Source organism: Kocuria sp. GQ42 (assembly GCF_059758435.1).
Map to the genome: position 1 here is coordinate 1 of NZ_JCAXEN010000002.1, position 114,777 is coordinate 114,777.

Consider the following 114,777-nt stretch of genomic DNA (forward strand, 5'->3'; position numbering starts at 1 on the left):
CCAGGGTCGAGCCCCCGCACCACACGGTGCGGGGGCTCCCCGCATTTAACACCCCCCGCACGGCACCCCAGCGCGGCACCCCCCGCACGGCACCCCAGCGCGGCACCCCAGCGCGGCACCCCAGCGCGGCACCCCAGCGCGGCACCACAGCGGACCGCGCCGGGACGACCCCCGAACAGCAGAGCAGGCCCCCACCGGCTACGGTGGGGGCCTGCTCTGCTCCGTACGGGGCAGGGTGGGTCAGCCGACGATCTTGCCGGGGTTGAAGTTGCCGCCCGGGTCCGCCGCCGCGAACAGGTTGCGCAGGAGCTGCACGCCCTCGGGGGAGACGTCCTGCTCCATCCAGGGGCTGTGCTCGAGCCCCACCCCGTGGTGGTGGGACAGCGTGGCGCCGGCGTCGATGAACGCCTGCTGGATCGCGCTCTTGATCACGGCGTACTCGGCGTGGGGGTCCTCGCCGATCTCGTAGCCGAAGGTGAAGTAGAGGCAGGCGCCGGCGTGGTACGAGTGGGACATGTGGGACATGATCCAGCCGGTCTTGCCCTGCGACTCGAAGGCCCGGTGCGCGGCGTCGTAGACCGCCTGGTGCACCGTGGTGAGCTTGGACCACGGTGCGGCGGTCTCGGAGACGTCGCCGATGGTGTTCTGCTCGAGCAGGAAGTCGCGTAGGTACGGGGTGTCGAACTTCTTCTGGTCGTAGAGCGCGCCGGGGCCCGCACCGAGCACCAGGGCGCCCTGCTTCTTGACGATGCCGGCCACGGCCTTCTTCCGGCGTTCCGCCTCGGGCTTGCCGCCCTCGAAGCAGACGTAGGCGATGCACATGGCGTCGGTGTCCCAGCCGCGGCGCCGCATGAACTCCCACAGCACGTCCTGGCCCTTGGCCGTGACCTTCTTCTTCAGCGTGGCGGGGGCCTTCTGGGTGGAGAGGGAGAACGCGGTCTCGTGCGCGTCGGAGACGCGGGCGAACGTGGTGCTGATGCCGGACCGGGCGATCTCGCGCATCGCGACGAGCGCCTGCTGCCACGTGGGGAACATGTACGCGATGACCTCGCGGTGCTCGGCGATGCGGTGCACGTGCACGTCCAGCTGCGTGATCACGCCCAGCCGGCCCTCGGAGCCGATGATCATCTCCCGCAGGCTCGGTCCCGTGGAGGTCGAGGGGAGGGGGCGCAGCACCACGGTGCCGCCCGGGCGCACCACGCGCAGGCCGCGCACGATGTCGGCGATGTCCCCGTACTTGTCCGACTGCATCCCCGAGGAGCGCGTGGCGGCCCAGCCGCCGAGCGTCGAGTGCGTGAAGGAGTCCGGGAAGTGGCCCAGCGTCCACCCGCGGGCGTTGAGCTGCTCCTCCATGTCCGGGCCCAGAACGCCGGCCTGGATGGTGGCCAGTCCCGAGGTCTCGTCGAGCGAGAGCACCTGGTTCATCCGGCCCAGGTCCAGGGAAACGATCGTTCGTTCCTCATGGGGATCCGGCTGGAGGCTCCGCGAGATGCTCGTGCCGCCGCCGAAGGGGATGACCACGAGGTCACGCTCCACCGCGAGCCGCAGCACCTGGGCGACCTCCTCCTCCGTGCCGGGGTACACGATCACGTCGGGCACCCGCGCGAAGTCCCCGGCCCGGGTGAGCAGCAGCTCGGTGACGGACTTGCCGGCCCAGTGCACGATCCTCAGCTCGTCGTCGAGGGTCAGGTGCTCTGCGCCGGTGATGGCGGCCAGCGCCTCCAGGAGGGGCTCCCCGGCACGGGAGGCGGGGACGCTGACCGTGGAGAAGTCGATGGTGTCGCGCTGCCGGGGCCGCAGGTCCACGTCCAGGGCGTTCTTGACGAACGGGGCGAAGGCGGGCTTGTTCGCGTACTCGAAGTGCACGCCTTCCTCGCCCCACCCCCACCACTTCATGTGCTTCACGTGTGCCATCTGCGCAGTACTCTCCTGGTTCTCGGGGGGTGACGGTGGTTCAGGCGTCGATGCGCGGACGGTGCTCGGCGTAGAGCGCCCGCACCGAGGCCTCGATGCGGTCGTTGAAGGACGAGGTGGGCTCCTTCTCCCGGGCGACCAGCGGCTCGCCGACGGCCACCACCACGCGGGGGCGGCCGCGGCGCGGCCAGCGGGCGCCGCGGGGCATCGCCTCGTAGGCACCGATCAGGGCCACGGGGACCACCGGCACTCCCACGGCCTTGGCCAGGCCCGCGGCACCGATCTTGAAGGACCCCATCTTCCCCGTGCGGGACCGGGTGCCCTCCGGGAAGATCAGCAGCGGGACGCCGGCCTTCAGCAGCTGCTTGGACAGCCCCCGGTTCGCTCCGGTGCCCGTCCGGTCCACCGGGAAGGCGTTGAAGATCAGCTCGGTGAACATGCGCTTGTGCGGGGCGGTGAAGAAGTAGTCCGCGGCCACCCCGGTGGCGAGGTCCCGGCGGATGCGCCGGGGCACCGAGCCCAGGACCAGCGGCGCGTCGAGGTGGCTCGAGTGGTTGGCCACCACGATGCACGCCCCGTCCAGGGCGTCGGCCGCGGGGTGCGTCACCACGGTCCGGCGGACCGTGCGGTACGCGAGGCCCTGGAGGAACACCCGCTGGGCGATCCGGCGGGCGAGGCGGCGCCGCGGGTCGCGGAAGCGGTCGGGGCTCAGCTGCGCGGAGGACGCGGGCGGGGCCTCCGGCGCGGCCTCGGGGGAGGAGCCGGCGCTGCCGCCGTCGATGGAGCGCTGGACCGGGACCGGGTCCTGGGGGTCGCGGCGGGTCACGAGCCGGCCGCCCGTTCCTTCTGGCGGGCCGAGGCGACGAGCCCCGAGATCCGGCGCACCGCGGAGCGCGGCAGGTGCCGCAGGGCGAACCCGAGGAGCCGGTAGCGCTTGGTGGGCATCGAGAGCACCTTGCCGCGCGCGACGTCGTCGAGGGCCTCCTCGACCACGCGCTCGGGGCTGAGCCACATGAAGGAGGGGATCGAGGAGCCGCTGATGCCGGCGCGCTCGTGGAACTCGGTGCGCACCCAGCCGGGCAGCAGGGCGGTGACGTGGACGCCCGTCCCGTGGAGCTCCACGGCCAGGGCCTCGGTGAACGCGGTCGTGTACGCCTTGATCGCCGAGTACGAGCCCATCGTGACCAGGCCCGCGGTGGAGGAGACGTTGATGATCCAGCCGGAGCCGCGCGCCGTCATCGCCCGTGCCGCGGCCGAGGAGAGCACCAGCACGGCCCGGCACATGACCTCGAACGCGCGGTCGTGGGCACCGGTGTCCGGATCGGCGAAGCTGGTCTTCACGGAGAACCCGGCGTTGTTCACGAGCACGTCCACGGGTCGCTCGGGGTCCTCGACCCGGGCGGCGACGCGGTCCACGTCGGTGCGGTCGGAGAGGTCCGCGGGCAGGACCTCGACCGGCACGCCGTGCTCCGAGCGCAGCCTGGAGGCCGTCTGCTCGAGGCGGTCCGCGTCGCGGGCCACCAGGACGAGTGCATTTCCCCGGCGGGCCAGGGCTTCGGCGAACGCGGCGCCGATGCCGGACGTCCCCCCGGTCACGAGAGCGGTAAGCATGAGATCTAGGCTACACTACGGTAGCCGTAGCGCAGCCGGGTGCGGTCCGCTCGAGGGGCGTCGTCGTCGCCCGCCGGGCAGGGCCCGCCCGCAGCCCCCCGCCCGCTCCGCACCGGCGGCGGACCAGCACACCACCGGAGGAACACCGTTGACCGAGACCCCCACCACGCGCGTCCTGCTGACGGGAGCCACCGGCTTCCTCGGGCAGGCGGTGCTCGAACGGCTGCTGTCCGCCCACGAGGGTGTGCACGTCACCGCCGTCGTCCGTCCCAAGGGCAGCATCAGCGGTGAGCAGCGGCTGCGGCAGCTGCTGCGCAAGCCCGCCTTCCGCACCTGGCGGGAGAGCGTGGGCGACGACGAGGCGAAGCGGGTCTTCGCGGAGCGCACCGCGGTCCTCGAGGGGGACCTGTCGGCACTCGCGGGCATCACGGAGCCGTTCGACGTGGTGATCCACTCGGCCTCCACCGTGTCCTTCGACCCGCCCATCCACGAGGCCTTCAGCACCAACGTCGGCGGCGCCACCGGTCTCTACGACGCGCTCCTGGCCTCCGGGCAGGACCCGCACGTCATCCACGTCTCCACCTGCTACGTCGGCGGGATCGCGAAGGGCCTGCGCCCCGAGACGGCCGTGGACCACGAGGTCGACTGGGCCGCCGAGTTCGAGGCCGCACAGCGGGCGCGCGAGGAGGCCGAGATGGCCTCCCGCACCCCGGAGCGGCTGCAGGCCATCATCGACGCCGCCACCGCGGACCACGGTAAGGAGGGGCCCAAGTCGGTGGCCCGCGCCGCGGAGGCCGCGCGCGAGGAGTGGGTCCGGACCCGCCTCGTCGAGTACGGGCGCACCCGGGCGCAGTCCCTCGGCTGGACCGACATCTACACCTTCACGAAGGCCCTGGGCGAGCGGGTCGCCGAGCAGAAGTGGGCGGGCGCCGGCCACCGCCTCTCCGTGGTGCGTCCGTCCATCATCGAGTCCGCGCTGCGCCACCCGTACCCCGGCTGGATCGACGGCTACAAGGTGGCCGACCCGCTGATCATGGCCTACGCCAAGGGCGCCCTGCCGGAGTTCCCGGGGCTGCCGGACTCCGTGCTCGACGTCATCCCCGTCGACTTCGTGGTCAACGCGATCGTGGCGCTGGCCACGGGCGGGCACCGCGCCCCGTCGGGCGCGGCCACCCCCGACGGGCAGGCGGACCCCGCCCCCGCGTACTACCAGGTCTGCTCGGGCGCCTCGAACCCGCTCCCGTTCCACCAGATGTACGAGAACGTCCGCTCCTTCTTCCTCGCCCACCCGCTCGAGGACGCCGACGGCAAGCCGATCCGGGTGCCCGAGTGGAAGTTCCCGGCCAACAACGCCGTGGAGCGCTCGCTGGCGGTCAAGGAGCGGCTCTCCGCCGTGGGGGGCCGGATCACCTCGGCGCTGCCCGCGACGTCCCGCACCCGGGAGTGGTCGACCTCCCTGCACCGGATGCAGTCCGGCCTCGGCTCCCTGCGCACCTACGTGGACCTCTACCAGTCCTACACGCGCACCGAGATGATCTTCGACGACGCCAGCACGCGGCAGCTCAACGACTCGCTGCCCGCCGGCACGCCGGAGGACCGGACCTTCGACGTCCGGTCGATCGACTGGGCCGACTACTGGAAGAACGTGCACCTGCCGGCGCTGACCACGATGACCAAGGCCTACGGCCGGCTCCAGGCGGCGTCCAAGCGGCGCGGCACGACCCGGCGGGGCCTCAGCGAGGGCACGGACGTGCTCGCGGTCTTCGACCTCGAGGGCACCGTCCTGGACTCCACGGTCATCCGCCAGTACCTCCAGCTGCGCCGCCGGACGCTGCACCTGGCGAAGTGGCCCGCGGAGGTCGCCGACCTCGTCTCGAGCGCCCCGACCTATCTCAAGGCCGAGAAGCGGGACCGCGGGGAGTTCATCCGGGCGTTCATGCGCCGCTACCAGGGCGTGCCCGCCGGGACCGTGCGGGAGCAGGTGGCCGGGCCGCTCGGCGAGGACATGCGGCGCCTCCTGCGCCCCGGGGCCCTGAGCCGGATCGAGGAGCACCGCGCCGCGGGGCACCGCACGGTGCTGGTCACCGGGTCCATCGACCTGCTCGTGGAGCCGATCGCGCACCTCTTCGACGAGGTCGTGGCGGGCCGGATGGACGAGCGCGACGGCGTGATGACCGGCTACCTCGCCGCTCCGCCCCTGGTCGACGAAGCGCGGGCCCAGTGGCTCAAGAAGTACGCCGAGCAGGGCGGCTACGACCTCTCCCGCTCCTACGGCTACGGGGACTCCCACGCGGACGCCAGCTGGCTGCTGCTCATGGGCCACCCGTACACGGTCAACCCCGACCTGCCGCTGTACCGGCTGGCCCGGAAGAACCACTGGCCCATCGAGGACTGGAAGACCGCCTGAGCGCTCCGGCGGCGGACGGCGAGCAGGAGGGCACCGATGGGCGACGACGACCGGACCGATCCGCGGACCGTCACCACCGACAAGAAGATCACCGCGGCGGCACTGGCCCTCCTGCGCGAGGGCGGACCGCACCGGGTGACCATCGAGGCGGTCTCGGCGGCCTCCGGCGTGGCCAAGACGTCGATCTACCGCCGCTACGCGAACAGCCTGGAGATGCTCGAGGGGGCCCTCGAGGACGCCGTGGCCACGTACTCGCCGCGGCGGCCGAGCGCCCCGGCGAGCTGGGACGAGGGCCTTGCCGAGGCGCTGGACTTCCTGCTCCACGACATGGGCATCGGGGTGGCGGTCTCGCTGCTGAGCGACCCGGGCTCGGAGACGTCCCGGATCCTGCGCGCGCACCTGGTCCGCCCGCGCGTGGAGCGGCTCAAGGAGCTCTTCGCGGCGGAGACGGCGGCGGGACGGCTGAGCCCGGACCTGGACGTCGACGTCGTGCTGGACTTCGTGCTGGGCTCCGCCTACTCGCACGTGGCCCGGTATGGGAGCCTGGGCGACGACTGGCCCCGGCGGGTGCACCGGACCCTGACCGGGGTGCTCGAGGCGCACCGGCCCTGACCCGTGCGGGCCGGCGCCCGGCTCAGAAGACCTCCCGCTCGTCCGGGCGCTGGGCCAGCTCCGAGGCCACGTAGTCCTCGACCGCCGTGTGCGTCGCCACGTCCTTGCCGGCGCGCTCGGAGAGGAACCACCGGTGCTCGAGCACCTCGTGCACGATCTCGGCGGGCTCGAGCTTGCGGCGCATCGGCGGGGTGACCGCCTCCATGATCGGGGAGAACACCTCGCGCATCCACAGCTGGGCCACGAGCTCCTCGGGCAGGCCGGGATAGAGGTCCTGCCCGAGCTGGGCGATGTCGGTCAGCAGCCGGCGCGCCTGGTTCTCGTGGGCGCCGAGGCCGGTGAGCCGCTGCAGGCGCCGGGTGTGGTGGCCGGGCTCCACGACCTGCGGGCGCAGCCGGATCCGCCCGCCGACCGTGTCCATGGACGCCTCCTCGACGTCGAAGCCGAGCTCGTTGAGGCGGCGCACCCGCTCGACCACGCGCCAGCGCTCGTCCATGCTGAAGGTCTCCTCGACCGTCAGCTCGCGCCACAGGAACTCGTAGGTGGCCACGAGCCGGTCGGAGACCTCGAAGGGGTCCACCACGTCCGCGATGTCGTGGCCCTCCTCGACGGCGCCCGCGAGCAGGTCCATGATCTCCCCGGCCACGTTGGTGCGGGCCAGCTCGATGTCGTACCCCCGCTGGCCGCGCGTGAGCTCCGGGTGGATCTCGCCGGTCTCGGCGTCCACCAGGTAGGCGGCGAACGCGCCGGCGTCCCGGCGGAACAGCGTGTTCGAGAGCGAGACGTCGCCCCAGTAGAAGCCCGAGAGGTGCAGCTGCACGATGAGGGAGGCCAGCGCGTCCACGAGCCGCTCGACCGTGGCGGCGCTGGGGCCGGCGGAGAAGATGGCCCGGTAGGGCAGGGAGAAGCTCAGGTGGTCGGTCACGAGGGCGGCCGGCAGGGGCTCGCCCTCGGGCGTGTACCGGTCCGTGACCACGGAGTCCGGCACCACGGACGGGATGCCCATGCGCTGCAGCCGGCGCAGGGTGGCGTACTCGTGCCGGGCGTAGTGGGGGACGGTCTCCTTGACGGCGACGATCTTCTCGCCGGCGTGGGCGAAGCGCACCACGTGCCGGGAGATGCCGCGGGGGAGAGCGGCGAGGACGTCCTCCGGCCACTGCTCGAGGGGGGTGTCCCACGGCAGCTCCAGGAGCACGGGGTCCGGGAAGGCCGTCTGGATGGACACGCTCCCGGACCGTCCGCCGGGGGCGGGACCGTCCTGGGGCGCGAGGGGGAAGTGTGGGGCCAGGGAACCCTTCATACCTGGTCATGCTAGCAACCGGGACGGGCCGGAAGTCGCCGCGGTGCCTCCCGCGCTCGATCCCGGCGGTCGCTAGGGTGGTGAGGGTGTCGATCGAACAGCGCATCCACGCGCACTACGCCGGGCTCTCGCCCCAGGAGCAGCGGGCCGCCGACCTGATCCTGGACCACTTGGACGACCTCGCCCTGTACAGCTCGGCGGAGCTGGCGCAGATGAGCGGCGTCTCCCGCGCCACCCTCTCCCGGCTGTACCGGCACCTGGGCTTCGAGTCCTTCACCGAGCTCCGGGAGACGGCCCGCACCCTGCGCCAGCAGGGCGTGCCGCTCGGCCCCGACGCCGACCCGGAGCTGAGCCAGCACCTGGAGCAGGAGCTCAAGAACCTGCGCAAGGTCCTGGACCCGGCGGGGGAGGACCGCCCCGCCCAGGCCGTGCGCGCGCTCGCGGACGCGGGGACGGTCCTGGTCGTGGGCCTGCGCAACAGCTACCCGGTCGCCCTGCACCTGAAGCAGCAGCTGCAGCAGGCGCGGGACCGCGTCCGGCTCGCCCCGCTGCCCGGCCAGACCCTCGGCGAGGAGCTCGTGGACGTGGGCGAGGGCGACGTCGTCGTCCTGCTGGGCTTCCGGCGGCGCCCCCGCGGGTTCGAACGCCTGGTGGAGGTCTGCGCGGCCACGGGGGCGCGGACCGTGCTCGTCGCGGACAGCACGGCCCGGCGCCACGCCTCGGCCGTGGACCTGTGGATCGAGTGCCCCCTCGACGGCGTGGGCCCGTTCGACTCCTACGCGGCGGCCATGAGCCTCGTGTCGGTGCTCGCCGACGGGGTGCTGGCCGCCGCGGGTCCGGACGGGCGACGGAGGGTGGGCCGCACCGCCGAGCTCTACGAGGAGCTCGAGGAGCTGGACCTGCGCTGAGCGCCCCGCGCCGCCGGGCCCGTCCTCACGGGGTCCCGCCCGCACGGGCGACGACCGCGCTCTCGAGCAGGGAGACGAGCGAGTAGAGCAGGATGGAGGCCACCGTGACGACCACCACGGCGGACCACACCTCGTCGTAGCGCGCCCGGGCCACATCGGAGACGATCGCGTACCCGATCCCCTCGCCCGTGGCCAGCCACTCGGCCAGCAGGGCACCGGTCAGGGCTCCGGGGACGGAGACCCGCAGCGCGGTGAACAGGCTCGGCAGGGCCGAGGGAAGGGCCACCGTGCGGAACGCGTCGAACCTCGAGCCGCCGTAGACCTGCACGACCTCGACGATCACCGGGTTCGCGGAGCGCAGCCCCTGGACGATGGTCACCAGCGCGGGGAACAGGACCACGACCGCGCCCATCGCGGCCACGGAGGCCTCCTGGCGGCCGAAGACCAGGATGATGATCGGTGCCATCGCCACCAGCGGGACCGACCGCAGCAGCATGGCCAGGGGCATCATGGCCTGCTCGACCCCCCGGAACAGGGCGAAGACCGTGGCGACGACGACGGCCGCCACGAGACCGGTGACGAAGCCGAGCGCCGCGTCCACCAGGGTGGTCCCGAGCCGGCCCAGGATCAGCTCCCGGTTCGCCGCGGCGTCGGGGTCCGTCAGGAGGAAGGCACACACGTCCAGAGGGGTCTTGCCGATGAAGGACGTCACGGCGAAGACGCGCAGCAGCAACAGCCAGATCACGGCGACGGCCGCCAGCGAGACGACCAGGTTCAGCAGGGCGCGGCCCAGTTCCCTGCCGGCGCGGGCCGCGGTGGTGGTGCGGGGCATCTCAGCGACCTCCTTCTCGGCCGCCGGAGGACCACGGGGTCACCACGCGGGCGACGAGTCCCACGACCGCGTACGCCAGGAACGCCAGACCGCCGGAGAGCAGGGCGACGGCCCAGACCCGGGCGATCTCGAGCGACTGCTGCGCGTTGACCATGGCCGGTCCCAGCCCGCGGTCCACGCCTCCCACGTACTCGCCGAGGACCGCCCCGAGCAGCGCCGCGGGAGCCGCGATCCTCAGCGCCGAGAACACGCCGGGAAGGGCGGACACCAGCTGGACCTTGGTCAGCCGGTGCCACCGGGAGCCGCCCGCCACGGTGACGACGTCCAGGGCGGAGCGCTCCGCGGTGCGGAACCCGGCGAGCACGGTGACGTAGGTGGTGAAGAACACGGAGATCGCCGCCAGCGCCACGGCGGTGCCCGACGGCTCCCCGGAGCGCGGCGGGCCCAGGACGATGAAGACGATCGGTCCGACCGCCACGATCGGCAGGCAGTAGCTGACCACGGCGATCTGCGTGGCCAGCCGTTCCGTGAACGGCAGCAGCAGGGCCACCACGGCGAGCAGCATCGCGGCGAGGTTGCCGCCCAGGTAGCCCCGGGCGGCCTCCACCAGCGTCACGGAGGCGTTGGTCCAGTAGAAGCCGGCGCCGTCCGCGGCGATCTGCCGGCCGATCGCCAGGGGTGTCGGTATCGCGCCGCTCCCCGCCCCGTCGGCCGCGCCGACCCCGCGCAGGAAGGTCGCTGCGCCGATCCACCACACGCCGAGGGTCAGGACCACGCCGAGGGCGGCGGCGCTCCACGGCGGCAGAGCGCGTCCCCGGGCGGGCACCGCGCGCCCGGGGGCGGGCAGGCGTGCTGCCGTGGCCGAGGGGGGCTCCGGGGCGGGCGGGGGCGTCGTCGTCCGGGCGCTCACGTCACTGCCCGTCACCGGGGGCGCCGAACAGCAGGTCGGACGCGCGGTCGTGCAGCGCGTGGAACTCCGGGGTGCGCAGCATCTCCGGGGTCCGCGGGCGGGGCAGGTCGACGTCGATGACCTGCTTGATCCGGCCCGGGCGCGGGGACATGACGGCGACCACGTCCGAGAGGAAGATCGCCTCGGAGATGCCGTGCGTGACCATGAGCGTCGTGGCGGGCTTCTCCGTCCAGATCCGCAGCAGCTCGAGGTTGAGCCGCTGCCGGGTCATGTCGTCGAGGGCGCCGAAGGGCTCGTCGAGGAGCAGGACGGACGGCTTGACCACCAGGGCCCGGGCGATCGACACGCGCTGGCGCATCCCGCCCGAGAGCTGCGCGGGCCTGGACCGCTCGAAGCCGGTCAGCCCGACCAGGTCGACGAGCTCCTGGACGTGGGCCCGGTCCACCGGCCGGCCGGAGACCTCCAGCGGCAGCCGGATGTTCGACTCGACGGAGCGCCACGGCAGGAGCGCGGCGTCCTGGAAGGCGATGCCCAGCCGGTGCGACCGCCGCAGCTCGGCGGGGGTCTGCCCGTCGACGAGCACCTCTCCCGCGCTGGGCTCCTCCAGACCGGCCAGGACGCGCAGGATCGTGGACTTCCCGCACCCCGACGGACCGAGCAGCGACAGGAAGGACCCCTGCTCGGTCCGCAGGTGGGCGTCGTCGAGCGCGGTGACGGTGCTCCGCCCCGACCGGAAGACCTTGGTCAGGCCGTTGAGGTCGATGCCGCCGGCCGCGGCGCCGACGGCGCCGCGCTCGCGGGAGGCCGTCGGGCTGCTCATTCCCGCAGCTCCGGGTTCTCCTCGTACACCTCGTCGAGCAGCGAGAGGTCGAAGACGTCCTCGGCCGTGAGGCCGGGGTAGCCGGCCACGCCGAGCACCTCGATGTTCTGGGCGACGAGCTCGTCGGAGATCGTGAACAGGCCGTTCGCCTCGGTGTCCTCGGAGACCACGAGCTCCTCGTTCTGGATCTCCGCCTGGCGGGTCTCCTTCTCGAGGTCCAGGCCCAGGTCCGCGCCGTACTCCTCCACGGCCAGCCGGGCCGACTCCCCGGGGTCCGCCACGGCGTCCTGCCAGCCCCGGATGCTGGCCTCCAGGAACGACTTGAGCGCCTCGCGGTCGTTGTCGATCGCGTCCTGGGTGGTCACGAAGGACTCCGCGACGAACGGGAGGCCGTGGTCGGCGAAGGACAGGTTGACGACGTTCTCGCCCGCGAGCTCCAGGGTGATCGCCTCGTTGGTCGTGTAGCCGAAGAAGCCGTCCACCTCGCCGCTGAGGAGCGGCTGCGGGTCGTACTGCACGGGCGCCTTCTCGACCTCGCCCGGATCGATGCCGTTGACCTCCAGCAGGGCGTCGAACAGCGTCTCGTTCACGCCGGACTGCACGCCGATGGTCTTGCCCACCAGGTCCTGGGGGGTCTCCACGGGGTCGTCCCCCAGCGAGATGATCGTGAACGGGTTCTTCTGGTAGGTCGTGCCGATGATCTTCAGGGGCGCGTCGTCCTCGGCGATGGGCGGGGCCACGCCCAGCGGCGAGGACGTGCCCACGAGGGCGCTGCCGGCGAGCACCATGCTCTCCGTGGAGGCCCCGGAAGGGCCACCGGAGATCAGGTTCACCGAGTCGAACCCGGCCTCGGCGTAGTACCCCTGGGAGTCGGCGAAGTACTCCCCGGCGAACTCTGCGTTCTTGATCCACGACAGGTTCACGTCGAGCGCGCCGTGGCCGTCCTCCTGCGCGGTGGCCGCGGAGGTGTCCTCCGCGCCTCCGCATGCGCTCAGGCCCAGGGATCCGGCCAGCAGCACTGCTGCAGCGGTGCGGCGGCGGGGGCGGGGGGTGGTGGCCGAGGTGGAGTTCACGGCGGACCTTCTTCCTGGGATGCACGGGTGCGCGGGCGCACGGGAGACAGGCAGGAGCACAGGACCCCCATCCAGCATGGAATCCGGTGTTCGCTGGCATGACGCTATGCAAGGTGTGTTGCACGGATGTCAGCCGCGGTTACGCAGAGGTAAACCTTGACGGCGCTCGACCGGTGCGCGGACCGGCACCATCCACTAGAATTCGTCAGTTGGCTGATCACTCCGGGTCCTGAGCGACCCGGCCCGTCCCGAGAGGAACCCGCCATGCATGAGCCCCAGGCGCTCGCCCAGGCCGAGACGCACCTTCTCCACGTGCTGGAGCACTCCGATCCGCCGCGCGACGCCAGTCGCTACAACGTGACGGCGGCCGCACGGGACTACCACGACCGCACCGGCACCTGGGACGTCCAGGACGCCGACCCGGACCTCGTCGAGCAGGTGCTCGCCGCTCACCCCGCCGACGGCTGATCCGGCCCCGGACGCGCCACGGCGCCCTCCCCGTCGGGGGAGGGCGCCGTGGCGTCGGTGCGGTCGGTCGGTCAGCCGCTCAGGTCAGCCGCTCAGGTCAGTCGGGGAGGCGGTTGCCGGTGGCGGTGTCGAACAGGTGCACGTGCTCGAGGTTCGGGGCGACCCAGATCGTGGCCCCGGCCCGGGGCGGGGTGCGGCCCTCGACCCGGACGATGATCTCGTGCGCGCCGGCGGCGTCCTCCTCCACGGTGGCGGTCGGGTCCACCGTCACGACCGTGTTCGCCGCGGTGACCGGGGCGAGGTGGCCGTAGACGAAGGCGTCGGCCCCGAGCTCCTCGACCACGTCGGCCTCGATCGGCAGCCCGGTGCCCTCGCCGGCCGGGTGCAGGTCCTCGGGGCGGATCCCCACGGTGACCTTGCCCGAGGTCAGAGCCGCCTGCTGCGCACGGGTGAGCTCGATGCGCATCGTGCCGAAGGTCGCCGCCCCGTCCGCCACAGGCACCCGGAACAGGTTCATCGCCGGCGAGCCGATGAACCCGGCCACGAACTCCGTGGCCGGCCGGTCGTAGAGCTTGCGCGGGGTGTCGACCTGCATCAGCAGCCCGTCCTTGAGCACCGCGACCCGGTCGCCCATGGTCATCGCCTCGACCTGGTCGTGGGTGACGTAGACGGTGGTGACCCCGAGCCGGCGGGTCAGGGAGGCGATCTGGGTGCGGGTCTGCACCCGCAGCTTCGCGTCCAGGTTCGACAGCGGCTCGTCCATCAGGAACACCTGCGGGGAGCGCACGATGGCACGGCCCATGGCCACGCGCTGGCGCTGCCCGCCGGACAGCGCCTTGGGCTTGCGGTCCAGGTAGTCGGTCAGGTCCAGGATCTTCGCCGCCTCCTCGACCCGGCGGCGGCGCTCCTCGGCGGAGATCTTGGCGATCTTCAGGGCGAAGCCCATGTTCTCGGCCACGGTCATGTGCGGGTAGAGGGCGTAGTTCTGGAAGACCATCGCGATGTCGCGGTCCCGGGAGGGGACGTCGGTGACGTCACGGTCGCCGATGTAGATGTTGCCCCCGGTGACCTCTTCCAGCCCGGCGAGCATCCGCAGGGTGGTGGACTTCCCGCACCCGGAGGGGCCCACCAGGACGAGGAACTCCCCGTCGGCGATGTCCAGGTTCAGGTCGGTGACCGAGGGCCGCTCGGCCCCGGGGTACTGGCAGGTCACATTGGCGTAGCGCACAGAAGACATGGTTCAAGGCCTCTTTCCCGGCAGGCACGTGCCGGACGATCCGAAGGAGAAGAGCTGCCCCCTCAGGTGATGGGGGCCACAGTGATCCTAATCACCTTCGGGGCGTCTCCGCCATCGGCGCGCCGTCATCCGAGGTCACGGCAGCGCGCCCCGGCGCAGCTCGGACAGCCGGATCAGGGCCGCGGCCAGGTCCTCCGGGGATGCGACCCGGTGCGCGGCCACGCTCTGCCCCGTGCCCACCTTGATGCCGAGATCGGCGGGGCCGAGCTCGCGCATCGCGTTCTCGTCCGTCACGTCGTCGCCGGCGAACAGGGTGACGTCGGCGCCGGTGGCCTGCATGAACGCCGTGATGCCCTCACCCTTGGTCGCGGAGTGCACGGAGGACTCGACCACGTGCTGGCCCGGTGTGATCTTCAGCCCCTCGAGCTGCTCGAACTGCTCGACCATCTCCTGCTCCGCGCGGGCGCACAGGCTCCGGTCCGCCATCGTGCGGGTGTGGAAGGCGGCCCCCGTCGGTTTGAGCTCCAGCCTGGCCCCGGGATACCGGGCCACCTGTGCCTCCACGAGCGCGGTGGCCCGTGCCAGCAGCTCCAGCTGGGCGGGGGAGAGCTGCAGGGCGGTGTCGGCGGCGGCGTCCCCCAGGGCGTCCAGGAGCAGCTCCGCCCCGTGCGAGCCGGAGAGAAGCATCCGGCCGTCCGGGTCCACCACGGAGCGGAGGAACTGCATCGGCCGTCCGGAGATGACGGCCACGTACGTGCGGTCCAGCGTCAGGAGCTCCTCCAGCGCGGACCGGGCCTCCGGCAGCGCGCGGCTGTCGTCCGGGTCGTCCGTGAAGGGCGCCAGGGTGCCGTCGAAGTCGAGGGCGACCAGCAGGGTCCCGGCCTCCGCCGCGCGGGCGAGGGCGTCCTCGAGCGCCGGGCGGGTGTCGTCGTGCGGGGCCATCACTGCTCCTCCTCGTCGGTCGTCCCGGGGCGGGGGCGGGCGAGGTCCCGCAGGAACGCCTCGGACCAGTCGTTGACGTCGTTGCCCAGGACCTGCCGGCGCATCGAGCGCATCCGCTTCTTCGCCTCGGGCGCGGGCATGTCCTTGGCCCGCAGCATCGCGTCCTTGAGCCCGTCGATGTCGTGGGGGTTGACCAGCAGCGCCTGCTTGAGCTGCTCGGCGGCGCCGGTGAACTCCGAGAGGACCAGGGTCCCGGACCCGTCCGTCTTGGCCGCCACGTACTCCTTCGCCACCAGGTTCATGCCGTCCCGGAGGGAGGTCACGAGCATGACGTCGGTCGCCAGGTACAGCGCCACCATCTCCTCGAACGGATAGCCGTGGTGCAGGTAGCGGATCGCGGTGTGCGAGATGGTGTCGTGCTGGCCGTTGAGGTGGCCCACGAGGCCCTCCACGTCCTCCCGCAGCTGGACGTAGGACTCCACGCGCTCCCGGGAGGGGTTGGCCACCTGGACCAGCACCGAGGGCCCCACCGTCAGCCTGCCGTCCTCCAGCAGCTCGCCGTAGGCCTTGATGCGGTGCAGGATGCCCTTGGTGTAGTCCAGGCGGTCGACGCCCAGGAACACGGTCTCCGGGTCGCCGAGCTCGTGCCGGATCTCCAGGGCCCGCTCCTTCACCTCCGGCCGGGAGGTCAGCTCTTGGATCGACTGCGCGTCGATGGAGATGGGGTAGGACGCCGCGCGCACGGTCCACGCGGTGTCGTCCGTGCCGAACCGGGCCGCTCCGTTCTTGAACGGCACGTCCAGGAACCGCCGCACGCAGCGCTGGAAGTTCTGGGCGTCACCCGGGCGCTGGAAGCCGATGAGGTCCGCGCCCGAGAGCCCGTCGAGGACGGCCCGCCGCCAGGGCAGCTGCGCGAAGATCTCCAGGGGCGGGAACGGGATGTGGTTGAAGAACCCGATCGTGAGGTCCGGCCGCAGCTCCCGCAGCATCTTGGGGACCAGCTGCAGCTGGTAGTCCTGCACCCACACCGTGGCGTTCTCGGCGGCGATCTCGGCGGTCCGCTCGGCGAAGCGGCGGTTGACCTGGCGGTAGCTGTTCCACCACGTGCGGTGGAACTCCGGCGGCGCGATGACGTCGTGGTAGAGCGGCCAGAGGGTCGCGTTGGAGAAGCCCTCGTAGTAGGCCTGCACCTCCTCGGCGGACAGCGGCACCGGGGCGAGGTGGAAGACGTCGTGGTCGAAGCGCTCGAGCGTCTCGTCAGGGGCCCCGTGCCAGCCCACCCAGGCGCCGGCGTTGCGGGCCATGACGGGGGACAGGGCGGCCACGAGCCCGCCGGGGGAGCGGCGCCAGGAGGACTCTCCGTGCTCGACGACGCGCTCCACCGGCAGTCGGTTGGAGACCACGACGAAGTCGTAGCCGGCCTCCTGCGGTACGTCCGTCCGGGGTTCCGGCACCTCCTCCAGGTCGGCCGAGGAGGCGGTGGGGGGATGCTCTGCACTCACGGGATGTCCTTCCGGTAGGTCGTCGTCGTCCTGGCCCCAGTCTATTCATCAGCGTGCTCACGGTTCTGCCTGGGGATCTCCTGAGTCGGCGGCCCGGGAGGGGGTCCGATAATCTGGGCGACGACACCTCCCCGTCCACCCCCCAGGATCTTTCGAAGAGGACCCATGGCAGCCAGCAGCAGCACCACCCCCGATCCCCGGAACCGCGACGCCGCCCGGGAGCGGGCTCGGCAGGTCGCGGACCAGCACGCACGGCAGGACAAGCGCTCCCGTCGGATCCTGCAGCTGGGCATCCTCGCCCTGGTCCTCGTGATCGTCGCGGTGATCGGCGTCGTCGTGGCGCAGAACCGTGCCCAGCAGATCCCCGAGGCCGGTCCCGTTCCCGCCAGCGCCAACCAGTGGGGCGGCACGGTGCTGACGGCCGACGGGATCCGCACGGGTGAGTCCGAGGTCGAGGAGCGCGACCTCGCCGAGGTGCCCGAGGCCCCGGAGACCCCGGACGACTCCGCCGTCCCGCCGGGCGTCGAGGCCTCGGGCGACGGCGAGCCCGTGCAGGTCGTGATCTTCCAGGACTTCGAGTGCGTGCACTGCGCCGACTTCGAGGCCGAGAACGCCGATGCGCTCGAGGAGGCCGTGACCTCCGGCGACATCGTCCTCGAGTACCGCAACCTCAACTTCCTCGACCGCTCGACGCCGACGCAGTACTCCTCGCGGGCCGCGGCCGCCGCCTACGAGGTGGGCAACCAGTCCTCGGCCGAGCAGTACCTGGCCTTCGTCGAGGAGGTGTTCAGCCACCAGGGCACCGGTGGGCTGGACGACGAGCAGCTCGTGGAGATCGCCTCCTCGCACGGCGCCGACATCGCGGCCGCGCTCGAGGAGGACACGTGGCGGCCGATGGTCAACGTCGTCTCGCAGGAGTCCCTCGCCAACGGCGTGTCCGGCACCCCGACCGTCTTCATCGACGGAGAGCGGCTGGGCAACGAGGCGTTCCAGGAGGCCCTCGACGCGGCCGTGGAGGCCAAGGAGTAGGGTCGCCGCTCCGCCGGAGCAGCGCGACGGCGCCGTGTCCCCGCGCGGGGACACGGCGCCGTCGCGCTGTGCGGGCCGTCCGGGCGCCCGGGGATTTCGGGGTCCTGCGACGCGTCCGATATCCTGAGGAACCGGCCGCCCGGGCCGCACCCGTGCGGAGGCCCGAGGGCCGACCCGCCTCCTTAGCTCAGCTGGCCAGAGCACCTGTCTTGTAAACAGGGGGTCACCGGTTCGAATCCGGTAGGGGGCTCCACCGGTCCGCGACGTTGCACTCGCGACCGCTCATGACGTCACATGTTGCGCCGCGGTCTCGGTGCAGGGTGTGCGCATGCTGATGTCCGTGCCCCGGCCGGGACGCGGCGAGCTCGCTCCTGACCCCCTCGGAAGATGTGCGGCGGCAAGGGGGAAGCGGGAGATCCGCGCCGTCACGGGGATTCTGCCGGTCCGGCTTCCGGGGTGGTCGGCGCCCCGCCCGCGCCGGGACCGCACCGGCGAGGGTCCGGACAGGACATGCCGCTCCGGGGATGCGACGAGACGGAACCGTGATCGTGATCGCCCCGGCCGGAGTCTTGAACCGTGACTCAGCTCACTCCTACGGTGTTCCTACCTATTTCATAGGTGAGACCTCTTGCCCAGGTCTCGAAACATCTCGATCGCATGACGATCCCCATGTCATGCCCTCTCCACAGGAGCAGCAATGAGCAGTCTGCGGAAGACCCTCGTCGGCGCGGCCATGGCCGCCGCCCTCGTGGGAGGAACGGTTGCCACCCCGGCGGTCGCGGGGTCAGATCAGGATAACGGCAAGAGCCGTGGAGACCACAGTGAATCGCATGAAAGTCGTCACGACCGCGGCGACCGCGGCGACCGCAGGGACCGCGGTGACGACGAGGAGCGGAAGTACGCATACCATCGCGGCGGCAACGGCGACGACGACCGGGGTCGCGACGAGGAGCGCGACCGGGACGACCGGGACCGCTGGGATCGCGACGACCGCAAGGAGCACCGGGACGACAAGTACGACCGGGACGACAAGGACGGCAAGTACGACCGGGACGACAAGGACGGCAAGTACGACCGGGACGACAAGGACGACAAGTACGACCGCGACGACGAGGACGACCACGACGGCAAGTACGACCCCGACGACGAGTACGACCGGGACGACGGCGATCACCAGGACCACTGGTGGTACTGCGAAGAGCACGAGAAGTGGCACTTCTACGACGACGACGACTGGAGGAGCAGGAAGCACCACGACGACATGAAGGACGAGGGCGAGCACTCGCACCAGAAGGGCGATGACGACGGCGAGCACTGACCGGGCCGGCACCGGTTCGGCGTGTCTAGTCGGAGCGGCTCCCGGCGACCGCGGCGGGTGCGTCCGAGCGCACGGTCCGTGACGCCAGGGCGCAGGGCGTGACCGACCCGGGGGCGGCACCGGCGGATCCCGCCGGCCGAACCTTCCGGCGCGGCCCGCACGGAGCCGGGGGAGCTGCTGGGGGAGCCTCCGGGGACACGGCCCGGACCTCCGCGCATCCGGTGCCGCACCGTGGTGATATCGGTGGACGCACGCGGGGAGAGTCCTCCCGCGTGACGTCCGTCGTCCGCCGCAGGCCCCCCGGCCGCCTCGGCACCCCCGGGCGACGGTCCCCCCTGCGAGCGGACGACGCCGCACGCGGACCGACCCTGGAGGGCACCCTGGTACCCATCGTCCGAGGACGCGTGCGCCCCCCGGCCGCCGCGGCGCTGATCCTGCTCCTGCTCGCGCTCCTCCTCGTGCCGACCGGGGCCGCCCGAGCGGCGGAGGACGACGGACCCGAGGGCCCGTACCTGGGGGCCCTGCTGGACTGGGGCACGGACACGGCGGCCGGCCACGCCGAGCGTCTCGGCGCGCCGGCGGCCGTCTACGGCAGGCCCGTCCCGCTTCCGATGGACGAGCAGGAGCAGGGCCACCTGCGGGACTACCTCTCCCAGGTCTCCGCACAGGGCGCCCACGCCCTGCTCACCGTCCGCCCCGAGATCGCGCTGGACCGGGTGGGCGAGGCGCAGGCCGCGGTCCTGGCAGGACAGCTCGCGGACGCCGCGGAGGGGTTCCCCGGCACGGTCTTCGTCCGCTTCGCCCCGCAGATGAACACCACCTGGGTGCCGTGGGGGCAGCAACCCGAGGCGTACACGGAGGCGTTCCGGACGGTGGCGAGCGCGCTCCACGCCGAGCTCCCGGACCCGGTCATGGTCTGGTCGCCCACGGTCGGCACGGACTACCCCTTCCGGGACCCGTCCAGCGCCCCTGCGCAGCGCGGTGGACCGGCCGCCCCGGACACGAACGGCGACGGCGTCTGGGACCGGGAGGACGACCCCTACGGTCCCTACTACCCGGGCGACGACGTGGTCGACTGGGTAGGACTGGTGGCCTATCTCGACGAGACCGGCACGGGTCCGGCCCGCAACGTCCTGCCGGAGGCGGGCTCGTTCGGCGCCATGCTGGGCTCCGGGGAGCCGGCCGGATCCGCGGAGCAGGACGACTTCTACGCCGCGTACGCCGTCGGCCGCGAGAAGCCGCTCATGGTGGAGACCGGCGCCTTCTACGATCCGGGGACGGACGGCCCGTCCGAGCGCGACATCAAGGAGGCCTGGTGGGAGCAGGTGCTCGCGACGGTCGCCGCCGGCGACCACGACCGCATCCGCGCGATCGTGTGGAACGAGACGGTCGAGCAGCGCGACGACGGTGCGGTGACCGTCGACTGGCGCGTCACGGCCGATCCCGGGCTGGCCGCGGCCGTCGGCGAGCGGCTCCAGGACTCCGCCCTGGTCAGCGGGCCGGTGATGGCGGCGGCACCGCTCCCGGGCGCCGGTCCGGCGGCGGCGGGGGCCGTCCTCGAGGGGCCGGCCGCCTGGGGCGCGGCGGCGGCCGTGCTCGCCGCGGGCGCGCTCCTCTGGCTCCTGGCGCGGCGGGGGCCGGCCCGGGCCTGGGCGTACGCCGAGCCCGCCCCGCGCGACAGCCGGATCGACATGCTGCGGGGCCTCGCGATCGTGTTCGTCGTCGTCAACCACGTGGGCCTCACCTCGTTGTTCCAGCTGCTGACCCAGGAGACCGTGGGCGTGGTCTCGGGGGCCGAGCTGTTCGTCCTGCTCTCCGGGGCCGTGCTGGGGATGGTCTACGGGCCCCGGACGAAGGACGACCTGGGGACCGTCGTCGACCGCACCGCCGCGCGGGCGTGGAAGCTCTACGTCACCGCGCTCGTCGTCGTGCTGCTCGTCTACGGACTCAGCCTGCTGCCCTTCCTGGACGCGGGCGCCGTCACCACGTTCACCGACCAGGGCACCGGCGCCGCCGGCAGAGGGGCCTCCGGCGCCACGTACGACCTCTACGCGGGCATGGACGGGCTCCTCCAGTTCCCCGTCCAGGCACAGCTGATCCCCGCCGTGCTGCTGCTGCAGGTCGGCCCGTGGCAGTTCAACATCATGGGTCTCTACGTGATCCTTCTCCTGGTGAGCCCCCTCGTGCTCGCCGCCCTGGCCCGGGGCTGGGCCTGGCTGGTCCTGCTGGTCAGCGCCGGGCTCTACGCCGCGGGCACGGTCTTCCGGATCCGCCTGCTGCCCTCCCAGTTCGAGGACTCGTTCCCCCTGCTCGTGTGGCAGGTGCTGTTCGTGCTCGGCATGGTCACCGGGTTCTACCGGCGGCAGATCGTCACGTGGTTCGCCGACCGGCGCCGACGGCCGCTGCTCGTCGCCTGCCTGCTGCTCGCCGTCGCCCTCGCCCTGTTCTCCTGGTCGAGTCCCTACGCCAGCAGCGCCTACGACGTCCGGCTGGCCCTGCTGCCGGAGTCGGTGTTCCGCACGGTCTACGACGCCTACTTCGGCCGGACCTACCTGGGGATCGGCCGGCTGCTGAACGTGCTCCTCGTGGTGATCGCCGGCTACGCCGTCCTCAGCGCCTACTGGAGGCCGCTCGAGCGCGCGCTCGGGTGGTTCCTCGTCCCGCTGGGACGGGCCACCCTCTACGTGTTCATCGTGCACGTGTTCCTGATCCTGGCCGTGGCCAACGTGCCCGCTCTCCAGCAGGGGCACGTGTGGCTCAACACCGCCGCCTACGTGGTGGTCCTCGGCCTGCTGTGGGTCATGGTCCGGACCCGGTTCCTCTTCCGGCTCGTCCCCCGGTGAGATGCCGCGGGCGGCCCCGGCCCGGCCCGGGCCGTGGTCCACTGCCGGCCCGCGTCGTTCCGTGACGGAGGGACCCCCCGCCCGGTCAGCGCGTATGACGCGGCCGGCGGGCAGGTGTGGGAGCGGCCGCCCGCGGGTGGTAGTTTGCGCTCGCTAATTCTCGTTGCCCCGTGCGAGACCCCCCAGCGCGCTCGCCGTCGGCGGGGAGCCCGCTCCCGTCGGAAGAACCCCATGCCTGCTCCCGTTCCCCCTCGTGTCCTGTGCACCCTCACCGCGGCCGCCGCCGCCGTGGCCCTGGGGCTCGTCGCCGTGCCCGCGGCGCACGCGGCGCCCTCGGCCCACCTCCCGGCCGGACCGGCGGCGCTCGCCCCGGCGAAGAAACCGGTCAGGACGACCGCCGTCGTGCCGGCCGAGCCCCAGGTCCGCACGTGCCCGCTGCGCTTCGGCGTCGGCACGGCCGGTGGTCCCGCCGCCTCCACCGAGCTCGCCGAGGTGGCGTCCCTGACCGGTGAGAAGCCGTCGATCGTCCTCTCCTACAAGGACTTCGCCCAGCCCGTTCCCTACTGGGAGCTCGAACAGACCCGCGCGGCCGGAGCCACCACCCTGCTGACCTGGGAGCCGTGGGTCTGGGGCGGCGGGATCGACCAGCCGGCCCACTCCCTGGACGCGATCGCCTCCGGCGCCCACGACGCCCACATCACCGACTGGGCCACCCGCCTGGCCGACTGGGGATCCCCGGTGATGCTGCGCTTCGGCCACGAGATGAACGGGAACTGGTACCCGTGGGCCGAGGGGGTCAACGGCAACGGCGCCGGGGACTACGTCGCCGCCTGGCGCCACGTCCACGACATCTTCACCCGCGCGGGGGCCGACAACGTCCAGTGGGTCTGGAACCCGAACGTGCCGTACTACGGGTCCACGCCCCTGGACGGGCTCTACCCCGGCGCCGACTACGTCGACGTCGTGGCCCTGGACGGCTACAACTGGGGCACCTCCCAGAGCTGGTCCAGCTGGCAGCAGCCGTGGGACCTGTTCGCCTACGGCCTGTCCGAGATGCGGCGCCTGGCCCCGGGCAAGGAGATCGTCGTCGCCGAGACCGCCACCGCGGAGGCCGGCGGGTCCAAGGCCGAGTGGAACGCGCACCTGGTGTACTACCTCGCGCAGCAGCCCGACGTCACGGGGCTCGTCTGGTTCCACCTCGACAAGGAGGTGGACTGGCGGATCAACTCCTCCACCGCCTCGGCCCAGTCCCTGGCCGCCGAGCTCGCCAAGCGCCCCTGCCCCTGACCACCGCGGCGCCGCGCGCCACACCGGGTCATGCGAATCACAAAAGCAAACCGCGCGTGTAGCGTGACCCCCAACGACCGGCGCCGCGCCACCGCTCATCCGGAGGCGGCGCGGCGCCGGTCGGTCCCCCCAGGACCGTGTCGAGGAGTCCCCCCATGGCAGTTCCCCTCACCCCGCCCGCCGGCCGCCGGCTCGGACCCGTCTGCGCGGCGCTGCTCGTCGTCGCGCTGGCGGGCTGCGCCGAGGACCGGGGGACCGGCACCACCGCGGCGTCCAGCGCGAGCCCGCCGGCGGCCGGGTCCGCGCCCGCGTCGGGGGCGGACGGAAGCGCGACGCCGGAGACGCCCCGCGACAGCCCGGACCCGCCGGGCAACGACGTGGCCCCCTACGACGACACCGCCACCCGGGACGCCGCCGGATCCTTCGGCGCCGCCCAGCGGCTCGACGACTCCCTCGAGGCCGTCGTGGAGGGCCCCCGCCCCGGCACCACCGGCGAGCGCCCCGTCCGGGCCGCCCCCGGCACCCCGGTGCAGGTGTTCACGCTGACCCTCACCAACACCGGGGCCGCCCCGGTCGACGCCGTGCCCTGGTCCTTCCCGGTCGCCGTCGACGGCGAGGACCCCGCACCCCCCGTCTTCGACGACTCGCTGGGCGTGCCGATGGAGACCTTCCCGACCATCGCCCCCGGCGGGAGCGCCTCCCTCGAGGTCGCCTTCTCCGCGGAGCACGACGCCGACCTGGCCGTCCGCGTCTTCGACAACACCACCCCCGACCACTACGTCGAGTTCACCGACTGAAGCCCAGCAAGGGACCCCCCATGAAGATCTCAGCTCTGCGCATCCCCGCCGCGGTCGCGGCCTGCTTCGCGGTCGTCCTCGCCGGTGCCCCGGGGGCGTCCGCGGCGCCGTCCGCGCCCGCCCCCGGCGTCTCGGCCGGTCCGACGACGACCCCCGGACCCACGGCGGGTGCCGTCGCGGCGACCGTGCGGTTCGAGCCGGTGGACGACGAGTCCACCGTGCCCGAGCGGAAGACCTCGCTCGTCGACGTCCTCGCCAACGACGGCCTCGAGGATCCCGCGACGGTGCGGCTCCTGCTCGTGGACCCCGCGGCCCGCGCGGCCGAGGACGAGCTCGTCGACGAGCTGCGCACGGACCTCGGGTCCCTGCGCGTGGTGTCGCCGGACACGGAGCCCGAAGTCCTGCCCGAGGGCTGGGAGGCCCCGGACCACCCGGTCCTCGCCCTGACGCCCGCTCCGGACCGGCCCGCCGGCGCCGCCCCGGTGGAGGTGGCCTACGCCGTGCTGGGTGCCGCGGGCGAGGCGGCCCGGGCCGTGCTCACGGTCGCCCCGGACCCGGAGGCCCCTGGGGCCTCCGCCGCGCCCACCGCCTCGGGGGAGCCGACGGAACCGGCGGTCCCGGCCGAGCCGACGGACGGCGCCGAGCCGACGACGGAGCCGTCCCCGGGCACGGAGCCCGCCCTGGGCACGGAGCCCGCCCTGGGCACGGAGCCCGCCGAGGAGCGGCCGGCCGCACCGCGGCCGGAGTCGCAGGAGACCGCCGCCGCGGCCGCCGCGGAGAACGCGGACGTGCCCGCCGAGGTCCGGCAGGCCCTGGAGGCCGCCGCGGCCCGGGCGTCCGCCAGGACCGGGGAGCCGACCGGGGAGATGCGCCCCTGGAAGGGAGGCTGGGAGTGGCCGCACCAGAGGGGCGTGGTCCTCTGGTCCGAGGCGCACGGCGCGCACTTCGTGCAGCTGCGGGGCGCGATCGGGCACCGGTGGATCTCCACGGGCGGCGTGGACGTGCTGGGCTGGCCCGTGGACGACGAGTCCTGCCTCTTAGCGGGCGGCGGGTGCCGGCAGTCCTTCTCGAAGACCCGCACGATCTACTGGAGCTCCTCCACCGGGGCGCGGACCGTCAACACCCGGGGGGCGATCGGCCACCAGTGGGTCCTCGGCGGACGCGAGGCCGGGGCCTACGGCTACCCCACGACCGACGAGGTCTGCGGGACGTCCGGCGGGTGCCGCCAGTCCTTCGCGGGGGACCGCACGATCTACTGGACCTCGTCCACCGGGGCGCGGACCGTCAACACCCGGGGCGCGATCGGCCACAAGTGGGTCCTCGGCGGGCGCGAGGCCGGGAGCTACGGCTACCCCACGACCGACGAGGTCTGCGGGCTGGCCGGAGGCGGGTGCCGTCAGTCCTTCACCAAGGCGCACACGATCTACTGGAGCCCTGGGACGGGGGCCCGGGCGGTCAAGACGAAGGGCGCGATCGGGCAGCGGTGGATCGCCACGGGACGCGAGCGGGGGTCGCTCGGCTACCCCGTCACGGACGAGGTCGGCACCGGCACCGTGCACCAGAAGTTCCAGCGGGGACTCGTCACCTGGAGCCGCGCCACCGGGGCCCGGACGCACCTGTTCCGCGGCGAGTGCCACCACCTCAACACGGGGCGCTCCGTGCAGCCGACCCGCAACGCGGCGCGCGTGTCCCTGACCATCGCCGAGGGCTACGGGCGCTCGCAGGCCACGTTCGTCAACTGCGTGCGGATCGGCGGAAGCTACGTCGAGGAGTGGCGGACGTCCGCCTACGTGGGGGCCAGCGGGTTCAAGCGGCCCGGGGTGCCCTCGGGGCACACGCAGTACCTGTTCTCGCCGCAGGGCTCGTACTCGGTCACGGAGTCCTTCGGGGTCTACAACCCGGGCACCGCGCTGCCCTACCGGCAGCTCAACCCCAGCTCCCGGTGGGGCGGCCGCCTGGGCACGCTCTACAACAAGTACTTCGAGTCCACCGGCTACACCTGGCCGGACGAGAACATGTGGTACTTCTCGCTGTCCGGCGACTACCGGCTCGGCGTGGTGATCAACTACAACCGCCCGCCCGACTCGTCCATCGTCCAGGGCAACGGCTTCGCGATCTTCCTGCACGCGAACAAGAAGCCCACGGCGGGGTGCATCGCCCTGCACGAGCACGAGGTCGCCCGGTACATGCGCACCGCGCGCCCCGGTGACCGGATCATCATGGGCGTCCGGGCGGACCTGTTCCGCTGACGGACCGGGGACGTCAGGAGGGGGACCGCGCGGCGCGCGGTCCCCCTCCGTCGTCGGTGCGGGTCACGGGCTACTCGACGGACTGCTCCACCCGGGCCTGCTCCCGGCGGCCCAGGGCCCACAGCACCAGCTCGCTCGGCACGGCGCGCAGCACCCGCACGGTCCCCGTCCTGCCGCGGCCGCCGCGCACCGCGCCGTAGGACGGGGCGATGAGCACCACGGTGTCCTCCTCGTCCTTGAGCACCACCTTGGCCAGCAGGCTCAGGGACCGCCACAGGGCCTGCTCCTCGTCGTGCAGCAGCGGGCGCTCGTGCCAGTCGGGCTGGGCCCGGCGGACGTCCTCGTGGTGGACGAAGTACTCCACGGTGTTGATCCGCTTGTCCACCGGTCCGAGCCGCGCGGGCGAGTACAGCGGCGGGTGCTCCACCTTCCGCACGAGCTCCTCCCAGGGCTGGCCGGCGACGGCCTGCTCGGCGCGGCGGGCGCGCTCGCCCAGCACGGGCACCCGCGGGAGCACCTGGCCTGCGAGGACGTCGGGCCGCCCGGAGCGCACGACGAGGTGCACGGCGAGGTCGCGGGTCCTCCAGCCCTCGCACAGGGTCGGGGCGTCGGGGCCCAGTCGGCGCAGGAGCGCGGCGAGGTGCCGGCGTTCGACGTTGGCGAAATTGGTCACGTGGATCCTCCTCGTGGCACCGCCGTCGGTCGGCGGGGCCGTCCTGACGTCCACGCTATACCGGGTGCGTGCCCGCCAGGAACCGGCGCGGCCGGGCCGGGCTCAGCCGCGGGGGACGGGCGGGCCCAGGTACAGGAGCACCGAGGTGAGGCCCGCCACCACGACCGCGCCCGCCGCCACGGCCAGCCACGGGCTGCGGAGGGACCAGGCCTCCAGCCGCTCCGGCACGGTGGCGGGACGGTCGCCGCCGGGGGCCAGGCGCCAGCCGCCGGCGAGCCGGCCCGTGCGCTCGGCGCGGCGCTCGAAGGGGATCGTGGCCCAGGGGACGACCGCGCTGGCCAGGCCCAGGGCTCCGAAGCCCGCCGACCACCGCTGGTCCACCCAGACGAAGCAGGTCACCACGCAGTAGCCGAGGAACACGACCCCGTGCAGCATGCCGAAGACGGGCACGAAGGACTCCGAGACCCCCGTGTACTTCAGGACCATGCCGAGGATCAGCAGCGTCCAGGTCACCGCCTCGGCGAGGGCGAAGCGGCCGTAGAGCTCACGGGGTGTCATGGGTGGTGCTCTCCTGCACGTCGAGGGGCTGCTGGTCGGTGGGGGCGTCGTCGGGGACCGCCGGAGCCGCGAACTGGCTCGCGTGCAGCGCGGCGTACGCGCCCCGGGCGGCGAGCAGGTCGTCGTGGGCGCCCCGCTCCACGATCCGGCCGTCCTCCATCACCAGGATGATATCCGCGTCGCGGACGGTGGAGAGACGGTGCGCAATGACGAACGAGGTCCGGTCGCTGCGCAGCGCGGCCATGGCCTGCTGCACGAGCACCTCGGTGCGGGTGTCCACCGAGGACGTCGCCTCGTCCAGGATCAGCAGGGAGGGGTCGGACAGGAAGGCCCGGGCGATGGTGATGAGCTGCCGCTCGCCCACGGACACGTTGCTGCCCTCCGGGTCGATCACGGTGTCGTAGCCCTCCGGCAGCGCGCGCACGAAGCGGTCCACGAGGGTCGCCCGGGCGGCCTCGAGCACCTCCTCGTCCGTGGCGTCCAGGCGTCCGTAGCGGATGTTCTCCCGGATGGTCCCGCCGAACAGCCAGGCGTCCTGCAAGACCATCCCGACCCGGGAGCGCAGCTCGGCGCGGGAGAGGTCGGTGATGTCCACGCCGTCCAGCGTGATCCGCCCGGCGTCGAGCTCGTAGAAGCGCAGCACCAGGTTCACGAGCGTCGTCTTGCCGGCGCCGGTGGGCCCCACGACGGCCACGGTCCGGCCGGGGAGCGCCTCGAAGGTCAGGTCCTGGAGGAGCGGGGCCCCCGGGACGTAGGAGAAGGAGACGTGCTCGAAGCGCACCCGGCCGGGGGACCGTTCGGGCAGGCGGGCGCGGGCGGTGTCGGCCTGCTGCTCCGGGGCGTCGAGCAGCTCGAAGGCGCGCTCAGCGGAGGCCACCCCGGACTGCAGGGTGTTGGCCATGCCCGCCATCTGGGACAGGGGCTGGGTGAACTCCCGCGAGTACTGGATGAACGCGGTCGCCGCCCCGAGGCTCAGCTGCCCGGAGGCCACGCGCAGCCCGCCGAGCACGGCGATGCCCACGTAGGAGAGGTAGGAGATGAACTGCATGACGGGCATGATCGTGCCGGAGACGAACTGCGCCCCGAAGGCCGCCCGGTACAGCTCCTCGTTGCGCTCGTCGAAGCGCTCGGCCATCTCCTGCTCGCGGCCGAAGACCCTGATCAGCTCGTGGCCGGAGAACGAGTCCTCGATGTGCCCGTTGAGGGCGCCGGTGGCGCGCCACTGCTCCGTGAACAGGCGCTGGGCGCGCACCCCGATGAATCCGGCGGCCCCCGCGGACAGGGGGAGGGCGACCAGGGCCACGAGCGCCAGCTGCCACGACACCACGAACATCATGATCACGATCCCCACCACCGTGAGCAGGGACTGGACCAGCTGGGCGAAGGAGTGCTGCAGCGCCGTCTGGACGTTGTCGACGTCGTTGGTCACCCGCGAGAGCACGTCCCCGCGCTCACGGGTGTCGAACCACCCCAGCGGCAGCCGGTTCAGCTTGTCCTCGACCGCGCTGCGCAGGTCGTGGACCACCTGCATGACCAGGCGGTTGAGCAGCCAGCCCTGCGCCCACATCAGCAGCGAGGCCACCAGGTACATGACCAGCACCGCCGCGATCAGCCGGGCGAGCGCGGAGAAGTCGATGCCCGCCCCGGGAACGACGTCCGCGGCGGAGACCAGGTCCGCGAGGTTCTGCTCGCCCCGGTCCCGCAGGTCCTGGGCCACCTCCTCCCGCGTCGCGCCCGCGGGCATGTCCCGCCCGAGCACCCCCGTGAAGATCACGTCCATCGCCCGGCCCAGGACGAGCGGGGCCCAGACGTTGAGCGCCACGGACACGGTCCCGGCCAGGAGGACGAGCACCAGCGCCCGCCGCTGCGGGGCGAGCAGGCCCAGCAGCCGTCCGGCGGAGGACCAGAAGCGCTGGGGCCTGCGCGGCGGGGCGGGCGCGGCCATCAGGCCACCTCCTCCGCGCGGGTCTGCGACTCGACGATCTCCCGGTAGGTGCCGGAGGAGGCCAGCAGCTCGTCGTGGGTCCCGCGCGCCGTGATCCGCCCGGCGTCCAGGACGAGGATCTGGTCCGCGTCCCGGACGGTGGACACGCGCTGGGCCACGACCAGGACGGTCGCGTCCCGGGTCGCCGGCACGAGGGCGGCGCGCAGCCGGGCATCGGTGGCCACGTCCAGGGCGGAGAACGAGTCGTCGAAGAGGTACACCACCGGGCGGGCCACCAGCGCCCGTGCGATGCACAGCCGCTGCCGCTGCCCGCCGGAGACGTTGACGCCGCCCTGGGCGATCGGGGCCTCGAGCCCCCCGGGCATCCGGCGGACGAAGTCCTCCGCCTGTGCGGTGCGCAGCGCGGCCCAGAGCTCCTCGTCCGTCGCCCCGGCGTCCCCGAGCCGGAGGTTGGAGGCCACGGTGCCGGAGAACAGGTACGGCCGCTGCGGCACGAGGGCCACCCGGGCGGCGATCTGCTCGTGGGACAGCCGGGGCAGCGGGACCCCGTCGAGCTCCACCGTGCCCCCGGTGGGGTCCAGCAGCCGGGGGACGAGGTGCAGGAGGGTGGACTTGCCCGACCCGGTGGCGCCGACGACGGCGGTCGTCCGGCCCGGCCCGGCCCGGAAGCCCACGCCCTCCAGCACGGGCAGCTCCGCCCCGGGGTACCGGAACGTCACGTCGCGCAGCTCCACCACACCGGTCCGGGAGGCGGGGACCGCGGGCTCGGCGGGCTCCCGCAGGGAGGGCTCCGTGCGCAGCACCTCGGTGATGCGCTCGGCGCACACCATGGCGCGCGGGACCATCATCACCATGAACGTCCCCATCATCACGGCCGTCAGGATCTGCAGGAGGTACTGCAGGAACGCGGTGAGCGAGCCGACCTGGATCTGCCCGGCCCCCACCCGCTGGCCGCCGAACCACAGCACGGCGGCGGTGGCCAGGTGCAGGATCATGGTGATGACCGGGAACATCAGCACGAACAGGGAGCCGATGCGCACCGACACGTCGGTGAGCTCCCGGTTGGCGGCCGCGAAGCGGCGGCGCTCGTGGTCCTCCCGCACGAAGGCCCGCACCACCCGGATGCCGACGATCTGTTCGCGCAGCACCGCGTTGATCCGGTCGATCCGCCCCTGCATGAGCCGGAAGAGGGGCATGAGCAGGCCCACCAGCACGCCCACCGCGATCCCGAGCACGGGCACCGACACCCACACGAGCCAGGAGAGCCCGGCGTCCTCCCGGAGGGCCATCACGATCCCGCCGGCGCACATGATGGGCGCCGCCACCATGAAGTTGAGCCCCATGAGCACGAGCATCTGGATCTGCTGGACGTCGTTGGTGCCCCGCGTGATGAGGGTGGGGGCCCCGAAGCCATCGACCTCGCGGGAGCCGAAGGAGCCGACCTGCCGGTGCACGGCGCGGCGGAGGTCGCGGCCGGTGCCCATCGCCGCCCGGGCCGCGCAGTACACCGCGGCGACGGCGGCCGCGACCTGCAGGAGCGCCACGCCGAGCATCACCTCCCCGACGCGCAGGATCAGGCCGGTGTCACCCCGGACGACGCCCTCGTCGATGATCCGGGCGTTGAGGCTCGGCAGCAGCAGCGCGGCGATCGTGGCGACCAGCTGGAGCGCGACGACGGCCAGGACCCACGGCAGGTAGCGGCCGGTGTGCTGCCGGACGAGGCGGAGAAGCATGGGCGTCCGCTCCTGGTGGCGGGACGGGCGGGGTGGGCCGGACGGTCCGTGATCCAGGCTACGCCGGGACGCGGACACCGTGGCCCGCCCGGTCGGCCGGGGCCTCGCCGCCGATTGTGGCCTTTCGTGAAGTGGATCACCACAACCCCTGGTAAAACCACACGAACTCACATAAACTCAAGGGAACGCAAAGACAGTCCATCGTTCCCGTCCGTGAGGTGCACGCCATGTTCGCAGAAGAACGCCAGGCCGAGATCGCCGAGCTGGTGCTCACGACTCGCCGGGTCAACGGCGCGGACCTGGCACGTCGCTTCGACGTCACCATGGAGACGGTCCGCCGCGACCTCGCGGCCCTCGAGGCCGCGGGCAGGCTCCGCAGGGTGCACGGGGGCGCCGTCTCCGCGGACCAGTCGACGTCCGACGAGAAGGCCATCTCGTCCCGCAAGCACCTGAACACCCCGGAGAAGCGGCGGATCGCGCAGGCGGCGTTCGACCTCCTGCGCACCAGCGGGGCGGGGGCCGTCGTGCTCGACGCCGGCAGCACCGTCGAGGCCCTGGCCGACCTCATCGTCCGCACCGACTCCACCCTGCCGGACGGGCAGGAGCAGCTCATCATCACCCACGCCCTGCACATCGCCGCCAAGCTCGCCGACGCCTCGGGCATCGGGCTCGAGCTCGTCGGCGGGCGCGTCCGCAAGCTCACCTGGGCCGCCGCCGGCGGACGGGCCGCGGAGCACTACACCCGCCTGCGCCCGGACCTCGCGTTCGTGGGCTGCAACGGGATCCACGCCGCGTTCGGGCTGAGCACCCCGGACCCCATCGAGGCGGTCGTCAAGACCGCCATCATCCAGACCTCCCGCCGGGTCGTGGTCCTCTGCGACTCGGCCAAGCACGATCAGGAGACCCTCATGCGCTTCGCGTCGCTCGACGAGATCGACACCCTCATCACCGACCGGGCCCCCGGCCCCGAGCTGGCCGCCGCCCTCGAGGAGGCCGACGTCGAGGTGGTGATCGCGTGATCCTCACCGTCACCCTCAACCCGTCCCTCGACCGCACGGTCGAGCTCCCGGCGCCGCTGCGCCGCGGCGCCGTCCAGCGCGCCGACGGCGCCCGGCAGGACGCCGGCGGCAAGGGCGTGAACATCTCCCGGGCGCTGCGCGCGAGCGGCGTCCCGACCCTGGCCGTGCTGCCGGGCGACCCCGGCGATCCGCTGCTGGCGGAGCTCACCGCCGCCGAGGTCCCCTACGAGGCGGTCCCCGTGGGCGCCCCGATCCGCTCGAACATCACGATCACCGAGCCGGACGGCACCACCACCAAGATCAACGCCCCGGGTGCGCCGCTGGGCACCGAGCACGTCGACGCCGTCGTCGAGCTCCTGGTGCACCGCGGCGCGGACGCCTCCTGGGTGGTCCTGGCCGGCTCGCTGCCGCCCGGCGCCCCGGAGGACGTCTACGCCCGGATCGTCCGCCGGGTCCGCGCGACCCTGGGGGAGCGCTCGCCCCTGTTCGCCGTGGACACCTCCGGGGCGGCGCTGCGGGGCGCCGTGTCCGGCGACGACGCCCTGCCCGACCTCATCAAGCCCAACGGCGAGGAGCTCGCCGAGCTCGTCGGGGCGGTCGACGGTGAACGGCTCGAGGCGGACCCCGACCTCGCGGCCGCCACCGCCGCCGCGCTCGTGGACCGCGGCCTGGGCGCGGTCCTCACGACCCTCGGGGCCGGCGGGGCCGTGCTCACCGTCCCGGAGGGCTCCTGGCACGCCGTCCACGCCCCCGTGGCCGTGCGCTCCACCGTGGGCGCCGGCGACAGCTCGCTCTCGGGCTACCTCATCGCCCAGGAGCGCGGGGACGCGGCGCCGGAGTGCCTGCGGCAGGCCGTGGCCTCCGGGTCCGCGGCGGCCGCCCTGCCGGGCACCCGGGTCCCCGCCCTCTCCGAGACCACCCCGGAGGCGGTCACCGTGCGGGAGCTCCCCGCGCGCGCCGTCTCCGGCTGAACCGAACCACTCCACCCCACCTCATCCGAACCACCCGGGCCACCGGCCCGGCCGCTCAAGGAGGACATCGTGTCCGAGCTCATCACTCCCGACCTGGTCTCGCTCGACCAGGACCTGGGAGCAGACAAGGAAACCGTCATCGGCCGGCTCGCCGCCCTGGTGCAGCGCACCGGCCGCGCCGAGCAGCTCGACGGGCTGCTGGCGGACGCCATCGCCCGCGAGAACAAGACCGCCACCGGCATCCCCGGCGGCATCGCGATCCCGCACTGCCGCTCCGCCGCCGTGACCGAGCCGACCCTGGTCATGGCCCGGCTCGCGCAGGGCGTCCCCTGGGGCGCCAAGGACGGCCCCGCCGACATCGTCTTCTTCATCGCGGCGCCCGAGGGCGCCGACCAGACGCACCTGAAGCTGCTGGCCAAGCTCGCCCGCTCGCTGATGAAGAAGGACTTCGTGGCCGCCCTGCGCGCCGCGCGGTCCGAGCAGGAGGTCGTCCGGATCGTCGACGACGCGCTGGGGCTCGGCGTGACCGCCGAGGGCGCCTCCGCGACCGGCCCGGCGACCGCCGGCGCCACGTCCGCCGCCGCGGTGCCCGCCTCGGTCGACGCCCGGGCCGCGGACGGGGGCGCCGCCCCGGCGTCCGCCGCGCCGGCCACGGACGCCGCCCCGGCCGCGGGCGACGCCGGCCCGCACGCCGGCAAGAAGATCGTGGCCGTCACGGCCTGCCCCACCGGCATCGCCCACACCTACATGGCGGCGGACGGGCTGACCTACGCCGCCGAGGACATGGGGGTCGACCTGCAGGTCGAGACCCAGGGCTCCGCGGGCTTCACCAAGCTGGACCCCGCCACGATCGCCGCGGCGGACGCGGTGATCTTCGCGACCGACGTCGACGTCCGGGACCGCGCCCGGTTCGCCGGCAAGCCCTTCGTCGCCTCGCCGGTCAAGCGCGGCATCGACGAGCCGAAGGTCATGATCGAGGAGGCCCTCGCCAACGCCGGGAACCCGAACGCCCCGCGCGTGCAGGGCGGGGCCGGCGGGGACGCCGACCAGGGCGCCACCGGCGGCGCGAACGAGGGCTGGGGGACCCGCATCCGCAAGGCCGTGATGACCGGTGTCAGCTACATGATCCCGTTCGTGGCCGCGGGCGGGCTGCTCATGGCCTTCGGCTTCATGGTGGCCGGGGCGGACATCGCCAACATCGCCGACGACGTGCTGACCGGCTCCACCATCTGGAACCTCGGCGAGTTCACCCTCGCCCAGTACATCGGCGCGGTCCTGTTCAAGATGGGCAACCTGGCCATGAGCCTGCTGGTGCCCGCACTGGCCGGCTACATCGCCTACGGCCTGAGCGACCGTCCCGGCATCGCCCCGGGCTTCGCGGCCGGCCTGGTCGCGAACTTCATGGGCGCCGGGTTCCTCGGCGGCATCGTCGGCGGTCTGCTGGCCGGTCTCGCCGCCTACTGGCTGGCGCAGCCCCGGCTGCCCCGCTGGCTGGGCTCGCTGATGCCCGTGGTGATCATCCCGCTGCTCGCCACGATCTTCGCCGCGGGTCTGCTGCTGCTGGTCCTGGGCGGGCCGATCGCCACCTTCATGGCGTGGCTGACCGAGGTCCTCAACGGCATGACCGGTGCCAGTGCGCTGGCGCTCGGCGCGATCCTCGGCCTCATGATGGGCTCGGACCTGGGCGGGCCGATCAACAAGGTCGCCTACACGTTCGCCGCCGCCGGCCTCGGGGCCGCGACCGTCGCCAACACCGCCCCGCAGGAGATCATGGCCGCGGTCATCGCCGCCGGCATGGTGCCCCCGCTGGCCATGGCCCTCGCCTCGACGGTGGCCAAGCGCTACTTCACGGTGGCCGAGCGGGAGAACGGCAAGGCCGCGTGGCTGCTGGGTGCCTCCTTCATCTCCGAGGGCGCCATCCCGTTCGCCGCGGCCGACCCGCTGCGCGTGCTCCCCGCCTCCATGGTCGGCGGCGCCGTGACCGGCGCGATCAGCATGGCCACGGGCGTCACCTCCGCCGCGCCGCACGGTGGGGTGTGGATCCTGCCGGTGATCGGCAACCCGCTGATGTTCCTGCTCGCGGTGGTTGTCGGTACCGTGGTCACAGCAGGCATCGTCGTCGCCCTCAAGCACGTGGGCGGTGCGCACGGCCGGGTGGCCGACGCCACCCGCTCGCGCGAGGACGCCGCCGCTGTGCCGACCACCGCCTGAGCGGTGCGCACGGGCCCCGGCCGGGGCCCGTGCGCACCGATCCGAGCCTTCTCGAGGAAGAGGAACACGATGCAGACACTGACAGGCGTGGGGGTGTGCGCGGGCCGCGTCATCGGCGAGCTCGTGAGCATGCCGGAGCCCGTCTCCGAGCCGGCCGCGGGGCTGATGCTGCGGGACGAGGAGCCCGAGGCGGCGGTGGCCCGGCTCCACACGGCCGCCGCCGCGGTCAAGGCAGAGCTCAAGCGCCGCGCCGAGGTGGCGACCGAGAAGGACGCCGCGGACGTGCTCAAGTCCACCGCCCTCATGGCCGGGGACAAGGCACTGCTGAAGAACGCCGCGAAGCTCGTCAACGGCAAGGGGCTCGCCCCCGAGCGCGCCCTGTGGGAGGCCGCGAGCGACTACGCGGACCAGATGCGCGCCCTGGGCGGGTACATGGCCGAGCGCGCCGCGGACATCGAGGACGTCCGGGCGCGGCTCGTGTCCCAGCTCCAGGGGCTGCCCATGCCGGGCGTGCCGCAGCGGGACGTCCCGTTCGTGCTGACCGCCGAGGACCTCGCGCCCGCCGACACGGCGACCCTGGACCCCGAGATGGTCCTGGCCCTCGTCACCTCCGGCGGCGGCCCGCAGTCCCACACGGCCATCCTGGCCCGCAACCTCGGGCTGCCCGCGGTCGTGGCGGCCCGGGGCGTCGAGGCGCTCGCCGACGGCACCCGCGTGTTCGTGGACGGGGCCACCGGTGAGATCCGCACCGAGCCGGGTGCGGACGAGCAGGAGCTCGTGGAGGCCTGGGTGCGCAGCGCCGCGGCGCGCGAGGCCTTCGACGGCCGCGGCGTGCTCTCGGACGGCACCGAGATCCCGCTGCTGGCCAACGTGGGCACCCCCGAGGACGCCCGCACGGCGGCTGCCGCCGGGGCCCAGGGCGTGGGGCTGCTGCGCACCGAGTTCTGCTTCCTGGGCCGGGACAAGGAGCCCTCGGTCGAGGAGCAGGTGGAGCAGTACACCGCGATCCTCGAGTCCTTCGCCGGCAAGAAGGTCGTGGTCCGCACGCTCGACGCCGGGGCGGACAAGCCGCTGCCCTTCCTCACCGACACCGCCGAGCCGAACCCCGCGCTCGGGGTCCGGGGCTACCGCACGGACCGCTCCGTGCCGGGCGTGCTCGCCCGCCAGCTCGAGGCGATCGCGCTGGCGGAGAAGGCCACGGACGCGGACGTGTGGGTCATGGCGCCGATGATCGCCACGCCCTCCGAGGCCCGGGACTTCGCCGTGATGGCGACCGCCGCAGGCCTGCGGGTGCCCGGGGTCATGGTCGAGACGCCGTCCGCGGCCGTCACCGCCGACCAGATCCTGCGCCACGTCAAGTTCGTCTCCCTGGGCACCAACGACCTGACCCAGTACACGATGGCCGCCGACCGGATGATGGGCTCCCTCGCGGAGCTCAACAACCCGTGGCAGCCCGCCGTGCTGCGCATGATCCGGTACACCGTGGAGGGCGCCCGCCGGGCCGAGTCCGAGGGCGCCGGCCCGCGCAACGTGGGCGTCTGCGGCGAGGCCGCGGCCGACCCCGCGCTCGCCGTGGTGCTCGTGGGCCTCGGGGTGCACACCCTGTCCATGAGCCCCCGCGGGCTGGCCGCGGTCGCCGCCGTGCTGCGCAGCGTCGACCTCGCCACCGCCCAGGCCCTCGCCGAGGTCGCGATCGAGCAGCCCAGCGCGGAGGAGGCCGCCGCCGCCGTGCGGACCGAGCTCAGCGTGCTCGCCGAGCTCGGCCTCTGATCCACCGACCGCACCGTTCCGCACCACCCCAACCACCGGGGCCCGTCACCCAGGGCCCCGCAACCCGAAGGAGCACCACCATGGCAGAACGCACCGCCACCATCGCCTCGTCCGTCGGCCTGCACGCCCGTCCCGCCGCGATCTTCGCCGAGGCCGCCGGGGAGTACGACCTCGACATCACGATCGCCGCCGAGGGCGAGCCCGAGGACGAGGCGATGGACGCCTCGAGCGTGCTGTCGCTCATGTCCCTCGGCGCCGGCCAGGGGGACAAGGTCGTCCTCCGCGCCGAGGGCGCGGGCGCCGACGACGCGCTCGACGCGCTCGTGCAGATCCTCGAGACGGACCACGACGCCGAGTAGGACCCCGCCGCACCGTCCAGCCACGGCGCCCGCCCACCGCACGGTGAGCGGGCGCCGTCGCGCGTGCCGACCCGCCGCACGGACCTCTCACGTGCTCCGACTACCGTGGAGGGGATGCCCGCACACTCCGATGGAGGACCGATGACCGCCGATCGACCACCGCTCGACCACCGCCGCCGGGAGCCGGAGCGCGCCGCGCAGGCCCCGCGGCGGGCCCTCGTCGTGGGCACCGGCCGGGACCGGGGGGCCCTCGCGGCGGCGCGCGCCCTCGAACGGGCGGGCTGGCACGTGGGCGTCGGCACTCCCGACGGACCGGGCATGCTCGGCGCCACGCGGGCGGCCGCGGCCCGCCACGAGGTGCCCCGCCCGCGCGGGGACGGCGCCCGCTTCATCGACGGCGTCCGCCGGGCGGTCGCGGAGGGGGCCTACGACGTCGTCTTCGGCGCCGGCGACGACTGGATGGCCGCGGTCTCGGCCTACCGCCAGCACCTCCCGGCGGCGGTGGCGCACCCGGGCCCGGACGTGGTCGCGGCGGCCCTCGACAAGGTCGGGCTCGCAGACCGGGCGGCCCGGGCGGGCCTCGCCGCCCCCCGGACGCTGGCGGCCACGGACGAGGCGCTCGCCGCCTGGGACGGCCCGGTCGTCGTCAAGTGCCGGGCGCACTGGGCGCCCGGGCAGACCCGGCCCCACCGCATCGAGGCCAAGCTCTTCCCGGACGCCCCCGCCGCCGCCGGACAGGTGCGGCGGATCCGCGAGGCCGGTGCCGAGCCGGTGCTGCAGGTGCCCGTGCGCGGCACCCTCGGGGCCCTCATCGGGGTCCACCACGACGGCCGCCTGCGCGGCCGGGTGCAGCAGACCACCTCCCGGCTGTGGCCCACGCCCAACGGCGTCTCGGCCCGCGCGCAGACGGTGCCCGTCGACGAGGAGCTCGCGGCGCGCGCCGAGGTGCTGCTGCGCGACCTCGGCTGGTGGGGCCTCGTGGAGCTCCAGTTCCTCACCGGGGACGACGGCGTCCCGCAGCTCATCGACCTCAACGGCCGCTTCTTCGGCTCGATGGCCCTGGCCGAGGCCGCCCGCCCCGGGCTGGCCGACGCGTGGGGCCGGCTGGTGCTCGGCGCGCCCGTGCCGGAGCTGCCGGACGCCCGCCCCGGGGTCCGCTACGCCTGGCTCGCCGGGGACCTGCGACGGGCCTCCGTGGAGCGCCGCGGCGGTCTGGCCGCGGACGTCGCCGACACCCTCCGCTGGGGCCGCGGCGCCCAGCACAGCGTGTGGGACCTGCGCGATCCCGGGCCCACGTGGCACCTGGCCACCTGGCGGCTCAGGAACGGCGCCCGCTCCGGGTAGGGCGGCGCGGGGTCAGCGGCGCCGGGTCAGCGCCGCCGGCGCAGCGTCCGCAGCGTCTCGCCCACGAGCAGGCGCTCGGGAGCCCGCAGCACGACGAGCCCGAGCAGGTACGTCCCGCCCACCACGGCGGCGCAGAGCGCCGCGAGCACGAACGAGGGCAGCTCCGTCAGCGCCTCCCGCGCACCCAGCCCTGCGGCGCCGGCGACGGCCGCCAGCACGAGCGCCCGCGCCACCAGGGCCGTCGTCGCCCTGGCGTCCAGCCCGGCGTGCCGCCGGTGCAGCAGCCACGCGTTGAGCAGCGCCGCCACGACCAGGGACGCGGTCGTGGCCGCGGCGATGCCGGCGAGGCCCAGCACCGGGGCCAGCAGGACGTCGCCGACCACGTTGACGACCATCGCCAGCACCGCCACGACCACCGGCCCGCGGGAGTCACCCAGGGCGTAGGACGCGCGGACCACCACCTGCCGGAAGCCGAGCGCGAGCAGCGCCGGCGCGTACCAGGCGACCGCGGTGGCCGTCGCCGCGACGTCCCCGTCGTCGAACGCGCCGTGCCCGAAGGCCGTGGCGACGAGGGGTCCGGCCGCGACCACGAACACCGCGCACACCGGGGCGAGCACGGTGACGACCACGGACAGCCCGCGGTCGACGAGCCGGCGCAGCTCGGGCCGGTCGTCCGCGGAGGCGCCCAGGGCCGGGTACAGGGGGACGAGCAGGGCCGCGATGACGATGGTCTCCGGCAGGTCGACCAGGCGCCAGCCGTAGGTCAGCGCGGTGATCGTGCCGTCCTCGAGGGTGGAGCCCACCGCCCGGTCGACGAGGGTGTTGATGTTGACCACGGCGTTGCCCACCAGCATGGGCGGCACGAGCCGGGCGATCTCCCGGAAGCCCGGGTCCCGCAGGTCCCAGCGGGGCCGGAGCCGGGCGCCGAGCGCCCGCACGGGGGGCACCTGCATCAGCAGCCGCGCCGCCGAGCCCACCACGTAGCCCACGGCGAGCGCCGAGACGCCGTACCGGGGCCCGAACAGACCTGCCGCGGCGATCATGACGAGGTTGAACGGGACACCCTGCAGGGAGGACCACGCGAAGCGGCCGTGGGCCTGGACGAGCGAGGCCAGCAGGTCCGTGCCGGCCACGAGCACCGTCGCGACGAGGACGATCCGGGTGAGCGAGGCGGCCGTGGCGGTCTGGGCGTCGTCGAACCCGGGGGCGAGCAGGGCCGTCACCGGTTCCGCGAGCAGCCCCGTCACCACGGCGGCCAGGCCGAGTACGACCACGGTGACGGTGAGGGAGACCTCGAAGCCGCGGTGGCCGCGGCACCCCGTGCCGTCGGCGCGCTCCCGGGCGGCCTCCCGCGAGGTCACGGGGGTCACGGAGCGCGCCATCGCCCAGGCGATCAGGCCGAGGACGACGTTCAGCACGCCCTGCGCCACCAGCCACGCGTCGAGCTCGGCGCCCGCGCCGAAGACGGCGCCGACGACGACGTCCCGGGCGAAGCCCAGCACGGTGGAGACGGCGGTCAGTCCGGTCACGAGGACCGCGGCGCGGGCGATGCTCCAGCGCCCGCCCGGTCCACCCACGGCTCCCGCCACCTCCCTGGTCCGGACCGCGCCGGGGATCGGAGCGGACCTGCCGGTGCGCGCCGCGGACCTGCCGGTGCGAACCGCCTGAACAGAATACACAGCGCGGCACCCGGTCCCGCCCCGGCCCCGTCCCGGCCCCGTCCCGGCCCCGTCCCGGCCCCGTCCCGGCCCCGTCCCGGCCCCGTCCCGGCCCCGTCCCGGCCCCGTCCCGGCCCCGTCCCGGGCCCGCCGCGGGGACGGGAACGGGGACACGGCGCCCGACCGGCACGGCTCAGAGGCCCCTCAGGCCCGCGCGGTTAGACTGACCGGGGCCGGCCCCCGCCGGCGCACCGGCCCGCCGGCCACCTCCGGCCGGCCGGCCCCGACGACCCCGACGATTGAGAGAGCCTTGCGAGAGTTCACCGCACGCTTCGCCACCGCCCAGGAGATCGAGGCCTGGGACACCCACGTCACGGCGAACCCGCACGGCGGCAACCTGCTGCAGTCGGCGTCCTTCGCGGACGTCAAGGCGGACCACGGGTGGCGGCCCCTGCACCTCGTGCACGAGCCCGCCGACGGCGGACAGTCGTCCTACAACCTCGTCCTCGAGAAGGCGGTGCCCGCCCTCGGCAAGCTCTGGTACATGATCAAGGGCCCGGACGTCGCCTCCGTCGACGACATCCCCGGGATCGCCGCGGCCAGTGCCCGGCTCGTGGCCGAGCAGCGGCTGAACGTCTTCGCGATCAAGATCGAGCCGGACGTCCTGGACTCCGACTACGCCCGCGGCGTGCTCGCGCGGGCCGGGCTGAAGAAGTCCTTCAACATCCAGCCCAACGACTCCACGGCGGTCCTCGACACCGACCGGGACGAGGAGGCCGTGCTGAAGTCGCTGCACTCCCGCGGGCGCAACGCCGTCCGGCGGGCCCTGCGCGAGGGCTGCACCGTCGAACGGGTCGAGCTGACCGAGCAGAACATGCGCCGGATGTACGCGCTCATGGACACCGTGGGGCAGGGGGACGCGAACGTGAACCTGCGCTCCTACGAGTACTACGCGAAGTTCTGGACGGCGTTCGAGCAGGCCGGCCAGGGGCGGCTGTACTTCACCTACGAGGACGGCGAGCCCTCGGTGGGCGCCTACGTCATCGCCTACGGCACCAAGGGCACCTACAAGGACGGCGGCTCGAAGCCCCGGCGCCGCCAGTACGGTGACTCCCACCTGCTGCAGTGGACCGCGATCACGGACCTCATGCGCGAGCACGGGATCGTCGAGTACGACTTCTGCGGCACCCCGCCGAGCGACCAGCTCAAGAACAAGGAGCACCCCTACTACGGTCTGGGGCTGTTCAAGACGAGCTTCACCAAGACCGTGGTCGACTTCGTGGGCGTCCACGACCAGGTCCTGAGCCCCGCCAAGTACGCGGTGTGGACCAACGTGGCCGAGAAGGTCCAGCGCCAGCTGTGGGTCCGCCGCACGGGCCAGCCCTTCTACTGATCCGACCCCGACCGCCCGCCGGGCCCCCGCCCCCGCGCCACGGAAGGAGGAACGCCGCGTGGTGACCGACCAGCGCGCCCCCCTGCGCCCGTTCGCCGCCTACCCCTCGTCGGACGGGGCCGAGGAGCCCGACCTCCACGTCGTCGAGCCCTTCGGTCCCGGCGGGGACACGACGCTCACGGGCGCCGCCCGCCCGGTCGCCCGGCACGGCGCGGGCCTGCCCGCGGTGCGCCCCACCGAGGACCAGGCCCAGCACGCCCGGCGCCGCGCCGGGACCACCGTGCTCGACATCGTGCCCGACGCCCCGCAGGCGCTGCCCGTGCTCAGCACGAGCCTGATCCGCCGGCACGGGGACACCCCCGAGCCGGAGAAGCGCCGCGAGCTGCTCTCCGCCGCCGAGACCGTGCCCCTGCCGGCGTCGGCGCGCCGGCGGCGCCGCACCGGTACCGACACGGTCCCCGTCTCCCGCCCGGAGACGACGACGATCGGGCCGCTCCCGGCTCCCGGCAAGAGCTCCGACCGGATGCAGCGGGGCGCCTACCCGTCCACCCGGGCGCAGGGGGCCCGCCCCGGTGGGCGCGCCCGGCTGCGCTCCATCCTGCAGGGGGAGGCCGCCCCGACCGCCCCCATGCGCGTGGTGGAACGGCTCAACGCCTCGCCCTTCGCCAATCTGCGCCGGTTCGGCGAGTCCACCAGCCGGCAGGCCCGGCGCACCCTGAACTTCGCGCTGCGGCTCGCGGAGACCATGTTCCACTACGGCGCCGACGCCCTCGACGTCGAGAACGCCATCATCGCCGTGTGCGCCACCTACGGGGTCGAGAACGTCGAGGTGGACATCACCAACCAGGCCGTGACGATCAACTACGTCGCCGAGGACCAGGCGGACGGCGGCGACACCCGCACCCGCGAGGACGTCTTCAACGACCCGGACACGAACAGCCACACGGTCATGCGGGTCGTGCGCTCCTGGACGGACAACTACGCGGGCCTGGCGGAGACCCATCAACTCGTCGCGGACATCACGGGCGGGGAGATGCCCCGCGGGGAGGCGGAGCGGCGCCTCGAGGCGATCAACGCCAAGCCCAAGCCCTATCCGCGGTGGATGGTCCGCGCCGCCACGACCGCCGCGGCGGTGTCCATCACCGTGGGCATCGGGGGAGGGGTCCTGGGCGCGCTCGTCGCCGGTCTGTCCTCGATCATCAACCAGGTCGTGGCGCACCGGCTGGGCGTCTGGCGGATCCCCGAGTTCTTCACCATGGCCGCCCAGTCGGGGATCCTCACCACGATGGCCCTGCTGATGTCCTGGGCCGGTGTCGACCTGTCACCGGCACGGGTCATCGCGGGCGGGATCATCCTGCTCCTGCCCACCACCCGCATGGTCTCCACCATGCAGGACGCGATCAACGGGTTCCCCGTCACGGCGGCCGGGCGACTGCTCTCCACGTCCATGGCGTTCCTCGGCATCGTGGCCGGCATCGCCGGTGGCATCTCCGTGGCCGGCTACGCCGGCATGCCCCGGGTCGACGTCTCGCAGAGCGCCTTCGACCCGGTGGGCCCGCTGACCAACTCCGTGTTCATGCTGATCGCCACCGGGCTCATCGCGGTCACGATGCAGGCCAAGCCCCGTCACGTGCTCTCGACCGTGGCCGCCGCCCTCGGCGGCCTTGTGGTCTACCACACCGGAATGGCCGCCGGCCTGGGCTCTCGCCTGGACACGGCGCTCGCGGCGATCACCAGCGGGTGCGTGGCGACCGTGCTCGCGGCCCGGCACCGGATTCCCCAGCTGGTCCTGGCGATCCCCGCGATGACCTTCCTGCTACCCGGGCTGTCCATCTTCCGCGGCATGTACACCATCACCGTGGAGACGGACACCTACGGCCCCGGGATCGTGGGGCTCGTCAACGCGATGGCCTCGATCGTGGCCCTGGCCTCCGGGGTGGTGCTCGGAAAGTACCTCATGCGCCCCTTCGTGGGGCACCTCAACGGCACCAGTTCTCGGCGCAACCGGCGCCGCTGACACGCTGACACGCTGACCAGGGTCAGCACCGTGGTGCGCTGTGGGCCCGGTTCAGCGCTGTGGTGGCCTGTGGGCCCGGGGCAGCACCGGGCTGGATCGTCGGTGCGGCTCAGAACGGGGGCGGGTCGTCGTCCTGCCGGACCCCATCGGGGCGGACCTCGTGAGGTCGGGCTCCGGAGGGCACGGTCCTGCGGGATGTCCACAGGACCGCAGCCGGTGACGGCTCGTCCGGTGCCTGCTCTGCCGGGGGCCGGCCGTCGACGGGCAGGTCGTCGGCGATCCGCAGCGGCGAGAGCACGGGGTGGTGGTGCTGCTGGGGGTAGGTCACGTGGACGCGTCCTGCCGGTGAGGTCCATTCCAGGACGCCCTCCGGGGACTCCCTGCGGCGGTGTCGGACCTGCCAGCGCCCGAGCGGGCCGTCCCGGTGCTTGAGGACGTGGTGGTGACGGCACAGATGGGCGAGGTTGTCCGCGGCGGTCGGCCCGCCCTCGACCCAGGCCACGGTGTGGTCGAGGTCGCAGCGCTCGGCACGGCGCCGGCATCCGGGGAACCGGCAGGTGCCGTCCCTCGCTCGCAGCCGGCGCTTGAGATCGGCCGGCACGGCGTACGTGGTGCGGTCGTGGTCCAGGACGGTGCCGGTGACCGGATGTGTCAGAACCCTCGACCAGGACCCGGCGCCGGCGGCGATCCGCTCGGCCACGCTCACCGGGATCGGCCCGTACCCGGCCAGCTCCGCGCATCCGGGGCTTCCTGCCGGTCCGCCGCGGCCGGTCGTTCCGCCGGCACTGGATGATCCTCCGGGGACCGCGTCTCCGTCGGGTGATCTGCCGGGAAGCCCGCCTCCGCCGGGCGACCGGCCGGGGAGTGCGTCTCCGTTGAATGATCTGCCGGGCAGCGCGCCTTCGCTGGGGGATCCGCCGGAGAGTCCGCCTCCGCTGGGTGATCGGCTGGGGACCGCGTCTCCGCCGGGCGACCGGCCGGGGAATCCGCGGCCGGGAGTCTGTGCGCTGTGCTCCAGCAGCGAGAGCACGGGAACGGTGACCGTGACCTGCCCGCGGATCCCGCGCAGGTGCTCTGGCATGCCGGCGGGCTCCCCGTCCAGCAGCAGTGCGGCGAGCACGTCCGCGCGCAGCTGCCCTGCCGTGCGCGGCCCGTCCTCCCAGCAGCTCCGGTCGTCGTCCCGGCCCCGGCCCTCAGCGACACCCTGGCCGCCACACGCAGACTCCGCCAGGTCCGACGCCGGGCTGTGCGGATCCACCCGGGCGGCGATGGACGCGAGACGGGCGTGGACGGCGTGGGCGGTGGCCGCGTCCAGGAGGGCGCACAGCCGCGCCATGCCGTCCTCCTCGGGTTCTATCCACACCCTGCGCCCCCGACGGGCCAGCTGATGGCGGTCCTCCTGAGAGCCGACCAGCAACCAGGCCCGCCGCCGCCGGGCCAGCGCCCGGAGCTGGGCCGCGGTGGCCGTCGGCGCCTTCTCCAGCAGCTCGTCCACGACACGGGACACGGCCTCGCCGAGCGGCCACTGCTCGGGCGGCCGGCCGGTCGCACCCACCAGATCCCGCCACAGGTCTACGATCACCTCGGTCTGGCGCGGGGCGATCGCCCCGGACTCGAGAGCCTGCAGGACCCGGGGCAGTCTCTCGGCGAGCAGGACCGCGTTCTCCACCCGGCGCACCGCCGTGCCCGCCGGCAGCCGCAGCGCCGGGCCGATCTCGTCGGCCACGTCCAGCACCGTGCGCTTCTCCGGTTCCGGTATGTGCTGCCCACGACTGCGGGCTCGCTCGTTCGACCAGTGTGCCTGGGCCGCCCGTCGCCGATCGTGCGCCAGTTCCTGCAACTGCCACATCCGGTGGATCACCCGCAGCTGCCGGCCCGCAGCCCGGGCCTCCGCCCGGGCGTCCTCGACCAGCTCCGTCACAGCACCGGCGTACTCGCGGTCGGCAACGGCCTTGTCCTCCCGGAGGGCCTTCTCCAGGCTCCGCGGCCGGCCGGCGGTAGTGGTCATGTCTCATGATCCCCACCGGGTCCGACACCATAACGGCGGGCCGGGGCCGGAGCCCGTGACCCAGACCGTGACCATGCCCTGGGACGGGGAGGAGCGGCCGTGAGATGCGGAAGAACGGCCCGGTTCTCGGACGCGTCCGAGAACCGGGTCCCGATCTCGGGGCGAGCAGCTCAGCGCCGCGCAGCCCGAAGGATCACCGCTCGCGGGTCCGGCTCAGAGAATCTGGCCGACCGGCAGCTTCTTCTCCGCCTGGAACACGTCCTCGGTGCGGCCCCTCGCCCAGTAGCCGGACAGCGAGACCTGGTCCCGCTCCAGCCGACGGCGCGTGAACAGCTCCTCGCGCAGGGCCTTCATGATCTCCCGCTCGCCGTGGGCGAAGACCTGGACCCCTTCCGGGTCGGCGGGCCACCCGGCCTCGCGAACGGCCCGCACCAGGGCAGGGTCCGCTCCGGGACCGCTGTCCGCCCGGAACACCCAGCGCACCGCCATCCCGGCCGGGGCGGACACCGGCTGGATGTCGGAGGGCGTGTCCACCTCCAGCAGCACCTCGCCCTGCGCGGAGGCCGGGAGGGTCTCCAGGACGGCGAGGGCGGCGGGGATCGCGGCGTCGTCGGCGGCGATCAAGGTCCACGCGGCGTCCGGGGCCGGCGTCCACTTGCCCCCGGGGCCGAGGGCGATGATGCGGTCCCCGGGCTCGGCGCGGGCCGCCCACGGGCCGGCGAAGCCGTTGTCGCCGTGCAGCACGAAGTCCATCCACAGCTCGTGCCGCTCCGGCACGTACCGGCGGATGGTGAGGTGGCGGGTGACGGGCTGCCGGTCGCCCGGCAGGGTCTCCTTGAGCTCCCAGTAGTCGGGGTTCCGGCCGGGCTCCGCACCCTGCCGCGACGAACCCGCGGTCTCGGAGTCCGGAGCGTCCGTGCCGGGGTTCGCGGTGCCGGCACCTGCCGTGCCGGGCCGGAGGAAGACGAGCTTGACGTACTTCTCGGGCGGGACGATGTCCGTGTAGCGCTCGGGCTCGTCGATGACCAGGACGACCCGGACCATCGACGGGGACAGCAGCTCGCGGGAGCGCACCGTCAGGTTCAGCTGCGGCTTGCGGGGTCTGGCGGGCCGGGCCCCGGGGGTCGTCGTCATGCCGCCCACCCTAACGGAGGCCCGCCGGTGTCACAGCCGCCAGTCGACGGGCTCCGCGCCCTGCTGCTCCAGGAGCTGGTTGGTGCGGGAGAACGGCCGGGAGCCGAAGAAGCCCCGGGAGGCGGACAGCGGGGACGGGTGCGCGGACTCGACCGCGGGGAAGCCGTCCAGCCAGGGGGCGGTGTTCCGTGCGTCCCGTCCCCACAGGATGGCCACCAGCGGCGTCCCCCGGGCGGCGAGGGCCTGGATCGCGCGCTCCGTGACCGCCTCCCAGCCCTTGCCGCGGTGGGAGGCGGGCGTGCCCTCGCGCACGGTGAGGACCCTGTTCAGGAGCATCACGCCCTGCCGGGACCACGCGGAGAGGTCGCCGTGCTCCGGAGGGTCGACGCCGAGGTCCTCGCGCAGCTCCTTGTAGATGTTCTGCAGGGAGCGGGGCACGGGGCGCACGTGGGGCTGCACGGAGAAGGACAGACCCATGGCGTGACCGGGGGTGGGGTAGGGATCCTGCCCGACGACCAGCACCTTGACCTGTTCGAGCGGTTCCTGGAACGCCCGCAGGACCGCCGGGCCCTCCGGGAGCGTGCGGTGGCCGTCGGCGTGCTCCTCGCGCAGGAACTGCCCCATCCGCCGGATCTGCGGTTCCATCGGGGCGAGGGCCTCCGCCCAGTCGGGGGCCATGATCCTGTCCAGGGGCTGGGGCTCGCTCACAGTGCTCCTCGGTGCGGGTGTCGGTGCGGGTGCGCCGTGCACCACTCTAGGCCGGTGCCGCGCCGTCCCCGGCGCGCACGTGCTCCTTGGGGTCGGGACCGGAGTGCCGACGGCGCAGTGCGCGGCCCTCCTCGACGAGCTCCTGCTCCTTCGCCTGCAGCCTCCGGACGCCCCGGAGGTCCCGCGGCGGCAGCCGCAGGTTCTCCTCGGCCTCGATCCCGGCCTGGAGCTGGCGTCCGCGCTCGATCTCGGCGTTGAGCTCGGCGCCCGCGAGCAGCACGATGTTCATGATCCAGATCCACAGCAGCAGGACGATCACGCCGCCGATGGCACCGTAGGTGGCGTTGTAGTCGTTGACGTTGGACACGTAGAAGCTGAACCCGCTGGTCGCGGCGCTCATGACCAGGATGGCGACCACCGAGCCGATGCTGAGCCACCGGAACCTCGGCTGCCGGATGTTCGGGGTGGCGTAGTAGAGCAGGGCGATCACGAAGACGAGCAGCAGGAGCAGGGCCGGGATCCGGGCGGCCTGCCAGAGCCGGAGCGCCGCGTCGCCGAGGCCGATCAGCTCGCCGAGCCGCTCGGCGACCGGTCCGGAGAGCAGCAGGAGCAGCATCATGCCCACCACCAGGACCACCAGGGACAGCGTCACCGCGATCATCAGGGGGTAGAGCTTCCAGGCGGGGCGGCCCTCCTCGACCTCGTAGATCCGGTTCATGGACCGTCCGAAGGCCCGCACGTAGCCCGAGGCCGTCCACAGGGCGCCGACCAGACCGGTGACCAGTGCCAGGCCCGCGGACGGGAAGCCGGTGAGCTCGCCGATCGGCCCCTCGAGCACGGCCACGGCCCCCTCCGGGACCCCGAACTCGTCGAGCAGGCGCAACAGGGTCCTGGTGGTCGCCTCGGCCTGACCGACGACGCCGAGCATCGACACCACCGTGAGCAGCCCCGGGAAGATGGACAGCACGGCGAAGAACGTCATCACCGCCGCCGAGTCCGTGCACTCGTCGCGGCGGAACTCGTGGACGGTCCGGCGCAGGATGTAGCCCCACGAGGGTCTCGTGATCTGCGCCGGCGACGAGGGCTTCTCCGCGCTGTCCGGGTCCGCCCCGGGATCTCCCGTGGCGTGGGGGTCGGCTGCCATGGGGCTCCTCCGCGTGGTCGGCTGCGGGCCAGGATACCGGGGCCGCCACCGTCCCGGCCCGTTCGGTCCGGGACGGGCGGGACCGGCGGCGGACTGGCTAGAGTGGGCGCATGAGCGCTTCCCCCACCGAGACCCGACCCCTCGCTGTCGTCACCGGGGCCACCGGAGGCATCGGCCGCGCGTGCGTGGTGGACCTCGCCCGCGACCACGACGTCCTGGCCCTGGGCCGGGACGCCGGCCGGCTGGCCGAGCTCTCCGGCATCCCGCACGTCACCGTCCGCGCCGCCGACCTGACCGACGTCGCGGCCCTGCCGTCCGTGGTGGCCGGCCTGGACCGGGTCGACGTCCTGGTGCACTCGGCGGCCGTGGCCGGGCGCACCACGGTGGAGGCCGCCTCCGTGGCGGACTGGCGGGCGCAGCTCGAGCTCAACGTGGTGGTCCCCGCGGAGCTGACCCGGCTCCTGCTGCCGGCCCTGCGAGCGGCCCGAGGGAAGGTCGTGTTCCTCAACTCCGGTTCGGGGCTCAACGCCCGCGCCGGGGACGCCGTCTACGCGGCCTCGAAGTTCGCCCTGCGCGCGCTCGCCGACTCGCTCCGCCAGGAGGTCGAGGCCGACGGCGTCGTGGTCAGCTCGGTGCACCCCGGCCCGGTCGACACGCAGATGCAGCGGGACATCCAGGCGGGCCTGGGCCACGAGTACGTCCCGGAGCGCTACCTCCGGCCGGAGTCCGTGGCCGCGGCGGTGCGCGCCGTCGTGGACGCGGGCGAGGACGCGCAGCTGACCACCCTCTCCCTGCGGCCGCGGGCCGAGTCGCGGTGACCGGCGAGGACGCGGTGCCCGAGGACGCGGTGCCCGAGGACGCCCGGCCCGACGACGACGCGGCCCTCGGCGCGGAGCCGGTGCCGGACGGGGAGGCCGCCTTCGACGGGGAAGACCCCGGCGAGGAGGCCGGCCTGGACGCCGTGGACCGCGAGATCCTCTCGCTCGAGAACCTGCGGTGGAAGTACCAGGGGGCGAAGGAGATGGAGATCCGCCGCCGCCTGAACCTCTCGCCCACCCACTACTACCAGCGGCTCAACGTCCTGATCGACACCCGCGCCGCCCTCGAGCACGACCCGATGCTCGTGGCCAGGCTGCGCCGGCAGCGAGGAGACCACGGATGACCCAGTACCCGCACGACGAGTTCGACGACGTCCCCGAGGACGGGCCCCGCCAGGGCGCCCACCGCGGTGTCCGGCCGACCGTCCGCGTGGGCGCCCGAGAGCTCACCGCCATCGTCCTGGCCGGGGTGCTGACCCTCGGCGTCGGGGTGTTCTCGTTCCTCAACGCCCCGGGCGAGGTCGCCCCGGCGCCGGGCGCCACGTCCCCGGGGTCCTGAGCCGACCCGGTCCTCGAGGCGTCCCCCGTCGGCTCCGGTCCCGGAGCCCGTCCGCCCCCGACGCCGTTCACCACGACGTCGTTCACCCCCGACGCCACCGGAAGGAACCACCGTGCAGATCGAAGGAAGCCGAGTCCGCGTCCGCGACTGGACCGAGGAGGACCTCGTCGACTACGAGGCGTGGATCATGCCGCCCGCCGGCGGCGGCGAGCACGAGTGGCAGCGCACGGACGGCCCGTTCTACCCGAACTTCACCGCCGAGGGCGCCCAGCGCTGGCTCGGCACCCTCCGGGCGCACGTGACGGCCGGGGACTGGCCGGACCCGCGCGAGACGATGGTGATCGCCGACGCCGCCGACGACCGGTTCATCGGGCAGGTGTCCTGGTACTGGGCGGAGAAGCCCACCGAGGACCCCGGTGACGGCACGCACCTGCTGCCGCTGCGCTCCCTGGGCATCACCGTGTACTCCCCGGAGCACTGGAGCGGCGGCTACGGCACCGAGGCGATGCGCCTGTGGATCGACTACCTCTTCGCCCACTCCGACTCCCACCGCCTCGACCTGGAGACGTGGAGCGGCAACGCGGGCATGTGCCGTGTGGCGGTGAAGCTGGGCTTCACCGAGGAGGCCAGGATCCGCCGGGCCCGCAGGGTCGGCGGCGAGTACTACGACCGGCTGATCTACGGCGTCCTGCGCGAGGAGTGGCAGGGCTGAGCGGAAACGACTCAGGGGTTTGCACTCTCCGGGGACGAGTGCCAAGATTGCGATTAGCACTCAGTCGTGTGGACTGCTAATGGCTCGGTCCCCGGCCCGACCCGGGCAGCCACCGGCACAGGAGTGACACCTCAACCACCACGGTGAGGTGCCGCACGGCGTCGGGAAGAGTCCGCCGTCGTGCGCGCCGTCCGTCGCGGGCACCGTGGAGGTCGACCGTTTGTCTACCGTCCAGGAGGGACGAAGTCACATGGCAAAGATGATTGCTTTCGACGAAGAGGCACGCCGCGGACTCGAGCGGGGCCTGAACACCCTGGCCGACGCCGTCAAGGTCACCCTCGGCCCGCGCGGCCGCAACGTGGTCCTCGAGAAGGCCTGGGGCGCCCCCACGATCACCAACGACGGCGTGTCCATCGCCAAGGAGATCGAGCTCGACGAGCCGTTCGAGAAGATCGGCGCCGAGCTCGTCAAGGAGGTCGCCAAGAAGACCGACGACATCGCCGGCGACGGCACCACCACCGCCACCGTGCTCGCCCAGGCGCTCGTCAAGGAGGGCCTGCGCAACGTGGCCGCCGGCGCCGACCCGCTGAGCCTCAAGCGCGGCATCGAGAAGGCCGTCGCCGCGGTCACCGAGGAGCTGCTGGCCTCCGCCAAGGAGGTCGAGACCGAGGAGCAGATCGCCGCCACGGCGTCGATCTCCGCCGGCGACCCCGAGATCGGCCGCCTCATCGCCCAGGCGATGGAGAAGGTCGGCAAGGAGGGCGTGATCACGGTCGAGGAGTCCAACACCTTCGGGCTGGACCTCGAGCTGACCGAGGGCATGCGCTTCGACAAGGGCTACCTGTCGGGCTACTTCGTCACCGACGCCGACCGCCAGGAGGCCGTCCTCGAGGATCCCTACATCCTCGTGGTCAACTCCAAGATCTCCGCGGTCAAGGACCTGGTCCCCGTGCTCGAGAAGGTCATGCAGGCCGGCAAGCCGCTGCTGATCATCGCCGAGGACGTCGAGGGCGAGGCCCTGGCGCTGCTGGTGCTCAACAAGATGCGCGGCTCCATCAAGTCCGTGGCCGTCAAGGCCCCCGGCTTCGGCGACCGCCGCAAGGCGCAGCTGGCCGACATCGCCATCCTCACCGGTGGCCAGGTCATCACCGAGGAGGTCGGGCTCTCCCTCGAGACCGCCACCGTGGACCTGCTGGGCCAGGCCCGCAAGGTCGTCGTGACCAAGGACGAGACCACCATCGTCGACGGCGCCGGCACCGCCGAGGAGATCGAGGGCCGCGTGGCCCAGATCCGCGCCGAGATCAACAACTCGGACTCGGACTACGACCGCGAGAAGCTGCAGGAGCGCCTGGCCAAGCTGGCCGGCGGCGTGGCCGTCCTCAAGGCCGGTGCCGCCACCGAGGTCGAGCTCAAGGAGCGCAAGCACCGCATCGAGGACGCCGTGCGCAACGCCAAGGCTGCCGTGGAGGAGGGCATCGTCGCCGGCGGCGGCGTGGCCCTGATCCAGGCCGGCCAGAAGGCGTTCGACAAGCTGCAGCTCACCGGCGACGAGGCCACCGGCGCGAACATCGTGAAGGTCGCCATCGACGCCCCGCTGAAGCAGATCGCGATCAACTCGGGCCTCGAGGCCGGCGTTGTCGTGGACAAGGTCCGCGGTCTGCCCCAGGGCCACGGCCTCAACGCCGCGACCGGCGAGTACGAGGACCTGATGGCCGCCGGCATCAACGACCCGGTCAAGGTCACCCGGTCCGCGCTGCAGAACGCGGCGTCCATCGCCGGGCTGTTCCTCACCACCGAGGCCGTCGTCGCCGACAAGCCGGAGCCCGCGGGCGCCGGCGCCGGTGCCGACGACGGCATGGGCGGCATGGGCGGCATGATGTGATCGACGGCTGACCCGTCGAGCGTGCCCAGCACGCATCCGGCACGGGCCGGGCACCTCGCGGAGGTGCCCGGCCCGTCGTCGTCCCGCACGTGGTGCCGCGGGGCCGGAAGTGGTGTTCAATCGTGAGCACCAGCTGCCGGAGGAGGAGCCGTGGACGTCGTCGTGTGGGACGCGGTCCCCGTCCAGATCGCGCTCGTGCTGATCGCCTTCGGCCTCACCTCGCTGGTGGGCCTCGAACGGCGGCTGCGGCGCAAGAGCGCCGGGCTGCGCACGCACGCCCTGGTCGGCACCGGGTCGGCGGTGTTCTCCCTCGTGTCCGCCTACGGCTTCGGTGTCCTGCCCGGCATCGACGCCGGTCCCGACCCCTCCCGCGTGGCGGCGCAGATCATCACGGGCATCGGCTTCCTGGGCGCGGGCGTGATCTTCACGAACCGGGACGTGGTGCACGGCCTGACGACGGCCGCGAGCATCTGGCTCTCCGCGGCCATCGGGATGGCCTGCGGGGCCGGGCTCGTGCCGCTCGCGGTCGTCGCCACGGGCCTGCACTTCGTCTCCGCGATCCTGCTGACCCCGCTCTCCCGCCGCCTGCCCGGGATGGTGGCCCCGCAGGGACTCCGGCTGCGCTACGAGGACGGGCACGGCGTGCTGCGGGAGGTCCTGACGGTGGTCGACGAACTGCAGCTGAGCGCCTCCGTGGTCTCGAGCCGGACGGTCGAGGGCCCCGAGGGCACCGAGGTGGAGCTGCTCCTGCGGCTCGAGGGCAAGACGGACCTGCGCACGGCGGCCGTGCAACTGTCGAGGGTCGCCGGGGTGCGCGACGTCGCCCAGCAACAGCTGGAGCAGGAGCCCGGCGACTGAGCCGGCGGCACACAGGACCCGTGGCGCACGGCGTCCGGGCGCCGTGAAAAGATGAGTGCCATGACGATCACTGCTGCCGCCGACGGCTCCGCGCTGGGCAATCCCGGTCCCGCGGGATGGGCCTGGTACATCGACGACAACACCTGGCGGGCCGGCGGGTGGCCGCACGGCACCAACAACATGGGCGAGCTCAAGGCCGTCCTGGACCTGCTCGAGGCCACGGCCCACCGCCCCGACGAGCCCCTGCGGGTGCTGTGCGACAGCCAGTACGTCATCAACTCGATCACGAAGTGGATGCCCGGCTGGAAGAAGAAGGGCTGGAAGAAGAGGGACGGCAAGCCCGTCCTCAACGTGGAGCTCATGAAGGCCCTGGACGCCGCGATGGCGGGCCGCGACGTGCACTTCGAGTGGGTCAAGGGCCACGCCGGCCACGAGCTCAACGAGGCCGCCGACGTCCGTGCCCGGGCCGTGGCCACGGCGTTCCAGACCGGGCGCCCCGCGCCCGAGGGGCCCGGTTTCGACGGCGCCGACCGGCACCCGGACGGCGAGGGCCCCCGAACCCCGGCCCGGGAGCTGCTGGACGCCCCGGAGCCGGTGGACGCCCCGGAGCCGGTGGACGCCCCGGAGCAGGGGGAGGACACGGATCCCGGCGCGTTCGAGGACCGGCACGACCCCGATCTGCTGAGCGAGCTGCTCGCCCACGAGGAGGAGCTGGCCCGCGGCCGGACGGCGGGGGAGACCGTCCAGGAGCTCGAGCGGGACCTGCTCCGCCCGGAGGTCAGGGCGGACCCGGGCCGGCTGGGCCAGCTGCTGCACGAGGCCTTCGCCGAGGTCGGGGCCTCGGGGTCGTGGCGCTCCCGGGCGGACGTCCTCGACCGGCTGCCCCGCGAACCGGGGCTCGGCGCGGTGGACGTGCACGTGCTGGAGGCCACCGAACTCGGCGCCGCGGCCGTGCACCTGGTCTACCGGCTCACGGCGGGGGACCGCACGAGCCTGCGCAGCTCCCTGTGGGTCCGGGAGGACTCCCGCAACGAGCTGGGGCCCTGGCAGCTGCGCTTCCACCAGGGCACCGACGAGTCCTGACGGGCCCGCTCACACCTCCGGGGCGTCGTCGGCGGGCTCGATGCCCGGCACGCGCACGGTCATCGTCGCCCCGCCGCCGGGGGTCTCGGTGAGCCGCACCGTCCCGTCGTGCTGCTGGACGATCGCGGCCACGATGGACAGCCCCAGCCCCGTCCCGCCGGTCTCGCGCGTGCGGGAGGAGTCGGCCCGGTAGAAGCGCTCGAAGACGCGCTCCGCGTCCTCGCCCTGGATGCCCGGGCCGTGGTCGCGCACCTGCAGGACGGCGTTGAAGGAGTCGTCGACCGAGCGCTCCACGCCCACCGCGATCTCGATCGGCGTGCCCTCCGGGGTGTAGCGCAGGGCGTTGGTCACGAGGTTCGCCACGACCTGGCGCAGCCGGAACTCGTCGCCGTGCACCCATGCCGAGACCGGGCCCCCGCCCCCCAGGCCGCCGACCTCGATCCGCCGGTCGGGGGCGGAGGCGCGGGCGTCCCCGGCCGCGTCGAACGCGAGGTGGAGCAGGTCCACGTCGACGTTCTCGGCGGGCCGCCGCTCGTCGAGGCGCGCGAGCATCAGCAGGTCCTCCACGAGCTGCGTCATCCGCTTCGCCTCCGACTCGATCCGGGACATCGCCCCGGCCACGTCCTCGGGCTCCTGTAGGGCGCCGTGCCGGTAGAGCTCCGAGTAGCCCCGGATGGTCACCAGGGGCGTGCGCAGCTCGTGGGAGGCGTCGGCCACGAACCGCCGCAGCTTGGTCTCGGACCGGGTGCGGGCGTCGAAGGCGTCCTCGATGTGGCCGAGCATCGCGTTGAGCGACGCCGAGAGCTGGCCGATCTCGGTCTGCCGGTTGTAGCCCTCCATGCGCTGGGAGAGGTCGCCCTCGGCGATCCGGGCGGCGGTCTGCTCCACCCGGTGCAGGGGCGCGAACGCCCGGGTGACCAGGATCCAGCCGACCGCCATGGCCGCGAACAGGGTCGCCACCCCGAAGCTCAGCGTCAGGAGGGTCACCGCGCTGAGCATCGCGTTCATGTCGTCGAGCGGCTCGGCGACCGCCACCACGAGGTTCAGCCGTTCCGTCTCGGCCGCGACCACCCGCCACCGGCGGTCCGGGGCGTCCACGGAGCCCACGGTCGTCGGCTCGAAGGGGTTCTCCCGCACGTGCTCGAGGTCGACCTGCGACAGGTCCGGCCGCCGCTCGAGCACGCCCTCCGGGGTGTGCACCGCCTCGGCGAGGGTCTCGCCGTCGGCGTCGAGCAGGAACCCGGCGTGCGGCACCTGGACGCCCTGCGCCCCGCCCATGTCGGCGACCAGCACCGTGGAGACCGGCCGGACGGAGTCCCGCAGCCCGCGGTCGATGTCGTTCAGGAGCGAGGTGCGCAGCACCGAGATCGCCACGAAGCTCGTCACCAGGATGGACAGCGCCAGGAGCAGGCCTGTGAGCACCATGAGCTGCGAGCGCAGCGATGCCGAGCGCCACCGGGAGGACAGGGTGTGCATCCCGGGACCGGGTCAGTGGTTCTTGTGCTGGGAGCGCAGGAGGTAGCCGACGCCGCGCTTGGTGTGGATCAGCGGGGGCAGCTCCGGGTCGTTGTCGATCTTGCGGCGCAGGTAGGAGATGTAGGACTCCACGATCGAGGCGTCCCCGTTGAAGTCGTACTCCCACACGTGGTCGAGGATCTGCGCCTTGGACAGCACCCGGTTCGGGTTGAGCATGAGGTAGCGCAGCAGCTTGAACTCGGTGGGGGACAGGTCGATCTCCCGCTCGCCCCGGAACACCTCGTGCGCGTCGTCGTCGAGGACCAGGTCGTCCACGCGCAGCCGGGAGTCGTCCTCCTCGGCGGGCTGCGTGCGGCGCAGGACCGCGCGGATGCGGGCGACGACCTCGTCGAGGCTGAAGGGCTTGGTGACGTAGTCGTCGCCGCCCACGGTCAGACCGGTGACCTTGTCCTCGGTCTCGTCCTTCGCCGTGAGGAAGAGGATGGGGAAGTGCTGCCCGGACGCGCGCAGCTTGCGGGTCACGGTGAAGCCGTCCATGTCCGGGAGCATGACGTCGAGCACCGCGAGGTCCGGGTTCTCGGACTCCGCCTTGGCCAGGGCGTCACGGCCGTTGGCGGCGGTGACCACCTCGAAGCCGGCGAAGCGCAGGGACGTGGCCAGCAGCTCGAGGATGTTGGGCTCGTCGTCGACGACGAGCAGTTTCGCTTCGGGGTTGTCGTTCTTCACGCCGCCCATTTTCTCGGAACACCCTGAACGCCGCCTGAACGGCGCTCACCGGTCCTCGGGGAGTTCGCCGGGGGCCTCGACGGCGGCGGCGTCGACGATCCGGTAGGCGTAGCCCTGCTCCGCGAGGAAGCGGCGGCGCCGGGCCGCGTAGTCGGCGTCCACGGTGTCGCGGGCCACCACGGTGTAGAAGGTCGCCGGGCGGCCGTCGTGCTTGGGCCGCAGCAGCCGGCCCAGGCGCTGCGCCTCCTCCTGGCGCGAGCCGAAGGCCCCCGAGACCTGCACGGCGACCGAGGCCTCCGGCAGGTCCACCGAGAAGTTCGCGACCTTGGAGACCACGAGCACCGGCAGCTCCCCGGTCCGGAACGCGGCGAAGAGCTTCTCCCGCCGGGCCGTGCCGGTGCTGCCGTTGAGCACCGGGGCGGCCAGCAGCGCGCCCAGCTCGTCGAGCTGGTCCAGGAACTGCCCGATCACGAGCACCGGCTCCCCGCGGTGGCGCGCCACGAGCCGGGCCACGACGTCGAGCTTGTGCGCGGAGGACGAGGCGAGGCGGTGCCGGTCGGCGTCCTCCGCGGAGGCGTAGGCCATCCGGTCCGCGAGGGGCAGCTCCACCCGGACCTCGACGCAGTCGGCGGGGGCGATGTGGCCCTGGGCCTCGATCTCCCGCCACGGCGCGTCGTAGCGCTTCGGGCCGATGAGGGAGAACACCTCGCCCTCGCGGTGGTCCTCGCGCACCAGGGTGGCCGTCAGGCCCAGCCGGCGCCGCGCCTGCAGCTCGGCGGTCATCCGGAACACGGGGGCGGGCAGCAGGTGCACCTCGTCGTAGACGATCAGCCCCCAGTCGTGCCCGTCGAGCAGCTCCAGGTGCGGGTGGATCCCGCCGCGGCGCGCCGTCAGCACCTGGTAGGTGGCGATCGTCACCGGGCGGACCTCCTTGACGGCCCCGGAGTACTCGCCGATCTCGTCCTCCGTCAGGGTGGTCCGGCGCAGCAGCTCGGCCTTCCACTGCCGCGCCGAGACCGTGCTCGTGACCAGGACGAGCGTCGTCGTCGAGCTCGCGGCCATCACCCCGGCGCCCACCAGCGTCTTGCCCGCGCCGCACGGCAGGACGACGACGCCGCTGCCGCCCGCCCAGAAGTTCTCCACCGCGTGGCGCTGGTAGGGGCGCAGAGCCCATGCCTCGCCCGTCAGGGGGTCCGTCTCCGTCAGGGCGACGGGGTGGGGCGTGCCGTCCACGTAGCCGGCCCGGTCCTCCGCCGGCCATCCCACGGTGAGCAGCAGCTGCTTGAGCTGGCCGCGGGCGCTCGCGTGCACCACCGTGGTGGCGCCGTCGATGCGGGGACCGAGCAGCGGGGCGATCTTCCGGTGCCGGGCGATCTCCTCCAGGACGGGGGCGTCGTGGCAGCGCAGCACGAGCCCGTGCACCGCGTCCTGCTCGAGCACCAGGCGGCCGTAGCGGGACATCGTCTCGTCGATGTCCAGGAGCAGGGCGTGGGGGACCGGGAAGCGGGAACGGGTGAGGAGGACGTCGAGCACCTGCTCGGCGTCCAGCCCGGCGGCCCGGGCGTTCCACAGGCCCAGCGGGGTGATGCGGTAGGTGTGCACGTGCTCCGGGGCGCGCTCGAGCTCCGCGAAGGCCGCCAGCTCCCGCCGGGCGTCGTCGGCGTCCTCGTGGTCGAGCTCGAGCAGCACGGTCCGGTCGCTCTGGACGATCAGGGGTCCCACGGGGCGGCTCCTCCGCTGTCGGTCGGGTCGTCGATCAGGTCCTCGGCCGGGTCCTCGGCCGGGTCGTCCGGCGGGCGCCGCGCGCGGTCCCGGCCGGTGAGCCGGTCCACCAGGTCCTCGATCTCCTCCGCGGAGGGGACGGGCAGGCGCGGGGCGGGCACCTCGAGCAGCAGGGTCGGGTCCGCGGCGGGGACCTGCGGCGCGGGCTCCACGGGGGCGACGTCGAGGGCCGGCTCCGTGCCGGTGGCCCGGACGGCCGCCGCGAGCTCCCGGAGCCCGCCCTCCCGGCCGGCGGGTCCCCGGCGCCGGCCGGGGGCCTCCTCCCCGGCGTCGACCACGAGCACGCCGGGAGCGGGCCGGCGCAGCCGCCGCCCCGCGAGGTCCGGGGAGCCGGCGAGCGCCTCCAGCAGCTCCTCCTCGCCGGTGAGCACCCAGTCCGCCCGGGTGATCCGGATCCGCCCGTGCCCCCGGCCGGCCTCCTCGACCAGGTAGGCCAGGGCCTGGGGCACCGGGCCCCGGCCGTGCTCCTCGAGCCAGGCCAGGATCGAGGGCGGCGTCCAGCCGGCGTCGAGCGCCCGGTGCAGGGAGCGCTCGCTGAAGCGGTGCCGCGGGACCGGCCCGTGGCCCTCCGGCTCCGCCAGCCGGTCGAGGGCGCGCGCCACGTCCGGGGCGAGGTGGCCCGTGGCCGTCGCCGTGAGGTCGCTCTGCAGCAGCACCGTCCGCGAGGGCGCGGGCAGCCACCCGGCCACGGAGCGGACGGCGTCCTCGGGCCGGTCCTCCGCGAGCGCCCGGCCGGGCTCGGTGAGGGCGTCGGCGCCCACCAGGCCGAGCTCGGCGGCCTCCGTCAGCATCCCCGGGCCCCACCGGTCCAGGGCGCGGGCCAGCCGCGGGCGCCGCCAGCGGGCGAGCGCCAGCACGTCCTCGGGGCCGTGGCCCCCCGGCGCCCGCTCCGCGAGCTCGGCGTGGGCGGCCAGCAGCGCCCGGCGCACCACCGGGGCCTCCGGGGCGTGGGTGCCGCGGGTGAGGACCCCGACGACCGTGCCGTCCGCGAGGGGCAGGCCCACCGCGGAGGGGACGACGTCGGAGGCCAGCCACGACCGGACCACGTGCCACCACTGGTCGGCGCGCTCGGCGTCCTCGAAGGGCGCCGGCGCGGGGCGCCAGGCCGAGGTGTCCGGGTCCAGCCGCACGAGCCCGGCCAGTTCGCCCAGACCGAGGAGCCGGACGAGCTCGGGGTGCTCGATCCCGAGGGCGGAGCGCAGCCGGCGCAGCTCGCGCACGCCGATCCCGCCCGCCCGCAGGGTGGTCAGCGGGCGGGCCCGCAGCTCGGCGCGCAGGGCCGCGGTCCGGCGCAGCAGCTGCTCGACCGCCGCCGCGGCGGCGTTGTCCCGCAGCCGGTCGGGCACCCGGAGGGCCGGCCCGACCGGCGGCTCCGGGGAGGTCGCGGCCCACGGGTCGGGCCCGCGCAGGAGCAGCCCGATCTCCCTCGGGAGCTCCACGTGGCGGGGGTCCACGGGGAGGAGGACGCCGTGGGCCAGGAGCCAGTCGACGGGCCGGGCGCCGGCGTCGACGGCCGGGTCGACACGGCGCAGGGCGTCCGGCAGAGCGCCCACGGGACGGGAGCGGAACCGCTCGAGGACCTCCCGCGCGGGGGCGGGCCACTGCGCGAGGTCCTCGGCGGTGCGCGGCAGGGCCGCGGCCCCCGCCGCGTCCGGTGCCCCGCCGCGCAGCCGGGCGGCGAGGGTGGCGAGCACCGGCCGCGGACGGCCCAGACCCGCCGGATGGCGGCCGAGGGCCTCCGCCAGGCCGGGCACGAGCCGGAGCGCGTCGTCGTCCCGGTGGACCAGGCCCAGACGGTGCAGCCGGTCCCAGGGCGGGCCGGCCAGCAGCCGCTCGGCGGGATCCTCCGGCGGGCCCAGCAGCACGGCGCGCTCGACGGCGTCCAGCTCGGGCCGGGAGAGGGCGTCGAGGGCCCGGCGCAGCCCCGCCCGGGACAGCAGGGCCTCGGCGAGGTCCTCGAGGGACTCCGTGCCCGGGCGCGCGGCGTCGGGCCGGGCGGCGAGCAGCTCGCCCAGCTCGGCGGGGGAGCGGGACGCGAGATCCCGGAGCAGCCCGTCCGGGAGCACGGATCAGGCCCGGCGGCGGCGCAGCAGGGAGCGCACGAGGACCGCGCAGAACAGCAGGAAGGCCACCGGGAACGCGAACCACGGCACCACGGTGAGCCCGTCCCAGGGGTCCGCTCCGACGGCCGTGAGCACGAGCAGCAGGGCGAGGCACACGGCGCACACCAGGCCGAGCACGACCGCGGAGACGCCGAGGACGTCGATCCCGGGGCGTCGGGCTGTGGGGTGCGCGGGCGCACGGTCGTCGGAGACAGGCATGGCTCCAGGGTACCGAGCGCAACGGTGTGCCGCTGACCGCGCCCCGGCGGTCCCCGCCCCCGGAGCAGGGCTAGAATGGGAGGTTCCACAGGGTGGCTCGGCGGCAGGGACCGACGGGCCGCCCCTCCACGAACACGAGGACGAGGGAGACAGCGTGCCCACCGGCAAGGTCAAGTGGTTCGATGCGAAGAAGGGCTTCGGCTTCCTGGCGGCCGACGACGGCCAGGAAGTGTTCCTGCCCTCCTCGGCGCTGCCCTCCGGTGCCACCACGGTGAAGCCGGGCACGCGGATGGAGTTCGGGGTGGCCCAGGGCCGGCGCGGCGCGCAGGCGCTCTCCGTCCGGATCCTCGACCGGACCCCGTCGGTTGCGAAGAACGTCCGCAAGCCCGCCGACGAGATGGCGGTCATCACGGAGGACCTCATCAAGCTCCTGGACGAGATGTCCAACGGGCTGCACCGGGGCCGCTACCCGGACTCCGCGCACGGGAAGAAGATCGCCGCCATCCTGCGCACGGTGGCCGACAACCTGGACGTCTGAGGCCGCCGCGCCGTTGCCGTCCACCGATCCCGAGCACCCACCCGCCGGCCCCCGCCGGCACCCACACGAGGGAGACCAGCAGTGACCGAGGAGACCGTCCAGGACGCGCCCGCCGAGGCCGTGCCGCCGGCGCCCGAGCAGGCGGCACCGGTGGCAGCGGCGCCCCGCCGCCGCCGGGCCCCGAAGCAGGACCCCCTGCTCGTGGCCGACGTCGCCACGGCGCGCGCCGGGGTGGAGCAGATCGCGGAGCCCTCGCAGATCGGCGCCGGTCACCGTGTGACGGTGGAGGAGGACCGGCTGGTCGTCCACCACTTCGAGTGCACGCTGCCCGGGTACCGGGGCTGGAACTGGTTCGCGAGCCTGGCCCGCGCCCCGCGCAGCAAGGCGGTGACGGTCTGCGAGGTCGGCCTGCTGCCGGGGGAGGACGCCCTGCTGGCGCCCGAGTGGGTCCCGTGGTCCGCCCGCGTCAGCGCCGAGGAGAAGGCCCAGGAGGAGCAGGACCGGGCCGAGGACGAGGCCGGGGAGAACGCGGCGGCCGGCGGGTCCGAGGGCTCCGGCGGCGTCTCCGACGGCGAGCCGGCGTCCGGTGACCAAGCCGAGGACAGGCCGGTCCCGCCGCAGGAGGGCGAGGGGCTCTGACCGCTCCGCCGGGGCCGGGGACCGCGAGGACGGACGAGGCCCCGGAGCCCGCGCGCGGGATGTTCCGGTCCTTCCGGTTCCGCAACTACCGGCTGTGGTTCCTGGGTGCGCTCGTGTCCAACATCGGCACGTGGATGCAGCGCACGGCCCAGTCGTGGCTGGTCTTCGACGAGCTCTCGGACCACGACGCCACCGCCATGGGCGTGGTGACGGCCCTGCAGTTCCTGCCCCAGCTCTTCCTCGCGCCCTGGGCCGGCGTGCTCGCGGACCGGCTCGACCGGCGGCGCCTGCTGCTGTGGACCCAGACGGCCATGGCGGTGCTGGCGGCCGGTCTGGGGGCGCTGGTCCTGGCCGACGCGGCCACCCTGTGGCACGTCTACGGCTTCGCCCTCGCCCTGGGCGTCGTCTCCACCCTCGACGCCCCCGTGCGCCAGACCTTCGTCTCGGAGATGGTCGACGACGCCTATCTCTCCAACGCCGTGGCCCTGAACGCGACCTCGTTCAACGCCGCGCGGATGATCGGGCCCGCCGTGGCCGGCGTGCTCGTGGCCTCCATCGGCTCGGGCTGGGTGTTCCTCCTCAACACGCTGACCTTCGGCGCGATGCTCGCCGCCGTCCTGGCGATCCGCGCCGACGAGCTGCGCGGGATGCCGCGCTCCGGCCGGGGGCGGGGCCAGATCCGGGAGGGACTGGCCTACGTGGCCGGCCGCCCCGACATCGTGGCGGTGCTGGTCACCATCTTCCTCATCGGCACCTTCGGGCTGAACTTCGCGGTCTTCCTGGCCGCCATGGCCGGACCCGAGTTCGGCCGGGGATCGGAGACCTTCGGGCTGCTCAACTCGGTGCTCGCGGTCGGCACGGTGGCCGGGGCCCTGCTCTCGGCCCGGCGCCGCAGCGCCCGGCTGCGCTACGTCTACGGGGGCAGCGCCGTCTTCGCCCTCAGTTGCCTGGGCGCGGCGACGGCGCCCACCCTGCCGCTGTTCGCGCTGTGGCTGGTCCCCTGCGGGCTGTCCTCCCTGACCATCATGACCACCGCCAACGCGTACGTGCAGTCCACCACCTCGCCGGTGATGCGCGGACGCGTCATGAGCCTCTACATGGCCATCTTCATGGGCGGCACCCCGATCGGGGCGCCGGTCGTCGGCTGGATCACCGACGCCCTCGGGGCGCGCTGGGGCATGGGGGTCGCCGTGGCGGCGGGTCTCGGCGGGGCCCTGGTGGGCTTCGCCGTCTGGCTGCGGCTGCGGGCGGAGCGCTCCGCGCCCGAGAACTCCGGCTAGCGCCCGGCTCCTCCGCGGAGCTGCTCGACGACGTGGTCCACGCAGGCCAGCAGCCGGGCGACGTCGTCGGGCTCGATGGAGACGAACGTGGCGATCCGCAGCTGGTTGCGCCCCAGCTTGCGGTAGGGCTCGACGTCGACCACGCCGTGGGCGCGCAGGACCGCCGCGACGGCCACCGCGTCCACGGAGCCGTCGAAGTCCACGGTGGTGATCACGGTGGAGCGGTCCTCGGGGCGGGCCACGAACGGGGACGCGAAGGACGAGGCCTCGGCCCACCCGTAGACGAGGTCCGAAGAGGCCTTCGTGCGGGCCGCGGCCCAGGTCATGCCGCCCTGGTCGTTGAGCCAGCGGACCTGTTCGTCGAGCATCACCAGCGTGGCCAGGGCCGGGGTGTTGTAGGTCTGGTTCTTCCGGGAGTTCTCGAGCGCCGTGGTCAGCCGCAGGAAGTCGGGGATCCACCGCCCGGAGGCGCCGATCCGCTCGATCCGCTCGATCGCCGCGGGGGAGAACGCGCCCAGCCACAGTCCGCCGTCCGAGCCGAAGTTCTTCTGCGGGGAGAAGTAGTAGACGTCCGCCGCGGCCACCTCCGCGGCCATCCCCCCGGCGGCCGAGGTCGCGTCCACCAGCACCAGCGCGTCGTCCGCGATCCCGGAGGGCCGGTGCACGGGCGCGGCGACACCGGTGGAGGTCTCGTTCTGGGGCCACGCGTAGACGTCCACGCCCTCCTCCGCCCGGGCCTCCGGGCGGGTGCCGGGGGCGGACTCCACGATCGAGGAGGCCTCCAGGAACGGTGCGCCGTCGGTGGCCTGGGCGAACTTCGCGCCGAACTCCCCGAACACCAGGTGCTGGGCCCTCCGCTCGACCAGCCCGAACGCGGCGGCGTCCCAGAACGCGGTGGCCCCGCCCAGGCCCAGGAGCACCTCGTGGCCGGCGGGCAGGCCGAGGAACTGCGCGAGGCCCTCGCGCACCGAGCCCACGAGCTCCTGCACCGGCGCCTGGCGGTGGGAGGTGCCGAGCAGGCTGGCCCCGGCGCGCGACACGGCCTCGACCTGTGCCGGGCGGATCTTGGAGGGGCCGGCGCCGAAGCGGCCGTCGGCGGGCAGCAGGTGCTGGGGGATGGTGACGTGTGCGGGCAACGGGCGCTCCCTCGTGGGTGACGTGCGGCGGGTGGTGCGCGACGGGCACGGCCGCCGCGGAGGCCGCTCGCGCCGTTCGCGACTCGGCCCATTCTGCCCCACCCGCGGGTGGCGGGCCCCGCGGGCGCCTCCTCCCCTCCGGGCGGCCGGAGGGCTCGCCCACTAAGCTCGTGCGGGAAGACCGGACCGGGCGGGATCCCCGGGCCCGGACGGCCGGACGAAGGATGACTGAGGCATGAGCGACCTGATCGACACCACGGAGATGTACCTGCGGACCGTCCTCGAGCTCGAGGAGGAGGGGATCACGCCGATGCGGGCGCGGATCGTCGAGCGCCTCGACCACTCCGGGCCCACGGTCTCGCAGACGGTGTCCAGGATGGAGCGGGACGGGCTGCTGACGGTGGGCCAGGACCGGTCGCTGCTGCTCACCCCTGCCGGCCGTGAGCGTGCGGTGCAGGTGATGCGCAAGCACCGGCTGGCGGAGCGGCTGCTCGCCGACGTCATCGGCCTGGACCTCGCCCAGGTGCACGACGAGGCGTGCCGGTGGGAGCACGTGATGAGCGAGCAGGTCGAGCGGCGGCTCGTGGACCTGCTGCACAGCCCCCGGTACTCGCCGTACGGCACGCCGATCCCCGGTCTGGCCGCCCTCGGGGTCGAGGAGAGCCCCGCGGCGGCGCACCCCTCCCTGCTCGACGCCGCCCGCCACGACCCGGACGGATCGCACACCGTGGCGCTGCTGCCCGAGGTGGTCCAGGCGGACGCGGACCTCCTGGGCGTGCTGAGCGACGTGGGAGTGCTCACCGGGGCGGAGGTCACGGCGCGGGTGGACGGTCAGACCGTGCGCATCGAGGTGGCGGCCACGGGGCGGTCCGCGGAGATCGACCTGCGCACCGCCGCGGCCATCCGCGTCCTCGCTCCCTGAGGCGCCGCCGCCTCTCGGAGCGGGCCGGTGAACGGTTCGTCCCGGGTGTGGGGACGTTCACAAGCCACTTTCGGCCAGTCCGGCCCGGGCCGGACCCCGGAGGCGCGGCTTCCCTGGTGACAGGCGGATTGTCAGGGCGCTCGAAGGCACTGCACAGTTCGTCATGGGTGCGAATTGCTTCTCCCACGCGTCTCAATAGGGCGGCATTGAGACCCGAGGCGTTGTCCGGCTGTTATCTGTCGTGATCAAAACGTGACACTTCCGTAATCTGTCATGTACTGTTCAACGCGTGCCGATCACTGGTCGGATCGGCGCCCTCGGAGCACATCGCCGAATTCTGCCGGTGCCCGTGGCCTCTACACAGAAACTGCTTGGCAGAAGCGGGGGAACCATTTTCGGTCCCGGTGATCCGGGTCCTTGGGGTTAAGTCGTCAGAGCGCGTGCGTTCTGCGGCCGGGTGTCTCCCACCCGAATCCGACAGCTCACCTCGTAGGCAAAGGGAGGAACTCAACCATGTCGCTTTTCACGCTGAACGCTGCCCGCCACCGTGCCGAGACCACCTCGCACGTCGTGCGCAACACCACCATCGCCGCCGCTGCCGGTGCCGCGATGATCGGCTCCGTCGCCCCGGCCCAGGCCTTCGCCCAGGCCCCCGTCGAGACCGGCGCGGCCTACTCGGCCCCGGCCTCCGCCTCGCTGGCCGAGTACTCCTCGTACACCTACCAGGCCCCGGTCGCCGCGCAGCCCGCCGCTCCGGCCTACGAGGCCCCGGCTCCGGCCGCGCAGCAGACCGCCGCCACCTCGAGCGTCACACCGCAGTCCACCGCCACCACCGAGATCGCCCCGGCCGCCGGCGGCGTCGTGGGCACCGCGATGTCCGCGCAGGGTGCGGGCTACGTCTACGGCGGCACCGCCTACGGCGCCTGGGACTGCTCCGGCTTCACCCAGTGGGCCTTCGCCCAGAACGGCATCGACCTGCCCCGGACCACCTGGTCCCAGTTCGCGGCGGGCACCCCCACCGCCAACCCGCAGCCCGGTGACCTCGTCTCGCAGAACGGCGGCGCCCACGTGGGCATCTACATCGGCGGCGGCAAGATGATCTCCGCCCTCAACCCGACCCAGGGCACCCAGGTCCACTCCGTCAACGCCATGCAGCTGGACGGCTACTACACCTTCTGATCCGGTCCGCCGCCCGCGACGACCCCGCTCGTCGCGGGCGGCACCCGATCACCCCCCCGCACGCCGAGAGCCGCTCTCCCGGTTCCCGGCGGTGCCTGCTGTCCGACCGGACGGCGCCCCCCTCCTCCGCTCGCCCGGCCGTCGTTCCCGATCCCGGAACGCACCCCTGCCGGACACCGGTCCACCCCGCGCACCGCCCGGGGTGATCCGTGCTGTCACCCGCGCCCTCCGGCAGGCCCGGCTCCGAAAGAAAGTCGTCTGAACTCCTCATGACCCGTGATCTGACCTCCTCGAACGGCATCGGCTCGCTCTTCTCCGGCAAGGCCCGCACCGTGGCCGCCGTGGCCGCCTTCTCCGGGCTGGCCCTCGCCACCACCGTCTCCGTGCAGGCCGCTCCGGCCCAGGACGCCTCCGCCGACGCCCCGCTGTCCGCCGTGGCCGCGGCCACCCCCGCCGCGGCGCCCACCGTGTCCCTCGAGCCCGTAGCCCACGTGCAGAAGGCCGAGCCCCAGTCCGAGCGGAAGACCGAGAAGAAGGCCGAGAAGAAGAAGGTCGAGACCCCGGTCGTCGCGGCGCCCGCCGTGGCCGCTCCGGCGCCGAAGGCCGCCGCCGCGCCCGCCCCGGTCGCCGCCCCGCAGCCGGCCGTGCAGGCCGCTCCGGCCCCGAAGCCCGCCGCCGCACCCGCCCCGGCCCCGAAGGCCGCTCCGGTCGCCGCTCCGAAGCCGGCCGTGCAGGCGGCTCCGGCCCCGAAGCCCGCCGCCGCGCCCGCCCCGAAGCCGGCCGTGCAGGCCGCTCCGGCCGCCCAGCGCACCGTCGCCCCGCAGAGCTCGTCCTCCGGCAAGGGCGCGACCATCTCCTCCGCCGCCATGGGCCAGCTCGGTGTGGGCCAGGACTGCACCGCGCTCGTCACCAACGCGCTGCGCGCCGCCGGCATCAACCACCACGGCTGGCCGGCCTCCTACCTGAGCCTCGGCACGCAGGTCTCCGCCGGCCAGGCCCAGCCCGGCGACCTCGTCTACTACGCCGACGGCGGCATGGGCGCGGCCCACATCGGCGTCTACATCGGTGGCGGCAAGGCCGTCCACGGCGGCTGGAACGGCGGCACGACCGTCATCGACAGCGTCAACGTGGGCTCCGGCCCCGTCTACGTCCGCGTGCGCTGACCGCACGCGAGAGCACCGCTTCGGGTGCGCGGTTCCTGGTCGGCCAGACGGGAACCGCGCACCCGCTGTCGTCCCGGCGCCCACCGCGCCGGCCACCACGGCGCCCCGCCGGCGGCCGATAGACTGGCCCCATGTCCACCGACTTCAGCCGCAACGCCCGCACGAGCCTCGATCGCGAGTACGCCTACATGGCCTACGGCATGATCGGCGGCGCTGTGCCCGGCATCGTGGCCGGCTTCGTCGTCGCCGCGTTCGTGGGGCACGCCGCGATGTGGCTCTCGGTCTTCGGCGGCATCGGGATCGTGCTCGGCCTGATCACCGGGATCCTGCTCCACCGGAGGCGGCACGCTGCGGCCGGGACCGAGGACCCCCGGGAGCGTGGCGCAGCGCCGGAATGACGTGCTCCCGCAGCAGCGGGGCCAGGTCCGCGGGCAGCGCGCCGGGGGAGTCCTCGTCGACGGGCTGCCAGCGCAGCTCCTCGATCTCCGCGAGCGGCACCGGCCGCCCCGTGAGAGGCGCCGTGAACACCGTGCACCGCACCCACGTGCCCGCCTCGTTCGCGGCCGGCGCCACGAACACCCCGAGCGGGCGCAGCTGGGCGGTGTCCAGCCGCAGCCCGACCTCCTCCGCCGTCTCCCGCACGGCGGCGGCCGCCGGGGACTCGCCCGGGTCGAGCTTGCCGCCCACCAGCATGAAGCGCTCCGTGCCCCGCTTGCGCACCGTCAGCAGCGCCCCGTCGTCGTCCCGCAGGCACACGGCGGTGATGGTCAGCACCTCGGCGTCCGCCGGGGGAGCGTCCGGGGACTCCTCGGCGGCCACGCGCAGCCGGTCGATCTCGGCCTCGAGGTTCCGTGCCGCCGCCGGACCCCACCGGCGCTGGGCCGCGGCGGTCCGGAACAGCGGCTGCCGGCCCCGGAGGTCCTCCAGCACCTCCAGCCGGGCCCGCGCGAACACCGGGCCGGGCACGTGCGCGTACTCCTTCCGCACGCCCGCCGCGTAGGCGGCGTACCCGTCCGGGTCCGCGCCGAGCACGGAGAGGTCGGCGTCCAGGAGCACCCGTCCGGCGGCGTCCCCGTCCGGGACCCGGTGCCCGAGGGTGAGCAGGACGAGCCGCTCGACCTCCGCCACGAGCGGCTCGGCGAAGCCGGCGGCGCCCAGCCGGGTGCGGGCCAGCTCCGCCGACTCCCGCTCGTCCGCCCCGGGGCGGCCCCGGTAGACGGCGTCGTGGAACCAGGCGGCGAGGACCAGGGCCGCGGACCGGTCGGGACCGAGGTCGACGCCGGACCGCAGCAGATCGACGGCCTCGAGCACCGCCAGCAGGTGAGCGGGACCGTGGTAGTGCCGGTGCGGCTCGCCCCACCGGTCCACGAGCTCCTCGCCCAGTGCCGGGTGCCCCGGGAAGCGGGCGGCCCACCGCCGCAGCAGGACCCGAGCGATCCGGTCCGGGCGCGCCCGCGCCGGGACGCGCAACCCGCTGCGCACGAGCAGGCGCGTGAGCTGCCGCCCGTCGACCGGCACCGCGCCCGCGGCCACCGCCCGCCGGTACTGGCTCTCCGGCACGTCGTAGTGGTCCCGGTCGAAGGCGCGCCGGGCCACGCCCAGCCGGTCCGCGAAGTCGTGCAGCTCCTCGTAGGACGTGTCGGAGACCAGGTGCGAGAAGTGCGTCCCGTGGGCGGGCCAGAGCGGCGGATCGATGTAGACGGGCATGCGACCGATCCTAACGGGGCCGGTTAGCGGGGGTCCTAGGGACCCCCTAGACTGTTCGCGTCGCCCTCGTAGCTCAGGGGATAGAGCACGGCTCTCCTAAAGCCGGTGTCGTTGGTTCGAATCCAATCGGGGGCACCCACGGACGCCCCGGACCGCACGGTCCGGGGCGTCCTGCTGTCCCGAACGGAACCGGCGGGACCGGGCGGCCTCCGCGCGGCCGGGAGCCGGGCTCACCCCCGCGGCCCGGAACGCGGGTCCTGCCGCGGGGCGCCGGCGGTCCTCGACCGGCGCCGCAGTGCCTCCACGGCCACGGCCCCGGTCACGGCGAGCAGCAGCACGAGCAGCACCCAGCGGGCGATCACCAGCACGGACGCCGTGGTCACGGCGGCGCCGTCCCCGGGGTCCGCGAGAGCGGCGTCGATGGCCGCGTTGCCGGCCAGGGACACGGCCGCGAAGCCGAGCACCACCGCCGAGCGCAGCCACCGCCGGGCGCGGGACTGCGTGTTGACCGCCACGAACAGCAGCCACGCCAGCCCCACGAACAGCGGCGCCAGCAGCCCGGACGAGCCGTGCACCGCCTCGTACTGGGCGAGTCCCTCCTCGCCCAGCGCCGCGGCGAGCCGCTGGGCGTGCGCCTGGTCGAAACCACCCGGCATCCACTCGGGCAGGGTCAGCCCGCCGGCCGCGGCGGCGCCGAACCGGGGGAGGACCCAGGCGTGCACCCAGAGCCACAGGAGCGCCGAGACGGACATGGCCACGCCCACCACCAGCCCCGAGCTCGACCTCGTGGGCTCGGGGCGGAGCTCCCCGGGAGCCGCCTCGTGCAGGCGGGTCCCCCGGGCCGGTCCCGGGGGTGCCGCGGTGCCGCCGTGCTTGCGTGCCTTCTGTGCGCGTGTCAGTCCCATGCCCCCATTATCCGGCGCGCGCCCGCCGCCCAACGCCGGGACCGCGAGGTAGGCTGGGGCCACCCGCACCGGCCCTGACGGGCCGCACGGGGGGCGGACCGGCCGACGACGACCGGGCGCTCGACGAGGACGACACGGAGGTGCCGGTCATGGAACTGTCCATCGGACTCCCGGACGGCCTGCTCATGCGGCTGACCGAGGGCAACGTGCTGACGCTGTTCGAGAAGGACCACGAGACGGTGCGCCGCACGGTGGACTGCTCCGTCCTCGGCGGCGCCCCCATCGCAGACATGGTGTGGTCGCACAAGCTCTCGGCCGTGATCGTGGCGGTGCCCTCCCTGCACCGGCTCTTCCGCTGGGACCCGTACACCGACGTGCTGTACGAGTTCGCGGGCACGGGCGAGTCCGGTCGGCGGGACGGGAAGGCGGCGCAGGCCAAGTTCGCCGCGACCGTCTCCATCACCGAGGACGGCAACGGCACGCTGTGGCTCATCGACCGGGACTCCTCGTCCCTGCGCTGCATCGAGATCGACACGGACAAGCCCGACGGCGGCCCGCAGGTCTGCACCGTGGTCGGCCGGGCGGGCGCGGGGTTCGCGGACGGGTCCGCGGACGTGGCCCAGCTGGACCACCCCGAGGACCTGCAGATCCTCTACGACGGCTCCATCGTGATCGCCGACACCGGCAACGACGCCATCCGGCACCTCGACCCGGCCAGCCGGGAGCTCGACACCGTCTACGGCGGAGGGACCGAGGGCTCCGTCGAGTTCGACGACGAGATCGAGCTGAAGCGGCCCGTCCGGGTCACCGTCGCCGACTCGGAGCTGTGGGTCGAGGACGACAACGGCCGGCACCGGCTCGAACTGCACTTCGTCTGAGGGCCGTCCCCCGGCCGGCCCGGCTGTCGCCGGGCCTCGGTAGACTGGGTCCACGATGGACTACCTCTTCGACAACCCGCTCCTGCCCTCCGCCTCCGTGGCCCGCCCCGGCACCGACACCCGCCCACGGCGGGACACCGTCTCCGCCGACGCCCTGGTGGAGGGGCTCAACGACCCGCAGCGGGCAGCCGTGGAGCACTCCGGCTCACCGCTGCTGATCGTCGCCGGCGCCGGCTCCGGCAAGACCCGGGTGCTGACCCACCGGATCGCGCACCTGCTGGCCACCGGGCGTGCCCACCAGGGCGAGATCCTGGCGATCACGTTCACGAACAAGGCCGCCGCCGAGATGCGCGAGCGCGTGGTGGAGCTGGTGGGGGACTCCGCGAGGTCGATGTCGATCTCCACCTTCCACTCCTTCTGTGTGCGCGTGCTGCGGCGGGAGGCCGCCAGCGTGGGCCTGAAGTCGACCTTCTCCATCTACGACTCCGCCGACTCCCTGCGGCTGCTCACCCTCGTGGCCAAGCAGCACGACCTCGACCCCAAGCGCTTCGCGCCCAAGAGCATCCAGCACCGGATCTCCGCGCTGAAGAACGAGCTCGTCGACGACGAGACGTACCTGTCCCGGGTCTCCGAGACCGACCCCTTCGAGAGCGCCGTGGCCCAGGTCTACCGCGGCTACACGGAGCGGCTGCGCGCGGCCAACGCCATGGACTTCGACGACCTCATCGCCCAGACCGTGCACATGCTCCGGGCGTTCCCGCAGGTCGCCGAGTACTACCGGCGGCGGTACCGGCACGTGCTCATCGACGAGTACCAGGACACCAACCACGCCCAGTACGCGCTGGTCCGGGAGCTCGTCGGGACCGGGGCGGACACCGGGACCGGACCGGGGGCGAGCCCCGTGCCGCCCGCGGAGCTGACCGTCGTGGGCGACTCGGACCAGTCGATCTACGCGTTCCGCGGGGCCGACATCCGCAACATCGTCGACTTCGAGCAGGACTACCCCCAGGCCCGCACCATCCTGCTGGAGCAGAACTACCGGTCCACCCAGAACATCCTCACCGCGGCCAACGCGGTGATCTCCAAGAACAAGGGCCGCCGGGACAAGCGGCTGTGGACGGCCTCCGGCAGCGGCGAGAAGATCACCGGCTACGCCGCCGAGAACGAGCACGAGGAGGCCCGCTTCATCGCCGAGGAGATCGACCGTCTCCAGGACGAGGACGGGTACCGCCCCGGCGACGTCGCCGTGTTCTACCGCACCAACGCGCAGTCCCGCTCCCTCGAGGAGATCCTCATGCGCGTGGGCCTGCCCTACAAGGTGGTGGGCGGCACCCGCTTCTACGAGCGCAAGGAGATCAAGGACGCCCTGTCCTACCTGCGCGCGATCGTGAACCCGGACGACGACATCAACGTCCGCCGGATCGTCAACGAGCCCAAGCGCGGCATCGGCGACCGTGCGGAGGGCGCCGCCGCGGCCCTCGCCGAGCGCGAGCGGGTCTCCTTCATGGCCGCGCTGCGCCGCGCCGACGAGGCGCCCGGCATGGCCACCCGCTCCCTGAACGCGGTCAAGGCCTTCGTCCAGCTCATGGACGACCTCGCCTCGGTCGCCGAGGGCTCGGGGGCCGCCACGGTTCTCGAGGCCGTCCTGGAGCAGTCCGGATACCTCGCCGCGCTGCGCCAGTCGCAGGACCCCCAGGACGAGTCCCGGGTCGAGAACCTCGCGGAGCTCGTGGCCGTGGTCCGCGAGTTCGAGCGGGACCACCCCGACGCCGGGCTGCCCGAGTTCCTCGAGCACGTCTCCCTCGTGGCCGACGCCGACCAGATCCCGAACCGGCCCGCCGCCGGCACCGAGGGCGGTCCGAGCGCCGAGCAGATCGCGGCCGAGGTCGCTGAGGCCCGCGCCCAGGGCGTGGTCACCCTCATGACTCTGCACACCGCCAAGGGGCTCGAGTTCCCCGTGGTCTTCCTGACCGGCATGGAGCACGGGCTGTTCCCGCACCAGCGCTCCCTCACGGACGAGAAGGAGATGGAGGAGGAGCGGCGGCTCGCCTACGTGGGGCTCACCCGGGCCCGCGAGCGCCTCTACCTCACCCGCTCCGAGTTCCGCTCCATGTGGGGGCAGTCCCAGTACAACCCGGCCAGCCCGTTCCTCGACGAGATCCCGGCGGAGCTCCTCGACTGGAAGCGCGAGGGGTCCTCGGCGCCGGCGTCGTGGGGCTCCTCCCTGCACGGCGGCTCCGGGCAGCGGGACCCGATGCGGGGCTCGTACTGGGGCGCCGCCGCGGCGTCGAACGCGGCCTTCGAAAGGATGGCGCCGTCCCGGGCCACCACGGCCGGACGGGTCCAGCCCAACAAGGAGATCCCCAGCCTCTCGGTCGGCGACACCGTGGACCACACGGCGTTCGGGAAGGGCACCGTGGTGTCCCTCGAGGGCGCCGGCGACAAGACCGTGGCGAAGGTGCGGTTCGGGGCGGACGAGAAGCGGCTGCTGCTGCGCTACGCGCCGCTGACGAAGGTCGGCTGAGCCGAGCCGGTTCCGCCCGCCCCCGCGGTGGTCGTACCGGTGGCCCTCGCCCCCGGTCCCGTGCCGGAACCGGGGCGGAACGTGCGGAGAGCCTCCGGCCGGACGTGGTCCCTGACCACGCTCCGACCGGAGGCTCTCCGCACGTCAGGGCGTCCCCGCCGCCGGCCTCGCAGGCGGCGCTTAGGAGGACTTCGCCTTCACCGTGTAGATCGCGCCGGTCGAGACGTCCTCCTCGAGGGCCTCGAGGGTGCGTCCTCGGGTCTCCGGGACCTGGGTGTAGACGAAGATCAGCGCCAGCACGCCGACTCCGGCGAAGAGGAAGAACGTGCCGGTGATGCCGACCGCGGCGACCAGGGAGGGGAAGTAGAGCGAGAGGACGCCGTTGGCGACCCACAGCGCGAAGACGGACACCCCGATGCCGAAGCCGCGCATGTGCAGCGGGAACACCTCGGAGAGGTACACCCACACGGCGACGTTGAGGAACGTCTGCATGGAGCCGACGAAGGCCACTACCAGGGCCAGGATCACCCAGGGCCGCAGCGGGTTGCCCGCCTCCAGGGTCATCGCGGCGATCCCGATCAGCAGGTGGCAGGTGGTGGTGAGGGTCAGGCCGATCATGAAGGTCTTGCGCCGGTCGAGCCGGTCCATCAGGTACAGGGCGATGAAGCCGCCGACCACGGCGATCACCCCGGGGGCGATGTTGGCGATCAGGGCCGCGTCGGCCTCGAAGCCCGACTCGATCAGCACGATCTGCCCGTAGTACATGATCGAGTTGATGCCGGTGAGCTGCTGGGCGATGCCGAGGCCGATGCCGACGAGCATGATGCGGATGAGGTTCTTGTTGGTCAGGATCGTGCCCAGCCCGATCTGGTTCTCGGCCCGCTCCTCCTCGGTGATGTGCTCGACCTCGCCGAGCTCGGCGATCGCCCGGTCCTCGGAGCGCACCGTCTTGAGCACCTCGAGGGCCTCCTCGTGCCGGCCCTTCTCGACGAGCCAGCGCGGGGACTCCGGCATGCGGAGCATGCCGATGAACAGTGCCACGGCCGGCAGGGCGGAGATGGCGAACATGATCCGCCAGACGCTCGGGTCGTCGGAGACATTGCCGATGATCGCGTTGATCACGAACGCCGAGAGCTGGCCGATCACGATGGCCACCTCGTTGCGTCCGGCGATCGATCCGCGGATCTCATACGGTGCCATCTCCGCGAGGAAGACGGGCACCACCGCCGAGGCCCCGCCGACGGCCAGACCCAGGCAGATGCGCCCGGCCACGAGGATCTCGAAGTTGGGGGTAAACACGACGATTGCGGTGCCGATGAAGAACAGGACGGCCAGCAGAAGGATCGTGCGCCGCCGTCCCCAGGCGTCCGAGATACGCCCGCCGGAGAGCGCACCGAAGGCCGCCGCGAAGACGAGCGAGCTGGTGACCACGCCCTCGGTGAACGGGGTGAGGCCGAGCTCGGCCGACATCGGGCGGAGCGCGCCGTTGATGACACCGGTGTCGTAGCCGAAGAGCAGGCCGCCGAAGCAGGCGACGACGGAGATGAGACCGAGGTACTTGCGATGCGGTCCGGGGGTGAGGGGAGGCAGCGTGGCAGCTGCTTCCCGGGGTGAGGAGGTGGCCATCGGGAGTTCCTTTGCTCGGGCGCAACCGGTGCGCTCTGCACGGTGCTGACGGGTCGGACGGGTCACGCGGTGCGTGACGCACGTCTCAGTGGTCCTGATGTCATTATGTTAGGACATATGGCCGGGCCGGGGAACCCCGGCGAGCAGATTCTTGTGATCGCCGCAACATTTCTCCGCCGAGGCCTTGCCGGGGTCGGAGGATCCAGCGGCAGCAGGACCCTGGTCGGCGCCGCTAGACGAACAGCAGCACCGCCACGGCCGCGGGGGCCGTCCAGCGCAGCGACCTGCCGGTGAGGTTGTGCACCACGCCCAGCAGCGTGCAGCAGACCACGGCCGTGGCGACGGAAGCCCAGCCGCCGAGGACCAGCCCGGGCAGGGCGAGCAGGAGCCCGAGGACGAGCCCGCCCACCGGGGCGACCCGTGTCCAGGGGGCCGGCCGGCGCAGCTCCACGGCCCGCTGCACGCACGTCAGCACCAGCGCGAGGAGCAGGGCCCGCCCCACGTGGTAGGCGGCGAAGCCCACCATGCCGAGCCACGCGCCCGCGCCGTACTCCGCGTAGAGGTCCAGGTAGAGCTGGATCGGCTGCACGCGCCACTCGCTCACCAGGAAGACGGGCAGGATCACCCCGAGCAGGACGGCCAGCACGAAGACGACCAGGGCCGTGGTGGTCCGCCGGTGGTCGACCGCGGAGGAGGGGGAGGGGTCCGAGGGCGCTGGGACCGCGGGGTCCGCCGCCCGGTGGCGCAGCCACGCCACGAGTCCCCGCTGGATCCCGAGCCACGCCGCGCCGAGGGTCAGCCAGGTGACGACCTGCCAGCCCAGCGGGTAGACGTCGGGGATCCCGCCGGTGAAGGTGAGCACCGTGCCGTCGACCACGGCCTCCAGCCCGAGGGCCACGAACGCGAAGGTCGCGATCGAGACGAGGAAGCCGGCATCGGCGGGGGCGAACGCCCGGTTCTCGGGGGAGTCGACAGAGCTCATGGGGCCAGTCAATCAAGAATCGCCCGGTCGCACGCGCGCGTCCCCGGTTGTGGCCGCAGTTTCAGCATGCACTACAGTCTCGTACAGGGAGTGCACCGGTACGTCCCGCGCCCGGAACGGCTCCGCGGAACGGCCCGGACGCATCCTGCCGGCCCCGGCCGGGAGGATGCGGAGTGCTCCGTTCACCACCAGGTCGGAGGACGACCCGCACACTGCCCGGGTCGCCGCCGCCCACGACTTCGACGAAGAAGGGCATTCACCCGTGGACCTGTTCGAATACCAGGCACGCGACCTGTTCGAGAAGCACGGCGTCCCCGTGCTCCAGGGCATCGTCGCGACCACCCCCGAAGAAGCAAGGGCCGCCGCCGAGAAGATCGGCGGGGTCACCGTCGTGAAGGCGCAGGTCAAGGTCGGAGGCCGTGGCAAGGCCGGCGGCGTCAAGGTCGCCAAGACCGCCGACGAGGCCTACGAGTACGCCCAGCAGATCCTCGGCATGGACATCAAGGGCCACACCGTCCACCGCGTCATGATCGCCCAGGGCGCGGACATCGCCGAGGAGTACTACTTCTCGATCCTGCTGGACCGCGCCAACCGCTCCTACCTGGCCATGTGCTCCGTCGAGGGCGGCGTGGAGATCGAGCAGCTCGCCGTCGAGCGGCCCGAGGCCCTCGCCCGCGTCGAGGTCGTCCCGACCGAGGGCATCACCGAGGCCAAGGCCCAGGAGATCGTCCGCGAGGCGAAGTTCGACGACGAGACCGCCGCGAAGGTGGTCCCCGTGCTCGTGAAGCTGTGGGACGTCTTCAAGAAGGAGGACACCACGCTCGTCGAGGTCAACCCGCTGGTGAAGACCGGCGACGGGCAGGTCATCGCCCTCGACGGCAAGGTCACCCTCGACGAGAACGCGGAGTTCCGCCAGCCGGAGCACGCCTCCCTCGCCGACAAGTCCAGCGCCGACCCCCTGGAGGAGAAGGCCAAGGAGCACGACCTCAACTACGTCAAGCTCGACGGCGAGGTCGGCATCATCGGCAACGGCGCGGGCCTGGTGATGTCCACCCTGGACGTCGTGGCCTACGCCGGCGAGAAGCACGGCAACGTCAAGCCGGCCAACTTCCTGGACATCGGCGGCGGGGCCTCGGCCGAGGTCATGGCCGCCGGCCTGGACGTGATCCTCAACGACCCGCAGGTGAAGTCCGTGTTCGTCAACGTCTTCGGCGGCATCACCGCGTGCGACGCCGTGGCCAACGGCATCGTGAAGGCCCTCGAGATCCTCGGGGACGAGGAGGACAAGCCGCTCGTGGTCCGCCTGGACGGCAACAACGTCGAGGAGGGCCGGCGCATCCTCGCCGGCGCCAACCACCCGCTCGTCACCCTCGCCGAGACCATGGACGAGGGCGCGGACAAGGCCGCCGAGCTCGCCCACGCCGCCAACTGATCCGCCGACCGGACGAACACTTCTAAGGAACGAACAGCAATGTCAATCTTTTTGAACAAGGACTCCAAGGTCATCGTTCAGGGCATCACCGGCGGCGAGGGCACCAAGCACACCGGCCGCATGCTCGCGGCGGGGACGCAGGTCATGGGCGGTGTCAACGCCCGCAAGGCCGGCACCACCGTGGCCCACCAGGACAAGGACGGCAACAGCGTCGAGCTGCCGGTCTTCGGCACCGTCGCCGAGGCCGTCGAGAAGACCGGCGCGGACGTGTCGATCGTCTTCGTGCCGCCGGCCTTCACGAAGGACGCCGTGATCGAGGCCATCGACGCCTCGGTCCCGCTGGTGGTCGTCATCACCGAGGGCATCCCGGTGCAGGACTCCGCCGAGTTCTGGGCGTACGCGAAGTCGAGGACCGGTGCGGACGGCAAGCAGACCACCCGCATCATCGGCCCGAACTGCCCCGGCATCATCACCCCGGGGGAGTCGCTCGTCGGCATCACCCCGGCGAACATCACCGGCAAGGGCAAGATCGGCCTGGTCTCCAAGTCCGGCACCCTGACCTACCAGATGATGTACGAGCTGCGCGACATCGGTTTCACCACCGCCATCGGCATCGGCGGCGACCCGGTCATCGGCACCACCCACATCGACGCCCTCGAGGCGTTCGAGGCGGACCCCGAGACCGAGGCCATCGTGATGATCGGCGAGATCGGCGGCGACGCCGAGGAGCGCGCCGCGGACTTCATCAAGGCGAACGTCTCCAAGCCGGTCGTCGGCTACGTCGCCGGCTTCACCGCTCCCGAGGGCAAGACCATGGGCCACGCCGGCGCCATCGTCTCCGGCTCCTCGGGCACGGCGCAGGCCAAGAAGGAGGCCCTCGAGGCCGCGGGCGTGAAGGTCGGCAAGACCCCGTCCGAGACCGCCCAGCTGATGCGGGAGATCTTCGAGACGAAGTGATCCGGCGGGCTCCGGCCCGTCGACCGAGCACCCGGGGAAGGCCCCGTCCACGAGCACCGTGGGCGGGGCCTTCCCCGTGCGCCGGGCCGGCCGAGGGGTCAGAGCCGGCCTTCGAGGAACTGCGCGACGCCCTCGCCGAAGGACCAGTCCTCGCGGGTGTTCTCGGTGACGGAGACGATGAGGTCCTGCGGATCCAGCCCGGTGCGGGCGCGGAGGCGGTCGGCCAGGGCCCGGTACATGGCCTGCTTCTGGGCCTCGCTGCGGCCCTGCTGGACCACCTGGACGATGACGAGGTCGTCGGTGCGGGTGAAGCCGAGGCCGGTGTCCTCGGCGATGATCTGGCCGGGCCGGTGCTCGGTGATGATCTGGTAGCGGTCTCGGGGCGGGGCCGCGAAGGTGTCGAGCATGACGTCCTGGACGGTGTCGGCGAGCTCGCGGAGCTGTTCGGGGGTTCGACGGTCTTCGGTGACGTCGATGCGCACGAGGGGCACGGGTGGGTCCTTCCGGTGGATGGCACGTGGTGGACGACTGTTCCACCGTGCACAAAAGTATGTCAAGACATTACGACAAATAGAAGTCACGATGGGCGTCCCTTCGTCCCTTCGGTGGCCCCGAACCGGGTTCCAGGGATCGCCCGGCGCGCAGTTAGACGGTATGTCTTTACAAACTGACCTGATGTCGTATTCTGGTTGTGATCCGGACCACTGATCGGCCGGGCGCACGGGATCCGCACCGTGACGCCGGTCCAGCACCAGAAAGCAGGTCACCATGGCGCAGCAGAGCGCGACCTCCACGACCGCCGGCGCGGCGGCGCAGCAGCAGAACCCCGTCCTCATCGGCACCGCCCCCGACTCCTGGGGCGTGTGGTTCGCCGACGACCCGAAGCAGACCCCCTGGGAGCGCTTCCTCGACGAGGTCGCCGAGGCGGGCTACTCCTGGATCGAGCTGGGTCCCTACGGCTACCTGCCCACGGACCCCTCCCGGCTCGCCGACGAGCTCGCCCAGCGCAACCTGAAGGTCTCGGCGGGCACCGTCTTCACGGCGTTCCACCGCGGCGCCGGTCAGTGGCAGGAGGCGTGGGAGCCCGCGCGGAAGGTCGCCGAGCTGACCGCCGCCGTGGGCGGCGAGCACATCGTGGTGATCCCGGCCATGTGGCGGGACGACGTGACGGGCCAGGCGCTCGAGAACGAGCACCTGAGCACCGAGCAGTGGAACGCGCTGTGCGAGGGCCACGACCGGCTGGGGAAGGTGCTGCGCGAGGACTTCGGTCTGCAGCAGCAGTTCCACTCCCACGCCGACTCCCACGTGTGCGGCCAGCCCGACATCGAGACCTTCCTGCAGCGCACCGACCCCGAGCTGGTCACCCTGTGCCTGGACACCGGCCACGCCGAGTACGGGGGAGCGTCCTCCGCGGACCTGATCCGCAAGTACCCCGAGCGGATCGGCTACCTGCACCTGAAGCAGATCGACCCCGTGATCATGGAGCGCGTCCGCCGCGAGAACCTGACCTGGGCCGCCGCCAACCTGGCCGGCGTGATGGTCGAGCCGCCCGCCGGTCTGCCGGACCTCGCGGAGGTCATCGCGGAGGTGGAGAAGCTGGACCGGCCGATCTTCGGCATCGTCGAGCAGGACATGTATCCCGTCTCCTCCTTCGACGTCCCGCTGCCCATCGCCACCCGCACGCGCTCATACCTGCTGGGCTGCGGCTCCCGCACCCGCGTCCGCTGACCAGTCCGCGCACCACAGACCTGGAGATCCGCCCATGAAGATCGCCCTCGATCCCACCCCGTTCCACGCCACCCACTCCCTGCTCGAGTTCCCGCAGCTCGCCGCGGACCTGGGCTACGACCACCTGCAGCTCACGCCGCACGCCGACTTCCTGCCCTTCTTCGGCCACCCCAAGGCCGACGACCGGCTCGTCGCGGACCTGCGGGCGGCCTGCCGCGCCGCCGGGGTGCAGATCGCCTCCGTGCTGCCCGTGCTGCGCTGGTCCGCCCCGGACCCGGATGCCCGTGAGGCCGCCGTGCGGTACTGGAAGCGCGCCGTCCGGATGACGGTGGACCTCGGGGTCCAGCAGATGAACACCGAGTTCTCCGGCCGGCCCGAGCTGTCCGAGGAGTCCGAGCGCGCGTTCTACCGCTCCATGGAGGAGCTCCTGCCCCTCATCGAGGCGGAGGGCGTGCACATCGCGATCGACCCGCACCCCGACGACTTCGTGGAGCAGGGCCTGGCGGCGTGGCGCGTGATCCGGGGCGTGAACTCCCCGAACCTCGGCTTCGCCTACGTGGCCCCGCACACCTTCCACATGGAGGACGCGCCCCTGGACATCATGGCCGCGGTGGGCGACCGCCTGCGCGTGGTGCACGTGGCGGACACGATGGACCACCACCGCTCGCACGGGCTGCGCTACATCACCAACCCCCCGGGCAACGCGGCCCGGGTGCACCAGCACCTGAAGATCGGGGACGGCGACGTCGACTGGGACGAGTTCTTCGGCGGGCTGGCCACCAACGGCTTCCTCGACCGTGAGGACTCCGTGATGGTCTCCTCGGTCTTCGCCGAGGACGAGAGCGCGATGGAGGTCTCGCGCTACCAGCTGGCCCAGATGACCGAGCGCGCCGAGACGGCCCGGAAGGCCGCCGCCCGCACCCCGCAGCACACCGAGCAGAGGACGGAGGCCCACGCGTGAGCTACGACGTCGTGACCCTGGGACGCATCAGCGTCGACATCTACCCCGACGACGTGGGCGTCGGACTCGAGGACGTGACCACGTTCCGCAAGTACCTCGGCGGATCGCCCTCCAACGTGGCCGTCGCCGCGGCCCGCCACGGCGAGTCCACCGCGGTGATCACCCGCACCGGCGACGACCCGTTCGGCACCTACCTGCACCGCGAGCTCGCCCGCTACGGCGTGGACGACCGGTTCGTGAGCGCCGTGCCGGGGCTGCAGACCCCCGCCACGTTCTGCGCGATCCGCCCGCCCGAGGACTTCCCGCTGTACTTCTACGGACGCTTCCCCACGGCCCCGGACCTGCAGATCCGGCCCGAGGAGATCGACACCGAGGTCGTGCGCGACACGCGGATCCTGTGGTCCACCGTCACGGGCCTGTGCCAGGAGCCGTCCCGCGCGGCCCACTTCGCCGCCCACGAGGCCCGTCCCCGCGAGCAGCTGCGGGCCGACCAGCACACGATCCTGGACCTCGACTACCGGCCCATGTTCTGGGACACCGAGGAGGACGCCCGCGCGCAGGTCCACGAGCTGCTCCAGCACGTGACCATCGCCATCGGCAACGACAAGGAGTGCGCGGTGGCCGTGGGGGAGGGCACCCCCGACGAGCAGGCCGACCGGCTGCTGGAGGCCGGCGTGCGGATCGCCGTCGTCAAGCTCGGCCCCGAGGGGGTCATGGCCAAGACCCGCGACGAGCGCGTGGTCTCGGCTCCCGTCCCGGTGGAGACCGTCAACGGCCTCGGCGCCGGCGACTCCTTCGGCGGGGCCTTCTGCCACGGCATCAACCAGGGCTGGAGCCTCGAGCAGGTCCTCGACTACGCCAACGCCTCCGGTGCGATCGTGGCCTCGAAGATCTCGTGCTCCGACGCCATGCCCACCCCCGACGAGGTCTTCCAGCTGCTGCGCGAGCGCGGCCGCGCCGTACCCGAAGGAGCCACCCGATGACCACGACAACCCCCCTCGAGCTCGACACGGCGGACCCCCGCCGCTACGAGCACCTGACCCGGGTCCGGCTGGAGGACCCGCGCGCCGTCCAGCGCGCCGCCGACTCCCGCCGTCGTCACCCCGGACCCGTGCACGGGCGGCAGAACTTCGTCGTCGCCGCCGACCACGCGGCCCGCGGCGCCCTGCGGGTGCGCGGCGAGGCCGACGCCATGGCCGACCGGCGCAGCCTGCTCGACCGGCTGCAGATCGCCCTGGCGGACCCTCAGGTGGACGGCGTGCTCGCCTCCCCGGACGTGCTGGACGACCTGCTGCTGCTCGGGGCGCTCGAGGGCAAGCTCGTCTTCGGCTCCATGAACCGCGGCGGACTGCCGGGCCTCGTCAACGAGATCGACGACCGCTTCACCGGGCACACCGCCGAGGCCCTCGACCGGATCGGCGCCGACGGCGGCAAGATGCTCACCCGCATCTGCTTCGAGGACCCGCACACCACCTCCGTCCTGGAGAACACCGCCAGGGCGGTGGACTCCCTCGCCGCCCTCGGGCTCATCGCGATGGTGGAGCCGTTCATCTCCCGGATCACCGGCACCGGCATCGTCAACGACCTCTCGGCCGACGCCGTCATCCAGTCCGTGGCGATCGCCCAGGGGCTCGGGGGAACCTCCGCGCACACGTGGATGAAGCTGCCCGTGGTCGAGGACATGGAGCGCGTCATGGCGGCCACCACCCTGCCCACGGTCCTGCTGGGCGGCGACCCGAGCGGCCGGCCCGACGAGGTCTTCGCGACCTGGGAGGCCGCCCTCGCGCTCCCCGGCGTGCAGGGCCTGACCGTCGGCCGCACCCTCCTCTACCCCGAGGACGGCGACGTCGCCGGAGCCGTGGCCACCGCCGCGTCCCTGCTCAAGGGGCACACCGTCGAGGAAGGAGCCGCCCGATGAGCACCCGCACCCTCTCCGTCTCCCAGGCGCTCGTGGAGTTCCTGGCCAACCAGTGGACCGTCGACCGGATCGGTGCCGAGGAGTACCGGCAGCGCACGATCCCGGGCATGTTCGGCATCTTCGGGCACGGCAACGTGGCCGGCGTGGGCCAGGCCCTGAAGCAGTACCAGGCCCAGGACCCCGCCCTGATGCCCTACTACCAGGGCCGCAACGAGCAGGCCCAGGTGCACCAGGCCGTCGGCTACGCCCGGCACACCCGGCGCCGGGCCACCTTCGCGGTGTCCACCTCGATCGGCCCCGGTGCCACCAACATGGTCACCGGCGCCGCCCTGGCCACCACGAACCGGCTGCCCGCGCTGCTGTTCCCCTCGGACCAGTTCGCCTCCCGGCGCCCGGACCCGGTGCTCCAGCAGCTCGAGCGCCCCGACGCCAACGACATCACCGTCAACGACGTCTTCCGGCCGGTCAGCCGCTACTTCGACCGCGTCTGGCGGCCGGAGCAGCTCTTCTCGGCGCTGCTCAACGGCATGCGGGTGCTCACGGACCCGGCCGAGACCGGCGCCGTGACGATCGCGCTCCCGCAGGACGTGCAGGCCGAGCCGCTCGAGGTGCCCGAAGAGTTCCTCGCCCCCCGGGAGTGGCGGATCCGCCGGCCGGCGCCCGAGGAGGAGGACGTCCGCGCGGCCGTCGCGGCGATCCGCGCGGCCGAGCGGCCCGTGGTCATCGCCGGCGGCGGGGTGCACTACTCCTTCGCCACCGAGGCGCTGGCCGAGTTCGCCGAGACCACCGGGATCCCCGTGACCTACACCCAGGCGGGTGTGGGGGTCATGGACTGGGACCACCCGCTGTGCCTCGGGGCCGTCGGCTCCACCGGCTCCACGGCCTCCAACGCCGTGGTCGCCGACGCCGACCTGGTCATCGGCATCGGCACCCGGTACGAGGACTTCACCACCGCGTCCCGCACCGCGTTCCAGCACCCGCACGTGCGCTTCGTCAACATCAACGTCGCGGCGTTCGACGCCTACAAGCAGGGCACCGCCGTGCCGGTCGTCGCCGACGCCCGCAAGACGCTCGTCGAACTGACGAGGGCCCTAGGCGGGTACCGGGTCGGTGCGGACCTCGCCGAGACCGTCGAGCGTGAGAAGCAGCGTTGGGACGCGACCGTGGACGCGGCGTTCTCCGAGCGGCACCTGCCGCTGCCCAGCCAGAACGAGATCATCGGGGCCGTCAACGAGGCCATGGACGACCGCGACGTCGTCGTGTGCGCGGCGGGCTCGCTGCCCGGTGACCTGCACAAGATGTGGCGGGTCAAGGACGCCTTCGGCTACCACGTCGAGTACGCGTTCTCCTGCATGGGCTACGAGATCGCCGGCGGGCTCGGGGTCAAGCGGGCCGCCGTGGCCGAGGCGGAGCGGGCCGGGACGCCGCAGGACGCGCGCGACGTCGTCGTCATGGTCGGGGACGGCTCCTACCTGATGATGCACACGGAGCTCGTCACGGCCGTGGCCGAGGGGCTCAAGCTCGTGGTGGTGCTGATCCAGAACCACGGCTACGCCTCGATCGGCGCGCTCTCGGAGCAGCTGGGGTCCCAGCGCTTCGGCACGAAGTACCGCTACCTCGACGGGGCCCGGCACAGCTTCGACGACGGCTCGACGCTGCCGATCGACCTCGCCACGAACGCCGAGTCCCTCGGCGTGCGCGTGCTGCGGGTCGAGCCCGGCGAGGGCGTCATCGACCGGCTGCAGGCGGCCGTGGCCGAGGCCAAGGCCGTGCCCGAGGGCTCCGGTCCCGTGCTCGTGCACGTGGAGTCGGACCCGCTGATCGACGCGCCCAGCTCCGAGTCCTGGTGGGACGTGCCCGTCACGGGCACCGCCACCCTCGAGTCCACGAACGAGGCCTACGAGGTCTACCAGCAGCACAAGGCCCGGCAGCGTCCGCTGCTGGGGAACTGAAGGAGGAATCCCATGACCCAGCAGACCCAGCAGCAGATCCAGCACGTCGAGCACTTCATCGCCGGGGCCCGCACGCCCGGCACCGGTGACCGCACCCAGGAGATCTACAACCCCGCCACCGGGCAGGTGTCCGGCATCCTGCACCTGGCCACCGAGGAGGACCTGCAGCAGACCGTGGCCGCGGCGCGGAAGGCCGCCGACTCGTGGGGCGACGTGTCCCTGGCCAAGCGCACCGCCGTGCTGTTCAAGTTCCGCGAGCTCGTGGCCGCCCACACCGACGACCTCGCCGCCCTGATCACCGCCGAGCACGGCAAGGTGCTCTCCGACGCCAAGGGCGAGGTGGGCCGCGGCCTCGAGGTCGTCGAGTTCGCCTGCGGGATCGCCGAGCAGCTCAAGGGGGAGTACTCCGACCAGTTCTCCACCGGCATCGACGTCTACTCCTTCCGCCAGCCCCTCGGCGTGGTCGCGGGCATCACCCCGTTCAACTTCCCCGTCATGGTGCCGCTGTGGATGGCTCCGGTGGCGATCGCCACCGGCAACGCCTTCATCCTCAAGCCCTCCGAGCGGGATCCCTCCCCGGCCCTGCTGATCGCCGAGCTGTGGCAGCGGGCCGGCCTGCCGGACGGGGTGTTCCAGGTGCTGCACGGCGGCAAGGAGGCCGTGGACGGGCTGCTGACCCACCCGGACGTGGACGGCATCTCGTTCGTGGGCTCGACCCCGATCGCCCAGTACGTGCACGAGACCGCGACCAAGCACGGCAAGCGCGTCCAGGCCCTCGGCGGGGCGAAGAACCACGCGATCGTGCTGCCGGACGCGGACATGGACTCCGCGGCCGACAACCTCACGGCGGCCGCCTTCGGCTCCGCCGGGGAGCGCTGCATGGCCGTGTCCGTGGCCGTGGCCGTCGGCGAGGCCGCGGACCTGCTCGTGGACAAGCTCGCCGCCCGGGCCAAGGACATCACCGTGGGCAACGGCATGGACGCCTCCTCCGACATGGGCCCCGTCATCACCCCCGCGTCCCGGGACCGCGTGCGCCGGATCGTCACCGCCGCCGAGCAGGACGGTGCGGCCGTCGTCGTGGACGGCCGCGACCTGATCGTCAAGGACCACGAGGACGGCTTCTTCGTGGGCCCCACCGTCCTGGACAGGGTCCGGAAGGACATGCAGGCCTACGAGGAGGAGATCTTCGGGCCCGTCCTCGTGGTGCTGCGGGTGGACACCTTTGAGGAGGGCATCGAGGTCATCAACGCCAACCCGTACGGCAACGGCACCGCGATCTTCACCTCCTCCGGCGCCTACGCCCGCCAGTTCAAGCGCCGCGTGACCGTGGGCATGATCGGCGTCAACGTCCCGATCCCCGTGCCCGTCGCCTGGCACTCCTTCGGCGGCTGGAAGGCCTCGCTGTTCGGCGACCACCACATCTACGGTCCCGACGGCGTGCGCTTCTACACCCGCGGCAAGGCCGTCACCGAGCGGTGGCCCGAGCCGCACCACGCCTCGGGGGCGTCCTTCGCCTTCCCGTCCTCGTCCGACCACTGACCCGCACGTCACCCCGCTCCCGCCGGTCCCCGGACCGGCGGGAGCGCCCCGCACATCCCGCCCCGCAGGGGCGGCGGAAGGAGAACACCATGAACACCCCGCTGCGCGTAGCCGTCGTCGGAGCCGGCCGCATGGGCGCCGACCACATCGAGCGCATCCACCGCCGGATCAACGGCGCAGAGATCGCCGCCGTCGTCGACATCGACCGGGCCCGGGCCGAGGCCGCCATCGCCCACATCCCCGGAGCGGTCGCCCACACGGACTTCCAGGAGGTGCTCGACCGGGACGACATCGACGCCGCCCTCATCGCTACCCCCGGGTTCCTGCACGAGCAGGTGCTGCTGTCCGCGATCGAGCACGGGCTGCCCACGCTGTGCGAGAAGCCGCTGACCCCGGACGCGGAGTCCTCCTGGCGCGTGGTCGAGGCCGAGGTGGCCGCCGGTCGGCAGCTGATCCAGGTCGGCTTCATGCGCCGCTTCGACGCGGGCTATCTCGCCCTGCGCCGGATGATCGAGGAGCAGACCTACGGGGAGCTGCTGACCCTGCACCACCAGCACCGCAACCCGACCACCCCGCCCGGGTTCACCAACGAGATGATCATCAACGACTCCGTGGTGCACGAGTTCGACGCCGTGCGCTTCTTCACCGGCGAGGAGATCACCTCGGTCCAGGTCCGGATCGGGCGCTCCACCCGCAACGCCCCGGAGGGCCAGAGGGACCCGCAGCTGGTGCTCATGGAGACCGAGTCCGGGATCCTCGCCCAGGTCGAGGCCTACGTCAACGCGCAGTTCGGCTACCAGGTCGCCACGCAGGCGTCCTTCGAGACCGGCGTGGTGGGCATCGGCGGCGACAGCGAGCCCTACGTCCGCACGGCCGGCACCTGGGGCGGCAGCGTCACCCCGGGCTTCGAGGAGCGCTTCGTCGAGGCCTACGACCGCGAGATCCAGGCGTGGGTCGACGCGGCGGCGCGCGGGCAGATCGGCGGTCCCTCGGCGTGGGACGGCTACGCCACGGCCGCGTGCTGCGAGGCCGGCGTCCGGGCGCAGGCCAGCGGGGAGATCGTGCCCGTGCGGATGCAGCCCAGGCCGGAGCTCTACAGCACGGCACCGGTGGCCGCCCGCGCCTGAGCGGCAGCGGGGGCCGGCGTCAGGGCGCGGCGGGGCGACGGCCCCGCCGCGCCCTGACGCGTTTGCCCGGCGCGGCGGCGGGGCGCTCGCAGGGCCCCGCCGTCACCCGGTTGCGCGAGGTGCCGCGGTGGAGCCGCGGACGACCAGCTCGGGCTCGAGCAGGACCGCCGCCCCCGTGTCCGGGCCCCCGCCGATCCGGGCCACCAGCCGCTCGGCGGCCACCGCGCCGATCTCCGCGTTGCGGCTGTCGACGGTGGTCAGCCGCAGGAGGTGGGTGGAGGCGATGGGGGAGTCGTCGTAGCCGACCACCGAGAGCTCCTGCGGCACGCGCATTCCGCGCTCACCGGCCGCCGCGAGGGCCCCCATGGCCATGGTGTCGTTGGCGGCGAAGACCGCCGTGGTCTCCGGAGCGGCGTCGAGCAGGCGCACCGCGGCGGCGTAGCCGTCCTCCTCCGTGGTGGCACCGTGCCCGGCGACGGTGCGGGGCTCGAGGCCGGCCGCGGCCATCGCCGCCGCGAAGCCCTCCGCCCGCAGCCGGGCCGCTCCGCCGCCGCCCGTGAGGTGGCCGATGCCGCGGTGGCCGAGGCCGATCAGGTGCTCCGTCGCCAGGCGCGCGCCGAGCCGGTCGTCGTTGGCGACGACCTCGGCACCCGGCACCACGCCCTCCCGGTGGCCGGCCACCACGACGGGCAGTCCCTCGGGCACGCGCATGGCCCCGGTCGGCTCGGTGGCGATCACCAGCCCGTCGACGCGCATCGACAGGAAGCCGTCCAGCGGGTGCGCCTCCACGTGCGCGTTGAGCGTGTGGTCGGCGACCGCGATCCGCAGCCCGTGCGGCGCCAGGCCCTCCTGCAGACCGCGCAGCAGCTCCACGAACCACAGGTTCCGCCAGTCGTCGATGACCACCCCGATGGTGCGCGTCGTCGCCCCGGCCAACGCCGCGGCGGCCTGGCTGGGGCGGTAGCCCAGCCGCTCCACCGCCTCCAGGACGGCGGTCCGCCGGGCCTCCGAGACGCTGGGGGAGCCGCGCAGGACGAGGGACACCAGGGACTTGGAGACGCCCGCGCTCCGGGCGACGTCGTAGATGGTGGGCGGTCGAGTGTTCACCACAGCATTGTCCCCGATCGCTCTCCCGAATTTGTCCTGACAAATCTCTTGACCCGGTCCGCGGAAGATCCTACGCTCGTTGGAGCGCTCCAATCGTGACCGGTGCCGCAGGGCCCGGAGCGACGGCTGCTCTTCCTTCGTGTTCGTCCCGTTCCCGAACCGTCCTCGTCCCGTCCCCAGTCCAGGAGAGAAACATGACCGACAGCATCGGCATCGCCGTCATCGGCGCCGGCATGGCCGGCCAGGCCCACGCGGCCGCCTACCGCGTGGCCCCCACGCTCTACGACCCCGTCCTGCCCCCGCTGCGCTACGTCGCCATCGGCGACGTCAACGAGACGCTGGGGGCTCACGTGGCCCGCCGCTACGGCTACGAGAGGGCCCTGGGGTCCTGGGAGGCGGTCGCGGAGGACCCGGAGATCGACGTGGTCAGCGTCGTCATCGCGAACCGCTTCCACCGCCGGGCCGTCGAGGGCCTGCTGGAGGCCGGCAAGCACGTGCTGTGCGAGAAGCCGCTCAGCGACACCCTCGAGGACGCCCGCGCCATGGCCCGGACCGCCGAGCAGGCCGCATCCATCGTCCGGATCGGCTTCACCTTCCGGCGCACCCCCGGCATCGCCGCGATCCGCGACCTGATCCAGGGCGGGACGCTCGGGAAGGTCCTGCACTTCAGCGGCCGGTACTGGACCGACTACGGCGTGAACCCGAAGGCGCCCATGAGCTGGCGCTACAAGGGCGGCCCCGGCTCCGGGGCGCTGGCCGACGTCGGCAGCCACCTGGCCTACGTCGCGGAGTTCCTCTGCGGTGACGTCCGCTCCGTGAGCGGCGGCCGGCTGGCCACGGCCATCTCCGAGCGGCCGCTGCCCCTGGGCGCGGTGACCGGCCACGACCTCGTGGAGGTCAGCGACGACTACGAGCCGGTCGAGAACGACGACTACGCCGCGTTCTCGGCCGAGTTCGCCACCGGCGCCGGCAGCCTGGAGGTCTCCCGGGTGGCGGCCGGACACCCCAACACCCTGACCTTCGAGGTGTTCTGCGAGAAGGGTGCCGCGCGGTTCAACCAGCTGCGCCCGGCCGAGATCGAGCTGTTCCTCACCGACGGGCCCGAGGCCACCAACGGCTACCGCACCGTCAACCTCGGCCCCGGCCACGCCTACCTGTCGCAGGGACTGGCCATGGACGCCCCCGGCGTCGGGTTCGGCCAGAACGACGCCTTCGGCTACCAGGCACGGGCCTTCCTCGAGGAGGTCGCCGGTCTCGAGGAGTCGGCGTCCCTGCCCCGCAACGCCTCCTTCGCGGACGGCGTGCACAACATGGAGATCCTGGGGGCGGCCGTGGAGTCCGCCACCCACCACGGAAAGAAGGTCGTCCTGTGAAGCTCGGTGTCTACAACGCGATCCTGCACGACCGCCCGCTCCCGGAGGCGCTGAAGGTCATCGCGGACCTCGGCCTGACCGGCATCGAGATCAACACCGGCGGATTCCTCCCGGCCGTCCACGTCCCGGACATGCACCAGATCCTGGAGAGCGACGCGGCCCGCGACGACTACCTGGGGCTCTTCGAGGGCACCGGCGTCTCGATCGCCGGCCTCAACTGCAACGGCAATCCGCTGCACCCCAAGCCGGAGATCGGCGAGAAGCACGCCGAGGACATCCGCCGCTCCATCCGGCTCGCCGAGCGCCTGGGCCAGGACCGCGTGGTCACCATGTCCGGGCTGCCCGGCGGGGAGCCCGGGGCCACGGTGCCCCACTGGATCGTCAACGCCTGGAACTCCGGAGCCCTGGACGTCCTGGACTACCAGTGGGGGATCGTCGCGGACTTCTGGCGGGAGACCGACCGCCTCGCCGCAGACCACGGCGTCAAGGTGGCCCTGGAGCTGCACCCGCAGAACGTGGTGTTCAACACCGCCGATGTCCGCAAGCTGATCGAGCTGACCGGCGCCACCCACGTGGGCGTCGAGCTCGACGCCTCGCACCTGTTCTGGCAGCAGATGGATCCGGTCGCGGTGGTCCGCGAACTCGGCCCGCTGATCTTCCACGCGGCCGCGAAGGACGTGCGGATCAACAAGGAGAACGCCGCGCTCTACGGTGTGCTGGACAACAGCTTCCGCCGCCTCGCGCCCGAGGAGGACCGCACCAATCTCGGCGGCGACGAGTGGGCCAACGAGTGGCCGAAGGACTCCGCATGGGACTTCGTGGCGCTGGGCCGCGGCCACGACACCGCGTATTGGGCCGAGTTCCTCACCGCCCTGCACGAAGTGGACCCGGACATGGCGGTCAACATCGAGCACGAGGACGTCTCCCTGGGCCGCATCGAGGGCCTCGAGATCGCCGCCGGCGTCCTGAAGGACGCCGCCGCGTCCGTCGGCGCCCTGCGCTGATCCGTTCGCCCGTGCACGGAGGGCCCGCCCCCGAGGGGGCGGGCCCTCCGTGCACGGGCGGTGCCGGGCGTGCTCAGCGGCCGAAGGGCAGCCGGGGGTCGACCGCCGACTCGTCCCAGGTCCGGCGGATCCAGCCGTGGTGGGGGTCGTCGCTGATCAGCCACTCCCGCACCCGGCCCGGCCCGGCCATGACGTTGAGGTAGTACAGGTCGTAGCCGGGGGTCGCCATGGCGGGCCCGTGCCAGCCGTAGGGCACCAGGACGACGTCGCCCGAGCGCACCTCGGCGCTGACGTCGATGGGACGGTCGTCCGAGGCGTAGACCCGCTGGTAGCCCATGGGATCGGCGCCGCCGGACTCCGGCACGGGCATGCCCTCGGCGAGCTGCGTCTCGAAGTAGTAGATCTCCTCCAGGGCCGTCTCCCCGTCCTTCTCCTCGTCGTGCTTGTGCGGCGGGTAGGAGGACCAGTTGCCGGCCGGGGTGAGCACCTCGCAGACGATGAACCGGTCGGCCTCGAGGGCCGCCGGGGTGCCGAAGTTGTGCACCTGGCGCGAGCAGTTCCCCGCCCCGCGCAGCTCCACCGGGATCTCCTCGCGGGTCACGAGCCGGGTCGGATGCTCCGCGCGAGCGGGCGCCGAGGCCACGGCCACCCGGCCGCCGGTGGCGGTGGACACGGTCAGGTCCCGGCGGATCCCGGTGTAGAGAACGTCGGTGGGGCCGGCGAAGACCGACGGCCGGCCGGCGAGGTCGTAGCGCTCGCCGCCCGTCTCGGCGGTGAAGCTCCCCGCCAGGGGCACCACGATGCGCTCCTCCTCGGCGGCGTCCAGGCGAATCCGTCCGCCCGGGCCGAGGTCGGCCACGCGCAGGCCCGTGTGGGCCCAGCCGGGGACCTCGGCGGCGGAGTCGTGGCCGCCCAGGGAGACGAACCAGCCGTCCTGGGCGGCGGAGTCCTTGGGGTGGACCCATTCGGGGCGGGAGCTGTCGGTGTGCATGGGTCGGTGTGCCTTCCGGTGTCGTCGTCGTGCGGTGGTCTCGGGCCGCGGCGGTGGTCCGGCGCTCAGCGCTGGACGAGGGTCAGCTCGAAGGTGTACTTGTCGGCCCGGTACACGTGCCGGCCGGTCTCCACCTGCCGGCCGAGGTCGTCCATGGCGGTGCGGTGCATGCTGACCAGCGCGGCGCCGGGCTCGACGCCCAGCTGCTCCGCCTGGAACGCGTCGGCCGAGACGGCGCCCACCCGTTGGTGGGCCAGCTGGAAGTTGACGCCCTGGCCGCGCATGAGGGAGTACAGCCCTTCCTGCTCGAGCTGCTCGCGGGTGAGCTCGCACAGCGCGCAGGGGATCCAGTTCTCCATGAGGGCCAGCGGCTCGCCGTCCGTGGCGCGCAGGCGCACGAGGTGGTAGACCTCGTCGCCCGGCGCGATGCCCAGCAGCAGCGCCACCTCGTCGTCGGCAGGGATCCGCGCGAAGTCCAGCACGTCCGTGCTGGGACTGCCGCCGCTGCGCTGGAGGTCCTCGTGCAGGCTGGTCAGCTCGAGCGAGCGGCGGACCTGGCTGCCCACCACCTGGGTGCCCACACCGCGCTTGCGCACCAGCAGCCCGGCGCGCACGAGCTGGTCCATGGCCTTGCGCATGGTGGGGCGGGACAGGTTGAGCCGGTTGGCGAGGTCGATCTCGTTGTCCAGCTTGGTTCCCGGGGGCAGCTCACCGCTGCGGATCGCGTCCTCGAGCCCCTGCGCCACCTGATGGTAGAGGGGCACGGGGGAGGTCTTGTCGACCGTGAGACGGAGTGGGCCGGACATGGTGGACCTCCAAGGGGTGGAACCGAGCGGGCGGGACCGCCGACTTCCTCCATTGTGAAGGGCGAGATGTGAATATGTCCATACATTCTATTGACATCTGTGATCCGGGTCACCCAGGATGATCCCCAAGCGGACGGCCGAGGCGGCGCCCGGAGGCGCGAGGCCCCGCATCGACACGAGGAGAACATCCCATGACTGCACGACGTCCTTCCCCCGAGAGCCTGCGGCCGAGGGCGCCCCGGCGTCTCCTGGCGGCCGCCGCCCTGCTGGTCCCGGCCATGGCGCTCGCCGGCTGCTCGTCCGAGGGCGGCCGGGAGACCACCGCCGCGGGCGAGGGCGGCGGCGGCCAGGCGGCCCAGACCGAGCAGATCAAGATCGCCATGATCACGCACGCCGCCCCGGGCGACACGTTCTGGGACCGGATCCGCGCGGGCGCCGAGGAGGCCTCGGCGAAGGACAACGTGGAGTTCCTCTACGCCTCCGACCCCGAGGGCGGGCGCCAGGCCCAGCTCGTGCAGCAGTACATCGACCAGGGCGTCGACGGGATCGCCGTGACCCTGGCCAAGCCCGACGCCCTGCGGGACGTGCTGGCCCAGGCCGAGGAGGCCGGCATCCCGGTGGTGACCCTCAACGCCGGCGAGAACGAGTTCGAGGACCTCGGCGCGTTCGCGCACTTCGGGTCCGACGAGCAGCTGGCCGGGCAGACGGCGGGGGAGCGGCTCAAGGAGGAGGGCCTGCAGCACCCGATCTGCGTGATTCAGGAGCAGGGCCACGTGGGTCTCGAGGCCCGGTGCGCCGGCGTCAAGGAGGCGCTGCCCGAGACGGAGATCCTCTACGTGCAGGGCACGGACATGACCCAGGTGTCCTCGACCGCCACGGCCAAGCTGCAGGCCTCGACGGAGGCCGACTCGATCATCGGGCTCGGCGCGCCCTACACGATGACCCTGCTCGAGGCGAAGGAGTCGGCCGGCAGCGACGCGACCGTCGCGTCCTTCGACATGAACGGCGACCTCGCCCAGGCCGTCGTCGACGGCGACGTGCTGTTCACCATCGACCAGCAGCCGTGGCTGCAGGGCTACCTGTCCGTGGACTCCCTGTGGCAGAACCACCGGGGCGCCTTCAAGATCGGCGGCGGTCAGGCGACGCTCACGGGTCCCGCCGTCGTGGACTCGTCGAACGCCGAGGACGTCCTCGAGTACGCGAACGAGGGCATCCGCTGAGCGGGCCCGGGAACCAGGAGCAGAAGACCATGACCTCCACCCGTACACCGGCCGCCGCACCGGCGCCGGACCGCGGCTCCTCCGGAGCCCCCTCCACGCCCACCGCCGCGGCCCCGGCCGACGAGCGCATCCAGACCAAGGGCCTGCTGGGCACCTTCCTGGCCCGCCCCGAGATCGGGGCGCTGGTCGGGGCGATCGTGGTGGCGCTGTTCTTCGCCGTCGCCGCCCCCTCGATCACCCAGGCCCAGTCCATCTCCACCGTGCTGTACGGGGCCTCGACCATCGGGATCATGGTGGTGGGGGTGTCCCTGCTGATGATCGGCGGGGAGTTCGACCTCTCCACCGGTGTGGCCGTGATCACCTCCGCGCTGGCCGCCTCGATGTTCAGCTGGTTCTTCGCCGTCAACGTCTGGGTCGGGGTGGGCATCGCCCTGCTGACCTCGCTGGCGATCGGGCTGATCAACGGCTGGCTGCTGATGCGCACCAAGCTGCCCTCCTTCATCGTGACCCTGTCGACGTTCCTCATGCTCACCGGGCTCAACCTGGCCCTGACCCGGCTGATCGGCGGCTCGGTCTCCTCGCCCTCGATCAGCACCATGGACGGCTTCGACTCCGCCAAGGCGATCTTCGCCTCCTCGGTGACCATCGCCGGGGTGAACGTGCGGATCACGGTGTTCTACTGGATCGCCCTGGTGGCGGTCGCCACGTTCATTCTGCTCAAGACGAGGATCGGCAACTGGATCTTCGCCGTGGGCGGGGACGAGAACGCCGCCCGCGCCGTGGGCGTGCCGGTGGCGAAGACCAAGATCGGGCTGTTCATGGGCGTGGGCCTGTGCGGCTGGCTGCTGGGCATGCACAACCTCTTCGCCTTCGACTCCGTGCAGTCCGGGGAGGGCGTGGGCAACGAGTTCCTGTACATCATCGGCGCCGTGATCGGCGGGTGCCTGCTCACCGGCGGCTTCGGCTCCGCGATCGGCGGTGCCCTGGGCGCGCTGATCTTCGGCATCGCCTCCCGCGGCATCGTCTACGCCGAGTGGAACCCGGACTGGTTCAAGTTTTTCCTGGGCCTGATGCTGCTGCTGGCCACCATCGTGAACATGTACGTGCGCAAGCGCGTCGAGAGGAAGTAGGTGACCACCGTGTCGACGCAGAACACGCCCACGGGCACCACCCCCGACACCACCGACACCGCAGCGCCCCTGGTGGAGCTCGCGGACGTCGGCAAGCGCTACGGCAACATCATCGCCCTGCGCGAGGTCACCATGACCGTCGACGCAGGGAAGGTCACCTGCGTGCTCGGTGACAACGGGGCCGGCAAGTCCACCCTGATCAAGATCATCGCCGGACTGCACCAGCACACCGACGGGACCCTGCGGGTCGGCGGGGAGGAGACCACCTTCACCTCGCCCCGGCAGGCCCTCGACGCCGGGATCGCCACCGTCTACCAGGACCTGGCCGTGGTCCCGCTGATGCCGGTGTGGCGCAACTTCTTCCTGGGCTCCGAGCTCACCACCGGTTTCGGCCCGTTCAAGCGCCTGGACGTGGCCAGGATGAAGGAGATCACCAAGCAGGAGCTCGCCGACATGGGCATCGACCTGCGCGACGTGGACCAGCCCATCGGCACCCTGTCCGGCGGTGAGCGCCAGTGCGTGGCCATCGCCCGCGCGGTGCACTTCGGGGCGAAGGTGCTGATCCTGGACGAGCCCACCGCGGCCCTGGGCGTGAAGCAGTCCGGGGTGGTGCTGCGCTACATCCTCCAGGCCAAGGAACGCGGCCTGGGCGTGGTGTTCATCACCCACAACCCGCACCACGCCTACCCCGTGGGGGACCGGTTCCTGCTGCTCAAGCGCGGGCGGTCCATCGGCTACTACGAGAAGAAGGACATCCTGCTCGGGGACCTCACCGCCCAGATGGCCGGTGGTGCGGAGCTGGAGGAGCTCACCCACGAGCTCGAGCAGCTCGGCGGGCACACCACCCAGATGCAGCAGGTGAAGGCCGACATGGCCGAGTCCCAGGCACGCCCCCGCGCCTGACCGGATCCCGGCCCCGCGCCCGGAGAACTCCGGGCGCGGGGCCGGTCCCACAGCACCCCTCCCTGTCGAAAGGACTCCCCGCCATGACCGTCCGGATCGGACTGATCGGCGCCGGCCGCATCGGCGCCATGCACGCCGCCCACCTCGCCGCCCTGCGCGATCCCGGGGGCGGGCCGGCGGTGCGGCTGAGCATCGTGGACGCCGTGCCCGAGCAGGCGGCCGCCGTGGCCGGCCGGACGGGGGCGGTGCCGCTGCCCACGGTCGAGTCGCTGCTCGAGGACGGGGTGGACGGCCTCGTCGTGGCGACCGGCACGGCCACGCACCCGGAGCTGATCCGGACGGGCCTGGCCGCGGGGCTGCCGGTCTTCTGCGAGAAGCCGGTGGCGCTGTCCGTGGCGGAGGCGCTGCCCCTGCTCGACGAGATCGAGCGCGTGCAGGGCGTGGTCCAGATCGGTCACCAGCGCCGCTTCGACCCCGGCTACGTCCGGGCCCGGGAGCTGTACGCCGCGGGCGAGCTGGGCTGGCTGCACACCGTGCGCGCCGTGACCGGTGACATGACCCCGCCGCCGGTCGAGTTCCTCGCGACTTCGGGCGGGCTGTTCCGGGACTGCTCCGTGCACGACGTCGACGTCCTCCGCTGGATCACCGGCCGCGAGGTCGTCGAGGTGTACGCCCGCGGGTCCAACCGCGGGGACCCCCGGATCGGCGAGGTGGGCGACGTCGACACCGCGCTGGCCGTGCTCACCCTCGACGACGGCACGGTGGCCACCGTGGCCGCGACCCGCTACAACGGTGCGGGCCACGACGTGCGGCTCGAGCTGCAGGGCTCGAAGGGCTCGGTGGCCGTGGGGATGGACGAGCACATGGCGATGCGCTCGGCCGAGCCCGGGGTCGGGTTCCCGGCCGGGCCCCCGCACACCACGTTCCACGAGCGCTTCGCCGAGGCCTACCGCCGCGAGATGGCGGCCTTCGTGCGGGTGGTGCGCGGGGAGATCCCCAGCCCCTGCACGGCCCGCGACGCCGTGGCCGCCTCCCGGGTGGCCGACGCCGCGCAGCGCTCGCTCGAGACGGGCGTCACCGTCCGGGTGGAGCCTCTCGGTGCGTCCGAGGGCTCGGCGCCAGCGGTCCGCCGGCCCGCCCGCGCGTGAGCGCGCCCGGCCGCCCCGGGGCGCGGGGGCCGGATTAGACCAGGACGATGGTGCGGTTGCCGGAGAGCACCACGCGGCCCTCGGCGTGCCACTTCACGGCGCGGGACAGCGCCTGCATCTCGGCGTCGCGGCCCACCGCCACGAGGTCCGCCGGGGTGTGGGCGTGGTCCACGGGCATGACGCGCTGGGCGATGATCGGGCCCTCGTCGAGGTCCGCCGTCACGTAGTGCGCCGTGGCCCCCACCATCTTCACGCCCCGCGCGTAGGCCTGGTGGTAGGGCTTGGCGCCCTTGAACGAGGGCAGGAAGGAGTGGTGGATGTTGATGCACTTCCCCGACAGCTCCCGCGTCAGCTCGTCGGAGAGCACCTGCATGTAGCGGGCCAGCACGACCAGCTCGACGTCGTAGCGGTCCACGAGCTCGAGCAGCCGGCCCTCGGCCTGCGGCTTGGTCGCTGCCGTGACGGGGATGTGGTGGAAGGGGACCTCGTGCCACTCCACGAGGCTCTTGTGGTCGAGGTGGTTGGAGACCACGGCCACGATCTCGATGGGCAGCTCGCCGATCCTGGTGCGGTGCAGCAGGTCCGTGAGGCAGTGGGAGAAGCGGGACACCATGACGAGCACCCGGGTCCGGCGCTGCACGGAGACCAGCCGGAACCGCATGTCGTGCTGCTCCGCGACCGGGGCGAAGCCCTCGGTCAGGGACTCCACGGTGGCGGTGCCGGCCTCGCTGACGGTGTGGCAGCGGATGAAGAACTCGTCGGTGAAACGGTCCGAGAAGTGCTTCACGTCGAAGATGTCGCAGCCCTGCTCCGTCAGGTTGGACGTGATGGCGCTCACGAGCCCGTGGGCCTCGGGGCAGTGGACGGTCAGGACGTGTTCGACGGTCCCCTGGGCGGGCATGGGCGGGCTCCTCGGCGCTGGTGACGGGTGCGCCGCGCGGTCCGGTCTCGACGACGGCGGGCGCGGCCCTACGATCCTAGCCCCAGCGGGCAGGGCGCCAGGACGGCGTGCGGAGCGGGACGACCGGGGCGGAGGTGGTGCGGTGTAGACCGATGGCCGCGGGAACGGGCGGTAGGAGTCCGCCCGGCGCGGGGAGAGATGCGCCTCCCATGGAGGACCCGCGGCCATCGGCAGGCGTTGAACGCCTCAACAGAGGAGAGCCGTGGGCTGAGCGGCTTTCAGAACACGGATGCCGCAGACGGTGCACCCCCCAGTGCGTCCGAATCGGTCCGATCCGTGCAATTTCCCCCATTGCTGTGGTTCTCACCACGATCGCAACCTTATCCGACGCGGTGCCGCGTCCGCACCCGGTTTCCCCGGGGAATTCGCGGGGCGGGCCGTGAGCCGCTGGCCGCCCCCGGAACGTGGGCCGGTCGGCGGGGCGCGGGGGCGGCGGAATCGGCGGGAATACCGCTCCCACCAGCGGTTTCACGGACGGTCCCGGACGCGGGGTGTCCGCCGGCCGCCCGGGATGTCCCCTCAAATGAGGACAGCGTCGGTTTGCCTTCGTGACGACCAGGCCGGACGCTCCTATGGTCTGTCAAGCCGGGCTGGGTTGGTGTTCGAGGAGGCGGTAGAGGTCTCGGGCGATGTAGCGCTTGAGACAGCGTTTGATCTCACGAGAGGTCTTGCCTTCGATCGTGCGGCGGGCGACGTAGTCGCGGGTGGTGGGGTCGTAGCGGATCCGGGAGAGCGCGATGGTGTGCAGGGCCCGGTTGAGCTGGCGATCGCCGTAACGGTTGAGCCGGTGACGGGTGGTGACCTGGCCACTGGTGGCCGGGATCGGGGCCACCCCGGCGAGCATCGCGAAGGCCGCCTCGGAATGGATCCGCCCCGGGTGGGACCAGGCGCACAGCACAGTCGCGGCCACGATCGGGCCCACCCCGGACTGGGCGAGCAGGTCCGGGCGCCAGGACCGCACGATCGCCAGGATCGCCTTCTCGTGCGAGGCGGCCTCGACGGCCAGGTCCCGGGCTCGCCGGGCCAGCGACCGCAGCACGGTGACGGTCACGGTGGTCTCCACATCCCAGGAGGCATGCCCCCGCAGCCCTGCGGCGATCTTGAGCATCCCGGGCAGCTTCTGCCCGCGGAACCGGCCCCGGATCGGCTCCGGGGCGGCGATGACCAGGCTGAACAGCTGCCCCTGGGCGTCGGTGGCGGCCTCCACCGCCGAGCGTCGAGCGGCCAGCAGCACCGACAGCGCCTGCCGGTCCCCACCGTGGCGCGGGGTGCCGAGGCGGGCCCGGGACATCGCCTCGCGCGCGGCCCGGATCGCGTCCAGCGGGTCGGACTTGGCCCCGTTGCGGCGCCGGGCGCGCTGGGGCCGGTCGAGCTCGACCACAACCTCCTCGAGCCCGGCCAGGTGGCGGGCCGGCCCGGCCCCGTGACCGCCGGTGCCCTCGATCGCCCAGGCCCGCAGCCGGGCGTGCTCATCGGCGAAGGCCACCAGGCGGGCGTACCCGCCGGCGGTGGTCTCCACGGTGATCTCCCCGAGCACGCCACCGGTGCCGGTATCGACGGCGGCGGCGGAATGGGTGTGGACGTGGGTGTCGACGCCGATGACGACGTCGACGACCTCTCGTAGATCGGTCAGACTGGACATTGCGTTCCTCCCAGGCTCCGGAGCGGACGTAGGTTCCGGTCCGGGAGGAGTCACGGCAGGACTGTGACGGGACACGCCCGGCGCCGCTAACGCCAGGCGGTCAGGCTCCTGATCAGGCCAGTCGCTCCGACCGGGCCGGGGCCGGCAACCACGAGCGGACAAGTCCGGCCCAAGGCACGAAGCCAGTCAGGCGAAGGGTCACGCTCGTGGTCACCTGCTCACAGCCCAGCACCATCAGGCTGCAAAAGGAATCCTTACAGTCAGGCGACGCTCGTGTTGAAGAGCAGGCCGAGGAGATAGGTGGCCAGGGCGGCGCCGTAGCCGATGGCCAGCTGGCGCAGCCCGCGCTTCCAGGGGGAGGCCCCGGAGAGCAGCCCGACCAGGCCGCCCGTCACCAGCAGGGCGAGCCCCACGAGGACGAGGGCCAGGAGCATCGCGGGGACGCCGGTGAGGCCCGCGAGGTACGGCAGGATCGGGATGATCGCGCCGGAGGCGAAGAAGCAGAAGCTCGACGCCGCGGCCCCGAGGTCGGTGCCGAGGGCCACGGTGGAGTGCGGCGCCGGCTCGTCCTCGACGGTGTCGCGGAACGACCGGGAGGGGTCGCAGTCGCACTCGAAGAAGCCCAGCCGCTCCGCCGCGCGGTGCTCGGCGGCCTCCTCGCTCATGCCCCTCGCCCGGTAGATCAGCACGAGCTCGTTGGCGTCCAGGTCCAGGTTCGGCGCCACGTGGAGCGTCACCTGGGTCGGCTGGGAGGCGTCGAGCAGCTCGCGCTGCGAGCGCACGGACACGAACTCCCCGGCCCCCATGGACAGCGCCCCCGCGAGCAGGCCGGCGACGCCCGCGAAGAGCACCATCCCGGGGGAGGTGCCGGTGGCGCCCACGCCCATGACCAGCGCGAGGTTGGACACGAGGCCGTCGTTGGCGCCGAAGACCGCCGCCCGGAAGTTGCCGGAGAGCTTGTGCCGGCCCTCGGTGGCGAGGGCGCGGATGATCTCCTCGTGCACCGCCTCGTCGGCCGCCATGGCGTCGGACGCGTCCTCCTCCCGGTCGTAGGGGGAGCGGCTCTCGGCGCGCTGGATCAGGGCGAGGACGAAGACAGAGCCGAAGTGCGTGGCGAGGAAGATCAGCAGCCGGGAGTACAGGGACGGCCGGGCCTCGGCCTCCGCGTGGGGGCCGAGCAGCCGGACCCAGTGCTCGGCGTGGCGCTGCTCGGCCTCGGCGACCTGGCGCAGGATCTCCTGCTCTCGGCCGGTGCTGCGGGCGGCGAGGAGGCTGTAGATCCGCGCCTCGGCGCGCTCCTCCGCGAGGTACTTGCGCCAGCGGCGGATCTGTCCGCGCTCGGGCCGGGCCGGGCGGGCGGGGTCTCCCCGGGGCGTGGGGGCGTGGGCGTCGGGTGCGGGTGTCATGCGGCCTTCCTCGGGCCCGGCGCGGTCCGGCGCGGCACGGGGCGCGCGGGGTCCGACCGGGGTGCGGTGTCGTCCGGAAGGTCTCGTTCGCCCGCGGGTACGGGTGGGCTGCCGGGACTCCTCGTCGAGACCGGGATGGCGACAGACCGACGGGTGCACGGCACCCGGGAACTACTCCCCTTCGCTTCCCGACGAGTGTAGACCCGGGGCGCCGGCCCCGGGATTCGGTGCGCCGAAGCCGTGCGGGAGTGCTCAGCGGGTGGCGGCCGGCGCGGGGCGGCGCAGGATCGCGTACGACCCGATGCCCGCGAGCATGCCCCAGAACGGGGAGACGATGCCGTAGGGGGCGATGCCGGAGACCGTGACCACCAGGGTGATGAGCGCCGCCTCGATGACGGCCGGCTGGTGCCGGCCGGGGTGCATGCTGTCGAAGAAGGACCCCTGCAGGGCGCCCAGCAGGGCCACCCCCGCGAGGGCCGTGATCATCCCCGGGGGGATCGCCGCGAACGCGGCGACGAGGGTGTCCGCGAACAGGCCGAAGAGGACGTAGAAGACCCCGCATGAGATGCCGGCCACGTAGCGGCGGCCGAGGTCCGGGTGGGACTCGGGACTGGTCGCGATGCCCGCGGTGACGGCCGCGAGGTTCAGGGCGTGGCTGCCGAAGGGCGCGAAGGCGACCGACGCGACGCCCGAGGCGCCGAGCAGCAGCCGGTCCCGGGCGGCGTAGCCAGCCGTGTGCATCATGGCCAGGCCCGGGGCGTTCTGCCCGGCCGCGGTCACGATCAGCAGCGGGATGCTGATCCCGGCGATCGCCTCCCACGAGAACGTGGGCACGGTCAGCACCGGCTGGGTGAGGGACAGGTCCAGGGCCACGGGCTCGATCCGGCCGCGGACGAGAGCCGTCAGCACGCCCAGGCCCAGTGCGGCGAAGACGGCGTAGCGGGGGAAGAACCGCCGGCCCAGGAGGTAGCCGAGGACGAGGGCGCCCGCCACCCACGGGTTCTCGACGACGGCCGCCGCCACCTTGATGGCGAAGGGGAAGAGCACGCCGGCCAGGACGGCGGCGGTGATGGGCTTCGGGACGGCGGCCAGGATCCGGCCGATCAGCCCCGTCACGCCCAGGACCAGGCCCAGGACGCCCGTGACCACGTAGGCGCCCACGGCGTCGGAGAAGGAGTAGCCGCCGAGCGAGGTGATGAGCAGCGCCGCCCCCGGGATGGACCACGCCACCATGACGGGCTGGCGCGTCCACAGGCTCATGAGGGCGCACGTGACGCCGGAGCCGACCGAGACGGCCCACAGCCAGGAGGAGGTGAGCTCCGGGCTGAGCCCGCCCGCCCGGGCCGCCTCGAGGACCACGAGCACGGGCCCCGAGTAGGAGACGACGACGGCCACGAAGCCCGCGAGGGTCGCCGACGCCGACCAGTCCCGCAGGAGGCCGCGGGCCGGCCGACCGGCCTGGCGGGTGGTGCTCGGCACGTGGCGGCTCATGGGGTGCTCCTGGGGGCGGGGTCGGATGACGGCGTCCGACCGCAGGACCGGACGGCGGCGTCAGGACCGGACGGCGCGACCCGCGCTCGGGACGGCGGACCGTGCCAGCCTAGGACGCCGCTCTCCCGGGGATAAGTATCGATCCTGCATGATTCTCCGCCTCCGGCATATGAGTCGGCGGGCGGGGTCAGGAGTCGACGGTGTCCGGCGCCGCCGGGGTGCGCCACTGCCGGCGCTCGGGGGCGATGACCGAGGCCTCGTCGCGGGTCTCCGCGGGGAAGGAGCCCACGCCCCAGTGGAAGCGGTACGGGTCGGCGCAGCCCCAGCCGAAGCGCAGGCCCTCCACGAGCTTCTGCGCCGCCTCCGGGAAGCCCAGCGGGGCGGTGGTCCACGGCTGGTCCCATCCCGTGGGCTCGTTCCACTCGTCCTCGTGGAAGAAGGTGGCGTCCACGGGCCAGGCCGCGTGCGCGAGCTGACCGCCCGAGAGCACGGCGCACTCCACGCCGTGCGGGCCGACCCCGGCCCACGCGACGGGCGCCTCCGACCGGTCGTCGTCGCGCTCGTACTCCACGACGAGGAAGTCGTTCCAGGGCAGCCGGGCGAGCACCGTGGCGATGAGCCGGCGCAGGTCCTCCCACACGTCCTCGCCGGCCTCCGGGGCCGCCGCGTCCGGCAGGACCACGCCGATGCCGGCGCGGCCCAGCATCTCCTGGGCCTCCGGGGTGGCCAGGTCGGACCAGGTCCTCGTGTCGGCGAAGCCGTCCCCCACGGGCTCCCCGGCCGGCTGGCGGGCGGAGGCGAAGCGCATGGCCTCCTCCCAGGAGCCGAAGAACCGGCGGACGCCGTCGAAGTAGGGGCGGCGGGTGCTGCCCGCCTCCTGCTCGACGACCCACCGGCCGTAGCGGGCGGTGGTCGGGTGGTGGCCGGTGCTGCGGCAGTGGGAGAGGAACGCCGTCACGGCGGTCGCGTACTCCTCCTCCGTGAAGACGTGCTCGAGGGCGGGCTCCGCGCCGGCCTGCAGCCCGATCCGCTCGAGCGCCACGTCCCACCGCCCGCCGCCCAGGCGCTGGGAAACGGTGCGCTCGGGCGCGGGCCAGTGGTGGGCGAGCACGCACAGGAAGTCGGACTCCGTGCACAGGCCCAGCCGTGCGATCTCGTAGCTGTGCGCGCTGAGCGGGCGGCAGGAGGCCTTCTCGGCGCAGTGCTGCTGGGCGGCCCCGATCAGCCCGAGGGTCCGCCGGGTGAGCGAGCCGTCGGCGTCGGACGCCGCGAGCAGCCCCGTGACGTCGCGGACCAGGGCCGTGCTCAGGTTCAGCGCCGCGTAGTCGGGGGCCGGGGCCAGGCCGAGGTGCTGGGCCATGACCAGCCACACGCCGGCGCCGACCGCACCGTCGTTGAGGTCCGGGGCCGAGGCCTCCTGCGGGAAGCGCTCGCCCAGGTGGGCGATCGCCGCGTCCAGCAGGGCGGTCGACTCCTCGGGGAACAGCAGCTGGAAGCGCATCCGCACCTGGCCGCGGGTCATCCCGCGGTCGGCCATCGCGTGGATCAGGGAGCCATAGCGCTGCACGAAGGCTGCGAGACCCGCCACGGCATGAGGCATGGAGGATCCTCCGGTCGGATGGTCAGATGGTCGGATCGGCTCGGGGAAGGCGCCCGGGCCGAGGGGGCCGCGCCGCCGTACGACACCACGCCGCCGCACGACACCACGCACTTCCGATGCTAGTGCCTGCTCCCCGGTCGCCGCGCGTGCGGGGGAATGTGACCCCCTGATGACGCGTCCAGCAACGGCCGGTGGACGAACCCGCAGGTCACGGCGTGAGCAGGCCCCGGATGTCCTCGGCGGTGAGCGCGCTGGAGAACATCCTGTCGTCGTCCAGCACGGCGGTGAACAGCCTGGCCTTGCGCTCCTTGAGCTCCATGACCTTCTCCTCGATCGTGTCCCGGGCCACGAGCCGGTAGACCATGACCTTCTTCTGCTGACCGATCCGGTGGGTCCGGTCCACGGCCTGCTCCTCGGTGGCGGGGTTCCACCACGGGTCCAGGAGGAAGCAGTAGTCCGCCTGGGTGAGGTTGAGCCCGAAGCCGCCGGCCTTGAGGCTCACCAGGAACACGGGGACCTGCCCGGACGTGAACCGCTCGAGCACCCGGGCCCGGTCCGTCGTGGAGCCGTCGAGGTAGGCGTAGGGGATCCGCAGCTCGTCCAGGCGGGCCGCCGCCTTCTTGAGGAAGCTCGTGAACTGGCTGAACACCAGGGGCCGGTGGCCCTCCGCCACGATCTCGGGCAGGTGCTCGAAGAGCAGGTCGAGCTTGCTCGAGGAGACGTCCGCCGTGGGGTCCACGAGGGACGCGTCGAGACTGAGCAGGCGCAGGGTGGTCAGGGACTGGAAGATCGTGAACCTGTTGCGGTCGAGGTCGCGCAGCAGGCCCAGGACCTTCTGCCGCTCGCGCTGCAGGCGCGTGTCGTAGATGCGGCGGTGCGCGGGGGAGAGCTCCACCTCGATGGTCTGCTCGAGCTTGGGGGGCAGCTCCAGGTCCACGGACTCCTTGGTGCGGCGGAGCATGAGGGGCTTGACGCGGCGGCGCAGCCGGGCGAGGGCGGCGGCATCCTCCCCGCGCTCGATGGGGCGCTGGTAGGTCTCGGTGAACTTCCGCCGGGACGGGAACAGGCCGGGCGCCGTCAGGGACAGCAGCGCCCACAGCTCCACGAGGCTGTTCTCGAGGGGGGTTCCCGTGATCGCCAGCTTGAACGGGGCGTCCAGGTCCTTCGCGGCCCGGTGCGCCTTGGTCCGGGGGTTCTTCACGAACTGCGCCTCGTCGAGGAGCACCCCCGCCCAGGGCATCCCCCGGTAGGCGGCCTCGTCCAGGCGCAGCAGGGTGTAGGAGGTCACCACCACGCGGGCGCCGGCGGCGGCGTCCACGAGATCGGTGCCGGCCTTGGCCTGGGTGTCGGTCACGCCCACGACCGGCAGGGACGGGGCGAAGCGGCGGATCTCCGCCGTCCAGTTGGGCACCACGGAGGTCGGGGCGACCACCAGGAACGGGGGGAGGTCCGGGTCGTGCTCGACGGCGCGGCAGATCAGGGCGATGGCCTGCACGGTCTTGCCCAGACCCATGTCGTCGGCGAGGATCCCGCCCAGGCCGTGGTCCCACAGCACGCTCAGCCACGAGTAGCCGTCGCGCTGGTACGGCCGCAGCTCGGCGTGCAGGGTCGCGGGCACGGGGGGCGCCTCGAGGGTCTCGAGCTCGAGCAGGGAGCGCACCCCCTCCCGCCAGGCCTCGGCCTGGTCGGTGTCCGTCGCGACGTCCTCGAAGTCCTGCCACAGCCCGGCCTGGTGGCGGTGGATGCGCAGCGGTCCCTCGGGGGTCTCCTGCAGCGAGCGGGCCTCGGCGATCAGCTCGCGCAGCCGGTCGAACTCGGGGCGGTCCAGGGAGAACCAGGACCCGTCCGGGGCCAGCATCACATCCTGGCCGAGGTCGAGGGCGCGGAAGACGTCGGCGAAGGAGATGTAGAACTCGCCCACCTTGACCGTGACCCCGAGGTCGAACCAGTCGCGGCGCTCGGTGGCGGCGGTGCTGACGGTGATGGTGGGCGGGTCGGCGATCTGCTGGTAGGCCATGCGCCCGCCGGTGTGCTCGATCCGCAGGTCCGGGACCTTCTCGAGGGCGGGCAGCCACTCCCGCACGAGCACCAGCGCGTCCTGCGCCACGTAGCTCGAGCGGCGGAAGTCCACCCCCGGCGCCCGGTGCCGGACGGCGGCGGTGACCGCCGTCTCCCAGGACGACTCGCGGTGCACGGGCTCGTCGGCGAGCGGGTCCTCGGGGCGGAAGGGCAGCAGGATCCGGTCGCGGCCCTTCTGGTACTCCCACTCCCAGCGGGCGCGGATCGTGAGCTCCTGGTGCTCCAGGGTGAGCACCAGCTCGGGGTCCGCGACCTGCGGCAGCTCGATGGACCCGTCCCCGGTGTCCACGTCCATGCTGCGGTGCAGGCGCGGGAAGTAGCGGTCGAAGAACTCCTCGACCTCGTCCTCGGGGATCCGCAGACCGCCCGCCGTGTCCAGGAACCGCCGCTGCTCGCGGGTGAGCCGGGTGGCCAGGGGCACGAGGCGCAGCGGGAAGACGTTGAGGTCCTCGGTGTCGGCGACGTCCTGCGGGTCCCCGTCCGGGGCGAACAGCCCGTGCCCGGGGTCCCCGATGATCCGGGCGGTGCCCAGGGCGATCCGGCGGCCGCCGCTGTCCACCGTGGGCAGCAGCTCGAGGTCCTTCCCGGGCCCGCGCAGCACGTCCACGTGGAAGCGTCCCGGCTCCTCGACCGTCACGGGCAGCCCGTGCTCCCGGCCGACCAGGGTGATCCCGGCGGTCTCCGCCCGGCCGAGGATGCCCCACAGGAGGGGGGAGGCGTAGGAGTCGAGCCGGATCCAGTGCCGGTCGTGCACCGCGTAGGGGGAGCGGGTGGCGCTCAGCGCCCGGAGCTCGTCGAACCAGTCGACCTGCGCGGGGCTCAGCGACCACCGGCCGGCGTCGGCGGTGACGCTCTCCCAGTCCAGCCCGCCCTTGATCCACCCGCCCCGCCGGCCCCGGCGCACCGGGCGGACGTAGAGGTGCCACGGCGAGCCCGCCCGGCCCGTGCCGTGCACGTAGCGGTACGGCTCCCGGCGCAGGTCGAACTCCAGGGCCACTCCCTCGAGCTCCTCCGCGGGCGGTTCCGCGGGGTCCGGCCCGCCCAGGATCTCGGTCAGGGCGTCCTTCCAGTCGGGTGCCCCGCCGCGTCGCGCGGGCGCGGTGCCCACCCGGGGGGCGGCACCCTCGGGGGCCGCTGCGCCGGCCGGGGACGACGGCGCCGCGGTCCCGCCCTGCTGGTGGGCCCGGACCGCGGTCTCGAAGTTGTGGCGCAGCACGGTGGCCACGGCGTGCTTGCAGAACCCACCGGCCGGGCAGCTGCACCAGGCCGGTCCCGGTGCGCCGCCGGCCCCGACCCGCACGGAGACCGAGTACACCGACCCGGAGCCCTCGACCTCGGCGGAGAGGCTGCCGGACCCCTCGGCGCCCGGGGACCAGCGCACGGCGCGCACGCGTCCGGTGCGGAAGTACTCCTGGCCGCGGCGGAAGACGGCGGGCCCGGAGGCGGCGACGAGCCGCCGGGAGTCCACGAGGGGACCGGGAGGGGAGTGCATCGTCCCACCGTATCGGGCCGGGGCGCCGGGCGCCGCGCGTGCGGAGCGGCCCCGCGGGCTCTCTATAATCGAGGCGACCCCTCGAACGACGACAGCGGCCCCACGTGCGGCCGCGGACGGAGGACTCGTGCCCGACACTGCTGGGCTCCGCCTCGGAGACCATGCCATTGCCGACAGTGCCGAGGAGCTCGCCTACCTCCGCTGGAACGACGCGGTCTGCGCGGCGTTCTTCGGCCCGGAACGGGCGGGAGAGCTGATCTACCTCGACCTCGACGACAAGACGCTCGCCGCGATCGGCGAGGAGCGCGGCCTCGACGGGCCCTCGACCCTGCGGGCGCTCGCCGACTCGGTGACGCCCCTGCTGGTGACCGAGGACGGGCGGCGCTCGGTGTTCGACGTGTTCAACCGGCTCAACGGCCAGTGGTACCGCGCCACCCGCCGCAGCCTGGACTCCATCGCGGAGATCCCGCCGCCGCCCGTCGTCGCCCTGCTCGCCCTGTTCGCGCTCGCCGGGCGGCACATGTCGACCCTGGCCGCGCGGACGGGCAACAAGTCCGTCTCCACGTTCTTCCTGCCCCTGACCGTGCTCCTGCAGGCCGGGCCGGAGAACGCGAAGGCCCTCGAGTCCTCCTTCAAGAAGGACACCGAGGCGTACTGGGACGCGCTGCGCTACTGGCTCGAGCTGCGCAACGGCGAGATCGGGCTGCCCACGGCGTACGCGGTGAACCAGCGGCCGGTCGGGCTCGCGCTGTCCCAGACGATGTTCGGCGAGGCCGAGCGGCGCCAGCTGCACCGCATGTTCGAGGACCTGGGGATGACCACCGCGCAGGGGCTCTCCGCCGCCGAGCTCGGGGTCTACCTCGACTTCTGGCTCGACATGGCCGAGACGAAGGCGTCCAAGGCCATGAAGCAGGTCTGGGCGAACCCCCTCACCCGCGAGCCCGGTCTCGAGATCGCGCTGGCGGAGCTCGCGGTCTGGGAGCAGTCCCGCGAGCAGGCCCGCGCCGAGGTCCGCGCGAACGGCCGGGGGCCCGGCCGCAGCGCCGTGAAGTCCTGCTCGCTGTCCCTCACGGACAGCACCGACTACGTGGGCAATCCCGTGTTCGAGCTCGGCTTCGTGGTGCCCAAGCGCTTCCTCTCCGGCCGGGAGGTGGAGCTCGAGACCACGGCGGGGCCCCGCACCGTGTTCCTGTCCTTCATCGGGGACGCCTTCCTGGGGGTCTCCGCCTACACCGCGCGGATGGACCCGGGGACGCTGCTCGGCGGGACCCTGCAGCTCAGCGCCGGGGACGTGCGCTTCGAGCGCCACCCGCGCCCCGTCGTCATCTTCGCGAAGGACGGGTTCTCGGACACCTTCATCTCCGTGGACCACATCCCCGCGGCCTGGCCGTGCCGGATCATGGTCCGGGACGAGCCGGAGTGGATCGCCCAGATCAAGCGGATCCTCGACGACTCCGCCTCCCCGGACTACCGCTTCGTGGAGGCCGGCAGCCACGGCCTCGCCGAGGGGTGGGTGATGTTCGACGACGTGCAGGTGCTGCGCGCGGGCAACCCGGAGCTGACCGCGAACGACAACTTCTCCGGCCTGGTGCCCCGTCTCGTGCCCGCCGTGACCCTCTCCGGCGGGCTGCGGATCCCCGGCGACGTGGTGCGCTGGTCCGCGCTGCGCCCGCCGCAGGTGACCATCACCTCGGACACGGACGCGCCCCTCACCGTGGAGTGCGAGTGGCGCAACCCGCACTCCTTCAAGCTGGAGAAGGCCAAGCTCGTGGAGGGGCGCGTGCCCCCGTTCCAGATCTCGCTGCACGGCACGCCGATGGCGCGGGCGGACCGGACCCTCAAGCCCAACGACTACACCCTCGTCCTCAAGGCGGGGCGCACGGTCCGGCAGCGCCGCGAGTTCAAGCTCCGGGACTCGTCCTTCCACCTGACCCAGCGCTCCCTCGGCTACGAGGGCGAGATGGTGCACGTCGAGGAGGAGCCTCTGTGGCCCGTCACCGCGGGCATCGTGGCGGAGCTGCCCGAGCGGTACGTGCAGGGCGCGTTCGACAACCTGCCCGCACGGGAGGCGGCCGGGGACCACGAGGTCCCCGGCGCCCCGGGCTGGCACTCCTCGGAGGGGCAGCTGCTGCTCGAGCGCACCAACGCGCTGCCCGAGCCGGAGGGGCGCTCCTGCCTGGCCACCGGCCGGCACCGCATCGTGCTGCCGGCCATGGAGCCCAAGGCGAAGGCGCCGTGGATCTTCGGGCAGTGCGCCCAGTGCGGGCTGCAGAAGCGCTATCCGGGCCGGCTCACGAAGCCCTCCGCGCTCACCTCCACCGGCTCCGTGGAGGCGCTGCGCTTCATCGGCCCGGACGAGGGGGAGTACCCGACGTCGTGGGCGCCGTTCCGGGACGCCCTCACGTTCCTGGGCGGTGGGAAGCGCTCGAGCCTGTCCATCGTGGCCCGCCAGCTCGAGGACTCCGAGCGGTTCGAGGAGTGGTTCGTGGGCCACCTGCAGGCCCTCGGCTTCCTCGAGGTGGTCCGCGACGAGCACTGGACCGTGCGGCGCTGGCAGGTCTGCGGGCCCTCGCTCACCCAGCTCGTGGACGGCTCCGTGCTGCTCACGGGCGGCTGGACCCCGGAGAAGGAGGCCGTGGTCGCGGAGGCGGCCGCGGCCCAGGAGGCGTCCGTGGTGGTGCTCTCCCCGGAGGACCACGGGACCACCCTGCTGCAGGACGTGGACCTCGGGACGCTGCAGGAGGCGCTGCCGGTGGGGCTGTGCGACGTCGTCTTCGACGCCGGGCCCGCGATGCTGGAGACCCTGCCCCCGCTGTCCGAGGTCGAGGAGCAGCTGCGGCGCGCGGAGATGCAGTACAACGGGGTGGCCGAGCGCTTCGTCCCCGAGGACGCCACGTGGGAGCTCACCGAGGACCGGAACCGCCCGGGGCTGTACCGGATCAACCACCACCACCGGACCCGGTACGCGTTCCGCACCCCGGCCGACGTCGAGTCCGGCCACGCCCGGTTCGTGGCCTCGGGCATCGGCAAGCACTTCGCGGCCCGGCAGGCGGGGGTGCCGATCGTCTCCTACGACCCCGAGCTGGAGCTGCTCTCCGTGCCCATCGGCGCCGAGCTGGCCGGCCTCTACGCCCGCGCCGCCGTCCTGTGCTCCGGGCTGCTGCCCGCCAAGGTGGACGAGGACTTCTCGCTCAACTACGGGGACGTCACGCCCGAGTTCGCCCAGGCCCTGGTGGACAAGCTCATGAGCTGAGCGGGCGGCCGGGACGGACGGGCCCCGGGTCGGTGTGCGACCCGGGGCCCGTCCGCGCCCGGCCCGGCGGCGGGGGTGCTGCGCAGGAGGCGCTCAGGCGTCCGCGGCGATCAGCTCCGCCGCGCGCTCCCCGATCATGTAGACGGTGATGTTGGGGTTCACCGTGGTCAGCTCCGGCATCACCGAGGCGTCGGCCACGCGCAGGCCCGCCACCCCCTTGACCCGCAGCTGCGGGTCCAGCGGGGACATCGCGTCGTCGGCCGGTCCCATCCGGCAGGACCCGGCCGGGTGGTACACCGTGTTGTGGGTGCGCCGGACGTAGTCGGCGATCTCCTCGTCGGTCTGCACGTCCGGGCCCGGGAACAGCTCCGCCCCGGCCCACTCGGCCAGCGCCGACTGGGCGACGATCTCCCGGGCCCTGCGGATCCCGGCGGTCATGATGCGCAGGTCGTAGCCCTCGGGGTCGGTGAAGTAGCGGGGGTCGACCCGGGGCTTGTCCCGGAAGTCCCTCGAGCGCAGCCGCACCGTGCCGCGGGAGCGCGCGTGGGTGACGTTCGGGGTGAGGCAGAAGGCGTTGTCCGAGGTGGGGTAGCCCTGCCGGTAGGTGTGCAGGTCGAAGTTGACCGAGCCGTAGTGCATCATCAGGTCCGGCCGGTCGGTGTCCGGGTCCACCTGGGTGAAGATCCCGGCCTCCCACCACTGGGTGGACTCGGTGACCATGGGCCGGCGGGCCTCCCACTGGAGCACGCCCTCGGGGTGGTCCTGCAGGTGCTCGCCGACGCCGGGGGCGTCCACGAGCACGTCCACGCCGACCTCGCGCAGGTGCTCGGCGGGTCCGATCCCGGAGAGCATCAGCAGCTTGGGGGTGTCGATGGCGCCGGCGGAGACGACCACCTCGCGGCGGGCGCGCACGGTCCGGGACGTGCCGAAGGCGTTGTCGACCACCTCGACGCCGGTCGCCCGGCCGTCCTCGACGACCACGCGCTTGGCCTGGGTCGAGTGCAGGACCGTGAGGTTGTCCCGGTCGGCGGCCGGGTGCAGGTAGGACACGGACGAGGACGCCCGGGTGCCGTCGGCGCGGCGGTTGACCTGGAAGAAGTTCGCGCCGTTGACCACGGTCTTGCCGGTGTTGAAGGTGGTGCGCGGGATCCCCGCCTGCTCGCAGGCCTCGAGCAGGGCGACGCCGCACGGGTCGTCGTCCGGGATCTGCATCAGGTGCACGGGCCCGTCGTGGCCGTGGTGGGCGCCCTCGTCGTCGTTGGTCTCGAGCTTCTGGTAGAGCCGGAAGGCGGTCTCGGCGTTCCAGCCCTCGGCGCCGTGGACCTCCTCCCACTCGTCCAGGTCCTCGGCCGGGGCCCAGAACGCGATGCACGAGTTGTGCGACGAGCAGCCGCCCAGCACCTTGGCGCGGGCCATGCGCATGTGCGAGTTGCCGTTCTCCTGCTCCTCGACGGGGTAGTCCCAGTCGTAGCCGGACTCCAGCAGCTCCATCCACCGGCTGAGGGTCAGCACCTCGTCGATGCCCCGGTCGTGCGGTCCGGCCTCGATCAGCCCGACGCTCACGGACGGGTCCTCGGACAGCCGGGCGGCGACGACGGCGCCGGCGGAGCCGCCGCCGACCACCAGGTAGTCGAACTCCTGCGGGGTCTCGGGCGCTGGGGTGGTGCTGGGCGTGGTCATGTCTCTCCTCGGGAAGGTCTCGGGAAGTTTTCGGGGCGTGGCAGTTCTAGGGCGCGCCGGCGTCGTCGTCGTGCGGGCGACGACGACGCCGGGCGGGCGCGGGTCAGGGTGCGGCGAACCAGCCGGTCACGGCGGGGGCCGTGTTCTGGTAGACGTGCTTGAGCTCCTGGTACTCGCCCAGGCCGGTGGGGCCGAGCTCGCGCCCGACGCCCGACTGCTTCATCCCGCCCCACTCCGCCTGCGGCAGGTAGGGGTGGAAGTCGTTGATCCAGATCGTGCCGTGGCGCAGCCGGCTCGCCACGCGATGGGCGCGGCCGGCGTCCGCGGTCCACACGGCCCCGGCGAGGCCGTAGATCGTGTCGTTGCCGATCTCGACGGCCTCGTCCTCGGTGCGGAAGGTCTCGACCGTGACGGTGGGGCCGAAGGCCTCGTCGTGCACGCAGTCCATCTCGCGGGTGCAGCGGTCGATCACGGTGGGCGGGTAGAAGAAGCCCCGTCCGAGGTCCAGCGACCCGTCGGCGGACGTCCCGGTGGAGTGCTCGCCGCCGGTGCGGACGCGCGCCCCCTGCTCGCGGGCGCGCTCCACGTACGCGTGCACCTTCTCGCGCTGGGCCGCCGAGATGAGGGGCCCGGTCTCGGCCTGCTCGTCGAAGGGGCCGCCGAGTCGGATCCGCTCGGCCCGGCGGACGAGCTCGTCGACGAAGCGCTCGGCGATCGACTCCTCGACCACCAGGCGCGCCCCGGCCGAGCAGACCTGCCCGGAGTGCACGAACGCGGCGTTGAGGGCGTTGTCCACGGCGGCGTCGAAGTCGGCGTCCGCGAAGACCACGTTGGGGTTCTTGCCGCCGAGCTCCAGGGCGACCTTCTTCACGGTGGGCGCGGCGGCGGCCGCGATCCGCCGGCCGGTCAGCACGCCGCCGGTGAAGGAGACGAGGTCCACGTCGGGGGAGGAGGACAGCGGCGCGCCCGCCTCGGCGCCGGCGCCCAGCACGAGGTTGGCCACGCCGTCGGGCAGGCCGGCCTCCTGGAGGACCTGCATCATCAGGATCGCGGTGTGCGGGGTGAGCTCGGCGGGCTTGAGCACGAAGGTGCACCCGGCGGCGATCGCCGGGGCGATCTTCCACGCGGCCTGGAGCAGCGGGTAGTTCCAGGGCGTGATCATCCCGCACACGCCCACGGGCTCGGTGACGACCTTCGAGACCACGGTGGGGTCCCCGGCGTCGACGACGCGCCCGGCCTGCTCCGCGGCGGCCTTGCCGAAGTACGTGAAGCACGCGGCGATGTCGTCCATGTCGATCTCGGACTCGACCAGCCGCTTGCCGGTGTCGAGGGACTCGGCGCGGGCGAACTCGTCCTTGCGCTCGCGCAGCCGGGCGGCGACCCGCAGCAGCAGGTCTCCGCGCTCCGGGGCCGGCACGGACGACCAGCGGCCGTCGTCGAAGGCGCGGCGGGCCGCGGCGATCGCGCGCTCGGTGTC

The 114,777-nt window shown here is 73.1% G+C and carries 92 protein-coding genes, 2 tRNA genes and 1 riboswitch (1 of these 95 only partly in view); of the genes, 52 read left to right on the forward strand and 42 right to left on the reverse strand.

All coding sequences use genetic code 11. The features are described 5' to 3' along the window. Positions 1 to 240: 240 nt before the first annotated feature. The 3 genes from AC6CH6_RS05550 to AC6CH6_RS05560 are packed head-to-tail and all read right to left on the reverse strand — an operon-like array spanning position 241 to position 3,525. Positions 241 to 1,914 (reverse strand): FAD-binding oxidoreductase, encoded by a 1,674-nt coding sequence (locus tag AC6CH6_RS05550; protein ID WP_498254361.1) that lies wholly within the window; start codon positions 1,912 to 1,914, stop codon positions 241 to 243. A gap of 40 nt (positions 1,915 to 1,954) precedes the next feature. Continuing rightward, positions 1,955 to 2,740 (reverse strand): lysophospholipid acyltransferase family protein, encoded by a 786-nt coding sequence (locus AC6CH6_RS05555; RefSeq protein ID WP_017832787.1) that lies wholly within the window; start codon positions 2,738 to 2,740, stop codon positions 1,955 to 1,957. Next, complete coding sequence (locus AC6CH6_RS05560; RefSeq protein WP_035930281.1) at positions 2,737 to 3,525, reverse strand: SDR family NAD(P)-dependent oxidoreductase; 789 nt, start codon at positions 3,523 to 3,525, stop codon at positions 2,737 to 2,739. Before AC6CH6_RS05560 ends, AC6CH6_RS05555 begins: the two co-directional genes overlap by 4 nt. Positions 3,526 to 3,673: 148 nt before the next feature. On the opposite strand from AC6CH6_RS05560, the gene AC6CH6_RS05565 reads away from it, so the two are divergent. After that, positions 3,674 to 5,932: an HAD-IB family phosphatase gene (locus AC6CH6_RS05565; RefSeq protein ID WP_498254362.1), complete on the forward strand. Its 2,259-nt coding sequence runs from the start codon at positions 3,674 to 3,676 to the stop codon at positions 5,930 to 5,932. 36 nt (positions 5,933 to 5,968) lie between these two features. Beyond that, positions 5,969 to 6,544: a TetR/AcrR family transcriptional regulator gene (locus AC6CH6_RS05570; protein ID WP_498254363.1), complete on the forward strand. Its 576-nt coding sequence runs from the start codon at positions 5,969 to 5,971 to the stop codon at positions 6,542 to 6,544. A gap of 22 nt (positions 6,545 to 6,566) precedes the next feature. Here the strand turns inward: AC6CH6_RS05570 and AC6CH6_RS05575 are convergent, their stop codons facing one another. After that, positions 6,567 to 7,769 (reverse strand): DUF4032 domain-containing protein, encoded by a 1,203-nt coding sequence (locus tag AC6CH6_RS05575; RefSeq protein WP_133411746.1) that lies wholly within the window; start codon positions 7,767 to 7,769, stop codon positions 6,567 to 6,569. 161 nt (positions 7,770 to 7,930) lie between these two features. Between AC6CH6_RS05575 and AC6CH6_RS05580 the strand changes: the two genes are divergently transcribed. Further along, positions 7,931 to 8,752, forward strand: a complete 822-nt coding sequence (locus AC6CH6_RS05580) for a MurR/RpiR family transcriptional regulator (protein ID WP_498254364.1) — start codon at positions 7,931 to 7,933, stop codon at positions 8,750 to 8,752. 25 nt (positions 8,753 to 8,777) lie between these two features. Here AC6CH6_RS05580 and AC6CH6_RS05585 read toward each other — a convergent pair whose 3' ends face one another. From AC6CH6_RS05585 to AC6CH6_RS05600, 4 genes are read right to left on the reverse strand one after another with little or no spacing between them, the layout of a single operon-like run. Further along, on the reverse strand, positions 8,778 to 9,584 hold the full coding sequence (locus tag AC6CH6_RS05585; protein ID WP_498254365.1) for an ABC transporter permease: 807 nt from the start codon (positions 9,582 to 9,584) through the stop codon (positions 8,778 to 8,780). A gap of 1 nt (position 9,585) precedes the next feature. Next, a complete protein-coding gene (locus AC6CH6_RS05590; RefSeq protein WP_498254366.1) occupies positions 9,586 to 10,494 on the reverse strand; it encodes an ABC transporter permease in 909 nt (302 codons plus the stop codon). A gap of 1 nt (position 10,495) precedes the next feature. Next, positions 10,496 to 11,314: an ABC transporter ATP-binding protein gene (locus AC6CH6_RS05595; protein ID WP_498254367.1), complete on the reverse strand. Its 819-nt coding sequence runs from the start codon at positions 11,312 to 11,314 to the stop codon at positions 10,496 to 10,498. Beyond that, a complete protein-coding gene (locus AC6CH6_RS05600; protein ID WP_498254368.1) occupies positions 11,311 to 12,387 on the reverse strand; it encodes an ABC transporter substrate-binding protein in 1,077 nt (358 codons plus the stop codon). The genes AC6CH6_RS05595 and AC6CH6_RS05600 overlap by 4 nt, the downstream gene beginning before the upstream one ends. Positions 12,388 to 12,651: 264 nt before the next feature. Here AC6CH6_RS05600 and AC6CH6_RS05605 point away from each other — a divergent pair, with 264 nt between their 5' ends. Beyond that, complete coding sequence (locus AC6CH6_RS05605; protein WP_035930283.1) at positions 12,652 to 12,855, forward strand: hypothetical protein; 204 nt, start codon at positions 12,652 to 12,654, stop codon at positions 12,853 to 12,855. Between the two features lie 97 nt (positions 12,856 to 12,952). Here the strand turns inward: AC6CH6_RS05605 and AC6CH6_RS05610 are convergent, their stop codons facing one another. The 3 genes from AC6CH6_RS05610 to AC6CH6_RS05620 all read right to left on the reverse strand — a co-directional run bounded on the left by AC6CH6_RS05610 (position 12,953) and on the right by AC6CH6_RS05620 (position 16,536). Then, positions 12,953 to 14,092 (reverse strand): ABC transporter ATP-binding protein, encoded by a 1,140-nt coding sequence (locus tag AC6CH6_RS05610; protein WP_498254369.1) that lies wholly within the window; start codon positions 14,090 to 14,092, stop codon positions 12,953 to 12,955. A gap of 135 nt (positions 14,093 to 14,227) precedes the next feature. After that, complete coding sequence (gene otsB / locus AC6CH6_RS05615) at positions 14,228 to 15,034, reverse strand: trehalose-phosphatase (protein WP_498254370.1); 807 nt, start codon at positions 15,032 to 15,034, stop codon at positions 14,228 to 14,230. Next, positions 15,034 to 16,536 carry an alpha,alpha-trehalose-phosphate synthase (UDP-forming) gene (locus AC6CH6_RS05620; RefSeq protein WP_498254371.1) on the reverse strand — a complete coding sequence of 501 codons (1,503 nt, stop codon included), beginning with the start codon at positions 16,534 to 16,536 and terminating at the stop codon, positions 15,034 to 15,036. Before AC6CH6_RS05620 ends, otsB begins: the two co-directional genes overlap by 1 nt. 165 nt (positions 16,537 to 16,701) lie before the next feature. On the opposite strand from AC6CH6_RS05620, the gene AC6CH6_RS05625 reads away from it, so the two are divergent. The 7 genes from AC6CH6_RS05625 to AC6CH6_RS05655 all read left to right on the forward strand — a co-directional run bounded on the left by AC6CH6_RS05625 (position 16,702) and on the right by AC6CH6_RS05655 (position 26,059). Beyond that, positions 16,702 to 17,565, forward strand: coding sequence for a DsbA family protein (locus AC6CH6_RS05625; RefSeq protein WP_498254372.1), 864 nt, complete (start codon positions 16,702 to 16,704; stop codon positions 17,563 to 17,565). 176 nt (positions 17,566 to 17,741) lie between these two features. Then, positions 17,742 to 17,818, forward strand: a tRNA-Thr gene (locus AC6CH6_RS05630). 444 nt (positions 17,819 to 18,262) lie between these two features. Continuing rightward, entirely contained in the window at positions 18,263 to 18,883 is a 621-nt protein-coding gene (locus AC6CH6_RS05635) for a hypothetical protein (protein ID WP_498254373.1), read from the forward strand. 404 nt (positions 18,884 to 19,287) lie between these two features. Continuing rightward, positions 19,288 to 21,726: an OpgC domain-containing protein gene (gene opgC / locus AC6CH6_RS05640; protein ID WP_498254374.1), complete on the forward strand. Its 2,439-nt coding sequence runs from the start codon at positions 19,288 to 19,290 to the stop codon at positions 21,724 to 21,726. A gap of 231 nt (positions 21,727 to 21,957) precedes the next feature. Then, entirely contained in the window at positions 21,958 to 23,013 is a 1,056-nt protein-coding gene (locus AC6CH6_RS05645) for a glycoside hydrolase family 26 protein (protein WP_272027168.1), read from the forward strand. A 155-nt stretch (positions 23,014 to 23,168) separates the two neighbouring features. Next, positions 23,169 to 23,810 (forward strand): hypothetical protein, encoded by a 642-nt coding sequence (locus tag AC6CH6_RS05650; protein ID WP_498254375.1) that lies wholly within the window; start codon positions 23,169 to 23,171, stop codon positions 23,808 to 23,810. A gap of 20 nt (positions 23,811 to 23,830) precedes the next feature. Continuing rightward, positions 23,831 to 26,059, forward strand: coding sequence for a L,D-transpeptidase family protein (locus AC6CH6_RS05655; RefSeq protein ID WP_498254376.1), 2,229 nt, complete (start codon positions 23,831 to 23,833; stop codon positions 26,057 to 26,059). A 70-nt stretch (positions 26,060 to 26,129) separates the two neighbouring features. Here the strand turns inward: AC6CH6_RS05655 and AC6CH6_RS05660 are convergent, their stop codons facing one another. The 4 genes from AC6CH6_RS05660 to AC6CH6_RS05675 form a co-directional block, all read right to left on the reverse strand. Further along, positions 26,130 to 26,732 carry a TIGR03085 family metal-binding protein gene (locus AC6CH6_RS05660; RefSeq protein WP_017832772.1) on the reverse strand — a complete coding sequence of 201 codons (603 nt, stop codon included), beginning with the start codon at positions 26,730 to 26,732 and terminating at the stop codon, positions 26,130 to 26,132. A gap of 102 nt (positions 26,733 to 26,834) precedes the next feature. Continuing rightward, on the reverse strand, positions 26,835 to 27,290 hold the full coding sequence (locus tag AC6CH6_RS05665; protein ID WP_272027172.1) for a DUF3817 domain-containing protein: 456 nt from the start codon (positions 27,288 to 27,290) through the stop codon (positions 26,835 to 26,837). Next, positions 27,277 to 29,235: an ABC transporter ATP-binding protein gene (locus tag AC6CH6_RS05670; protein WP_498254377.1), complete on the reverse strand. Its 1,959-nt coding sequence runs from the start codon at positions 29,233 to 29,235 to the stop codon at positions 27,277 to 27,279. The genes AC6CH6_RS05665 and AC6CH6_RS05670 overlap by 14 nt, the downstream gene beginning before the upstream one ends. After that, positions 29,235 to 30,968 (reverse strand): ABC transporter ATP-binding protein, encoded by a 1,734-nt coding sequence (locus AC6CH6_RS05675; protein WP_498254378.1) that lies wholly within the window; start codon positions 30,966 to 30,968, stop codon positions 29,235 to 29,237. The genes AC6CH6_RS05670 and AC6CH6_RS05675 overlap by 1 nt, the downstream gene beginning before the upstream one ends. 227 nt (positions 30,969 to 31,195) lie before the next feature. Between AC6CH6_RS05675 and AC6CH6_RS05680 the strand changes: the two genes are divergently transcribed. The 6 genes from AC6CH6_RS05680 to AC6CH6_RS05705 all read left to right on the forward strand — a co-directional run bounded on the left by AC6CH6_RS05680 (position 31,196) and on the right by AC6CH6_RS05705 (position 38,642). Next, the gene (locus tag AC6CH6_RS05680; RefSeq protein WP_017832768.1) at positions 31,196 to 31,987 is read left to right on the forward strand and encodes a DeoR/GlpR family DNA-binding transcription regulator; all 792 of its coding nucleotides are present in this window, start codon (positions 31,196 to 31,198) and stop codon (positions 31,985 to 31,987) included. After that, a complete protein-coding gene (locus tag AC6CH6_RS05685; protein WP_498254379.1) occupies positions 31,984 to 32,958 on the forward strand; it encodes a 1-phosphofructokinase family hexose kinase in 975 nt (324 codons plus the stop codon). The genes AC6CH6_RS05680 and AC6CH6_RS05685 overlap by 4 nt, the downstream gene beginning before the upstream one ends. A gap of 69 nt (positions 32,959 to 33,027) precedes the next feature. Next, the gene (locus tag AC6CH6_RS05690; RefSeq protein WP_498254380.1) at positions 33,028 to 35,169 is read left to right on the forward strand and encodes a PTS fructose transporter subunit IIABC; all 2,142 of its coding nucleotides are present in this window, start codon (positions 33,028 to 33,030) and stop codon (positions 35,167 to 35,169) included. Between the two features lie 69 nt (positions 35,170 to 35,238). Further along, complete coding sequence (gene ptsP / locus AC6CH6_RS05695) at positions 35,239 to 36,939, forward strand: phosphoenolpyruvate--protein phosphotransferase (protein ID WP_031282639.1); 1,701 nt, start codon at positions 35,239 to 35,241, stop codon at positions 36,937 to 36,939. A gap of 80 nt (positions 36,940 to 37,019) precedes the next feature. Next, the gene (locus AC6CH6_RS05700; protein WP_017832764.1) at positions 37,020 to 37,298 is read left to right on the forward strand and encodes an HPr family phosphocarrier protein; all 279 of its coding nucleotides are present in this window, start codon (positions 37,020 to 37,022) and stop codon (positions 37,296 to 37,298) included. Between the two features lie 141 nt (positions 37,299 to 37,439). Then, a complete protein-coding gene (locus tag AC6CH6_RS05705) occupies positions 37,440 to 38,642 on the forward strand; it encodes an ATP-grasp domain-containing protein (protein WP_498254381.1) in 1,203 nt (400 codons plus the stop codon). A gap of 26 nt (positions 38,643 to 38,668) precedes the next feature. On the opposite strand, the gene murJ is transcribed toward AC6CH6_RS05705, so the two are convergent. After that, a complete protein-coding gene (murJ, locus tag AC6CH6_RS05710) occupies positions 38,669 to 40,219 on the reverse strand; it encodes a murein biosynthesis integral membrane protein MurJ (protein WP_498254382.1) in 1,551 nt (516 codons plus the stop codon). Between the two features lie 391 nt (positions 40,220 to 40,610). Here murJ and AC6CH6_RS05715 point away from each other — a divergent pair, with 391 nt between their 5' ends. Both AC6CH6_RS05715 and AC6CH6_RS05720 read left to right on the forward strand, forming a co-directional pair. Then, positions 40,611 to 41,693: a lipid II:glycine glycyltransferase FemX gene (locus AC6CH6_RS05715; protein WP_498254383.1), complete on the forward strand. Its 1,083-nt coding sequence runs from the start codon at positions 40,611 to 40,613 to the stop codon at positions 41,691 to 41,693. A 58-nt stretch (positions 41,694 to 41,751) separates the two neighbouring features. Further along, positions 41,752 to 43,710, forward strand: coding sequence for a threonine/serine exporter family protein (locus AC6CH6_RS05720; RefSeq protein WP_498254384.1), 1,959 nt, complete (start codon positions 41,752 to 41,754; stop codon positions 43,708 to 43,710). Positions 43,711 to 43,819: 109 nt separating this feature from the next. On the opposite strand, the gene AC6CH6_RS05725 is transcribed toward AC6CH6_RS05720, so the two are convergent. The 4 genes from AC6CH6_RS05725 to AC6CH6_RS05740 form a co-directional block, all read right to left on the reverse strand. Further along, positions 43,820 to 45,718 carry an HNH endonuclease signature motif containing protein gene (locus tag AC6CH6_RS05725; protein ID WP_498254385.1) on the reverse strand — a complete coding sequence of 633 codons (1,899 nt, stop codon included), beginning with the start codon at positions 45,716 to 45,718 and terminating at the stop codon, positions 43,820 to 43,822. A 213-nt stretch (positions 45,719 to 45,931) separates the two neighbouring features. Beyond that, positions 45,932 to 46,852 carry a siderophore-interacting protein gene (locus AC6CH6_RS05730; RefSeq protein WP_498254386.1) on the reverse strand — a complete coding sequence of 307 codons (921 nt, stop codon included), beginning with the start codon at positions 46,850 to 46,852 and terminating at the stop codon, positions 45,932 to 45,934. A 30-nt stretch (positions 46,853 to 46,882) separates the two neighbouring features. Next, a complete protein-coding gene (locus AC6CH6_RS05735; protein ID WP_498254387.1) occupies positions 46,883 to 47,560 on the reverse strand; it encodes a uracil-DNA glycosylase in 678 nt (225 codons plus the stop codon). Between the two features lie 46 nt (positions 47,561 to 47,606). After that, entirely contained in the window at positions 47,607 to 48,704 is a 1,098-nt protein-coding gene (locus tag AC6CH6_RS05740; protein WP_498254388.1) for a YihY/virulence factor BrkB family protein, read from the reverse strand. A 110-nt stretch (positions 48,705 to 48,814) separates the two neighbouring features. On the opposite strand from AC6CH6_RS05740, the gene AC6CH6_RS05745 reads away from it, so the two are divergent. The 7 genes from AC6CH6_RS05745 to AC6CH6_RS05775 all read left to right on the forward strand — a co-directional run bounded on the left by AC6CH6_RS05745 (position 48,815) and on the right by AC6CH6_RS05775 (position 54,616). Further along, the gene (locus AC6CH6_RS05745; protein WP_498254389.1) at positions 48,815 to 49,522 is read left to right on the forward strand and encodes an SDR family oxidoreductase; all 708 of its coding nucleotides are present in this window, start codon (positions 48,815 to 48,817) and stop codon (positions 49,520 to 49,522) included. 14 nt (positions 49,523 to 49,536) lie between these two features. Further along, positions 49,537 to 49,866 (forward strand): DUF3263 domain-containing protein, encoded by a 330-nt coding sequence (locus AC6CH6_RS05750; RefSeq protein ID WP_498254390.1) that lies wholly within the window; start codon positions 49,537 to 49,539, stop codon positions 49,864 to 49,866. Continuing rightward, positions 49,863 to 50,081: a hypothetical protein gene (locus AC6CH6_RS05755; protein WP_498254391.1), complete on the forward strand. Its 219-nt coding sequence runs from the start codon at positions 49,863 to 49,865 to the stop codon at positions 50,079 to 50,081. Before AC6CH6_RS05750 ends, AC6CH6_RS05755 begins: the two co-directional genes overlap by 4 nt. Before the next feature lie 112 nt (positions 50,082 to 50,193). Next, positions 50,194 to 50,793 carry a GNAT family N-acetyltransferase gene (locus AC6CH6_RS05760; protein WP_498254392.1) on the forward strand — a complete coding sequence of 200 codons (600 nt, stop codon included), beginning with the start codon at positions 50,194 to 50,196 and terminating at the stop codon, positions 50,791 to 50,793. Between the two features lie 250 nt (positions 50,794 to 51,043). After that, positions 51,044 to 52,675 (forward strand): chaperonin GroEL, encoded by a 1,632-nt coding sequence (groL, locus tag AC6CH6_RS05765; protein WP_133410673.1) that lies wholly within the window; start codon positions 51,044 to 51,046, stop codon positions 52,673 to 52,675. A gap of 150 nt (positions 52,676 to 52,825) precedes the next feature. After that, positions 52,826 to 53,533 (forward strand): MgtC/SapB family protein, encoded by a 708-nt coding sequence (locus AC6CH6_RS05770; protein ID WP_498254393.1) that lies wholly within the window; start codon positions 52,826 to 52,828, stop codon positions 53,531 to 53,533. A 60-nt stretch (positions 53,534 to 53,593) separates the two neighbouring features. Continuing rightward, the gene (locus AC6CH6_RS05775) at positions 53,594 to 54,616 is read left to right on the forward strand and encodes an RNase H family protein (RefSeq protein ID WP_498254394.1); all 1,023 of its coding nucleotides are present in this window, start codon (positions 53,594 to 53,596) and stop codon (positions 54,614 to 54,616) included. Positions 54,617 to 54,625: 9 nt separating this feature from the next. Here AC6CH6_RS05775 and AC6CH6_RS05780 read toward each other — a convergent pair whose 3' ends face one another. Genes AC6CH6_RS05780 through AC6CH6_RS05800 form a run of 5 tightly spaced genes read right to left on the reverse strand, consistent with a single transcriptional unit; the run spans position 54,626 to position 60,921 of the window. Continuing rightward, the gene (locus AC6CH6_RS05780) at positions 54,626 to 56,092 is read right to left on the reverse strand and encodes a sensor histidine kinase (protein ID WP_017832746.1); all 1,467 of its coding nucleotides are present in this window, start codon (positions 56,090 to 56,092) and stop codon (positions 54,626 to 54,628) included. A gap of 12 nt (positions 56,093 to 56,104) precedes the next feature. Next, positions 56,105 to 56,827 (reverse strand): response regulator transcription factor, encoded by a 723-nt coding sequence (locus AC6CH6_RS05785; RefSeq protein ID WP_017832745.1) that lies wholly within the window; start codon positions 56,825 to 56,827, stop codon positions 56,105 to 56,107. A 36-nt stretch (positions 56,828 to 56,863) separates the two neighbouring features. After that, positions 56,864 to 58,540 carry a DNA repair helicase XPB gene (locus AC6CH6_RS05790; protein WP_498254395.1) on the reverse strand — a complete coding sequence of 559 codons (1,677 nt, stop codon included), beginning with the start codon at positions 58,538 to 58,540 and terminating at the stop codon, positions 56,864 to 56,866. Continuing rightward, a complete protein-coding gene (locus AC6CH6_RS05795) occupies positions 58,528 to 60,666 on the reverse strand; it encodes a helicase-associated domain-containing protein (protein ID WP_498254396.1) in 2,139 nt (712 codons plus the stop codon). The genes AC6CH6_RS05790 and AC6CH6_RS05795 overlap by 13 nt, the downstream gene beginning before the upstream one ends. A 3-nt stretch (positions 60,667 to 60,669) precedes the next feature. Further along, positions 60,670 to 60,921, reverse strand: coding sequence for a hypothetical protein (locus AC6CH6_RS05800; RefSeq protein WP_498254397.1), 252 nt, complete (start codon positions 60,919 to 60,921; stop codon positions 60,670 to 60,672). Positions 60,922 to 61,075: 154 nt separating this feature from the next. Between AC6CH6_RS05800 and AC6CH6_RS05805 the strand changes: the two genes are divergently transcribed. The 3 genes from AC6CH6_RS05805 (at position 61,076) to AC6CH6_RS05815 (ending at position 63,378) form a co-directional block, all read left to right on the forward strand. Beyond that, positions 61,076 to 61,459 (forward strand): cold-shock protein, encoded by a 384-nt coding sequence (locus tag AC6CH6_RS05805; protein ID WP_017832742.1) that lies wholly within the window; start codon positions 61,076 to 61,078, stop codon positions 61,457 to 61,459. Between the two features lie 81 nt (positions 61,460 to 61,540). Continuing rightward, entirely contained in the window at positions 61,541 to 62,098 is a 558-nt protein-coding gene (locus AC6CH6_RS05810) for a DUF3027 domain-containing protein (RefSeq protein ID WP_498254398.1), read from the forward strand. 59 nt (positions 62,099 to 62,157) lie between these two features. Further along, positions 62,158 to 63,378 (forward strand): MFS transporter, encoded by a 1,221-nt coding sequence (locus tag AC6CH6_RS05815; RefSeq protein WP_498254399.1) that lies wholly within the window; start codon positions 62,158 to 62,160, stop codon positions 63,376 to 63,378. On the opposite strand, the gene serC is transcribed toward AC6CH6_RS05815, so the two are convergent. Further along, positions 63,375 to 64,514 (reverse strand): phosphoserine transaminase, encoded by a 1,140-nt coding sequence (serC, locus tag AC6CH6_RS05820; RefSeq protein WP_498254400.1) that lies wholly within the window; start codon positions 64,512 to 64,514, stop codon positions 63,375 to 63,377. The genes AC6CH6_RS05815 and serC overlap by 4 nt on opposite strands. Before the next feature lie 235 nt (positions 64,515 to 64,749). Between serC and AC6CH6_RS05825 the strand changes: the two genes are divergently transcribed. The 4 genes from AC6CH6_RS05825 to AC6CH6_RS05840 all read left to right on the forward strand — a co-directional run bounded on the left by AC6CH6_RS05825 (position 64,750) and on the right by AC6CH6_RS05840 (position 68,176). Continuing rightward, positions 64,750 to 65,436 carry a metal-dependent transcriptional regulator gene (locus AC6CH6_RS05825; protein WP_133410666.1) on the forward strand — a complete coding sequence of 229 codons (687 nt, stop codon included), beginning with the start codon at positions 64,750 to 64,752 and terminating at the stop codon, positions 65,434 to 65,436. A gap of 358 nt (positions 65,437 to 65,794) precedes the next feature. Then, positions 65,795 to 65,944: riboswitch (cyclic di-AMP (ydaO/yuaA leader) on the forward strand. Positions 65,945 to 65,949: 5 nt separating this feature from the next. Beyond that, entirely contained in the window at positions 65,950 to 66,615 is a 666-nt protein-coding gene (locus AC6CH6_RS05830) for a C40 family peptidase (protein ID WP_498254401.1), read from the forward strand. A gap of 269 nt (positions 66,616 to 66,884) precedes the next feature. Then, on the forward strand, positions 66,885 to 67,778 hold the full coding sequence (locus tag AC6CH6_RS05835; protein WP_498254402.1) for a C40 family peptidase: 894 nt from the start codon (positions 66,885 to 66,887) through the stop codon (positions 67,776 to 67,778). 131 nt (positions 67,779 to 67,909) lie between these two features. Further along, the gene (locus AC6CH6_RS05840; protein ID WP_133410663.1) at positions 67,910 to 68,176 is read left to right on the forward strand and encodes a hypothetical protein; all 267 of its coding nucleotides are present in this window, start codon (positions 67,910 to 67,912) and stop codon (positions 68,174 to 68,176) included. Here AC6CH6_RS05840 and AC6CH6_RS05845 read toward each other — a convergent pair. Then, a complete protein-coding gene (locus AC6CH6_RS05845) occupies positions 68,094 to 69,485 on the reverse strand; it encodes a DUF4031 domain-containing protein (protein WP_498254403.1) in 1,392 nt (463 codons plus the stop codon). The two genes, AC6CH6_RS05840 and AC6CH6_RS05845, sit on opposite strands and share 83 nt — an antisense overlap. Before the next feature lie 62 nt (positions 69,486 to 69,547). On the opposite strand from AC6CH6_RS05845, the gene AC6CH6_RS05850 reads away from it, so the two are divergent. Further along, positions 69,548 to 69,620 (forward strand) — tRNA-Arg (locus tag AC6CH6_RS05850). Positions 69,621 to 69,715: 95 nt separating this feature from the next. Here AC6CH6_RS05850 and AC6CH6_RS05855 read toward each other — a convergent pair. Next, positions 69,716 to 70,390, reverse strand: coding sequence for a hypothetical protein (locus AC6CH6_RS05855; protein ID WP_498254404.1), 675 nt, complete (start codon positions 70,388 to 70,390; stop codon positions 69,716 to 69,718). Between the two features lie 149 nt (positions 70,391 to 70,539). Here AC6CH6_RS05855 and AC6CH6_RS05860 point away from each other — a divergent pair, with 149 nt between their 5' ends. Beyond that, a complete protein-coding gene (locus AC6CH6_RS05860) occupies positions 70,540 to 71,268 on the forward strand; it encodes an NHL repeat-containing protein (protein ID WP_240722609.1) in 729 nt (242 codons plus the stop codon). Positions 71,269 to 71,323: 55 nt separating this feature from the next. Next, positions 71,324 to 73,792 (forward strand): DNA helicase PcrA, encoded by a 2,469-nt coding sequence (gene pcrA / locus AC6CH6_RS05865; RefSeq protein WP_498254405.1) that lies wholly within the window; start codon positions 71,324 to 71,326, stop codon positions 73,790 to 73,792. Positions 73,793 to 73,972: 180 nt separating this feature from the next. Here the strand turns inward: pcrA and AC6CH6_RS05870 are convergent, their stop codons facing one another. Together AC6CH6_RS05870 and AC6CH6_RS05875 are read right to left on the reverse strand one after the other, a co-directional pair. After that, entirely contained in the window at positions 73,973 to 75,418 is a 1,446-nt protein-coding gene (locus AC6CH6_RS05870) for a sugar porter family MFS transporter (RefSeq protein ID WP_498254406.1), read from the reverse strand. A 232-nt stretch (positions 75,419 to 75,650) separates the two neighbouring features. After that, the gene (locus AC6CH6_RS05875; RefSeq protein WP_498254407.1) at positions 75,651 to 76,400 is read right to left on the reverse strand and encodes a hypothetical protein; all 750 of its coding nucleotides are present in this window, start codon (positions 76,398 to 76,400) and stop codon (positions 75,651 to 75,653) included. 262 nt (positions 76,401 to 76,662) lie between these two features. Between AC6CH6_RS05875 and sucC the strand changes: the two genes are divergently transcribed. Then, on the forward strand, positions 76,663 to 77,832 hold the full coding sequence (gene sucC, locus AC6CH6_RS05880) for an ADP-forming succinate--CoA ligase subunit beta (RefSeq protein WP_498254408.1): 1,170 nt from the start codon (positions 76,663 to 76,665) through the stop codon (positions 77,830 to 77,832). Between the two features lie 39 nt (positions 77,833 to 77,871). Beyond that, positions 77,872 to 78,789, forward strand: coding sequence for a succinate--CoA ligase subunit alpha (sucD, locus tag AC6CH6_RS05885; RefSeq protein WP_031282624.1), 918 nt, complete (start codon positions 77,872 to 77,874; stop codon positions 78,787 to 78,789). A 98-nt stretch (positions 78,790 to 78,887) separates the two neighbouring features. On the opposite strand, the gene AC6CH6_RS05890 is transcribed toward sucD, so the two are convergent. After that, on the reverse strand, positions 78,888 to 79,280 hold the full coding sequence (locus tag AC6CH6_RS05890; RefSeq protein WP_109222522.1) for a tautomerase family protein: 393 nt from the start codon (positions 79,278 to 79,280) through the stop codon (positions 78,888 to 78,890). A gap of 277 nt (positions 79,281 to 79,557) precedes the next feature. On the opposite strand from AC6CH6_RS05890, the gene AC6CH6_RS05895 reads away from it, so the two are divergent. From AC6CH6_RS05895 to AC6CH6_RS05925, 7 genes are all read left to right on the forward strand, one after another. Next, the gene (locus AC6CH6_RS05895; protein ID WP_498254409.1) at positions 79,558 to 80,517 is read left to right on the forward strand and encodes a sugar phosphate isomerase/epimerase family protein; all 960 of its coding nucleotides are present in this window, start codon (positions 79,558 to 79,560) and stop codon (positions 80,515 to 80,517) included. Between the two features lie 34 nt (positions 80,518 to 80,551). After that, positions 80,552 to 81,478, forward strand: coding sequence for a sugar phosphate isomerase/epimerase family protein (locus AC6CH6_RS05900; RefSeq protein WP_498254410.1), 927 nt, complete (start codon positions 80,552 to 80,554; stop codon positions 81,476 to 81,478). Beyond that, on the forward strand, positions 81,475 to 82,461 hold the full coding sequence (iolC, locus tag AC6CH6_RS05905) for a 5-dehydro-2-deoxygluconokinase (RefSeq protein ID WP_498254411.1): 987 nt from the start codon (positions 81,475 to 81,477) through the stop codon (positions 82,459 to 82,461). The genes AC6CH6_RS05900 and iolC overlap by 4 nt, the downstream gene beginning before the upstream one ends. Then, positions 82,458 to 83,396 carry a Cgl0159 family (beta/alpha)8-fold protein gene (locus tag AC6CH6_RS05910; RefSeq protein ID WP_035926938.1) on the forward strand — a complete coding sequence of 313 codons (939 nt, stop codon included), beginning with the start codon at positions 82,458 to 82,460 and terminating at the stop codon, positions 83,394 to 83,396. Before iolC ends, AC6CH6_RS05910 begins: the two co-directional genes overlap by 4 nt. After that, positions 83,393 to 85,348, forward strand: a complete 1,956-nt coding sequence (gene iolD / locus AC6CH6_RS05915) for a 3D-(3,5/4)-trihydroxycyclohexane-1,2-dione acylhydrolase (decyclizing) (protein ID WP_498254412.1) — start codon at positions 83,393 to 83,395, stop codon at positions 85,346 to 85,348. Before AC6CH6_RS05910 ends, iolD begins: the two co-directional genes overlap by 4 nt. Before the next feature lie 12 nt (positions 85,349 to 85,360). Next, the gene (locus AC6CH6_RS05920; protein ID WP_498254413.1) at positions 85,361 to 86,887 is read left to right on the forward strand and encodes a CoA-acylating methylmalonate-semialdehyde dehydrogenase; all 1,527 of its coding nucleotides are present in this window, start codon (positions 85,361 to 85,363) and stop codon (positions 86,885 to 86,887) included. An 89-nt stretch (positions 86,888 to 86,976) separates the two neighbouring features. Beyond that, complete coding sequence (locus tag AC6CH6_RS05925) at positions 86,977 to 88,014, forward strand: Gfo/Idh/MocA family protein (RefSeq protein ID WP_498254414.1); 1,038 nt, start codon at positions 86,977 to 86,979, stop codon at positions 88,012 to 88,014. A gap of 102 nt (positions 88,015 to 88,116) precedes the next feature. Here AC6CH6_RS05925 and AC6CH6_RS05930 read toward each other — a convergent pair whose 3' ends face one another. Then, positions 88,117 to 89,124: a LacI family DNA-binding transcriptional regulator gene (locus AC6CH6_RS05930; protein WP_498254415.1), complete on the reverse strand. Its 1,008-nt coding sequence runs from the start codon at positions 89,122 to 89,124 to the stop codon at positions 88,117 to 88,119. A 191-nt stretch (positions 89,125 to 89,315) separates the two neighbouring features. On the opposite strand from AC6CH6_RS05930, the gene AC6CH6_RS05935 reads away from it, so the two are divergent. Both AC6CH6_RS05935 and AC6CH6_RS05940 read left to right on the forward strand, forming a co-directional pair. Continuing rightward, complete coding sequence (locus AC6CH6_RS05935; RefSeq protein ID WP_498254416.1) at positions 89,316 to 90,494, forward strand: Gfo/Idh/MocA family protein; 1,179 nt, start codon at positions 89,316 to 89,318, stop codon at positions 90,492 to 90,494. Next, entirely contained in the window at positions 90,491 to 91,498 is a 1,008-nt protein-coding gene (locus AC6CH6_RS05940; protein ID WP_498254417.1) for a sugar phosphate isomerase/epimerase family protein, read from the forward strand. Before AC6CH6_RS05935 ends, AC6CH6_RS05940 begins: the two co-directional genes overlap by 4 nt. A 73-nt stretch (positions 91,499 to 91,571) precedes the next feature. On the opposite strand, the gene iolB is transcribed toward AC6CH6_RS05940, so the two are convergent. Next, positions 91,572 to 92,489, reverse strand: coding sequence for a 5-deoxy-glucuronate isomerase (iolB, locus tag AC6CH6_RS05945; protein WP_498254418.1), 918 nt, complete (start codon positions 92,487 to 92,489; stop codon positions 91,572 to 91,574). Between the two features lie 65 nt (positions 92,490 to 92,554). Further along, the gene (locus AC6CH6_RS05950; protein WP_133410645.1) at positions 92,555 to 93,295 is read right to left on the reverse strand and encodes a GntR family transcriptional regulator; all 741 of its coding nucleotides are present in this window, start codon (positions 93,293 to 93,295) and stop codon (positions 92,555 to 92,557) included. A 191-nt stretch (positions 93,296 to 93,486) separates the two neighbouring features. Here AC6CH6_RS05950 and AC6CH6_RS05955 point away from each other — a divergent pair, with 191 nt between their 5' ends. The 4 genes from AC6CH6_RS05955 to AC6CH6_RS05970 all read left to right on the forward strand — a co-directional run bounded on the left by AC6CH6_RS05955 (position 93,487) and on the right by AC6CH6_RS05970 (position 97,696). Further along, a complete protein-coding gene (locus tag AC6CH6_RS05955; protein WP_498254419.1) occupies positions 93,487 to 94,515 on the forward strand; it encodes a substrate-binding domain-containing protein in 1,029 nt (342 codons plus the stop codon). A 29-nt stretch (positions 94,516 to 94,544) separates the two neighbouring features. Then, entirely contained in the window at positions 94,545 to 95,645 is a 1,101-nt protein-coding gene (locus tag AC6CH6_RS05960; RefSeq protein WP_017832140.1) for an ABC transporter permease, read from the forward strand. Next, complete coding sequence (locus AC6CH6_RS05965; protein ID WP_133410644.1) at positions 95,646 to 96,548, forward strand: ATP-binding cassette domain-containing protein; 903 nt, start codon at positions 95,646 to 95,648, stop codon at positions 96,546 to 96,548. An 83-nt stretch (positions 96,549 to 96,631) separates the two neighbouring features. Further along, complete coding sequence (locus AC6CH6_RS05970) at positions 96,632 to 97,696, forward strand: Gfo/Idh/MocA family protein (RefSeq protein ID WP_498254420.1); 1,065 nt, start codon at positions 96,632 to 96,634, stop codon at positions 97,694 to 97,696. Between the two features lie 34 nt (positions 97,697 to 97,730). Here the strand turns inward: AC6CH6_RS05970 and purU are convergent, their stop codons facing one another. The 6 genes from purU to AC6CH6_RS06000 form a co-directional block, all read right to left on the reverse strand. After that, positions 97,731 to 98,597, reverse strand: coding sequence for a formyltetrahydrofolate deformylase (gene purU, locus AC6CH6_RS05975; RefSeq protein WP_498254421.1), 867 nt, complete (start codon positions 98,595 to 98,597; stop codon positions 97,731 to 97,733). A 640-nt stretch (positions 98,598 to 99,237) separates the two neighbouring features. Next, positions 99,238 to 100,299: an IS110 family RNA-guided transposase gene (locus AC6CH6_RS05980; RefSeq protein ID WP_498254422.1), complete on the reverse strand. Its 1,062-nt coding sequence runs from the start codon at positions 100,297 to 100,299 to the stop codon at positions 99,238 to 99,240. A 260-nt stretch (positions 100,300 to 100,559) separates the two neighbouring features. Then, positions 100,560 to 101,705, reverse strand: coding sequence for a VIT1/CCC1 transporter family protein (locus tag AC6CH6_RS05985; protein ID WP_498254423.1), 1,146 nt, complete (start codon positions 101,703 to 101,705; stop codon positions 100,560 to 100,562). A gap of 252 nt (positions 101,706 to 101,957) precedes the next feature. Further along, positions 101,958 to 103,196, reverse strand: coding sequence for a benzoate/H(+) symporter BenE family transporter (locus tag AC6CH6_RS05990; protein ID WP_498254424.1), 1,239 nt, complete (start codon positions 103,194 to 103,196; stop codon positions 101,958 to 101,960). Between the two features lie 187 nt (positions 103,197 to 103,383). Then, entirely contained in the window at positions 103,384 to 104,796 is a 1,413-nt protein-coding gene (locus tag AC6CH6_RS05995; protein WP_498254425.1) for a TY-Chap domain-containing protein, read from the reverse strand. 208 nt (positions 104,797 to 105,004) lie between these two features. Continuing rightward, a complete protein-coding gene (locus AC6CH6_RS06000; RefSeq protein ID WP_498254426.1) occupies positions 105,005 to 108,367 on the reverse strand; it encodes a DEAD/DEAH box helicase in 3,363 nt (1,120 codons plus the stop codon). Between the two features lie 127 nt (positions 108,368 to 108,494). Between AC6CH6_RS06000 and AC6CH6_RS06005 the strand changes: the two genes are divergently transcribed. Continuing rightward, positions 108,495 to 111,620 (forward strand): hypothetical protein, encoded by a 3,126-nt coding sequence (locus AC6CH6_RS06005; RefSeq protein ID WP_035926970.1) that lies wholly within the window; start codon positions 108,495 to 108,497, stop codon positions 111,618 to 111,620. Positions 111,621 to 111,713: 93 nt separating this feature from the next. On the opposite strand, the gene AC6CH6_RS06010 is transcribed toward AC6CH6_RS06005, so the two are convergent. Further along, positions 111,714 to 113,300 (reverse strand): GMC family oxidoreductase, encoded by a 1,587-nt coding sequence (locus tag AC6CH6_RS06010; protein WP_368796539.1) that lies wholly within the window; start codon positions 113,298 to 113,300, stop codon positions 111,714 to 111,716. A gap of 103 nt (positions 113,301 to 113,403) precedes the next feature. Then, a protein-coding gene (locus AC6CH6_RS06015; protein WP_498254427.1) for an aldehyde dehydrogenase family protein crosses the window boundary here: on the reverse strand, positions 113,404 to 114,777 show its 3' portion. Its footprint extends 120 nt past the window's final position; the window shows 1,374 of its 1,494 coding nt (coding positions 121-1,494); the start codon falls outside the window, past its right edge — the gene reads right to left on this strand; the stop codon is at positions 113,404 to 113,406.

Excerpts from the sequence above, each read along its gene's own strand:
- AC6CH6_RS05855 (WP_498254404.1), bottom strand. The coding sequence starts at position 70,390 with ATGGGACTGACACGCGCACAGAAGGCACGCAAGCACGGCGGCACCGCG.
- AC6CH6_RS05725 (WP_498254385.1), bottom strand. The coding sequence starts at position 45,718 with ATGACCACTACCGCCGGCCGGCCGCGGAGCCTGGAGAAGGCCCTCCGG.
- AC6CH6_RS05595 (WP_498254367.1), bottom strand. The coding sequence starts at position 11,314 with ATGAGCAGCCCGACGGCCTCCCGCGAGCGCGGCGCCGTCGGCGCCGCG.
- AC6CH6_RS06000 (WP_498254426.1), bottom strand. The coding sequence starts at position 108,367 with ATGCACTCCCCTCCCGGTCCCCTCGTGGACTCCCGGCGGCTCGTCGCC.
- iolD (WP_498254412.1), top strand. The coding sequence starts at position 83,393 with ATGAGCACCCGCACCCTCTCCGTCTCCCAGGCGCTCGTGGAGTTCCTG.
- iolB (WP_498254418.1), bottom strand. The coding sequence starts at position 92,489 with ATGCACACCGACAGCTCCCGCCCCGAATGGGTCCACCCCAAGGACTCC.
- AC6CH6_RS05925 (WP_498254414.1), top strand. The coding sequence starts at position 86,977 with ATGAACACCCCGCTGCGCGTAGCCGTCGTCGGAGCCGGCCGCATGGGC.
- AC6CH6_RS05985 (WP_498254423.1), bottom strand. The coding sequence starts at position 101,705 with ATGACACCCGCACCCGACGCCCACGCCCCCACGCCCCGGGGAGACCCC.
- AC6CH6_RS05860 (WP_240722609.1), top strand. The coding sequence starts at position 70,540 with ATGGAACTGTCCATCGGACTCCCGGACGGCCTGCTCATGCGGCTGACC.
- AC6CH6_RS05875 (WP_498254407.1), bottom strand. The coding sequence starts at position 76,400 with ATGAGCTCTGTCGACTCCCCCGAGAACCGGGCGTTCGCCCCCGCCGAT.
- AC6CH6_RS05990 (WP_498254424.1), bottom strand. The coding sequence starts at position 103,196 with ATGAGCCGCCACGTGCCGAGCACCACCCGCCAGGCCGGTCGGCCGGCC.
- AC6CH6_RS05955 (WP_498254419.1), top strand. The coding sequence starts at position 93,487 with ATGACTGCACGACGTCCTTCCCCCGAGAGCCTGCGGCCGAGGGCGCCC.
- AC6CH6_RS05585 (WP_498254365.1), bottom strand. The coding sequence starts at position 9,584 with ATGCCCCGCACCACCACCGCGGCCCGCGCCGGCAGGGAACTGGGCCGC.
- AC6CH6_RS05785 (WP_017832745.1), bottom strand. The coding sequence starts at position 56,827 with ATGGGCGGCGTGAAGAACGACAACCCCGAAGCGAAACTGCTCGTCGTC.
- AC6CH6_RS05680 (WP_017832768.1), top strand. The coding sequence starts at position 31,196 with ATGTTCGCAGAAGAACGCCAGGCCGAGATCGCCGAGCTGGTGCTCACG.
- purU (WP_498254421.1), bottom strand. The coding sequence starts at position 98,597 with ATGCCCGCCCAGGGGACCGTCGAACACGTCCTGACCGTCCACTGCCCC.
- AC6CH6_RS05645 (WP_272027168.1), top strand. The coding sequence starts at position 21,958 with ATGCCTGCTCCCGTTCCCCCTCGTGTCCTGTGCACCCTCACCGCGGCC.
- AC6CH6_RS05610 (WP_498254369.1), bottom strand. The coding sequence starts at position 14,092 with ATGTCTTCTGTGCGCTACGCCAATGTGACCTGCCAGTACCCCGGGGCC.
- AC6CH6_RS05740 (WP_498254388.1), bottom strand. The coding sequence starts at position 48,704 with ATGGCAGCCGACCCCCACGCCACGGGAGATCCCGGGGCGGACCCGGAC.
- AC6CH6_RS05830 (WP_498254401.1), top strand. The coding sequence starts at position 65,950 with ATGTCGCTTTTCACGCTGAACGCTGCCCGCCACCGTGCCGAGACCACC.
- AC6CH6_RS05935 (WP_498254416.1), top strand. The coding sequence starts at position 89,316 with ATGACCGACAGCATCGGCATCGCCGTCATCGGCGCCGGCATGGCCGGC.
- AC6CH6_RS05800 (WP_498254397.1), bottom strand. The coding sequence starts at position 60,921 with ATGCCTGTCTCCGACGACCGTGCGCCCGCGCACCCCACAGCCCGACGC.
- AC6CH6_RS05550 (WP_498254361.1), bottom strand. The coding sequence starts at position 1,914 with ATGGCACACGTGAAGCACATGAAGTGGTGGGGGTGGGGCGAGGAAGGC.
- AC6CH6_RS05755 (WP_498254391.1), top strand. The coding sequence starts at position 49,863 with ATGACCCAGTACCCGCACGACGAGTTCGACGACGTCCCCGAGGACGGG.
- AC6CH6_RS06010 (WP_368796539.1), bottom strand. The coding sequence starts at position 113,300 with ATGACCACGCCCAGCACCACCCCAGCGCCCGAGACCCCGCAGGAGTTC.
- otsB (WP_498254370.1), bottom strand. The coding sequence starts at position 15,034 with ATGGCCCCGCACGACGACACCCGCCCGGCGCTCGAGGACGCCCTCGCC.
- AC6CH6_RS05560 (WP_035930281.1), bottom strand. The coding sequence starts at position 3,525 with ATGCTTACCGCTCTCGTGACCGGGGGGACGTCCGGCATCGGCGCCGCG.
- ptsP (WP_031282639.1), top strand. The coding sequence starts at position 35,239 with ATGCAGACACTGACAGGCGTGGGGGTGTGCGCGGGCCGCGTCATCGGC.
- AC6CH6_RS05825 (WP_133410666.1), top strand. The coding sequence starts at position 64,750 with ATGAGCGACCTGATCGACACCACGGAGATGTACCTGCGGACCGTCCTC.
- AC6CH6_RS05705 (WP_498254381.1), top strand. The coding sequence starts at position 37,440 with ATGACCGCCGATCGACCACCGCTCGACCACCGCCGCCGGGAGCCGGAG.
- AC6CH6_RS05950 (WP_133410645.1), bottom strand. The coding sequence starts at position 93,295 with ATGTCCGGCCCACTCCGTCTCACGGTCGACAAGACCTCCCCCGTGCCC.
- AC6CH6_RS05870 (WP_498254406.1), bottom strand. The coding sequence starts at position 75,418 with ATGGCCACCTCCTCACCCCGGGAAGCAGCTGCCACGCTGCCTCCCCTC.
- AC6CH6_RS05745 (WP_498254389.1), top strand. The coding sequence starts at position 48,815 with ATGAGCGCTTCCCCCACCGAGACCCGACCCCTCGCTGTCGTCACCGGG.
- AC6CH6_RS05665 (WP_272027172.1), bottom strand. The coding sequence starts at position 27,290 with ATGACACCCCGTGAGCTCTACGGCCGCTTCGCCCTCGCCGAGGCGGTG.
- AC6CH6_RS05775 (WP_498254394.1), top strand. The coding sequence starts at position 53,594 with ATGACGATCACTGCTGCCGCCGACGGCTCCGCGCTGGGCAATCCCGGT.
- AC6CH6_RS05845 (WP_498254403.1), bottom strand. The coding sequence starts at position 69,485 with ATGCCCGTCTACATCGATCCGCCGCTCTGGCCCGCCCACGGGACGCAC.
- AC6CH6_RS05655 (WP_498254376.1), top strand. The coding sequence starts at position 23,831 with ATGAAGATCTCAGCTCTGCGCATCCCCGCCGCGGTCGCGGCCTGCTTC.
- AC6CH6_RS05605 (WP_035930283.1), top strand. The coding sequence starts at position 12,652 with ATGCATGAGCCCCAGGCGCTCGCCCAGGCCGAGACGCACCTTCTCCAC.
- AC6CH6_RS05995 (WP_498254425.1), bottom strand. The coding sequence starts at position 104,796 with ATGCCTCATGCCGTGGCGGGTCTCGCAGCCTTCGTGCAGCGCTATGGC.
- AC6CH6_RS05970 (WP_498254420.1), top strand. The coding sequence starts at position 96,632 with ATGACCGTCCGGATCGGACTGATCGGCGCCGGCCGCATCGGCGCCATG.
- AC6CH6_RS05700 (WP_017832764.1), top strand. The coding sequence starts at position 37,020 with ATGGCAGAACGCACCGCCACCATCGCCTCGTCCGTCGGCCTGCACGCC.
- AC6CH6_RS05980 (WP_498254422.1), bottom strand. The coding sequence starts at position 100,299 with ATGTCCAGTCTGACCGATCTACGAGAGGTCGTCGACGTCGTCATCGGC.
- pcrA (WP_498254405.1), top strand. The coding sequence starts at position 71,324 with ATGGACTACCTCTTCGACAACCCGCTCCTGCCCTCCGCCTCCGTGGCC.
- AC6CH6_RS05920 (WP_498254413.1), top strand. The coding sequence starts at position 85,361 with ATGACCCAGCAGACCCAGCAGCAGATCCAGCACGTCGAGCACTTCATC.
- AC6CH6_RS05895 (WP_498254409.1), top strand. The coding sequence starts at position 79,558 with ATGGCGCAGCAGAGCGCGACCTCCACGACCGCCGGCGCGGCGGCGCAG.
- AC6CH6_RS05835 (WP_498254402.1), top strand. The coding sequence starts at position 66,885 with ATGACCCGTGATCTGACCTCCTCGAACGGCATCGGCTCGCTCTTCTCC.
- AC6CH6_RS05815 (WP_498254399.1), top strand. The coding sequence starts at position 62,158 with ATGTTCCGGTCCTTCCGGTTCCGCAACTACCGGCTGTGGTTCCTGGGT.
- AC6CH6_RS05780 (WP_017832746.1), bottom strand. The coding sequence starts at position 56,092 with ATGCACACCCTGTCCTCCCGGTGGCGCTCGGCATCGCTGCGCTCGCAG.
- AC6CH6_RS05625 (WP_498254372.1), top strand. The coding sequence starts at position 16,702 with ATGGCAGCCAGCAGCAGCACCACCCCCGATCCCCGGAACCGCGACGCC.
- AC6CH6_RS05840 (WP_133410663.1), top strand. The coding sequence starts at position 67,910 with ATGTCCACCGACTTCAGCCGCAACGCCCGCACGAGCCTCGATCGCGAG.
- AC6CH6_RS05635 (WP_498254373.1), top strand. The coding sequence starts at position 18,263 with ATGAGCAGTCTGCGGAAGACCCTCGTCGGCGCGGCCATGGCCGCCGCC.
- AC6CH6_RS05675 (WP_498254378.1), bottom strand. The coding sequence starts at position 30,968 with ATGCTTCTCCGCCTCGTCCGGCAGCACACCGGCCGCTACCTGCCGTGG.
- sucD (WP_031282624.1), top strand. The coding sequence starts at position 77,872 with ATGTCAATCTTTTTGAACAAGGACTCCAAGGTCATCGTTCAGGGCATC.
- AC6CH6_RS05650 (WP_498254375.1), top strand. The coding sequence starts at position 23,169 with ATGGCAGTTCCCCTCACCCCGCCCGCCGGCCGCCGGCTCGGACCCGTC.
- AC6CH6_RS05960 (WP_017832140.1), top strand. The coding sequence starts at position 94,545 with ATGACCTCCACCCGTACACCGGCCGCCGCACCGGCGCCGGACCGCGGC.
- AC6CH6_RS05730 (WP_498254386.1), bottom strand. The coding sequence starts at position 46,852 with ATGACGACGACCCCCGGGGCCCGGCCCGCCAGACCCCGCAAGCCGCAG.
- groL (WP_133410673.1), top strand. The coding sequence starts at position 51,044 with ATGGCAAAGATGATTGCTTTCGACGAAGAGGCACGCCGCGGACTCGAG.
- AC6CH6_RS05900 (WP_498254410.1), top strand. The coding sequence starts at position 80,552 with ATGAAGATCGCCCTCGATCCCACCCCGTTCCACGCCACCCACTCCCTG.
- AC6CH6_RS05910 (WP_035926938.1), top strand. The coding sequence starts at position 82,458 with ATGACCACGACAACCCCCCTCGAGCTCGACACGGCGGACCCCCGCCGC.
- AC6CH6_RS05670 (WP_498254377.1), bottom strand. The coding sequence starts at position 29,235 with ATGGCCGCGCCCGCCCCGCCGCGCAGGCCCCAGCGCTTCTGGTCCTCC.
- AC6CH6_RS05570 (WP_498254363.1), top strand. The coding sequence starts at position 5,969 with ATGGGCGACGACGACCGGACCGATCCGCGGACCGTCACCACCGACAAG.